A 115,343-nucleotide genomic window follows, 5' to 3' on the forward strand; every position below is an offset into this window, starting at 1 on the left:
TCACGACGAACGCTTTCTGGGCGTCCGTGAACTTCGATGCTTTCATGCCAAACCTCCTCGTCCAGCCAAGGAAAATTACGGCACAAAACTCTAATTCCAAATGGTCCAAGTCTCAGGTGGCAGAGCACGAGAGGATGACAGATGCGCAAGAGCAGATTTACCGAGCAACAGATCATTGCGATGATCAAGGAACACGAGAGTGGGATGTCGACCTCGGAGGTGTGCCGCAAGCACGGCATTTCGGATGCGACCTTCTACAAGTACAAAGCCAAGTTCGGCGGAATGAGCGTATCAGTTGCGCAGAAATTGAAGGCGTTGGAGATAGAGAATGGGCGTCTAAAGCGCTTGTTGGCCGTTGCGATGCTTGACAATCTGGTTCAAAAAAACTTGGCAACAAAACTACTGATGTGGAGCCGCTATGTGCCATCGGTTCAAGCGCTGCGGCGACCATGTGAGCGCCGCGCTGTAGTTTTAGCGATAAAGGACCATAAGGTAAGCGAGCGTCGGGCGTATAGTTTGCCCAGTTTGTATCGGACAATGTGATGCGACCGTACCAGAGGTGGTGGTGCGTACGCATAGCGTCATCGGGCAGACTTTAGATCAAGGACTTGGAACGGTTCAGGCGGCGCTTTGCTTGCCTTGAAGCCGCGTCTCCATGGTGTCTGCGCAGGATGGGGTGTCAAGGGACTTTCACCCCTTGACATCCCATCTTGCGCGCTGATGCTCTAATGCCGCCTTTGCGTAGGCATAGCCTGCGGCAAAGGCGTTACAAAACCGGCTTTGCTTGTTTCGACTGACGCCGCTATAGGAGCGGCGACGAGCACTTTTTGGAGCGGGCGATGGGAATCGAACCCACGACATTCAGCTTGGGAAGCTGACGTTCTACCTCTGAACTACGCCCGCAAATCATATACTTAGCACTTATTCAAGAGTAGCCAGCTACAGGCCCGCTACAGCACTCGTTTTCAGGTCGTTCTTTATGACTATTTTCCCCACGGTGGCAAGGGTTGTCTTTGATAGGTCCTTCATTGACCTCTTGCCTAAGGTGGACGATTCCTAAGTGGACGGTGCCTAAAGGGGGATAGGGGCCAATCTGGAATGATTGCCATATCAGGTCTGAAAGCCGCCAGACACGCCACCTTCACCCTTGCCAGATTGGATACCAAGCAGAAAGATTTCCATTTTGCGCTTTGTATCTCAAGACTCAAAAGGTCGCTTGGATATCAAGCCAATACCTTGCTGACGACACAACTTTTCGCCAAGCTGGGTCATTCTGCCACCGGTGGTCTATATCAAACTGCTTGCTTTACTATCCACACTCCCCAACCGATCCGACTTAAGGCCATTATAGTAACACCCGTGGATTCATAATATTATGGGGATCTAAAGCTGCTTTAATCGCGCGCATCATTGCCAGATGTGACGCAGGTTCCCGGCGTAAAAACTCTTCACGACGACTGACCCCAATACCATGTTCGGCGGAGATGGAGCCGTTTAAGGACATCACTACATCATGGATCGCTTCGTTTAAGGCCGGCACAAGACCTTGAAAGCTTTGCGCGGATACGCCTTGGGGCTGAATGACGTCGTAATGAATATTGCCGTCGCTACAATGGCCAAAAGCGACAATGCGACATCCAGGCACGATCTGCCGCGCGGCCTGATCGGCCTGCACTAAAAAGGCTGGTATTTTCGAGACCGGGACCGAGACATCATGCTTGGCCGCCGCCCCCTCAGGCTTTTGCGCCGCACTCATGTTTTCACGCAAAGCCCAAAACGATTTGGCCTGCATCTGGTTTTGCGCCACGACCCCTTCTTGCACCAAGCCTTCTTCCATGGCGGCCATTAGGGCCGTTTCCACGCGGACGGCCAAGTCTGGGTCTGGACCTTCAAACTCAACCAGTGCCAACCATTTAGGAACGTTGCCAAAGGGGACCGCCATATTGGCGCAATTCTTCTGGGCAAGTTCAACGCCTAATCGGTTCATAACTTCAAAGGCCGCAACAGCACCTGTTTGTGCTTCCAAACGATGCAAAAGCCTAACCGCCTGCTCGGGCGTGTCCAAAGCCAACAAAGCAACCGTTGTGAAAGGCGATTGTGCCACCAGTTTCAAGGTTGCAGCTGTAACGAACCCCAAAGTTCCCTCAGCCCCAATGAACAGATGCTTGAGATCATAGCCCGTATTATCCTTGCGCAAGACCGAAAGCCCGTCGTAGCGTGTGCCATTGGGCAGCACAGCTTCAAGGCCTAAAACTTGGGCGCGCATCATGCCGTGGCGGCGCACATGCACCCCGCCCGCATTGGTGGAAATCAAGCCGCCAATGGTCGCCGAACCCTCCGACGCTAAGCATATTGGAAACCGCTTGCCGATCTGGTGCGCGGCATCATGAACCTGGCTTAAAATGACACCGGCTTCAGCAATGATGGCATCGTCCACCGGATCAATCGCGCGGATGGCATTTATGCGCTTGGTGGAAATCAATACTTCACCCAACGGGATTTGCGCACCAACTAGGCCTGTATTACCCCCTTGCGTCGTCACCGCCAGACCGGCCTCATGGCAGATACCAAGTATAATTTCGACTTCGCCGGTTGTTGAAGGCATCAGCATCAAAGGCGTATTCCCGCTCCAGCGGTCACGCCATTCGACCAGATGCGGCGCGATGAGGTCAGGGTCGCGCGTCCAGCCATTGGGGCCAAGTGCGTCTTGCAGGCGCGTGAGTGTCGAAAAATGAGCGTCCATCTTGGCCTTATAGCTTCAAAACCCTAGCCCGCCCAGAGTCCAATCTACAGAGCCAAGATTTAAAGCCCGTGGTAAGATCGATACCAATCAACAAATTTCGCCACACCCTCACCAATCGGGGTAGAGGGCTTATAGCCAGTCGCGGCCACTAAGGCTGTGACGTCGGCGGACGTGTCAGGCACATCGCCGGGTTGTAGTGGTAAAAAGTCCAAAATCGCCTTTTTGCCGACGCAAGCTTCAATATGGGCAATATAATCGGAGAGCAGGACGGGATCGCTATTGCCGATATTATAGATCCGAAATGGTGCCGAGGAGCTAGACGGGTCTGGGGCGTTGCCATCCCAATTTGGATTGGGTTTGGCCGGTTGATCGCTGACCCGGATCACGCCCTCAACGATATCATCCACATAGGTAAAATCGCGGCTATGGTGGCCATTGTTGAACACTTGGATCGGCTCACCCGCAAAGATCGCTTTGGTGAACAGATAAGGCGACATGTCCGGGCGTCCCCAAGGCCCATAGACGGTAAAAAAGCGCAAGCCCGTGGTCGGTAAGGCGAATAAATGGCTATAGGAATGGGCCATCAACTCATTCGCGCGCTTGGTCGCCGCGTAAAATTGCAACGGATGGTCGGCGCCATCGGTCTCCACAAACGGCATATGGGTGTTGCCGCCATAGACGCTTGATGTGCTGGCATAGGTTAAATGCGCGATTTTATGATGTCGGCAGGCTTCGAGCACATTGGTGAAGCCGATGATGTTCGAGGCGACATAAGAGCGCGGGTTTTCAAGGGAATAGCGCACGCCCGCTTGGGCCGCCAAATGGATTACGCGGTCAAACTGATGCGCAGCGAAACACGCGTCTACAGCGCCTGCATCGGCCAGGTCCGCGCGTATGAACTCGAAATGGCCCCCAAGCTCGCGCGCTAAACTGACTAATTGGTGCAAGCGTGCTTCTTTGAGGGCTGGGTCATAATAATCATTTACGACGTCAAAGCCGACGACATGGTCCCCGCGTCGCAACAAAGCCGCTGCCGTATGAAAGCCGATAAATCCTGCTGCACCAGTGACAAGCACTTTCATCGTGTTGGGTTCCTTGGTGGCAGTGGGCCGAGTTAGACTTTGGCGCTGAGGTGCCTTGGCTATTTAACGCAATTCCCTACGTGCGCTAGAGGCGGGGGCAGTGGGTATGTGGCACTATTCCGTGCCAGTAAGCTTGAGACCGCCAATGACTTGGAAGACCTCAAAATCCTTATCATTGGTCAAAAGCGGTAAGTCTGCATCAAGACACGCTTGGGCAATGAGGGCATCGGCCAGTCTTGCGCTACGTCCAGAAGCTAGACACAGACCCCGCAATATTCCCGCACGTGACCAATAACCGTCCTTTAATTCCAAGACACTCAGAGCATCGGCCAATAGCCTAATTTCTGGACGCAAAACGCGTGCAGATAATAGTTCTGTTATTGAAATAGGTACGACGCGCAATGTCTGTTGCTCTATATGATAGCCCAACAAGTCAGTCTTTTTCGTCGTGTCCCCTTCAGCCCAAGGGATCAACACACTGCTATCGGCGACAATCAATCTTCATCGTCCTTGCCGCGTAAGGTCTGCCACGTATCAGAAAACGTGACCTTACCCTGTAACGCCAATAAAATATTGCGCCGCCGCACTGCCGCTAAGTGCTCAAGGCCCTGCCGCACCGCTTCGGTTATACTGCCTCCGCAGTGCTCTTGCGCTAAAGCAAGATCAGCCTCTAGAACTTCAACCGTGATTTTACGAACTGCCGACATGGGGAATCGATACCATAAAAAATCCCCAGCTTCAATCTCCAGCAAGTTGCTAAATATTGGCTTGCGCAAGAGCTTTTAGGATTTTGGCATTCGAATAACTCGAAGGAAGTGGGAACCGATCAAAGTCGACTTCAATTGGTCCCACCCCTAATCCGCATCCATTTTCAGGGCCGCAATGAAGGCTTCTTGGGGAATATCGACACTGCCAAACTGGCGCATCCGCTTTTTACCGGCCTTCTGCTTATCCAATAGTTTGCGTTTGCGGCTGGCGTCACCGCCATAGCATTTTGCGGTCACATCCTTGCGCATGGCCGAGATGGTTTCGCGCGCGACAACACGGCCGCCAATCGCCGCCTGAATGGGGATTTTGAACAAATGCTGCGGGATTAGGTCTTTAAGCTTCTCACACATGGATCGCCCGCGCATCTCTGCGCGCCCGGCATGCACCAGCATAGAAAGCGCATCGACTGGCTCTTCATTGACCAGGATCGACATTTTTACCAGATTACCGACCTTATAGCCTTCAATCGTATAGTCGAACGAAGCATAGCCCTTGGAGATGCTTTTAAGGCGGTCATAAAAATCAAAAACCACTTCATTGAGCGGCAATTCATAGACCAGCATGGCGCGGGTGCCGACATAGGTTAGTTCGCGTTGATTGCCGCGCCGATCTTGGCACAATTTCATAATGCCACCCAGATATTCGTCCGGCGTCAGGATGGTGGCTTTAATCCAAGGCTCTTCAATCGCTTCAATGGCCATCACGTCTGGCATGTCAGCGGGGTTATGCAGGCTGACGGTTTCGCCATTTTTCATTTTGATTTCATAGACAACCGAGGGTGCCGTCGCGATCAAATCGAGGTTAAACTCACGCCTTAAGCGCTCTTGAATAATCTCCAGATGCAAAAGGCCTAAAAAGCCGCAGCGAAAGCCAAAGCCAAGTGCCGCACTGGTTTCCATCTCATAGGAAAAACTCGCATCATTGAGGCGCAAACGGCCCATAGCAGCGCGCAAATCTTCAAAATCAGCAGCATCGACAGGAAAGAGGCCACAGAATACCACGGGTTGGGCTGGCTTAAAGCCCGGCAGCATGGTGGTGGTTTGTCGCCGCTCTTCGGTAATGGTGTCACCAACGGCAGCGTCGGCGACTTCTTTGATCGAAGCGGTCAAAAAGCCAATTTCGCCCGGGCCCAATTCGTCAACTTCGGTAATTTTGGGCTTAAAGACGCCGACACGGTCAAGGCCATAATTGGCACCAGTCGCCATCATGCGCACATTCATGCCCTTGCGCATCACCCCATCCATGATGCGCACCAACACCACGACGCCCAGATATTGATCGTAATAAGCGTCCATCAGCAAAGCTTTGAGCGGTGCATCACGGTTGCCAGTTTTTGGAGGGGGCAAGCGAGTAATGATGGCTTCGAGCACATCTTCGATGCCTATGCCTGTTTTTGCCGAAATCATGATAGACTGCGAGGCATCAATGCCAATCACTTCCTCGATCTGGGCCTTGACCCGATCTGGTTCTGCGGCGGGCAAATCAATCTTGTTGAGAACCGGAACGATTTCGAGATCTGCATCAATGGCTTGATAGACATTTGCAAGGGTTTGAGCCTCCACTCCTTGGCTGGCATCCACCACCAATAGCGCGCCTTCACATGCTGCTAAAGATCGCGAAACCTCATAGGCAAAGTCTACATGGCCTGGGGTGTCGATTAGATTGAGTACATAATCTTGCCCATCGCGGTGAAAATCGAGCCGCACCGTTTGTGCTTTAATGGTAATCCCCCGCTCACGCTCAATATCCATGCTGTCAAGCACTTGCTCTTTCATTTCACGTTGTGTGAGGCCCCCTGTCCGCTGGATCAGGCGATCAGACAAGGTGGATTTGCCATGGTCAATATGGGCGACGATGGAGAAGTTGCGGATGTTTTCACGCGGAATCATAGCGCCGACATAGCCTGACCAGCCCATGGGGGAAAGGGCCAGATGCGGTGGATGCTCTAGACCGCACCCTCTCCCTGCAGATGGAACACCAAAACCTGCTCTGGGTTGGTCAAAGGCAATCCCAGCCCCACCTCTTGCAAGGTTTTACCACTGAGGCGCGCGCCTGCGCCAGTCAAATCCAATGTGTCGAGGATAGAGCCACGAGACCAGCGGCGCATATGCTGCGGCCAGATCAAGGTCAGCCTATAGTTTTTGTCGGGGTCAAGGCCTGCGAAGAATATTCGCGGTGCCAGACGTTCATTAAATCCGGTCATCAAAGCCACTGAGAATAGCGCCTCATGCTGATCATGACTAATCACACCCATTGCCACAATCTCCACCGGTGTCTCAAGTCGAACCAAATGGCCGTGATGCAACAAGCCCCGGTAGCGCTTATAGAGCGCGATAGCAGCTTTTAGCTCTTCCAGTTCGCCTTGAGGCTCGGTCAACAGGTTCAGCTCAAGTCCCATATGGCCAAATAGAGCCGTGCCTGCGCGCATCGCCATTGATAATGTGCGGCCCGTAATGTGGCAATGCTTGGGCCCGACATGGGCACCCAGAACCTCGAGTGGCATAAAATAGCTGGCCCCGCGTTGAATGACCTGCCGATCGAGCGCATCATTGCTGTCTGAGGTCCAGACACGATCGGTATGGGCCAAAATCCCATAATCAACACGCCCACCCCCTGAAGCACAGCTTTCAATCTCCACATGGGGATGGGCCTTACGCAGGCGTTCCAACAGCGCATAGAGCGCCAAGACCTGCGCGTGCGAGCGCTGATAGCCGCGATGGTCGCCTGGATGGTTCAAATCCCGGTTCATATCCCATTTAATGTAGCTGATGGCATGGTGGCTCAGAAGCTGATGCAGACACTCATAGAGATAGTTGGAAACCTCAGGCCGGGAGATATCCAACACCAATTGATTGCGAAACGGGATTTGCTCGTGGCCTAGGCTCTGTAGCACCCAATCTGGATGACGCCTATAGAGATCCGAATTGGGATTGACCATTTCAGGTTCAAACCAAATCCCCATTTCCATCCCCAGCCCCTTAACATGGGATATTAAAGGTCCTAATCCCTTAGGATAGATTTCTGGTGAGACAAACCAATCCCCCAGCCCAGAAGTGTCATCGCGGCGCGAGCCAAACCAGCCATCATCCAAGACAAAACGCTCAACACCCAAATGCGCGGCGCGATCCGCCAGACCTTTAAGCTTATCAAAATCATGGTCAAAATAAACTGCTTCCCAGGTGTTGTAATGAACCGGGCGCGGCTTCTTCCAAACCTCTTTGCGCACAATAGTGTGTCGCACAAGGTGATGAAATCTTTGACTAATACCCGATAATCCCTTGTTGGAATAAGCCGCATAGATCGTGGGTGCCTCAAAGGACTGACCAGGCTCGAGGCGGATTTCACCAGGTCCCAATAGAGCGCCAAGGCCCGTAAAGACCCGACCATCATGGAGGCTATCGACGCGAAGGCGGTGATTGCCACTCCAACCCAAATGCAACCCATAAACCTCCCCTTGCATCTCTGTAGTTGAAGCACTGGCTAAGAACACAGCTGGAAAATGATCGTGCGACGTACGGCCACGGCGGTTTTCACGCAGATAAGTTCCGGCAAATCGCTTGATCCGTTCGGTTTGAAACTCCATTGCCCAGCGGCCACTAAAACCGATCAAATCAGTCATATGACTGGGGATGGGCAAGACGGCCGTGGCACATTCATTCACTTCAAGGGATTTTTCGCCGTAATTGGTGAGCTGGGATGCAAAGCTGAGCACACCAGAGCTTGGATCAAGCGCGATGTGATATACAAGCCCGACAAGGGTCGATGAATCCATGCATGTGACGGTGACCCTAAACCCCTCATGCTGATGCGAAACCACGTCAAATCGTGTATCCCAATCGCGGCCCTCGCGGTGAACAACCACCCCATTAGGACCAAGCAAGCCAAGGCTTGCCTCCATCGCCATGGAGCCAGCAATGAAAACATCACTAGCCCCTGGCCCGCCTTGCTGACCAGCCAATGCCTGTAGCGTGTGAGGGTCCATTTTATGATCAAGGCTTGGGCCCCAATATAGGATCGACGGAGGCGCACCTATGGCAGCACGGATCACCAAACTGGTCCCGAGGCAATCAAGTTTGATATAATCCATGCACTAAAACTCCCTTGAACGCTGTTTAGCATGACCCCTCACCAAAGCCATAGTGCGCGTTGAGGTGCCCTTGTATCCTCATGAAGGGCTGGTTAGGCTGTCTTTAAAAGCCACTTTGAGGGGGAGAAGCATTGCCCACCAAAATCCTTGTCATTGACGAAGGCACAACTTCAATCCGCGCCATGTTGATTGGCCAAGATGGGACATGCTTGGCCACAGCGCAGCGCCCGCTCACCCAATTCTATCCAGCTCCGGGCCTTGTAGAACATGATGCGCAAGAGATTTGGGAACTGACGCTGGTCTGCGCGCAGGAAATGGTCGCTAAGGCCGGCGGCGCGGATCAGATTGCAGGCATTGGGATCACCAATCAGCGCGAAACCATCGTTTTTTGGGATAGGCGTACGGGCGAGCCTTTAGCGCCCGCCATCGTGTGGCAAGACCGGCGGACCACTGACATTTGCCAAAGTCTCAAGGATCAGGGTGAAGAAGCGGTGGTGCAGGCCAAAACTGGGCTTTTGCTGGATCCCTATTTCTCCGGCTCCAAAATGGGATGGGCTTTGAGTGATTGGGAACAGCTGCGCGCGGCTGGGCCCCATCTCGCGGTGGGCACGATTGAAAGCTATTTGGTTTTTCGTTTAACGGGGGGGCAGCATATCAGCGATGCCACCAATGCGTCGCGCACCTCTTTGATGGCCATTGGCAGTGCGGGCTGGGACGATGGCTTATGCGATCTTTTTGCGGTGCCGCGCCATATCTTGCCGGAAATCGTTGATTGCGCGGGCCAGTTCGGCAAAACGCGACCTGAGCTTTTTGGCGTACCCATCGCGATTACAGGCCTTGCGGGCGATCAACAGGCTGCAACTATCGGGCAAGGCTGTCTTGCACCCGGGCAAACCAAGGCGACCTTTGGCACCGGGGCCTTTGTACTGACCCAAACCGGGCGTACCTTACCCCAGTCGAAGAACCGCTTGTTGTCCACCATTGCTTGGCAATTGAACGGGGTGCGCCATTATGCGTTGGAAGGTTCCATCTTTGTGGCAGGCAGCCTGATTAAATGGCTGCGTGACGATATTGGCCTGATTGGGACCGCTTTAGAAACTGAAAAGCTTGCGCGCAGTGTGCCTGATAATGGCGGGGTTTATGTGGTGCCAGCCTTAAGCGGTCTTGGCGCACCCCATTGGAAGCCTGATGCGCGCGGCGCTGTGCTTGGCTTAAGCTTTTCATCGCAGAAGGCCCATATCGTACGCGCCGCCTTAGAAGCCATGGCGCACCAGACTTATGACCTCAAAACCGCTTTTGCCGCTGACGGGGCCGATTGGGCGGAGCTGCGCATCGATGGTGGCATGGTCGCCAATGACTGGGTGGCCCAAGACCTCTCAGACATGTTAGACATTCGCGTAGAGCGACCCGACTTTATCGAAACCACCGCTTTGGGGGCAGCGATGCTGGCGGGTGTGGGCGCTGGGCTTTATGCCAGTTTAGAGGACGCCATGGTGATGCGCGGCCCAAAAAAACACTTTGAACCGGGTCTTGAGCCATCACACCGCAAAGCACGCTTGACGGGTTGGGCCGACGCGATTGGGCGTGTGTTGGCCTAAACCCACCCCGTACTGACAATTATGCATGACTTTTAGTCAATGACGCTTGACTTCTAGGGTCCGCTTATGACAAGTAGTCTTGTCATAAAGATAAGGATACATGACATGTCTGAGATTAAGCGTGCAAAGCGGTTTAACGAAAGCAGCTTGTTCTTTTTGGGGTTGATTGGGCTATTGGTCATATTTGGCGCTAGCATTGGATATCTCACAGGAAAATGGGTGAAGCAGGCTGGACAGGCAGGCGACAGCCCTTTCTTGTCGGATGTTTCCTTTAGTACCGGCTTGAGTATTGGTTTAGGGTTTGTGCTTTTGGGCACTTATATCATCTCTGCTACCCTATACGGCCTCGCCTTGATGCATAAGGGCGTGGCCGGTAGCCGCGTCTTGACTGGCGGCCTGGGCGGCAACCCCAGTTCACGCAAAGCCTATCCTTATCTTATCCTGTTCTATCTGGGCTATAGCGCCGCTTTCGGGGTGCTGACGGTTTTGGAGATCGGGGCGCACCACTCCCCCGCCAACGCGCCCCTCTTTGTGGGTGCAGCAAGCATTGGTGTGGCGGCTATGGTGTGGAGCGCGCTGCGGCTTTGGTCCATCTTAGATGAATTTTTCCGCGCGATCTGGGTCGAGGCATGCGCGCTTTCCTCCTTCATCCTGTTACTGATCGCTCTGATCGGCCTTGTTGCCAACAAGCTTGAGTTGATACCTGCGCTTTCAGGCTATAGTTGGCTCGTGCTTTATCAATGGGTCTATCTGATCACGAACGGTTGGGTGGCCTTTAAGCGCGACCCCAACATATTGTCACTGCGGGAGCACGCAGACACATGAGGAACCGCTTAAAAGTACTCCGCGCGGAGCGTGATTGGTCGCAAGCCGAACTTGCCAACGCGCTCGATGTCTCCCGCCAAACCATCAATGCCTTAGAAACGGGCAAATATGACCCTTCCCTGCCCTTGGCGTTCAAACTCGCACGCCTGTTCTCTTTGCCCATCGAAGCGATTTTCGACGATGAACCTTAATCCCATAAAACCGAAAGGAACCAACCCATGAGAAACACAGTGTTAAAGATGATCGCTGGCTGTGCGGTCTCAACCCTCCTGATCAGTAGCGCCTATGCGCAGCCCAATCCGGTACCTGCCAGCCAAACCTCACCAAAGACGCAAAAGGCGTACCCTGCCCTGTGGCTAATCAAAGATGCCGACACCCGGATTTATCTCTTTGGTACCTTGCATTTGATGCCCGCCAACTTGGACTGGAACCATGGCGCGGTGAAGGCCGCCTTTGAAGCTTCTGACGCCCTACAGTTAGAAATCGCCGATATGGAGGCCGAAGGTCCCGCTATTGTTCAGCTCATGCAAACCAAAGGACAATTGCCGCCAGAGCAGAAGATCAGCGATGGCTTGACCGAGACGCAGAAGGCCGCATTAACCGCCATTATCGCTCAATCAGGCATCCCGCCCCAAGCGGTGGAGCGTATGCAGCCATGGCTTGGCAGTCTTGTCCTATCGCTTGGCCTTTTTCAAAAATTGGGCCTTGATCCCAAAAATGGTGCCGACAAAACTTTGGATGGCTTAGCGCGGGCCGCCAATAAGCCTGTGGGCGGATTTGAAACGGGCGCTGAACAGATTGGCTTTTTTGCAAGCCTCAACGAAGAACAACAGCGCGCGATGTTGGTCTCCACCATTGAAGAATGGGATAGCTCCACCAAAATGCTTCAAGATATGGTCGCTGCTTGGTCAAGCGGTGATCTTGAGCGTCTAGCGTCCATGATGAACGAGAGACTGCGTTCCCAGCCTGCCATCGGCAAGCTACTTTTGACCGATCGCAATGAAAAGTGGGCCAATTGGATTGCCGGACGTATGGCTCAGCCTGGCACGGTCTTCGTGGCGGTTGGGGCCGGTCATTTAGGGGGTAGCGATAGCGTGCAAGCATTTTTGCAGAAAAAAGGCCTACGCCCAACACCGGTCAAAACGAAATAATTGAAGGGCGATGTATCCGATTACCGGGTTGGGACAGGGGTCTCGCCCCGGTAATCATAAAAGCCACGGTCGGTTTTGCGGCCAAGCCAGCCTGCTTCAACATATTTGACCAACAGTGGGCATGGCCGATATTTGGTATCGGCTAGGCCTTCATTGAGGATCTGCATGATCGATAAAATCGTATCAAGCCCGATAAAGTCTGCCAATTCCAATGGCCCCATTGGGTGATTAGCTCCAAGGCGCATCGCCTTATCAATGCCCTCAACCGTGCCCACGCCTTCATATAAAGTATAAACCGCCTCGTTGATCATAGGGATTAACACCCGGTTGACGATAAAGGCAGGAAAATCTTCTGCATTGGTGATGGTTTTACCCATAGCGGTCACGACTTGGGTCGCCGCTTCATAAGTTTCCTCATTGGTGGCAAGGCCGCGAATAACTTCAACCAGTTTCATCATCGGAACGGGGTTCATAAAATGAAGCCCAATAAAGCGCTCTGGCCGATCCGTGGAAGATCCCAATCGCGTTATCGACAAAGAAGAGGTATTGGAGGCTAAAATCGTGTCTGGTCGGATTATTTCGCACAAGGATTTAAAGATCGCCCGTTTGATATCTTCTTTTTCACTGGCCGCTTCAATCGCCAAATCAATATTGGCTAAATCTGTAAGGGCAGTCGTGGTGACGATTCTCGCCAAAGCAGGCTTGACCTGCTCGTCCTTGATCAATCCGCGGCTGGCTTGCCGGGTCAAATTGCGCTCAATTAAAGCACGTCCAGCGTATAATTGCTCCTCTGAGACATCTGAAAGAAAGACATCATATCCCGCTAAAGCTGCGACATGGGCAATACCATTACCCATCTGACCTGCACCGACTACACCAATTGTTTTAATATGTGCCATTTGCCACAAAGACCTACCCTGAATCATCTCACTGCTTTTGTTCGCAGATGCAGCAAGCTAAGCTTAGGGCGCGCTTACGGCAAGCGGCTAATGCTGCGACTTTATGACAGGCGGGCGGCACGCCGTTTGCTTCTGGAATGAAAACGACGCGTGTGGCGTCCCGTTTCGGATCGCCGAAAGGCCCCACAAACGCGAAATTCGATCTTGGAGTTCCCATGGCCACTTCCATCGACCTTTATGTTGGGCGACGTCTAAGACGTCGGCGCCGGCTGATGGGCATGACCCAACAACAATTGGCCGATTATGTGGGCATCCGCTTTCAGCAAATCCAAAAATATGAGTGTGGAGCCAATCGGATTACGGCCAGCCGCCTGTTTGAGCTTGCTGGGGCTTTATCGATCCCAGTTCAGTATTTTTACGATGGACTAATACATAAAAGTTCTGTCAACGAACAACCTGCCAATGATGATGAAATTGCACCAGATGTATTGCGCCGAAAAGAGACACTCGAACTGATCCGCGCTTATTCTCGTTTGGGTGAACGTCCAAGACGGCGCCTTCTTGACCTCGCAAATGCGTTAAAGGACTTCGCTACAGACGCGGCTTAACCTCCGCCGTTTCATGGCAATCTTGATGGATTTATAATCGTGTAATGCTTTTTCCTTTGTGTCATGTTTTACAACTCAAGTTAATGAACACGGGTTAAACATTAACTCAATTGCGCATCAACTATGGTTGCATATTTCTTTTATCCATAACCATACGCCGACCTTAAATCATGACAATCATCAACTCAAAAAGGATTATGAATTGAGGGGAACTATGTTTTGCTCAATCGCCCCAAAAATTGAATGACCCTTATGATCATTGGCAAAGATGCGCACCGTTTGACCATGCCGCAAAAAGGGGGTGGTCGGCGCACCATGAAGTATAGTCTCAACTACACGGACTTCTGCTAAACATGAATAGCCCAAGCCCCCATCAATTATGGGCCTGCCGGGGCCACCGCTTTGATCGCGATTTGATACAGTACCAGAGCCTATGATCGTGCCGGCGCACAAATTACGTGTTCGCGCGGCGTGGGCAATCAATGTGCCAAAATCAAAGGTCATATCCACCCCGGTTTCTGCGCGACCAAGCGGTTTTTCATCGAGATCCACGCATAAGGTCACATGTAAGCGCCCCCCATCCCAAAGCGTTCCAAGACTTTTAGGCGTCACCGCAACCGGAGAAAATGAGCTAGCGGGCTTGGCTTGAAAAAATCCAAATCCCTTTGCCAATTCATCGGGGATCAAATTGCGCAAGCTGACATCATTGACTAAAAGGACCAAAGCTATGTGCTCACAAGCTGCTTGCGGGCTGATACCTTGAGGTACATCGGTGGTTATGACCCCAACTTCGGCCTCCAAATCACAACCCCATGCTTCATCTGCCAGTCTAATGGGTGCGCGCGGGGGCACAAAATCATCCGATCCACCTTGGTACATTAAGGGGTCTGTCCAGAAGCTTTCTGGCATGGCCGCACCCCTAGCTTGGCGCACCAATTGCACATGATTAACATAGGCAGATCCGTCCGCCCATTGAAAGGCGCGCGGCAACGGGCAATGGGCTTGGCGTTCATGAAACCTTGAAGTTGGAACAGCCCCCCGTTCAAGGGCTTGACTAAGTGTCTCTAAAGCCGGCCTACATTGCGCCCAATTGTCAAGGGCAGCCTGCATTGTCGGAGCGATCAGACCAGCGTCTGTGTAGTGGGTAAGATCATGCGAAACCACGACCAACCGCCCATCACGGCCCTCGTTTAAAGATGCAAGTTTCATGGGCATTCCTTGAATAAATCTGGATGATTTGGCGTCTGAAGCACGAAATAAACACACCCTCAATCCTAATCCAGCGCCAAACTCATTGCAGCAGAAATGAACTGATGATCAAAATTTTCATATTGGAAGACTTTAGTACAGGCACTGCCTGATCCCAAGGCCTTTATCTCTTATTCATTGGCCCATGAACCATCAAAGCTCATAACCATACTTAAACCACAGTCCTGCTTTGAGGGCACCAATACGGGTCCAGGTCCTAGCTTAATGTTTCAAGCGCTTCGCTGGTTTCAATCCACAACGCTTCAGCTTCTGCTAATGCTTGGACATGGCATTCGCGTTTTTGGGCAAGATCGGCCAACAGCTCGGCACCCTCGGTATAAAAACTAGGGGAAGACAAACGCGCATCAATGACCTTTATGGCGTGCTGTTCTTGGGCGATGGTCTTTTCAGCGTCGGCTAATTTAAACCTCAAACTCGAAACAGAGGGCTGCCTTTTAGCATAGTGGTTTTGTGCGCCTTCATCACCGCCTTTGTTTGCCGATTTAATGGTCTTTCTCCCTTCTGGCCGGTCGGCATTGAGGACCAAGCTGCGATAATCGGACAAATCGCCATCATAAACCCGGGCGTGGCCGTGGTGGACCAGCCATAAACGTTCAGCGCAGGCTTCGGCTAGATAAACATCGTGGGTAATCAAAAGCACCGCTCCAGAATACGCATTGAGTGCATGAATCAAGGCTTCGCGGCTGTCGATGTCGAGGTGGCTTGTAGGTTCGTCTAAGATCAAAACATGCGGCTTTGTGTGTGCCATCAGGCCCAAGAGCAGGCGCACTTTTTCGCCGCCTGAGAGCTTATCGACATTGGTATCGATCTTTTCCTGCCCAAAGCCCATGCGGGCGGCAAGCGAACGATGGCGCGAGGGCGGCCATTCGGGTTCGAGATCGCGCACATGCTGGAGGACGGTTTCGCCGCTGCGCAATTCATCTAGCTGATCCTGACTGAAATAGCCGATTCTGACAGCCTTTGAGGCGTGGCGTTTGCCATCAAGGAGTTCAAGACGCGCACCAATCGACTTGACCAAGGTCGTTTTACCTTGACCATTGGGACCAATGATCACAATGCGATCATCATGATCCAGCCTGAAATTGACTTTATGAAGAACGGGCTTTCCTTCAATATAGCCAAGGTCTGCTTCTTCGAGTTGGACCAAGGGTGAAGCAAGCTCGGCAGGCTCATCAAAATGAAATGGCATGGCACGCTCAGCAATGGGAACCGCAATATCTTGCATCTTCTCCAGCATTTTGATGCGGCTTTGCGCTTGGCGGGCTTTAGAAGCTTTGGCGCGAAAGCGATCGACGAAGGCCTGTAAATGCGCCTTGGCTGCGTCTTGCTTGGCCTTTTGCCCTGCCATCAACGCTGCACGCTCTGCCTTACGCCGCATATAGGTGTCGTATCCACCGGTATGAACTTCAAGCTTAGCGTCTTCCAGTGCCATAATATGTGTAACCGATCGGTTGAGCATTTCCCGGTCATGGCTAACCACCAAAACCGTATTTGGATATTTGCGCAAAAAGCTTTCAAGCCAAGCCGCACCTTCTAAATCCAGATAATTGGTCGGCTCATCGAGGACCAAAAGATCAGGCATAGAAAAAAGTACGCCAGCCAACGCCGCGCGCATGCGCCAACCACCAGAAAATGAGCCCGCTGGGTTCATCAGCTCTTCTTGTTTAAATCCCAGCCCGACTAGGATTTCGCTGGCGCGCGCTTCGGCAGAATAAGCATCAATATCGGCTAAACGTGTGTGGATTTCCCCGATGCGCATGGGGTCGGTCGCGGTCTCGGCCTCGGCCATCAAGCTCGCCCGCTCATGGTCGGCAGCCAAAACAACGTCCAGCATCGGGTCTGGCGTGGCCGCGATTTCTTGCGCCACAAATCCCATACGGGCACCTCGCTTCAGGCGAATGCTGCCGTCGTTGTAGGAGACGGCTTCTTGGATCAACTTCAACAAAGTCGATTTGCCAGCGCCATTTTTGCCTACAAGGCCAACCTTCCAGCCATCGGAGATCACAGCACTGGCCCCATCAAATAATACGCGCCGCGCAAGGCGATAAGTAAGGTCGGTGATCTGCAACATAAGGAGGCGGTTTTTTGGTGAGGGGAATAAGCGCTACCTGATAGTCGCAATTGAAGCCGATGTCACGATGGTGGCGGCCACGCGCCTGCCAAACTGCCGCGAAATCTTGACTCTGTGTGCTTAATCCCGTTTAAGCGCGCCTTCCTGCCCGAGCAGCTTGATCTGCGGGGTCGGTTATGATGGGTGATGGATATCCGGCCATTGCAATCGCGGCACATCGTGTGACGCCCGGACCGTCAAAACGATAATGGACTGAACATGTCAAAGCGCATTGCTGCGAAGTATAAAATCGATCGTCGCCTCAGCGAAAATCTGTGGGGACGCCCCAAAAGCCCTGTCAATAAGCGTACTTATAAGCCTGGCCAACATGGTCCTTCCGCACGTCCTGCCAAGGTTTCAGCTTTTGGTGCCCAACTAAGGGCCAAACAAAAGCTTAAGGGCTATTATGGCAATATCACTGAAAAGCAGTTTGCGGGTCTCTATGAAGAAGCAGCACGGCGCAAAGGCAACACCGCAGAAAATCTGATCGGCTTGTTGGAATGCCGCTTGGACGCTGTTGTTTATCGCGCTAAATTTGTGCCAACCGTATTTGCCGCCCGCCAATTCGTCAACCACGGTCATGTGACCGTCAATGGTAAGAAGGTGAATATCCCTTCCTACCGTGTGCGTGTAGGTGATATTGTTCAAGTGCGCGATAAATCTCGAAACATGGCGCTTGTTCTTGAAGCACTCGATTCACCCGAACGTGACTTTGCCGATTACATCGAAATGGATGTTGGCGCGATGAAGGCCACTTTCTTGCGCGTTCCCGAACTAGCCGATGTGCCTTATCCAGTTAAAATGGAACCCAACATGGTTGTGGAATATTACGCTTCCTAAGCGATTAAATCTAAATGATAAAAAGCCCGCTCTGAACCTTCAGGGCGGGTTTTTTAGTGCCTTTTCACTAATGCTTCGGCCATTTGGCCGATCAAATCTAGGGGTAAGGCCTGATGATGCGGAAAGCTCAAATTGCCCTTGGGCCCGCGAAAAGGCTCTAAGAGTTTAATGAGCGCTTGCGGCTCTCGTACCGGCGGATAGATGCCGATATGGGCTTTAAAGGCGGCGAAATAGAAGAATACTCGGCTCAGTCGAAAAGCCGGCATGCGGTAGCTGACGCAGGCAATTGCATCTGGGATGCGCTTGATTACTTCTGATTGGATCGCAACCAATCTTTCGCGGATATCTGGCGATGCTGCGTCAAAAAATGGGGTATGAACGCTTTTAGGATCCATAAATCCACCTTTAGGCCTCGATAGCGACCCCAGCTTCACTGAACAATTGCTTGAGCTCGCCGGTTTCAAACATTTCACGAACAATGTCGCAACCGCCAACAAATTCACCCTTAACATAGAGCTGGGGGATGGTGGGCCAGTTGGAATAATCCTTAATGCCTTGGCGTATCGCATCGTCGGCCAGAACATTCACATCTTGAAAGCTCACGCCGACATGATCGAGGATCTTAACAACTGTGCCAGAAAATCCACACTGGGGCATGCGCGCATTGCCCTTCATGAACAATACGACGTCGTTGGTCTTTACCAAGTTATCAATAAACTGAAGGGCATCGCTCATGACATGTCTCCTGACAGGGATTGTGGCCTCTGATTATTTCGCCTTTGGCCCGGAAATTAGGGCCGCATGGTGTTCTTATCGGATATATAGGATGAGAATGGGGTAAGGGCTAGGCTCTATCCCATTTTGCCTTAGCCCTAAAGGCAAGGGAGCTGATGCGATCCTATGCAAAAGGGTCTGGGACGCGCTTTGGTGCCCCTTCTGGTCACAAAACCGCTTTTCGATGATGACCGGGCGTTTTGTCGCATCAAGTCCAGCTTTCCTTTGGAAAGCTGCCGCCCTAGGTCCCCCTCTTTTTTGCTTAAAAAGAGGGGGACCTAATTTCTTGATTTAAACGCGCAACTTGGTTCTAAAGAGCCAAACGCGCGTCAATGGCGCGAAGCGGACTTGACCCGTCAAATCGCCCACTAACAATTGAATGAGGCCTTTGGGGAAGGCATGGCCTGCACCAAAGCCGTCCCAGACGAAAGAAATCTCATTCATTTTTCAATTGGTGTCACGAACAGGCTCAGCACTATTCCTTGGCCGAGGTTTCAAGCGCCAGCGCGTGTAGCTCCCCGCCCATTTTTCCTTTAAGCGCGGCATAGACGGCTTGGTGCTGCTTCACACGACTAAGCCCAGCAAAAGCACTACTTTTGATGACAGCCTTATAATGATCGCCATCACCCGCCAAATCGATGATCTCGATTTCTGCGTCGGGAAAGGCTTCTAGAAGCATGGTTTGGATGTCTAATATTGCCATAGGCATGGAGGTTTCCAATCTTTGCGTTTGATCCGGCGTCAGATGCCGATTTTACCCGTCTGTATCAAGCCATAAAGGCGGGCATCCAAGCTTCATGGGCTTGTTTGAGGTCAACCACATCCGCGGCCAAAACCCCCTCAATCGCCAATTCGCACCCCCCTGCGGTGCCTAGGGGCGCGCAAGGGATATCTAAGCCTTGGAAGGCGTCGAAAATAGTATCGGCATGGCTGGGGCTTACGATCATGAGGTAGCGCGCTTGATCCTCACTCAGTAAAGCTGCTTCCATCGGGAGCGTGGTTTTTAAGCTTAAGGCTAAGCCTGTTCCCGAGGCTATTGCGATTTCTGCGGCAGCAACCAAAAGCCCGCCGTCTGAGAGGTCATGGCACGAGCGGATCATGCCGGCTTGAATCAAGTGGCGGATCGCATCACCGGTTTTGCGTTCCAGCGCCAAGTCCACGCGCGGTGGCGCACCATCTTCTCGCCCCCATAATTCGCGCAAGCCCAAGGTTGAGCCCAGATTGTCCGTAGTTTGGCCCACAAGAATGACCAAATCGCCAGCATGGACCGCCCCAAATCCAATGCGTTTGGTGTAATCCAGCAATAGACCCACCCCACCAATAGCCGGGGTTGGTGGAATCGCCGCCCCTGAAGTTTCGTTATACAGGCTGACATTGCCCGAAACGACAGGAAAATCGAGCTTGGCGCAGGCTTCAGCCATGCCATCGGTCGCGCGCACAAATTGACCCATGATTTCTGGGCGCTGTGGGTTACCAAAGTTGAGGTTATCCGTCAGCGCAATCGGGCTTGCCCCGGTGGCGGTCAGATTGCGCCAAGCTTCAGCCACAACTTGTTTGCCGCCCTGATATGGGTCAGCCTGCACATAGCGCGGCGTACAATCGCATGTGATGGCCAGTGCTTTACGGGTTCCGTGCACGCGCACAATCGCGGCATCAGAAGGCGTTGCACTTTCTTCCAAGCTATCGGCCATGACATGGCGATCATATTGTTCCCAGAGCCAACGCTTAGAAGAACCATCCGGGCATGACAACAAAGTGATCAAAGCGCTTCGCCAGTCGGTGATGGCAGGCAGATCCGCGCTGGTTACGGCCGGGCTGAGCGTGGGCTCTACCCAGGGGCGATCATAATTGGGTGCATCTTCGCTTAAAGGGGCAACAGGAATATCGCACACGCATGCGCCATTCCAGTTAAGAACCATGCGCCCGCTATTGGTGGTGTGGCCGATGACGGCAAAATCAATATCCCACTTCTTCATGATGGCTTCGGCCTCGGCCTCACGACCCGGCTTTAAGATCGCCAGCATCCGCTCTTGGCTTTCCGACAGCATCATTTCATAGGGTGTCATGCCCGCTTCGCGGACCGGAACCAAATTCATATCAAGCTCAATCCCCAGATATTCCTTGCCCGCCATTTCCACCGACGAAGATGTGAGGCCCGCTGCCCCCATGTCCTGAATGGCTTCAATAGAATCGGTGGCCATTAATTCGAGACAGGCTTCAATCAGCAGCTTTTCAACAAATGGGTCGCCAACTTGTACGGTCGGGCGCTTATCTTCGCTGGCTTCATCAAATTCTGCACTGGCCATGGTGGCACCATGGATACCGTCGCGACCCGTTTTTGAGCCAAAATAAACGATGGGGCTACCGGCTTTGGCGCCGCGCGCGTAAAAAATTTTATCGGCATCGGCTAAGCCCACGCACATCGCATTGACGAGAATGTTGCCATTATAGCCCGGATGAAAATTGGTTTCCCCACAAACTGTGGGTACCCCAACGCAATTGCCATAGCCGCCAATGCCCGACACCACACCCGAAACCAGCCGCTTGGTCAAAGGGTGATCCGCACTGCCAAATCGCAGCGCATTGGCTAATGCAATGGGGCGCGCGCCCATGGTAAAGACATCACGCATAATACCACCCACCCCAGTTGCCGCCCCTTGATACGGCTCGATAAAGCTTGGGTGATTATGGCTTTCCATTTTAAACACAGCGGCCTGACCATCATCAATATCAATAACACCCGCATTTTCACCAGGGCCCTGAATAACACGCGGCCCCTTAGTTGGAAATTTTGCCAAATGCCGACGTGAGCTCTTATAACTGCAATGCTCTGACCACATGACTGAAAAAATGCCCAATTCGGTGAGATTGGGTGGGCGGCCAAGGCGCGCCAGAATAACGTCATACTCATCTTTTGACAGGCCGTGCTCAGCAATAAGCGCTTCGGTCATAGGCGGATCTTTGGGGGTAATCGAGGTCATACGCTCCGTTTAGCGTGGGTTGGGGCAGGTTTGAAGGCAGTAGCTTCGATCCCCTGCAGTATTTCCTTTCCCGCATGGCAAGTCTTTGGCGTTGTAGCCCATTGAACACATGCGCAGCTGGATTTTCCAGCTGAACCTAGTTCTCAGCTCCTAAGGCGTTTTGGGGGCGATTTAGGGGGTGATTTAGGGCCAAGTATATGGTGCCCCGGACCGATAAATCTTTAGGTGCTCAAGTTCAGAGCGCTACAATTTAAAGTATTCGTGCCCGATCCGATTGGCCTGATCAGCAAAAAACCCTACATAATGCTGATAAGGGATACCCAAATGAAGTCAGTGCTAATCGCAACAATGATAAGTTTAAGCTTGGCGGGTTATGCTAACGCACAAATCGCCTCCTCACCTGATTCTGGGCGTGTTGCCTCTATGCAAAACACCCCAGCTTTTTCGATCCAACCACGTCACAGCCCCACCGCGCGATCAGCCAATGTTGAAATCGAATTGATCAGTGAACGCGCCGCGGTGAGACCTGGCGAGGTATTTCATGTGGCAATCCGACAGGTGATTGCTCCTGATTGGCATACTTACTGGCGTAATCCAGGCGATTCGGGTGAACCAACTCAGCTAAGATGGACCTTATCTAACGGAGTGAAGGCAGGCCCAATTCAATGGCCAAAGCCGAGTGCAATCCCGTTTGGGCCCTTGGTCAATTATGGTTTCTCCAATGAGGTCATTTTGCCGATCGAGATTTCGGTGCCATCCACCGCTAAGCCCGATACGTCGATCACGCTTGAGGCGGCAGCCACTTGGCTTGAATGTTCGGACGTGTGCATCCCTGGTGAAGGACAAATTTCCTTGACTTTGCCTGTGGCCAGCAAAAGCATCCAAGCAGCGGCCGCTCAGGAGATTGGGTCTGCACTCTTAAATCTACCTAAACCCTTTCCAGGGCAGGCGCATCTGACCCGATTAGATGCCACTAAGTTACAATTGGTTCTAAGCGGCATTAAGCAACCAGATATAGCCTATTTTTTTCCCTATGAATTCAAGCTTGGAGCCTTGATTGATTTTGCAAAGCCGCAAGAACTTGTTAGAGGCGATACTGGATTTGCCATCAATTTAGTCCAATCACCCTCGCTTCCCGATCCCTTAGTTGGCCCAATTAGGGGTGTATTAGTGTTGGGCAAAGGTTCTAATGAGCGAGCTTATGAGGTGCAAGGCCCAGTTCAATCAACACCACCCTTATCATCGTCTGCTCGCTCACTCACAATTTCTGATACCGGTAAAGCGCACTCATTTGGCCTGCTTCAAGCTGTTGTGATGGCTTTTGTAGGTGGGTTGATTTTAAACCTAATGCCATGTGTGTTTCCTATACTATCGATGAAAGCTTTGGGTCTTATCCAGGCTTCCCACGGGGATAAAACCCATGCGCGCATGCATGGTCTTTTTTACGGTTTTGGTGTGATGGTCAGCTTTTTAAGCTTGGCTTGCTTGTTGATTGGCCTGAAAACGGCAGGAATGGCTGCTGGATGGGGCTTTCAATTGCAATCACCCATAATTGTTACCGGTTTGGCAATCCTGATGGTGTTGATTGGCTTTAATCTTCTAGGTTTTTTTGAGATCGGCACGACTTTACAAAATGCTGGTACAGGTTTGGCTAGCACAGGTGGGAATCGTGGCTCTTTCTTTACTGGGATATTGGCTGTCGTAGTTGCCGCCCCCTGTACAGCGCCCTTTATGGGAGTTGCCTTAGGCTATGCTGCGACCCAGCCTGCAGGCCTTGCTCTTCTGGTTTTTGCCGCCTTGGGGTTAGGCTTTGCCCTACCTTTTATGGGCTTAACTTGGATGCCAGCCTTGTTGAACGCTTTACCAAGGCCAGGGCCTTGGATGGCACGACTTCGCGAAGCCTTAGCTTTCCCCATGTTCGCAACCGCGATTTGGTTGATTTGGGTACTAGGGGCTCAAGTTGGTCAGTTTGGGGTGGTTTCGGCCTTAATTGGGGTCTTGGCGTGCGGAATGACGATTTGGATTGTACGGTGGTGGAATGGCTTAATCGGTAAAGTCTGTGCAGGGGCAATCTTAGCGCTGGGATTAGGCTGGGCTGCCTATCATGTTAGCCAAGCACCCAGTCAGGCTGCGACGGCTTCCCGCAGCCAATTAAGTGGTGAACCTTGGACTCCGGCACGGGTTAAAGAGCTACAAGGCAGGGGCAAAACCATCTTTGTCAATTTCACGGCCGATTGGTGCGTGACGTGTAAAGTCAATGAAGCAACTGTTTTTTCAGATCCGGCTGTCCGCGCGGCTCTCAAAGGAGATACAATAGTCTATCTGGTCGCCGATTGGACTAAGCGTGACGATACGATCGCCCAAGCACTTGCCAGCCATGGTCGCGTGGGTGTACCCCTCTATCTCGTCTATAAGCTAGGTTCATCCGAACCCATCATCTTGCCACAGCTACTCGACTCAAAAACGTTCATCCAAGCTATTCAATAGGCCATACAATTTTAAATTGCAGGCCTTTGGTCTAAGTACCAACCTTGACATGACCTATTTAGCTTTCGCGTATTTAGTGCCATGTCCAAGTCAGTTGAAGCACATTAACAATTCATTGTGTGATGATTTATCTTGTTGGATGCCCCTCATGCAAGCCAAGCGCATCCTGTACCGCTTTATATGTTATTTTGCCATTTTGCACATTAAGGCCAAGTGCAAAACCTGGATCATCTGCCAAAGCTTGATCAACACCCTTATTGGCCAAAGCCAGCATGTAAGGCGCTGTCACCGCATTGAGTGCGTAGGTGGAGGTTAAGGGTGCGGCACCGGGCATATTGGCAACGCAATAATGCACGACCCCATCAACCACATAGGTTGGGTCATTATGGGTTGTCGGGCGGGAGGTTTCAAAACATCCGCCTTGGTCAATGGAAATATCGACCAATACTGAGCCGTCTTTCATCTGAGACAACATGTCACGCGTCACCAATTTTGGTGCCGAAGCGCCAGGAATCAACACCGCGCCAATAACCAAATCTGCTTCGAGACAAGCTTCTTTGACCGCGTCTGGCGTGGACATCAAAGTCGTTACCATGCCACCAAACTGGCGATCAATGGCGACTAAGGCGACTTTGGAGCGGTCAAATACCGTTACGTCCGCGCGCATGCCATGGGCAATCTCACACGCATTCAAACCAGCAACACCGCCACCGATAATCACAACTTTAGCAGGTGCCACACCTGGGACGCCACCCATCAACTTGCCTAAACCGCCTTGAGGCTTCAACAAGCAATGCGCGCCAACTTGGGTGGCCATGCGCCCGGCTACCTCAGACATTGGGGCCAAAAGCGGCAAGCCACCATCGCGACCAACCACCGTTTCATAGGCAATGGCGGTACAGCCCGACGCCATCAGCGCCTTGGCTTGCTCTGGATCGGGGGCCAGATGCAGGTAGGTGAACAAAATGTGGTGTGGCTTAAGGCGCGCGCATTCAATTGGTTGGGGCTCTTTGACTTTAACAATCATATTTGCTGCTTCGAAGATGGCGTCCGCGTCGGGAAGTATGGTGGCACCAACCTTCTCATAAGCTTCATTAGAAACGCCAATGCCCGCACCAGCTTGGGATTCAACGAATACTGTATGGCCAGCATCAATCAGTTGGGCAACAGTTCCTGGCGTAGCGCCAACGCGGTTTTCTTGTGGCTTTATCTCTTTTGGAACACCAATTTTCATTTCACCCTCCAATTGTAAAATTCATGCTTTGGCCTAGCAAATTCACGCGGCTGTGGTGCCAAATTTTCGATTATACCTATCACATACACCTCAGCGGTTCCACGCATTCTTGCGCGCATAATAGGTTCATGTTAGTGAATTTCGCGGGTATAATGGAGTTTTTTGATGGAAATCACTTCAATCGACGATAAGGATCGCGCTTTACTTCGTCTCTTGCAGCGAGATGGCCGCGCCAGTATCACAGCCTTGGCCGACAAAATTGCCCTTTCAGAAAGCGCGTGCCGCCGCCGTCTCGACCTTTTGGAAAAAGCAGGTGTAATTGAGGGCTACCACGCCCAGTTAAGCGCGCCAAAGCTGGGGTTCAATCTCACGGTGTTTGTCTCGATCTCACTAGGCACTCAAACAGAGCGGGATCTGGGGGCATTTGAAGCCGCCGCCCGCACTGCGCCAGAGGTTTTGGAATGCTGGTTGATGACAGGTGATGCCGATTATTTATTAAGAGTGGCGGCGCGCGACGTCGCTGATCTAGAGCGCATTCACCGCGAGGTTCTCACCCGCTTACCTTGTGTCGTGCGGGTCAATACCGCCATTGCCATGCGTGCTGTCTCGCCACAACGCGGCTTACCGATTCGGTGAGCGTGCGTTATAATCAAAGTCAGAACAACACTTAGCGGCGAAATAACATCCAATCGGTCTAGGATGGCTTTGGTGCAAGCCTTGCCTACCCCAATGGCCTTAGTTCATTGTTCGTAGGCGATTTTTACGGGTCATCATCGAAAAGCGGTTTTGGGCCACAATGGGCACCAAATCCGCGTCCCAGACATTTTTGCTAAAAAGGTTTAAGTAGCCAGATCCTATTTCTCAGGCGCACTCATGACGGTCAAGGATTTTGCAACCTGATAATTGGCGGCGCGCTCATCTGGGTGAAGCGGCACCATGCCACGCCCACGCAAATAGCCACGTAGGCCTGCAGCATGGTCGGACAAAAGCTCAATCGCAAATTCCTTAAGGCCAGGTACCACACCAACATTGGCTTTTTTCACATAGAAATAAAGCGATCGCGACGCGCCATATTTGCCCTCTATAATCGTCTCCGACGTCGGAACAACCCCATTTAGTGGGGCAGCTTGCAAACGATCCATATTCTCCTCAAACGACGAAAAGCCAAACACGCCAAATTGCTCCGGGGAGCGCGATAAGGCCTGAACAATTAAGCTGTCGTTTTCCCCAGAATCCTTCCAAGCCCCATCCTCACGCAGTGTAAGCGCTCGCTTTTGGAATGCCTTGTCGTCTTTTTCTTTCAGCGTCTTTAACGCAGGTATTTCAATAGCGCCTTTGGCCATAACGAGCTCAACAAAGGCATCGCGTGTCCCCGAGGTTGGCGGTGGGCCCATGACATCGATTTTGATATCGGGCAAATTGGGGTTGATCTGGCTCCAGCGTGTGTATGGATTGGGAATAAATGCGCCTCTTTCTGGACTATATATATCCTTGGCCAAGGCTTGATAAATTTCCAACTTGGTCAAAGTGACGGGGGTGGCTGCCTTTGAATTGGCGATTACAATGCCATCATAGCCGAGCTTAACTTCAACAATATCAGTGACGCCATTTTTGGCGCAGGTCTCAAATTCACTTTTCTTGATGCGCCGCGAGGCATTCGATATATCGGGGTAACTTGGTCCTAAGCCTCGGCAAAAAATGGCAAAACCACCGCCGGTTCCCGTTGATTCCACCCTTGGCGTTTTAAAGCGGCCACGCGCTGAAAATTGTTCTGCTGCAGCAGCTGAGAAGGGGAACAAAGTTGAGGAACCTACAACGGTCACCCGATCACGTTCATTAGATTGCTCGCAGCCTATAACGATCAAAAGAGTTAACGTTAGGAGGCCAAAGGCCAATAGCTTAGACTTCATTTTAGGTGATCCCAAGAAATTAACAGCTACACGGCCCAGACCCAAATCCAATTTTTCTTGGGTTAGTCGCTGCATATGACATGCACGCTTCACTATGATGACAGATTGACGACAAGCCTTGTCCCCGCGGTCCTCTACAACAATTTCTTAAGAGCATACACAAAATCAAGTGCATCCTTTGGCGTCAACTCATCGGGGTTAAGATCTGCCAAGGTCTGATGCAACACAGATGTCTGGGGCTCTGGCACATGGGGGGGCGCTTGTACAGCAAACAAAGGCAAATCATCGAGCGCGCCAAGCGTACCGCTACCTTGACCTTTTTCAAGTCGGGTCAGAACAGATTTAGCGCGCGCAACCGCACTGGCAGGCATGCCTGCCAGTTTAGCAACTTGAACTCCGTAAGAACGATCCGCTGCCCCTTCGACAAGTTCATGCAAAAAAATGAGATCACCCTTCCATTCCTTGGCCCGCAAACTCGCATTGCCACAGGCATCCAACCTCTGAGATAAGCTGGTTAATTCATGATAATGGGTGGCGAAAAGAGCCCTGCACCTATTGGTTTCATGCAAATACTCTGCCACCGCCCAAGCAATCGCTAAGCCATCATAAGTCGCAGTACCTCGGCCAATCTCGTCCAAAATGACAAAAGCTCGTGGACCAGCGCTATTAAGAATGGTGGCAGTCTCCACCATCTCAACCATGAAGGTTGAACGCCCTTTGGATAAATCATCAGAAGCCCCAACGCGTGAAAAAATGCGATCCACCAGACCTAAATGAAACGCCTCTGCTGGCACGTATGAGCCTGCCTGTGCTAAGATCGCAAACAAGGCATTTTGGCGCAAATAAGTCGATTTGCCTGCCATATTGGGTCCAGTGATCAGTTTTAGCCGTGGTGCAGCGGTGCCACTGGCATCAAGAGCGCATGCATTGGCGGTAAAAATCTGGCCCGCCTTGATCAAAGCGGCTTCTACCACTGGATGGCGTCCGCCAATAACATGAAAACCAAATCCATCATCCAAAACTGGGCGTGTGGCCTTGGCTTCAATCGCCCATAGAGCTAGGCCCGCTTCAACATCAAGGGTGGCTAAAGCTTCGCCCACCGCGCGTATGGGTTCAGCTAATTCAATAACCTCGGCCACAGCTGCATGCCAGAGTTCCAGTTCACGGGCCAGGGCCCGATCGGCGGCACGCGCAATTTGGCCATCTAATTCGATCAAGCGCGGGTTGGTGAACCGTACTGCACTCGCAGTGGTTTGGCGGTGTATAAAAATCTCGTTTAAGGGCGGGCTCATTAAGGCTTCGGCCTGTTTCGGTGTTGCCTCAATAAAAAACCCTAAAACCGCATTATTGCGAATTTTAAGGGCAACGCCTGCTTGGGCGGATACATCGGCTTGCAACTGCGCCACGACTTGGCGGGCATTGGTGGACAAAAGTCGAATGTCATCGAGTACCGAATCAAAGCCTGGCGAAATAAAACCACCATCACGGGCCAAAAGGCCTGGTTCTGGAACAATCATGGCTGCTAAGCGGGTGGCCAAGGTCGATAATCTTGGTTGTTGACTCAAATTGAGACTGTCGCGGGCTTGAGAAATCTCTACCGGGATATCAAGCGGAAGGCGGGCTCCAATGGCGTCACCCTCGGTTAAGGCAACAGCCAATGTACGCAAATCGCGTGGCCCACCGCGACCCAGTTCTAGCCGAGTCAATGCGCGGTTTACATCAGGGATTTGGGCCAAAGTTTCGCGAAGTTTGGATCTTTGCTCGCCATTATTCATAAAAAAATCAATACTATCATAACGCTGAAAGATGACTTCACAGTCCAAAAGTGGGCGGCTCAACCGCTCTAGCAACAATCGTCCCCCGGCTGGGGAGCGTGTGCGGTCAATCGCAGCCAATAAAGAGCCGTCTCGGCTGCCGCGCTGGCTGCGCTCTAATTCCAGGCTTTGTCGCGTGGCTGCATCAATCGCCATAAAGGCGGCAGTCTCAAGTCGCTTGGGCGGTTTTAAGCGGGGCGTAAGGCCTGCTTGAGTCAAGCGGATATAATCAAAGATCAGGCCAAGGGCTGAAAGCTCTATCTTTGTAAAAGTGCCAAAACCATCTAGAGTCTGCACCCCGAACCCAAGTTCAAGTGTTTTTGTGGCAAGGCGGATATCTGTCCGCCCGACAGGTCGGGGACTAACTGTACCAGATACTGCCGCTATGGCTTTTGCTGCCGGGCGATCCAAATCGGCATCGCTTACAACCAATTCGCCAATCGACAAAGCCGAAGCTTCATCAATCAAGCGCTGGAGGGGAGCTGACATCACTGCAAATTCGCCGGTTGAAACCTCCGCCCAAGCCAGGGCACCCTCAAGCCCGCCGATCGCAAAGATAATGGCCGCCAAGCGATTGGAACTGCGTGGGTCGAGTAAAGCTTCTTCAGTGAGGGTGCCCGGTGTTATGATGCGCACCACATCGCGGCGAACAACCGATTTTGAACCGCGCTTGCGCGCTTCGCTGACATCTTCTGTTTGATCGCAAATCGCAATCTTAAAGCCCTGCTTGACGAGTTTTGCGAGATAAGCTTCCGCCGAATGGGCTGGCACACCAGCCATGGCGATATCTTCGCCACGATACCGCCCGCGCTTTGTTAAAGCGATATCAAGCGCGCTTGCCGCTATTTTGGCATCTTCAAAGAATAATTCGTAAAAATCTCCCATGCGGAAAAACAATAGGGCATCTGGGTGCGCCGCTTTGGCTTCTAGATATTGCGCCATAACCGGGGTGGGGGAAGCTAGATTCATAGGAATGGTTTAACCGCGGATTCCCCAACTGGCAAAGCCACGCCCATGCAATTGGATCACGTACTACGTTGATCCCAGGCCCTGCCCGGTCTAGCAAAGAAAAATGACATTGAATTGGGACGACATGAACCGATGAGCAATGAGCGCAAGACCTTTACAGACCAAGAAGCACTTGATTTTCATAGTCTGCCGACGCCCGGAAAGATCTCGATTGTGGCTTCAAAGCCAATGTCTACCCAGCGCGACCTCTCTTTAGCATATTCACCTGGTGTCGCGGTGCCTGTTTTGGCCATCGCAAAAGACCCCGATAGCGCTTATGATTACACGTCAAAAGGCAATCTTGTTGCGGTGATCTCTAACGGTACCGCCATTTTAGGCTTAGGCAATTTGGGTGCCTTGGCTTCAAAGCCCGTGATGGAAGGCAAATCAGTACTCTTCAAACGCTTTGCGGATATTGATTCCATTGATATCGAACTTGATGCGATTGATGCCAATGAAATCATTCAAACGGTCAGAAATATCTCTTGCTCCTTTGGTGGGATCAATCTTGAAGACATTAAAAGCCCTGAATGCTTTATCATTGAGAGCCGCCTTAAAGAATTATGTGACATTCCGGTGTTTCATGATGATCAGCATGGCACAGCGATTATTGCCGCAGCTGGACTGATCAATGCCTGCATGATCACCGGACGCGACTTCAAAGACATGAAAGTGGTTGTTTCGGGCGCGGGTGCTGCTGGCCTGTCTTGTATTTCGTTGATCAAGACCTTGGGCATACCCCACCAGAATGTCATTGTGTGTGATCGCGATGGTGTGGTGTATCAGGGCCGCCAAGTCGGGATGGATCAGTTTAAATCAGCCCATGCGGTAGATACGCCGTTGCGCAGCTTGGCCGAGGCTATGGTAGGTGCGGATTGCTTTTTAGGCCTTTCGGCCAAAGGGGCTGTTAGCAAGGACATGGTGGCCAGCATGGCCGCTAATCCGATTATTTTTGCCATGGCCAACCCTGATCCAGAGATTCGCCCTGAAGAAATTCTCGAAGTGCGTAAAGATGCGATCATTGCCACTGGTCGCTCGGACTATGCCAATCAGGTCAACAATGTCTTGGGATTTCCTTATATCTTCCGTGGTGCGCTTGATGTGCGAGCGCGTACGATCAATGAAGAAATGAAGCTTGCCGCGGCCCAAGCACTAGCAAAATTAGCGCGCGAGGATGTGCCCGATGAAGTGATGGCCGCTTATCATGGCCGCCAACTCAAATTCGGGCCTGATTATATCATTCCAACCCCGTTTGATCCCCGCTTAATCGCTGCGATTCCCCCCGCTGTTGCTCAAGCGGCCATGAATACAGGTGTAGCGCGCATACCAATTGAAGATATGGGGGCGTACCGTGACCGTCTGGCCCAGCGCCTTGACCCCACAGCTTCGCTCTTACAGAGCCTACAGGAAGCTGTGCGCGCCAATCCAAAGACCATTGTGTTTGCTGAAGGCGAAGACCCAGCCGTCATTCGTGCCGCTTATCAGTTTGAGCAATTAGAAATGGGTAAGGCCATTTTGATTGGCCGCGAAGAACAAGTTCGCCGCAATATGTCCCTAGTTGGAGTACCAGAGGAGTTTGGATTAGCCATCTTTAACGCACGCATTTCTGACCGAAATGTCGATTATACCGATTATCTCTATAAACGCTTGCAGCGCCAAGGCTATTTGATGCGTGATTGCCAACGCCTGATTAATCAGGATCGAAATGTCTTTGCCGCCACCATGGTTGCCATGGGGGATGCTGACGGCATGGTCACAGGAACAACTAGAACACCCGATCAAGCTTTAAACGAAGTGATGTTGGCCATCGATCCAGCGTTCAAGAGCAAGCCCATTGGCCTTTCTGTTCTGATCGCTAAAGGGCGAACTATTTTTGTAGCCGATACCAGTGTCACTGAAATGCCAAATGCAGAAGGCTTGGCACGGATTGCCATCCAAGCTGCCGGGGCCGCCAAACGGCTTGGCTTTACGCCAAGGGTTGCTTTTGTTGCATACTCCACCTTTGGCAGGCCTATGGGCGAACGATCCGAAAAATGCCGGGAAGCCGTTGCTATCTTGGACCGCATGGAAGAGATTGACTTTGAATATGAAGGCGAAATGTCGGTAAGCGTAGCACTGAGCCAGGATTCCAATCGTCTATACCCGTTCTCGCGCCTTTCTGGTCCTGCCAATGTGTTGGTGATGCCCGCCATTCACTCAGCTAAAATCTCGACAGACTTGGTAGAAGTCTTGGGCGGCGCAACAGTCTTAGGGCCAACCATCGTGGGCTTACGCCATCCAGTTCAAATCTGTTCGCTCTCGGCCCCAGTCTCGGAGATTGTGACCCTAGCTACCCTGGCAGCCTATGACCTAAATCCGGCCAAGCGGTAAAGGGCGCAACCGGCAATCCGAGTGCACCTCACCATGACCTCGTATAAATTGGCCTTGGTGCCAGACTTTTTTCAAACTCCAACAGCATGTCGCGAAATTCTTCGACATCTGGCACTGAATGAAACCCTCCCCAAAACCGATAAGCCCAAAAAGAGCATATGTGGGAAATGACCCCCATAGAGTGGCCTAAATCCATGAAAAAGAAAGGTGCCTCCAATAAAAATCGCCGAAAGGCAGCGGTATTACCCCGATGGACCAAATCGGCGAATGCCTCATCATAAAGAGCTAAGACCCGGCTACAATTACGAGCGGCTTCCCGGATTCTCGTTCTAATAGACAAACGCAACGATTTAACCTCATCTTTGATGTTTTGATCTATTCGTCCATTTAATTGAAATGCATTGAGCTCTTGGGTGACTTTGATCAAGCTTTGCACCATTTCGGAAAATTGCCATTTGTAATAGATAAATCCTTTCCAACTAAAGATACCCTGAGTGAATTGCTCACCGTGCAACCCTAGGGTATCACGCAATGGATCAAGACGTGCATCAGCATTGGTCGACAAAAGCGCGTCGGCCAGCTTACTAACAAAGCCTCTCCCTTCTTTACCGCTGGTTTCAGAAAAAGCCATTTTGATCAGTGGGGCCATCTCGGCACTGGTGAAGGTTTGCATCTTGGCTGAATCCGCTGGAGAGATAGCAAAATAGCATTCAGCAGGTTGAAAATGATTGCGACGCAATTGTTCGCGCACCAAAAATGGGTCTAAGGATGGCAATTCATTGAGCACGGAGAGGATGTAAAAATCCTGCTCAAGCTCCAATTCGCGATCACCTACCAAGTCACAAATGGCCTGGCGATAGCCTCTTTGATTTACAAAAACCGATCGACCACCTAATTCCAAATTATCAAAATCAAGTGGAAAAATAATTTTTGTTGCGACACTGCTGCCGGTTGGTAATAAATAAAGCTCATCTCGACGCAATCGATGCTTGACCAAAATTGAACGGTTTAACAAATTGTCCGTGAACAAGGGGGCACGAATTCGCATCGGATCATCTGGGAACCGCTTGGCGATCAGATTTAAATTTAAAACGCGATTGGTCGAAGCCGAATTCGCTAAAGCTGCCAAATTCCGAACGCCAGCCATGGATACGCCTACTGAAACAATACAATGTGGGCAAAGCAAGACCCCTCCATTTAGTAAGCTTGTATGAAAACAGCTCTAAACATGACCATAAAATTGAATTGATATGTAATTTTCCTTCAAATGGGAATGATCGCACGTCCAAATGCCCGGCAGGTCCAACAGTGTATGACCATTGCTTTTAGGCGCACGGCGCTAAATGCCTTGGGTGGCAAAAGTAGCGGCCAATTCAATCACCCCACGCCCTTAGGCAAGGGTTAAAGCCAAGGGCGGCGGGCGCAGCTTTTCAGCTTCCGGCACGGTTGTGGCTTTGGTATTGGAACGCGATTTTGCCCGCATTTTGGGCGTGGCGGCCTGGATTTCAGCTGCAACCATGCTCGAACCCTCCTCAGCTGCAAGGGGATCAAACCAGTCCTGATCACCCTGTTTCTGACGCGATGGCCGAAACTTCTTAATAAAGGTGGCACCGTCACATGAGCGGGTCAAGCATCCGTGCCGTCAACTTAGAACGTGGGTTCTAACTTTGGGGGGGTGGGTAGTTAATGCGCTTCGCGTAGGGTGCAGTTCTGCAGGCCTGCACCGCCGCAGCGACCGAAGCATCCAAAGGGATCCATTTACCAAACGCATCATTTTGATGATATGGAGGCATGACAAATGATCGCCGTTCAACCCTTGACGCCATGGCTTCGTTGGTTTTGTTAGGGATTGACCGTTTGCAGGCTTTAAAAAGGGGGGGGTATTCTGAAGCGAATGAACGATCTCGATAGTCCTCGCCTTGTGGTTTAGGCTAGAGCATTCCGTGCGGAACGCACCCTACGGCGCGAAGCGCATTGATTTAAACTATCACCAATGAACGACCTATTTGAAGAGCCCGATCTACCCCTTGGTGCGACTTACCTTGACGCGTTCGCAAGTGTTGAGGAGGCTGCTGCGCTTCAAGGATTTGTGGATGATCAGCCGTGGTTATCGAGCTTGCGGCGGCGCGTTCAGCATTATGGCTGGCGTTATAACTATCAAAAGAGACAAGGCGGGTCAGAGGCATTCATCGGACCATTGCCGGACTTGCTCAACAGCCTTGGCCAGCAGGTAGGGGCGCATTTTTCCCTACCCGATGTCTTTAATCAGGCCATCGTCAATGAATATGAGCCTGGCCAAGGCATAAGCGCGCATATTGACTGCGTTCGCACCTTTGACCCAACCGTCGCGATCCTCAGCTTGGGTTCGCCTTGCACAATGGTGTTCTCAAACCCAAAAAGTGGGCAAACGCGCCTGTGTCGCTTACATCCGCGCAGTTTATTACTGTTGCAAGGTGAAGCGCGACATGGATGGGCGCATGGTATTCCACCCCGCAAGACCGACAAAGTCCAAGGCCTAACTCTGCCACGAAGTCGCCGCATCTCGATTACGTTTCGGTGCGTTCAGGCCTAGCCCGCCCCACCCCAACAGCAGCGAAGGGTTTCCCCTGCCCCAATAAAACTCTAGGTCTGGCCCATGGTTGGTTTGATTGATCGTGACAGCAGGGTTTGGGCGGTTTTGGGGCCGACCAATACGGGCAAGACCCATTTGGCGGTGGAGCGTATGCTGGGCCATTCCACTGGCATGATCGGGCTGCCGCTGCGTCTCTTGGCACGCGAGGTTTATGATCGCATTGTGCGGCAAAAAGGCGTTGGCCATGTTGCTTTGGTAACGGGGGAGGAGCGGATTGTACCCGCTTCCGCACGTTATTTTGTCGCCACGGTTGAAGCGATGCCACTTGATCGCCCATTCTCCTTTGTGGCGATAGATGAGATCCAGCTATGTGGCGACCCTGACCGGGGCCATATTTTCACCGACCGTTTGCTGCGCGCGCGCGGGCAAGCGGAAACCATGTTTATGGGCTCAGACACCATGCGCCCCATGATCCGCGCGATGATCCCAGGCATTGAGATTGAACGGCGCGAACGCCTCTCTACCTTGACCTATACCGGGCTCAAGAAGATCACCAAGCTGGCGCGGCGCAGTGCGATTGTGGCGTTCAGCCAGGAAGATGTCTATGCGATTGCCGAATTGATCCGCCGTCATAAGGGTGGTGCGGCCGTCGTCATGGGGGCGCTGAGCCCACGCACCCGCAATGCGCAAGTGGCCCTTTATCAATCGGGCGAAGTGGACTTTTTGGTTGCAACTGACGCCATTGGTATGGGCCTGAACATGGATGTGGACCATGTGGCCTTTGCCAGCCTGTCTAAATATGACGGGCGCCGCCATCGCCCCCTGCGGGCCGATGAGATTGCCCAGATTGCCGGGCGCGCCGGGCGCTTTCGCACCGATGGCACGTTTGGTGAGACTGCCGATTGCCCCGATCTTGATCAAGACGCGATTGAGCGGGTGGAGGGCCATCAGTTTGAAGCTCAAGACGCGCTGGAATGGCGCACAGCCGATCTCGACTATCGTTCCCTCGGCGCCCTGATCACCTCATTAGAAGCGCCCTCGCCCCATCCCGCCCTTAAGCGCACCCGTGGCGCGATTGATGAAGAGGCTTTCCGCCGCTTGGCAGGCTTGGATTGGGTGCAGACCCAAGTTAAATCTTCCGTTGGCGTGCGCCGCCTGTGGGACATTTGCCAATTGCCGGACTTTCGGAAAGCACCCCAAGAAGAACATGTGCATCTGATTGAGAGCTTGGCGCAGCATTTGTTGAAGCCTAAAGCGCGCATCCCGTCGGACTGGTTTGCAAGGCGGGTGCAAGAGCTTGACCGCTCCGACGGGGATATCGAACAGCTACAACAACGCTTGGCCGCCATTCGCACTTGGACCTATGTCGCCAACCGATCTGACTGGGTTGATGAAAATAGTCACTGGCAAGGCCAAACACGGGTGATAGAAGACAGACTATCTGATACACTTCACGAACGCTTGATGCAGCGGTTTATCGATAAGCGAACTTCGGCCTTGCTTAAGGGCCTCAAACGGGAAAATGCAATGGAAGTTCACGTACAAGAGACGGGGGAAGTCACAGTTGAAGGCCACCCCATTGGCCGCCTTGTTGGGTTAAGATTTCAAGCTGATCCCTTAGCCACGGGTCTCGAAGAACGCGCCGTTAAAAATGCTGCTTTCACAGCTTTGCGGCCTGAATTGACTAAAAGACTGGATGCCATTGCCGCCGGGGGTATCAATGATTTTGTGCTTTCCGATCTGGGTGTGATCATCTGGCGCGGGGCAGAGATTGCGAAGTTAATGGGCCACCAACCGCTCTTAAAACCGAAAGTGGTTATGATTGGCGGTGAGCTTGCCCAAGAAGATACGCTCAAACGCGCCCAAGAACGCTTAGACGCTTGGCTGACTGAAATTGTGACGCGTGATCTTTCGATGTTATTGGCTTTGGCGCAGGCCGCTGAAGGCGAAGCTCTAAAAGGCCTGGCTCGTGGCGTTGCATTCCGGGTTGCAGAAGCCGGTGGCGTCATGGAGCGCGCTGACTTGGATGGCGATCTTAAACAATTAACCCAAGAGGACCGCCAGGCCTTGCGCGCCGTGGGGTTGCGCTTTGGTCGCGCTAACATCTATCTGCCTGCTCTTTTAAAGCCGCGCCCCGCGAGATTGCATGCGCTTTTAGCCTTTTTCACAGCGGGCGGGGATACCGCTTCGGCAAAACCCTTCTTGCCACCCCTAGGCGTCACAAGCTTTACCATGCGCGAGCCGGTGGCAACCAAGCCCTTAGCCGCAACGGGCTTTCGCGCGTTTGGTACCCGCGCGGTGCGTCTTGATATTGTCGACCGCATCGCCGATGCATTATTTGAAGCGGCAGAAAGAGCCAAAGGCCCTTGTGTGTTTCCCGCCGTGATTGTGTCCTTGCTTGGGGCTTCACAGGAAGAAGCTGAAGCCGTGGTCGTGGCTTTGGGCTGGGAAAAGTTTGAAACCAGTCGCCCGGTTGTTGCGTCGGTCGAAGCGCCCATTAAAACGCCTGTTGAAGCATCAAGTAAGATCTTGGCTGAAGGCGAAACACCGGCCACGCAAGAAGCCGCCTCTGAAGCAGTCCCCAATGAGACGGCCATCGAAGTCGAAGTCAATGAAGGTGGGATTCCCGATGTGGAAACCCCAGTCGTGGCAAATGGTGAAACGCCTTCGCCAGATGCCGCCCCGTCAGCGTTGGAAACCGTCACACTGTGGCGGCGAAAACGCTCTAAGCTTGTACGACCAGATTTTAGAGCCAACCGAAAGCCCAACACGGCTGGATCTGCGCAATCCCGCGCATATTCAAGTCCGTCACCGCCGCCGAAAGTGGAAGGCATGACGGGTCAACCCGACCCCTCGCGCGCACCCCGCCCGCCGCGACGCGATGATCCGCACGGGCGTAACCTACCCCGCCCAGAAGGCAGGCGCGATGGTAAAAAGGGCTTTAGGTCAGATGCGGGTCGAAACTTTGCTGCGGCTCCCCCATCACAGGGTCGTAAGGGCGCGGTGGCAATTGATCCAACCAACCCGTTTGCTGTCCTTGCTAGCTTAAAGCTTGCAGCCGCGCCTGAAACCATCCGGCCGACTGTATCTCCCAAAAAAAAGAAAAATCGCCTCCCAACACACCCAAAGCCAAAGCCAGAAGCAGTTGTCATTGAGACTGATCCTGTTGCAATGGAACCAACACCTGAATGAGTGCGGAGGTCGAAACTGCGCGCTTAGACGTTTGGTTGTGGCGTGCGCGTTTCTTTAAGACTCGTAGCCTTGCGACAGAGTTTGTGACACGCAAAGGCGTTCGGGTGCAGCGCCTTGGATTTCAGGTGCGCAAGATTGATAAGCCCGGCTATCACATCACCCTCGGGGATCAATTGGCTTTTGCTTTTGGTGGACAGCTACACCATATCGAGGTGCGTGCAATGGGTGTGCGCCGCGGGCCAGCTTCAGAGGCTTTTATGCTCTATGATGCGGCAGAAACGCGCGACCCGGTTGACCTTTCAGGTCAGCGCGGTCACATCGGCCCAGACCTATTGTTGAGGAGCCCCCGCGAGGACCATGACCTATATCGTGACTGACGCCTGCGTAAAGTGCAAATATATGGATTGTATCGAAGTATGCCCGGTGGACTGCTTCTATGAAGGGGAAAATTTCCTCGTCATTCATCCTGACGAATGTATTGATTGCGGGGTGTGTGAGCCTGAATGCCCAGTCGATGCGATCAAGCCAGATACCGAAGATGAACCCAACGGCAAATGGCTGGCAATCAATTCGGAATTTGCGAAAATCTGGCCAAATATCACAGTCAAAGGCGACCCACCTGCAGATCGCGATGCCTTTGCCAAAGAAAAGGGCAAGTTTGAAAAATATTTTTCGCCAAAGCCTGGCGAAGGTAACTAAAGCCGATAAGCCTATCAATCAAGGTCGTGAGACCCTTGGAGAGAACGTGATGAATTGGTCAAAGACCTATGAAGGCACCGGACCCACCCGCGTCAATAAATGGATGGGTCAAACTGGGGTGTGTTCACGCCGTGAAGCCGAAGCTTTAATTGAAGCGGGCTTGGTGTCGATTGACGGACTTGAGGTCGCTGATGTAGGACGCAAAATCCAGCCTGGCCAAACCCTGACCATTGCTGAGGCTGGCAAAACCCAGCTTGATAACCGCTTTTCCATTGTGATCCATAAGCCCAAAGGCGTGGTCTCCGCCCACCCAGCGCCCGGACAAGTCCCAGCCATTCGCTTGTTGACACCTGAAAATCTGGTCGGTGCATGCGACATTTTTCCCGATGAAGAAACCAGTCTGGCTCCCGTCGGCCGCTTAGATATGGATTCTCGCGGACTATTAATCCTGTCCGAAGATGGGGTATTGGCCAAAGCCTTGATCGGCCCACAATCCGAGCTTGAAAAAGAATATTTGGTTGCCATTGAAGGAATAATCACCAACTGGGCGCTCGAAAAATTGCGGTTTGGCCTAATGCTTGACGGTCGTCAGCTAAAGCCCGCTCAAGTGGAGGTGATTGGTCGGTATCGATTGCGGTTTATTCTACAAGAAGGTCGTAACCGACAAATCAGGCGCATGTGTGAGGCGGTTGGACTTTATGTAGTCGATTTGGTGCGCATTCGCATCGGCTCTTTGATGCTGGGCGATCTACCCGAAGGCAAGTGGCGGTTATTGTCTGCGTCAGAGCGCCAAGCCTTGATTGGTGATGTGTAAAGTGGTGAGAAAACTCATGGGCAGTAAATTCATGGGGTGGTTACATTGCACGCGCTTCACTTTACAATTTTTTTATGCTATAAAAGTCAAGCTGTAGCAGTTCTGCACAGCATTCTCTGGTGGACTCCAACCTTACGAAGCAAAAAGACCTAACATCGAAACGGCCTTTTTTAAAAAGCACGTAGCGATGCAAGAATGCTTTTGTCTTTATGGGTTGGCATGGTGCGAGGGTTAGTTCGCGATGAGCGAAGTTAAGAAGACAGCATTATTTTCAACCGGCGACTACGTCGTCTATCCGGCCCATGGTGTTGGTCGGATCACCGGTATTGAATCTCAAACCGTAGCGGGCATTAGTTTGGAAGTGTTTGTTATTGCCTTTGATCAAGATAAAATGACCTTACGCGTACCGACATCTAAGGTTAAGGCTGGGGGTCTGCGTGCCTTATCTGGCCCAGGTATTATGGACGACGCGCTTAAAACCCTGACGGGGCGCGCACGGATCAAGCGGGCGATGTGGAGTCGGCGGGCACAAGAATATGAGGCCAAAATCAATTCTGGTGATCTCATTTCCATCGCCGAAGTGGTGCGTGACTTGCACCGTGCTACCAACCAACCTGAGCAATCCTACTCGGAGCGTCAATTGTATGAGTCAGCGCTCGACCGTATGGCACGTGAAGTCGCCGCCATCGAAAGCGTAAATCGCGACGAGGCGATCAAAAAGCTGACAGGGACTTTGGCCACCCGCGCGGCGTGAATATCATTGTCTGGTTGAGATAGCCAAGGGCTGTGTACTAGGCATGCATTTAGGCAGAGTGGCTCTACGCCATGCGACGAGACGCCTATTCCCCTCAAGTTCTGTGGGGACTTTAGCTTACCCGCCACTGGTCGAAAGGCTAAATCCAAGCGATGATAGATGCAGTAGAAAAGTCTATTCCTAAAGTCGGTGTTGTTTCGCTTGGCTGCCCAAAGGCCTTGGTGGATAGTGAGCGCATCATCACACGCTTGCGCGCTGAAGGCTATCAGATCGCGCCAGATTATTCTGGCGCGGATCTCGTGCTTGTTAATACCTGCGGCTTTTTAGATAGCGCACGCGAAGAAAGCTTGGACGCCATTGGTGAGGCGATTGCTGAGAATGGCAAAGTCATCGTCACCGGTTGTTTGGGCGCAGAGCCTGATGTGATCCGGGAGCGTCACCCCAAAGTCTTAGCGATCACGGGGCCACAGCAATATGAAAGCGTGATGAGTGCGGTTCATACCGCCTTGCCGCCCAGCCCTGATCCGTTTTTGGATTTGGTGCCCGAAGGCGGGGTCAAACTCACGCCGCGCCATTATGCCTATGTGAAGATATCTGAAGGGTGCAACAATCGGTGCTCTTTTTGCATCATTCCTAAATTGCGCGGGGATCTTGTTTCACGCCCAGCCGCCCATGTAATGGCAGAGGCGGAAAAATTGGTGGGTGCTGGGGTAAACGAGCTCTTGGTGATCAGCCAAGACACCTCCGCCTATGGGTTGGACATCAATTATGCGACCAGCCGCTGGAAAGAGAGCGACTATCGCGCGAAATTCTATGATTTATGCCAGGATTTGGGCAGCCTTGGCGTGTGGGTGCGCCTCCATTATGTCTATCCCTACCCCCATGTAGACGAAGTTCTGCCTTTGATGGCGCAGGGCAAAATTCTGCCCTATCTGGATATTCCTTTCCAACACGCCAGCCCATTAGTGCTCAAAGCCATGCGCCGCCCGGCCAATCAGGAAAAGCAAGCGGCCAGAATCGCAAAGTGGCGTCAGGAATGTCCAGATCTTGCTATCCGTTCAACCTTCATTGTCGGCTTTCCGGGCGAAACGGAGGAGGATTTTTCCCTACTCTTGGATTTCATGCGGGAAGGCCAAATCGACCGGGTCGCCTGTTTTAAATATGAAAATGTGGTACATGCCGCCTCCCGCGACCTTGAAGGCCATGTGCCCGAAGAGCTGAAAGAAGAGCGCTGGCATCGGTTTATGCAGGTCGCCCAAGAAGTATCCCAACAGCGCTTGGCGACCAAAGTCGGCAAGGAAGTCGATGTGATCATCGATGAAGTGGATGATGAAGGCCCAATCGGGCGCACGATCTGGGATGCGCCAGAAGTGGATGGTGCGGTTGAGTTACATGGATTCAAGCGTGCAAAACCCGGCGATATCGTGCGCGCCCGTATCATCGAATCTGGTGACTATGACTTAGTTGGCAGGGCGCTTTAAATGGCCAAGGCCTGCTATGTCTGATCCTGCTGAAACCAAAGACGGCCTGCTTCTGGATTGCTGGTATTTTGCCGCCACTTCGCACGAGTTGAAAGCGGGTAAACAGTTTCGCCGCATGATTTTGGGTGAGCCAGTGTTGCTTGGCCGCACAATGACGGGTGAAGTTTTGGCGATGCGAGATGTGTGCCCGCACCGCGCGGTGCCTTTATCGGCTGGTCGCCAAATTGAAACCAATGGAGTGGCCACCATTGAATGCCCCTATCACGGCTGGCGCTTTGGTGGTGATGGGATGTGTAAGTTGATGCCATCTTTGGTCGAGGGCCAGCCCTATGACGCGAGCAAAGTGAAGGTCCGCCACTATCCCCATCATGAAGCCAATGGGCTTGTGTTCATTTATGTAGCCCAGGACCCACGTTTTTCAGGCACACCAGACCTGCCCCCGCCCGAATTTGGTATCAAGGCCGACCGACCTAAATTCGTGGTCAGCCGCGTTTTTTCTGCCCATATGGACAATGCGGTGGTCGGACTTATGGACCCGGCGCATGTGCCTTTCGTGCATAATCAATGGTGGTGGCGCCCGCCCTCGGTTGGCTTGAAAGTCAAGGAAAAACAGTTTGAACCAAGCCCGTATGGCTGGGCCATTGCCCGCCATGCACCCTCGTCCAACTCCTTGGCCTATAGGATTTTGTTTGGCGAAGGTGTGACCACTCAGATTGTGTTTATGCTGCCTGGATATCGCTGGGAAGTGGTGGAAAATGCGACCATTCAATTCTTCACCTTGACATGCCTTACCCCGATTGATGGTCAATCGACCTTGATCACCCAAATCAGCTATTGGACGGGCTCCATGCTCTTGGATTTGATCCGCCCCATCCTGATCCCTGCAGCGCGTGAATTCCTGGATCAGGATGGCAGGATGGTTGATTTGCAAAACCAAGGCCTGCCCTTTACCAAGGCCATGCTTTGGATTGATGATATCGATGTGCAGGCCAAATGGTATATGAAGCTCAAGCGCGAATGGGACCAAAGCCGTGCAGTCGGTCGGGCGTTTGAAAACCCAATCGAGCCTTGCACGCTAAAATGGCGAAGTTGATGACACCTCAATTCAAGGATTGGGCTTGCTTCTGGGCCCTCAGTCCGCCATCGTGGTTGAAAAGCTAGGCAGGGGTTCAGGGGAGAGCACGCTGGATGCGAATAGCGATATTGAAGGAAACGCGTGACAAAGAAACCCGTGTGGCGGCCTCGCCAGAAACGGTGAAAAAGCTTGTCGCCGCGGGCCATGCGTTGGTGATTGAAGCGGGTGCGGGCGATCACGCCGCCACGCCAGATTCTTTATTCGTCAGTGCAGGTGCCGAAATTACCAAGGACGCAAAGGCGGCCCTAAAAGGCGCTGAATTGGTCTTAAAGGTTCGCAGACCTAGCGCAGAGGAGCTTAAACTGGTGCCAAAGGGTGCAGGTGTTGTCGCATTCTGGAACCCACATGGCGACAAAGCGCTGATTGAAGAAGCGGCCAAGGCCGGCATCATTGCGCTTTCGATGGAATTTACGCCACGTATCACCCGCGCCCAAGCGATGGATGCTCTGTCTTCGCAAGCTAATTTGGCAGGCTATCGGGCGGTCATTGAAGGGGCTGCCCTTTATGGGCGTGGTTTTCCGATGATGATGACGGCGGCGGGAACGGTTGCTGCAGCCAAATGCTTTGTGATGGGGGCAGGGGTTGCGGGCTTACAAGCCATTGCGACCGCACGCCGCCTTGGCGCGATTGTGACCGCGACCGATGTGCGCCCCGCTTCTAAGGAGCAAGTCGCTTCGTTAGGTGCTAAGTTTATCGCGGTTGAGGATGATGAGTTTAAAGCCGCTGAAACCGCTGCGGGCTATGCCAAGCCCATGAGTGCTGAGTATCAGGCCAAGCAAGCCATTTTGGTGGGTGAGCATATCGCCAAACAGGATGTTGTGATCACTACCGCTTTGATCCCAGGCCGTCCGGCTCCCGTCTTGGTGACGCCGCAAATGGTGGCCAAGATGAAGCCTGGCAGTGTGGTGATTGATTTGGCGGTTGAGCAGGGCGGAAATTGCCCGCTTTCAAAGGCTGACGAAATCGTGGTGACCGATAATGGGGTGACTATTGCAGGCTTTGCCAATCTACCGGGTCGGTTGGCCGCTGATTCCAGTGCGCTTTATGCCAAGAATTTGTTGAACCTGTTGCCGCTCTTGACCGATGAGGCCAGCAAAGGCTTTGCGCCCCATTTTGACGATGACATCATTAAAGGCATGCTGCTCACCCGCGATGGCGCGGTGGTGCATCCATCCCTGATAAGCAGCTGAGGATTGAGTATGGAAGCCGTTGACCCAACCGTTTTCCGCCTAGCCATTTTCGTGCTGGCGATCTTTGTGGGCTATTATGTGGTGTGGAGCGTGACCCCTGCGCTGCATACGCCGCTGATGGCGGTCACCAATGCCATTTCCTCGGTCGTCGTGGTTGGTGCTTTAGTCGCAGCAGCTGCGACAATACCGGGTGGAGGTGCGGATCCTGCGACGTGGGTATCGCGTGGCATGGGTGCTGTGGCGGTTGCTTTGGCTGCCGTTAATATTTTTGGCGGCTTTTTGGTGACCCAGCGCATGCTGGCCATGTACAAAAAGAAGGATCGCCCATCTCCTCAAAATGAGGCGCACTAATATGTCTCCATCCATAGCAGCACTCCTCTATCTCATTTCTGGCGTCTTATTCATTTTGGCTCTTCGTGGTCTCTCAAGCCCTGAAACCAGTCGTCAAGGCAATCATTACGGCATGATTGGGATGGCGATTTCGGTCATCACCACGCTCTTGGCGGTTAAGCTAGATGTGACCACATTGGGCCTGATACTGGCCGCCACTGCAATCGGCGGCGGCTTTGGCGCGGTTTTGGCCCGCCGCATTGCCATGACCAGCATGCCACAATTGGTTGCAGCCTTCCACTCGTTGGTGGGTTTAGCGGCGGTTTTGATTGCGGGTGCCGCTATGTACAGCCCCGACGCCTTTCATATCAGTGCGCCAAGTGGCGGGATTAAGACCGCGTCCTTGATCGAAATGGGCCTTGGCATTGCGATTGGTTCTATCACCTTCACAGGCTCGCTGATCGCTTTTGCTAAGCTCAATGGCAATATGAGTGGTGCGCCGATTATCCTGCCCGCCCGCCATTTTTTGAACATTGCTATCCTGGTCGGCATTGTGGCGCTGATCGGGGTGTTGATTTCGACCCAAGGCACCGCATTTTGGGCGTTTTGGGCCTTGGTTGTGCTTTCCTTTGTGCTGGGCATAACGTTGATCATTCCCATCGGCGGCGCGGATATGCCCGTTGTTGTCTCCATGCTTAATTCTTATTCGGGATGGGCAGCGGCAGCCTTGGGCTTCACGCTTGAGAATAATGCACTAATCATTACGGGCGCTTTGGTGGGTTCTTCGGGTGCGATTTTATCTTACATCATGTGTAAGGGCATGAACCGCAGTTTTTTTTCAGTCATTTTGGGTGGCTTTGGCGCAGCAGATGGGGCCACCTCTGGCGGTGGCAAGATTGAGACCAGGCCGGTTAAAATAGGCAGTGCTGAGGATGCCGCGTTCATCATGAAAAATGCAGAGCGGGTGATCATCGTACCAGGCTATGGCATGGCGGTTGCCCAAGCCCAGCATGCGCTTAAAGAAATGGCCGATAAGCTCAAGGCCGAAGGTGTGGACGTCAAATACGCGATCCACCCAGTCGCAGGGCGAATGCCCGGCCATATGAACGTGCTTTTGGCTGAAGCCCAAGTGCCTTATGATGAGGTTTTTGAGCTGGAAGACATTAATTCAGAATTTGGCCAGGCCGACGTCGTCTATGTGATTGGGGCCAATGACGTCACCAATCCATCGGCCAAGACCGACCCGCAAAGCCCGATCTTTGGCATGCCGATTTTGGATGTGGAGCGGGCTAAGACCGTACTCTTTATCAAACGGGGTATGGGTTCTGGTTATGCTGGCGTTGAGAACGAGCTTTTCTTCCGCGATAATACGATGATGCTGTTCGCGGACGCAAAGAAGATGACCGAGGCGATCGTTAAGTCACTTTGACATGACATGCGACCACATCTGATGGCAGCTTATGCCTCCCGGGATTGTCGGGGACGTTTCGACATCAGGGTACGGGTCATCACACTCATGACCAAGAGCCCATCTTGATCCTGCACTTCATGGTTGGCGGTGAGTACGCCGTCATGGTCACTGCGGTCTTCTGTCGCTAAAAAAGTCAGATGGACGCTTAAAACTTCACCAGCATACACGGCTTTATAATAACGCAAGGCGTCTTGACCAAGACGTTGAAGCACAGGCCACTCGCGCGTTTCTTCCCACAGCATGCGCCGCCATAGAGCATAGACATGGCTTTCGGCAGCGCGTGGCCCTGCCCCTTCACGTCCTTTTTCTCTAGAGATTAAGGGCAGATTGGGGGCAAAACGTTGATGAAAAAGGTCGATATCTTCAGCACTTACAAAGGCTGCCCCGAAATCATAGCTGCGGCCAACGATGATGTCCTCAAACCACCAGCCAGGTTGTCTTGGCAAAATGCTCACGCCGGATCCTTTATACTAGCAGCCCTAATCTGACTAAGGCTAAAGTAACATCGTGGTTAGTTTGCTAACTCTTTGCAGCCTTTATTTACCAATTAGCAAAGAGAGTCTGTCCTTTGCTTAGACAATATCACGCCATTTAGCGCCATTTCGCGTTTAAAGTCTCGGAAGCTTTAAACCATTGTGGAATGTAAACCCAGTTTATGTCCACGTGTAACATGAAAACGTCTACCCATCGAAAGGCAAGCTAATGCTTAGGTTTCCGATGGCATATTATTCAAGGCTTCTTCCAACTTGTTAAAAGATGGTGCGAGGGGACTAGGCACGCTGCCACGGCCAATTTCAACCGACACCTGAGCGGCGTTGCCGTGTAAATGGGCAACCAAAACATCCATGATGATTTTGTAAAACTGATGTTCCTCGTCCAATACTTGGGTGAGCCTAACCGCCATCGGTCCCACAATACCATACGCCAAGAACACACCCAAAAACGTACCCACAAGCGCCTTACCGATCATCGCTCCAAGTACGGCGGGAGGTTCTGTGATCGCACCCATGGTTTTAACAATACCCAACACCGCAGCAACAATCCCAAGAGCTGGCATGCCATCTGCCATAGTTTGCAAAGCGTGCGAAGCACCGTGGGCTTCATGATGATGCTTCTCAAGTTGCTTTTCCATCGCAGCTTCTACTTGATGGGGATCTTCGAGGTTCATAGTCATCATGCGCAAAGTATCGCAGATGAAGTCTGTGGCATGGTGATCTTTCAGGATTTTAGGATAGCGCTTGAAAATGGCGCTGTCGTTTGGGTTTTCAATGTGCGCTTCTAACGCAACAACACCTTTTGCTTTCATGGTTTTGGTCAATGCAAACAACAAGACCAAAAGGTCTTGATAATCTTGCGCTTTCCATTTCGGACCACCTGCGATCTTGCCTATGCCTGCCCCTGTGGCCTTGATCGTATCGATCGAGTTACCGATAACGAAGGCACCGATTGCAGCACCCATGATCATCATGAATTCGAGCGGAGCCGCAGCGATCAACACGTCAAAGTGGCCACCTGCGAGCGCAAAGCCACCAAAAACCATGCCAAAAACGATCAATAGACCGACGACGAGCAACATAAGGTGATATCCATTAAGGCGTTAATAAGGGACGGTCAGAATACACAACCAGCAGTTTATGCATTGGTCTTCTATATCAAAAAGCCTTAACAGGGGGTGCAAAAAAGGTTGCCAAAGCCTTTATATGACGGCTCAAATGCCATCTATTAGCCATGTTGACCTTCTTATCTCTTCCTGATCAAAATCGAAAAGTATACATGGTTGCCTGGTTTCCAAGTGGCTAAAATCGCTTTAGGTACAAAGCTTGATGACCATTAATTTTGCGACATCACCTGCTCCAAACAAAACTTTTCGCTTGCTTTTTGCTTGTTTGACAATTGTAGGCATCGGCAATTCCATGTTGTTCGCGGTCTTGCCCCCAATTGCCCGCGAGGCTGGCATGCCGGATTGGTCTGTTTCGACGATTTTCACGCTTTCTGCGGTTTTGTGGGTTTTAACCAGTCCGGTCTGGGGTAAGATCAGCGACACCAAAGGGCGCAAACCCCTTATCGTGATGGGGTTAAGTTCTTATGCTCTTTCGACTGTTTCGTTTACCTTAATTGCGACCATCGGTTTGGTGGATCATTTTCACTGGTTCGCATTATTTGTTGGATTGGCCGCAGCACGCTCCATTTTTGGTGCTTTTGGATCTGCCACAAACCCTGCCGCTCAAGCTTATGTCGCCGATACCACGGCCCCTGAAATCCGAACCCGTGAAATTGCTGCCGTCACTTCTGCATTTGCCTTTGGATCAGCAGCAGGACCGGCACTTGCCGCCGGCATGGTTGCCAGTCTAGGTCTTTTAGCCCCTTTGTTTGCAACAAGTACCTTGGCAGTGCTTGGTGCGATCAGTGCGCGTGTATATCTGCCAAAGGTTGCGATCCCGCCCACAGCGCGACAATCGGCAGCTCCGTCATCGGTATGGCGTTTGGCTTTTAATGCCTCCGTACAACCTTGGCTCCTTTTTGGGGTCGTTTTGTCGGCGGTAACGGCTGTCATGTTTCAACAAATATCTTTTTATTTTATGGATCGATTGGCGGTGTCTCCGCGTGAGGGAGCAACTCTGACCGCTGTATCCTTGGCTCTAGGGGCATTGTCCCAGATCGTCGCGCAACTGGTCTTGATCCCCCGCCTCAACCTTTCGCCACGTTGGTTGGTTGTCTGGGGTAGTTTCATAACTGGGCTCGGCGCTGTATTGACGGCTTTAGGGGGCAGTTTTGGCGTGTTATGTGTTGCCCAAGCCCTAGTCGGGCTCGGTTTTGGTCTGGCGCGGCCTGGTTTTACAGGTGGGGCCTCATTATCGGTCTCTCAAAAGGATCAAGGTAGTGTTGCAGGCCTCGTAGTTGCCGCAAATGGCGCAGGCTTTGTTACCGCACCCCTGTTTGGGGCAGGCCTTTATGCATGGGTAAGCCATCAGGCCCCGTTTTACTTCAGCGCACTGATTCTCTTTATCCTCGCCGGATATGGCATGCTCAGTAATACGCTTAAGGGGCCCCCAATGGCTGAAAGTCCGCCCGATCAGCCTGGCGTTTGAGATGATCTAGTTAATTCCGGACAAGGAAAGCTCCGCGCGGGATGCCGCTGCTGCAACCGATGCCGTTGACGCAGGATTTTTAGGCAATGTCACGCTCGGGAAGAGCGCGATTAGGGCACCAACATCCTGGTTGAGCTGAGCAAGCTTACCCTCGTTATTTTTGCCTTGGACCTTTGAAAGCTGTTGGCTTGCGTCCAAAGCGGCCAATGCTGCGCCGTAAGCATGCTGATATTCGGTGGGATCATTGCCATTTGGGTGCACGACACCGCTATAGAGGCCCGCAGCGATGTTCAACATGCCTTTGACCACTTCAGCCTGATTGGCACCAGCTTTGGATTGGGCCTCACGGGTCGTCTTAAAGGCTTGCGCAAACGCCCGTTCAACCTCGCCTTTTGGCTTTTTCCCATCAATGGCAGAAATCACCGCCTTATAGCTGGGCTGGAGATCTTTTGCTTGTCCCGAAATCTCTGCCGCATGGGTGTCATAGACTTCTAACAGACCCTGCTCGATCAGGATGGAGGCCTCGTCGACTTGGTCCGCCTGAAAGGATTTCTCAGCCACCAATAAAAAGCCGCTTAGATGGGTCAACCTTAGGCCAAGCCAGGACGCTGGATCGACACCTGAATAGGCGTTGGAGGCACCAGCCTCACCGCTTTCGCCACCCGCACTTGGATTGGGTGCGGTAGCGACAATCTTCGCGCCCTCGCCTTCGCCTTCACCCGCGGTACTGGAGGCAGAAGATGTCGAACCATCCGCCGGTTTTGTAGCCGCTTCGCCATCAGGTTGACAGCCAGTCACCCCGGCAAGGGCTATTGCACTGACGCCTAAAGCCATCCACAAGCGGGGTTTGAACACGATCATGTTGAGCTTCCTTGAGAATAAAAATTACGCCGTTAGAGTGACGGAAGCCAGATGAAAATGCAAGTCGTTTGCAGGTAGGATGCTGATGTTAATTACAATCAAACAAATCCTAGCGGGTGAAAACCTAACACGGGTGGCCAAAGAAGTGGCGGGTCTGGTGTTTACTAGCGGTAAATCTACGGCAGGGGCTGCAGCAAAAGCGGTTAAAGACAATCAGCAAGCAAGTGGTCCTGAAGCCCAATCTCTTCTCGATTTTGTGCGTCGCGCCCTTGATGCCCATACTTTGTTTCAAGCTGCCGCACAGATTATGCACTATGGCCCCATGTTGATTTCACGCTACCAAACCGGCATGTCCTACGGCCTCCATGTTGATAATGCTTTTATGTCCGGGGTTCGCGCTGACCTTTCCTTCACTTTGTTTTTGAGTGATGCCAATAGCTATGACGGTGGGGCTTTGGCATTGGAACAGCCAGCAGGGCGCCAATCGATTAAATTGGATGCAGGGGATTTAGTGCTTTACCCATCAACCAGTCTGCATGAAGTGGAGCCAGTTACCCGCGGGGAACGTGTAGCCGTGGTTGGCTGGGTTCAAAGCCGGGTTTTACACGCGGAAGCCCGCGAAGCTTTGTTTGACATCGCCCAAGTCCGCGCCAGTCTCAGCACCAACCTGAGCGTTGACCCCATTGTGCGTCTCACCTTGCAAAAGGCAGAAGCCAATCTTATTCGCTTGCTAAGCTAGTTATAAACTCATGAATGCGACCGAGCTCTTTTATAGTTTCCCTCGCAAAATTGAAATGGGGCTAGCACGCGTTGCCGCCGCTTTGGAGGCTTTGGGTCGCCCACAGGATTTTGTCCCGCCCATCATTCATGTTGCGGGCACCAATGGCAAAGGCTCTGTCGTAGCTTTCATGCGGTCTATTGCGGAAGCGGGCAGTCTCAAAGTACATGCCTATACCTCGCCCCATTTGGTGACGATTCACGAACGCTGGCGCGTCGCGGGCGCGCTGATAAGCGAAACTGACCTCCTTTCCTTCGCGCAGCGCATTCAGGCTTTATCTAACCAAATCCCCTTGACTGTGTTTGAGGCGGAGACAGTGGCCGCTTTGCTGGCCTTTAGTGAAACCGCCGCTGATATCACGCTTTTAGAGGTGGGCTTGGGCGGGCGTTTGGACGCAACCAATATTGTCACCAAGCCGAAGGTCACGGTGATTACTCCCGTCGATTTTGATCATAAGGACATGCTGGGCGATACCTTAGCCAAGATTGCGGGGGAAAAGGCCGGGATTTTAAAGCCGCATGTGCCTTGTGTCGTCGCTAGGCAAAGTGATGAAGCCTTGGCTGCGATCGAAGGGCGCGCCAAGGCGCTTGATTGCCCCCTTTTGGTCTTTGGACGCGACTGGGATTGCTTTGCCCAAAATAATCGCTTGATCGTGCAAACCAATGATCGACTGTTTGATATGCCTCTGCCCAGTTTAGCAGGCTCACACCAGATCGAAAACGCTGGCGCGGCTGTTGTGGCGATGTCCTTATTTGGGCTCGATGAGCCTGCGTTGAGCCAAGGGGTGCAAAGTGCCGTTTGGCCCGCCCGACTGCAACCCTTAAAAGAAGGCCCCTATGGCGCCCTTGCGCAAGCCAGTGGCGCAGAGCTTTGGTTGGATGGCGGTCACAATCCCCATGGCGCAATGGCCGTTGCGCGTTTTATCTCTTCTTTGCAAGCCAAAGATAAAAGGCCCCTTATCTTAATCACGGGCCAATTATCGACCAAGGATCCGGCAGGATTTTTTGCCGCGTTTAAGGACTTGGCTCCTTTGGTCATTACAGTTCCAATCCGCACATCCGATGCAGGCTTGGACCCAGAGGATTTGGCGCAACTAGCCCGCGATAGTGGCTTTGATGCGCGCGCGGCGACCGATCCCATGGCGGGCTTGAAAGCAGCCCTCGCATCCACGCCTGGTCCAAGTCGAATATTGATCTGCGGCTCGCTCTATCTGGCTGGTGATATCTTATCGGCCGGCCCGCCCCTCACTTAAGCCGCCAAACGGCCACCCCGGCTGCGGGCATGTCTGGCCCGCCAATCACATAATCAAAGCTACTGGCACCCTCAAGGATGTGGCCAAGGTCGAGTGTGCACATCTCATAATTGATCGCCAGCATGAGGTTACCGCGTTGGCGTAACCGAAGCCCAGAAGGAAGCGCAACGACTGGAATGGACTGGGTATCACAACAGCAGCTCAGCACAGTCTCAAGCAATAGGTCATCCGGCCAGCAGGCCAGATAATGGATCAGACCATATTGATACCAAATCCCGTGGCCTGCTACGGTTTGGGCAAGGGGTACTAAAGCGGTCTCACAATGCTCCAGCCAGCGGGTCACTTGATAAGGCCCGGCCTTTTCAACATGGCCAGGTCGAAAACTCTCTACTTGACTGACTACCAATGGGATCAAGTCTTGCGCGTTTCCTGGTGCTAAATTGAGCGGAATTTGAAAGTCGTCAGTCTTAGAACCCGTCCGTGGACCTAACACACAAGAAGCGCCGCTTGCTTTAATCCGTATACTGAGTTCCTGCGACCAAAAGAGGCTCAAGGGGCACAATATAAGCATATAACTATCAAGTTTTGCGCTTGGATGGATCACATTTACTGTGAGACCAAGTCTGCGTGCGGCAGTGTACAACGCCAGCACAAGCTCTAAGGGTCGATAGTCTCGGCCTTGGGGCTGAATTTGTGTGGCCCAAATAGCTTCATAATCAAACAACAGGGCCACGTTTGCTCGCTCTGTCGCAGCCTCTCCAATGTGTGCCAATTCGCCATATACTTGGCGCGCTTAGCGTGCGGCGGGGCCTTCTTGATGATCCGGGCGCAACAGGCCCGCATGCATATGTTCTTGGGCAAAGGGGGCTTGGCGCCAGCGAAAGTAAAAACCGGATTCTGCCCCATGGGCAAAGACTTCCCAGGTCCAAGCGTGCACCATGCCAGAAAGCGGGGCTGGATTCCACGACGCCCAATTTACCGGGCTTGGCTGTTGCTCAATCACTTGCCAACGCCCACGCCCAACACCGCGCTACAAATCATGGTGGAAAGCGGTGAAGTCAGGATGGCCTTGCCGCATATACCGCTCTTTGATTTCGGTGGGCCACCAAGCTTGTTCCAAAAATCCTAAAGGATAAGAATCCCAAGCTGCCAAGTCCAAGTCATCGCCCACTTTGAATTGATCAAAGCTGGTAAACATCCCCATATAATTGTGCAGGATGTCGCGGCCCGGGCTATGGGCGGCAAGGATTTGCGTCTAGATACGATTAAAGGCGACGACTTCGTCGCTGGCAAAACGCGCCCAATCGAGGCGATGGCTGGGATTGGCTTCGGTTACGGTCTCGATTGGTGGATCGATCTCGCTAAAGTCGCGATATTCCATGCTCCAAAACACATTGCCCCAAGCCTCATTAAGGGCAGAAATCGTGCCATATTTATGGGCGAGCCAGATGCCAAACCCCTGCCGCGCGGCGGCAGAATAGGAATGTATAGTATCTTGACAGCCATATTCATTATCGGTCTGCCAAGCTTTAATGGCGGGGTGCGTGCCGTATCGGCGCGCCAATGCCTTAATGATGCGCGCGCACTCCAAGCGGTAGCTGGTGCTGGAAAAACAATAATGGCGGCTTGAGCCAAAGTTTCTTGGACGGCCATGGGCATCGAGTGCTAAGATATCGGGCTTGGCATCGATCAGCCATTTGGGTGGGGTTGCAGTTGGCGTGCCCAGCACAATCCTAAGCCCCGCTTGATGTAGGTTATCAATGCCGCGGTCGAGCCATACCCAATCCAATTGGCCGGGGCTTGGTTCAATCCGGCTCCAAGCAAATTCGCCGATGCGCACTTGGGATATGCCATACGGCCATATAGGCGGCATCGTGCGCCCATAGATCGGGGGACCAGTGCTCGGGATAATAGCAAACACCTCATCGCATAACTGTGACCCATCTTGGCAGCGCGTCTAAATAAACTAAACCGATATGACCATGAATCCATCACAGCCATTCCAGCTTGCGCTTACACGCTTTAAAGATGCTTTTGGTGGCACGCCAAGGCTTTTTCGAGCACCAGGGCGGATCAATATCATTGGGGAGCATGTAGATTATGCGGGCGGCAAGGTCATGCCCGCTGCCATTGATTACGCTTGCTATGTCGCAGCAGCCCCTAATCAGGAAAATGCCTTACATGTAACCACAGATCTGGGTACGGCACGCATCGATCTGAACCAGTTTGAGCGCCAAGGAGACTGGCGCGACTATGTGGCTGGAATGGCCTTTGCCTTGCGCGACGCTGGCCATGTGGTGACAGGGCACAATCTGGCGATTGCTTCTGATGTGCCGATGGGGGCGGGGGTGTCGTCTTCTGCCGCTTTAGAGGTCGCAGTGGGTTTAGCCCTAACAGGTGGGCAAGTCGTGGGGCCTCTATTGGCGCTGATCGCGCAGGCCGCTGAAAACCACTATGTCGGCATGGCGTGCGGGATTATGGATCAATATGCCAGTGCTTGCGCGGTGGCAGGCCACGCCTTGATGCTTGATTGTACCAGCCTTGAGGCCAAACAGGTGTCTTTGCCTCAGACCGTTTGCTTTTTGGTGATTGATTCAGGCGTAAAGCATCGCCACACCACAGGGGGCTACGCGTCGCGACGGGCCGATTGTGAAACCGCAGCACAGCTGTTGGGCGTTAGCCTTTTAAGTGAAGTCCATGATGAGGCGGCCTTGACAGGCCTCAGCGGTAATCCGCGCAAGCGCGCCCGCCACGTGGTTTCTGAGATTGCGCGCACCACTGCGGCGCAACAGGCTCTCGAAGCGCAGGATTTGGTTGGACTTGGCCGCTTACTCAACCAAAGTCACAAAAGCCTTGCTTTGGATATGGAAGTTTCCACACCTGAAGTGGATCGCTTGACCGCCCTCGCCCAAGCCACCCACGGGATTTATGGTGCGCGGATGATGGGGGGTGGCTTTGGCGGCTCCATCATTGCCTTGGCCGATCCCGCTTTGGCGCAAATGGCAATGGAGACGATTGTGACGACTTATGCGGGCTTTTTGGGGCGCAGGCCCGATGCCATTGTCGTTCGTGCGGCAGCAGGTGCGGGAGAGGTGAAGTGACCCTAATTTTACCCCATCGGCGGCAAAACTTACTTACCGGGGCTTGGGTCTTGGTTTCTCCCCACCGCATGGGCCGTCCATGGCAAGGTGAAGCCAGTGCCCTGGTCAAGGCAGACGGCCTCTCCCACGATCCAGCTTGCTATTTGTGCGCGGGCAACACCCGCGTCGGGGGCGTTAAAAATCCAAACTATAAGGGCGTGTGGGTTTTCGATAATGATTTCCCCGCTTTATTGTCTGAACAAGAGGCTTTTGCCCCATCAGATGATCCTTTGCTGGTTGAAGCGCCAGAAACCGGCCTTTGTCGGGTGATTTGTTATACGCCCGATCATGCCAAAACCATGGCAAGCATGAGCCAGGACGAGATCGCCGATGTTGTCCAAGTTTGGACGCAGCAATGGCAAGATTTATCAACGCGGCCTGATATTGGTGCGGTCACGATTTTTGAGAATCGCGGCGCGATAATGGGGGCCAGTAACCCCCATCCCCACGGTCAAATTTGGGCCACGTCCAGCGTCCCCCATGAATTGGCCACAGAAGTTGAACGTCAGTCGGCCTATTTTGCGGCGCACGGCCGAGCGCTCTTAACCGATTATCTTGAGCGTGAACTCGAAGTGGGTGCGCGCATCATTTATGCCAATGAACATTTTGTAGCTTTAGTCCCCTTCTGGGCGGCGTGGCCATTTGAGACCTTGGTCCTGCCTAGGCGCGCTGTTACAGGCCTTGATGAACTTACGGGCCGAGAGCAGCAGGGCCTTGCGGACGTACTGCACCATCTGACCGCCACCTATGACCGGGTGTTTGACGCCCCCTTCCCCTATACGATGGGGCTGCACCAGCGCCCAACGCAGAGCGCCGCACCGGGCTTTGTGTTTCATTTGCATTTTTACCCACCGCTTTTACGCTCAGCCAGTGTGCGCAAGTTCATGGTGGGGTTTGAGATGCTGGCCATGGCCCAGCGCGACCTCACGCCAGAAGCCGCAGCACAACGCCTCCGCGCTGTGTTGGTTTAAAGCCGCCTACGCCGTTAACGCGACTTCCTCTTCAAGGGGTTGGCTTAGGCGTGTTAGCATTTCCTTGGGCACAATTTGCCAAACATGGGCGATCTCTTGGTCAAAATCATCCAAAATGCGCAGTGCCCGCGGTGAGCCTGTGGCGGTAGCATGATCCTCCACCAAAGCCCTAAACTGAACCAGCCAATAGGGTGTGCCAATGCGCTGCCAGATCACGCTATCGGGATTGATCAGCTGGGGTAGGCGGTCTTCGGGGTCCCACACAAAGGCCATCCCGCCTGTCATGCCTGCGGCAAAATTATCCCCGACAGGGCCAAGCGAAACAACAGTCCCGCCGGTCATATATTCACAGCCATTAGCTTCCATCCCTTCCACAACCGATAGGGCGCCAGAATTGCGTACTGCAAAGCGTTCACCCGCTTGGCCGGAAGCCAAGAGTTTCCCAGACGTCGCGCCATAGAGGCAGGTATTGCCAATGATTGCATTATCTTCTGGCTTTAGACCCGATCCCGCTGGTGGGCGGATGATGATGGTTGCTCCAGATAGCCCTTTGCCAACATAATCATTGGCGTCGCCTTCCACATCCAAGGTCAGGCCCTGTACACCAAACGCACCCAAGGATTGCCCGCATGAGCCTTCCAAGCGCACGGTCAGGCGGCCTTCGGGCAAGCTTGCCATGCCAAACTTCCGCACAATCGCACTTGAAGACCGTGTACCAATCGCACGCTGCACATTGCGAACCCCATATGCCAATTGCATCTTCTCGCCCCGCTCAAAGAAGGGGGCGGCGTCGCGCAGGATTTGAGCGTCCAAACTATCGGGCACTTCAACGCGTGGCTTATCGGCGCCAAAGCGGGTGGGTTTAGCGCCTTCTACCCGAACCAAAAGCGGGTTGAGGTCAAGGTCATCAAGATTAGCGGCCCCACGGCTGACTTGGCGTAAAAGGTCGGTGCGACCAACCACATCATTGAGGGTCTTAAAGCCCAGACCCGCTAGAATCTCGCGCACATCTTCTGCAATGAAGCTCATCAGATTAACGACTTTCTCAGGCGTGCCGGTAAAACGCTCACGCAGTGCAGGGTCTTGAACGCACACCCCAACAGGGCAGGTGTTGGAATGGCATTGACGCACCATAATGCACCCCATCGCCACTAATGAGGCAGTCCCTATGCCAAATTCTTCGGCCCCAAGCATAGCGGCCATGACGATGTCACGCCCAGTTCTAAGCCCGCCATCGGTGCGCAACACCACGTGATCGCGCAGATTGTTCAAGGTCAAAACCTGATGTGCTTCGGCCAAGCCAAGTTCCCACGGAATGCCCGCATATTTGATGGAGGTTTGGGGGGAAGCCCCCGTGCCGCCGACATTGCCTGCGATTAAGATAATGTCCGCCTTGGCCTTAGCCACCCCAGCCGCCACAGCACCAATGCCTGATTGGGCGACAAGCTTCACGCAGACTTTGGCTTCAGGATTGATTTGCTTGAGATCATAAATCAGCTGGGCCAGATCCTCGATCGAATAAATATCGTGATGGGGCGGCGGGCTGATTAGGGTCACACCCGGTGTTGCATGGCGCAGGCGCGCGATCATGTCGGTGACTTTAAATCCTGGAAGCTGGCCCCCTTCGCCGGGCTTAGCGCCTTGCGCAACCTTGATTTCAATCTCACGGCACTGGTTTAGATATTCAGCCGTAACGCCAAAGCGCCCGGACGCGACTTGCTTGACAGCACTATTTGGATTGTCGCCATTGGGCAGGGGCTTATAGCGGTCACGGTCTTCGCCACCTTCCCCCGATACCGACTTGGCCCCGATACGGTTCATCGCGACATTTAGGGTGCCGTGCGCCTCAGGGCTCAAAGCCCCCAGCGACATGCCCGGTGTATTAAATCGCTTGCGAATTTCATTCAGGCTTTCAACTTGATCCAAGGAAACTGGATTGGCGCTCGATTGAAAATCAAGAAGGTCACGGAGTTGGATTGGCGCACGCCCGCCTAAGAGCCCCACATATTTTTGATAATCCTTATAAGAACCCGTGCTGCAAGCTGTTTGTAGCTGATGGATTTGGGCGGCTTCTAGTGCATGGGGCTCACCCGAGGCGCGGGCCTTATAAAGCCCACCAATGGGCAAACTAACGACTGCCTCTTCCCAAGCCTTAGCGTGCACGGCGCGCGCCTTAAGCGCAATACCTTGTAGGCCGATGCCAGAAATCCGTGAACTCATGCCGGGAAAGAAGTCTGCCACCAATGCACGCGACAGTCCCAAGGCCTCAAAATTATAGCCGCCCCGGTAAGAAGATATCACCGAGATTCCCATTTTGGAGAGGATCTTAAGAAGTCCCGCTTCAACGGCCAATTTATAATTCAAAACCGCTTGATTGAGCGATAAAGCCCCCAAAAGTCCGCGCGCATGACGATCAGCAATCGTGTCTTGCGCCAAATAAGCGTTGACGCAGGTGGCACCAACCCCAATCAGCACTGCAAAATAATGGGTGTCCACGCATTCGGCGGCACGAACCGTGATGGAGCAATAAGAGCGCAAGCCCTTGGTTACCAAATGAGCATGAACGCCCCCCGTGGCTAGGATCATGGGGGCGGGGATACGCTGTGAATTTTGATGCTCATCGGTGAGAATCAATTGGCTTTGACCCGCCCGAACGGCATCTTCGGCTTGGGCTTTGATGCGCTCCAATGCTTCGCGCAAGGCGGCACCAGCGAGATCAGGATCTTCTGGCATCTCATAGCTACAATCAATGAATGCCACACCACTGCCCAGCATCGCTACCATTCGATCATACATGCCGGTGGTCAACATTGGACTTTCTAGGACAAATACATCTTGTTGGGTCGCATCTTGGGCCAAAATATTGCCAAGGTTTTTGAACCGGGTTTTCAGGCTCATCACCCGCTCTTCACGCAATGGATCAATCGGGGGATTGGTGACTTGGCTGAAATTTTGCTTAAAAAAGTGCGATAAAGGTCGATAGCGTGAGGACAGCACGGCGAGGGGCGAATCATCGCCCATAGAGCCCAGCGCTTCTTTCGCTTCTTCCGCCATGGGCGCTAAGACGACTTCTAATTCTTCCAAGGTGAGGCCCGCGCCCACTTGGCGGCGCAGCAATTCTTGGCGAGAATACAATTTAGGTTCAGGGCCCGGACCAATGCGCGCTTCCAAATTCACGACATTGGAATTCCATTTTACATAAGGGTGTGCTGAGGCCAATTTATCGATGATGGCTTCATGGGTATAAAGCTTTCCCTTTTCCATATCGACAGCCAGCATTTCGCCGCGCCCGACCCGCCCTTTTTTGGTGATAACGCGCCCATCAAGTGGGCACATTCCGGTTTCAGAACCCACCGCCAAAATCCCATCTTGGGTGATGGAATAGCGCATGGGGCGAAGCCCGTTGCGGTCCATCCCTGCCACGGCCCAACGCCCGTCATAAATCGCCAAAGCCGCGGGCCCGTCCCAAGGCTCCATCACCGCATTGCAATAGGCATAAAGGGCCATATGGCTCGGCTTCATGATGTTTTCTTGCTTGGCCCAGGCTTCAGGTACCAAGAGCGCTTTCGCCATCGGTGCGGAACGGCCGGCACGGACCAGCACTTCGCACACATTATCGAGGGCGGCAGAGTCTGACCCCCCCGCCTGCACAATGGGCTTCACATCTTCTTGATAATCGCCAAAAGCCTCTGAAGCCATTGGGATCTCATGGCTTTTCATCCAATTGATATTGCCCTTGATGGTGTTGATCTCACCATTATGGGCCAGCATACGAAAGGGTTGAGCTAAGTGCCATTGTGGGAAGGTGTTGGTTGAATAGCGCTGATGATAAATTGCGACCGCGGAGACGAATTTCTCATTTTGCAAGTCGGGGAAAAACGTATCTATGCTGGCGGCCAAAAACATGCCTTTATAGATCAGCGACTTAGAAGAGAATGAGCAGACGTAAAACCCTGTCATGCTGGCCGCGAGTGCGCGCTTCTCAATGCGGCGACGGCAAATGAACAATGTCCGTTCCAGCTCTTCAGCACTTCTCCCACGGGGATCATAGAACAAAATCTGTTCAATCTCCGGGCGGGTGGCATTGGCTTTTTCCCCGATGACAGAGATATCAACCGGCACCTGACGCCAGCCATAGATATAAAAGCCAAAGTTTAGAATTTCGCGCTCAACAATGGTCCGCGCCGTCTCTTGCGCGCCAAAATCTGTTCGTGGCAAAAAGATCATGCCCACACAGATCGGATCGTCAGTTGGGGTGTGACCAGTACGGGCAACTTGTTCACGGAAGAAATCTTGCGGCACATCCACGCGCACCCCCGCGCCATCGCCGGTTTTACCATCCGCATCGACGGCACCACGGTGCCATACATTTTTCAGGGCTTTAAGCGCCATAGACACAATATCGCGGCGGGGCCTACCGTCCAAAGCGCACACCAAACCAACCCCGCATGAATCCTTCTCATCGGCAGGATTATAGGCATGCCCCTTGGTCAAAATCTCGCGATTGAAGAGATAATGGTCGATTTCGTCGGAACCGCTGGGCGTATGGATGATGGTCATGATCAATCTACCTTTGAGGCTTGAGGCCTAGAATGATGCAGGTTTTAATGTAACGTCTCGTTGGGCAGCATATTGGGCGGCTTCCCCTAGCTGGCGTGCCTGTTTGCGCATTGCTTGGTGCATATGTTCTGCGGCCTCGCGACCGTCTTTTATGGCCCACACAACCAAGGATGCGCCGCGTACGATATCCCCGGCTGCAAAGACGTTTTGAACAGACGTTTCCCCCGTGATGGCGTCTGCGCGTATGGTGCCCCAGCGGCTGACCTTTAAGGCTGGCTCATCAAACAAGGTCTGCACAGGTTCTGGATCATAGCCCAAGGCCTTAATTACAAGATCAGCTGGAACGTCAAACTCACCACCCACCAATTCTTCAGAGGCTTGGCGCCCTGTGCTATCGGCCTCACCCAAGCGCATGCGGGTGGCTAAGACCCCTGTCACGCCTTTGGAAGTTGCATGCACGGCTTTAGGAGCCGCCAGCCACTCAAACACCACGCCCTCATCTTGGGCATTGGAAACCTCACGCGCACTTCCGGGCATATTGGCGCGGTCACGCCGGTAAAGACAGGTGACTTTTGCGGCACCCTGACGGATGGCGGTGCGCACACAATCCATCGCCGTATCGCCACCACCAATGACAACAACGCGCTTGCCTTGAGCGTTCAAAGCGCCACTTTCAAATGCCGGAATGTAATCGCCAAGACCGGTCTTGTTGGAGGCGGTCAAATAGTCGAGGGCTTCAACAACGCCTTCCCCGTCAGAGCCAGGGCAAGGCAAAGGCCGCGCCTTATAAACGCCAATAGCTATCAACACGCAGTCATGTGCGGCGCGTAAATCAGCTAAAGTGCCATTGCGGCCCACTTCATAATTTTGAACAAAGGTAACCCCAGAAGCTTTCAAATGCTCAATCCGGCGGCTAACCACGACTTTTTCCAGCTTGAAACTTGGGATGCCATAGATCAAAAGCCCGCCAGCGCGGTCATACCGGTCATAGATCGTGACCTGATAGCCCTTGTTCCGAAGCGCTTCGGCTGCGGCTAACCCAGCAGGACCCGCCCCTACTATGCCAACATGTTCAGCTAGCTCACGCGGGGGGGTGATGGGCGTGATCCAGCCCTGATCCCAAGCAGTCTCGGTGATGTAACGCTCCACCGCGCCAATGGTCACAGCGCCATGGCCTGATTGCTCGATCACGCAAGCCCCTTCACACAAGCGGTCTTGCGGGCAGATGCGGCCACAGATTTCGGGCATAGAATTGGTCGCCGATGACAGGGCATAGGCTTCCTCCAAGCGGCCCTCGGCTGTCATTTTCAGCCAATCAGGAATGTTGTTTTGCAGGGGGCAGCCGGTTTGACAAAATGGCACACCGCATTGGGAGCAGCGCGAAGCCTGCTCATTGGCTTTTTGGGTAATGAATTCGGCATAGATTTCATGGAAATCGCCGGTCCGCTTGGCGACTTCGCGCTTATTGGGCATTTGCGCGTCAATGCTGACGAATTTTAATAGCCGCTCAGCCATTCTTACACTCGATCCCTCATCACCCATCGGCTGGGCTTAGCCCGCGCGACTTACCCCATTTGTCGTAACTCACGTTCCTAACGTTAAAACTGATGAAAGCCAAGCAAAATTCACAATTTAGGTAAATTATTTGACCTAAAACTACTTATATCTGCCCCTTCCTTAGCGAAATTGACCCCCATTTTCGTATATAAAACCAAAGATTAGGTAATTTATATTACCTTAATATGCATGTAGCTGCTGCTGGTTTTGTATGCCAACCCATGCCAGAACGCTGACCAAGCTGACACAAGATCGGGTTTTATGAGCGACTATTTCATTGCAATCCTGTTGGGCATTATCGAAGGTCTCACCGAGTTTCTTCCCATTTCGTCCACCGGGCATTTAATTCTGGCTGAACAATTAATCGGGGCGGCCTTTCCTTCAACTTTTGAGACGATGATCCAACTGGGCGCGGTTTTGGCCGTGGTCGTGCTCTATTTTGACAAGTTGTGGAGCGTCATCATTTCCCTGCCCCAGAATCCGGCTTCTAGGCGCTTTACGCTGGCAGTGGTTTTGGCTTTCTTCCCGTCGATGGGTTTGGGTGCGCTTCTACATGACTTCATTAAAAGTGTGTTGTTTAGCCCATTGGTGGTTTCTATTACGCTTGTGGTTGGTGGATTTCTTATCTTACTTACCGAAAAGCTGCGCCCAAAACCCCATGTACTAGTGGTCGACGATATTTCCATTTCGCTTGGTTTGAAAATCGGCCTTTGTCAGTGCTTGGCGCTCGTCCCTGGTATGTCCCGTTCAGGTGCCACCATTATTGGCGCGATGTTGATGGGGGTGGAACGCAAAGCCGCCGCAGAATTTAGCTTCTTCCTTTCAATCCCAACTATGCTGGGCGTCTTTGCCTTTGAAGGCTGGCACAACCGGCAGCAGCTGTTAGCGCAAGGCGGGCAGGACCTCTTGTTGATTGCCATTGGCTTTGTGGTCGCGTTGATCACAGCGATTTTTGTCATTAAGCTATTCATTGGCATTGTCGGTCGGGTAGGCTTTGCACCCTTCGCGTATTACCGCATTGCCCTAGGCTTGGTTATGCTTGGGATCTTTTGGCCAGGCTAGTTCGCAGCAGCTGAAAAATGCTGGGCAATGGTATCTACCAACCGTTTGGCTATTTGCTCTTTTGGGGCCTGCGACCATGTTTGATGGCCGTTGGGCGTTAGCAGCGTCACTGCATTTGTATCCCCGCCCATAGCGTCGCCTGACACATCATTGGCGACCATCCAGTCACATTTCTTATTGTTACGCTTCAAAGCGGCATAGGTAAGCACGTCATGGGTTTCAGCCGCAAAGCCGATGACTAGGCTTGGCCGATTGGTTCCAGATTGTGCAATCGTTGCCACGATATCAGGGTTTTCCACCAAAGCGATATTCGGTGAACCCTGGCTGCTTTTTTGCTTTAGTTTGACGTCGACCATAGTTTTGGGGCGCCAATCGGCAACGGCGGCCACCGCAACAAAAATGTCGGCTGGTAAGGCGCTTTGGCACGCGGCTAACATATCGCGTGCGCTTTCCACCCGCACCATCGTTACGCCTGGCACATCATGGAGCGCAGTAGGTCCAGATACCAAAGTAACGCGCGCTCCGGCCCGCGCTAAAGCCGCTGCAATCGCATAGCCTTGTTTGCCTGAAGACCGGTTTGAAATGAAGCGTACAGGATCAAGCGCCTCTAAAGTTGGCCCAGCGGTTACAATCGCGCTGCGACCCGCTAGAGACCCGTACACTGCTTTCCCGTTCAAAAAACCTTCTACCACACAGGCAATATCTTCAGGTTCTGCCATCCGGCCGGGGCCATATTCGCCACAAGCCATCTCGCCTTCTTCAGGGCCTACAAAATGGATGCCATCGCCGCGCAGGGTTTCCATGGTGCGCCTAACAGCTGGGTGGTACCACATTGCCACATTCATGGCCGGTGCCATCATCACAGGCTTATTGGTTGCCAATAAAGTTGTAGAAGCTAAATCATTAGCCAGCCCATGGGCGGCTTTTGCCATCAAATCGGCGGTAGCTGGTGCCACTAACACCAAATCGGCACTACGCGACAATTCAATATGGCCCATTTTGGCTTCTTGGGTGAGGTCGAACAACTCTTCATGCACTTCGTTATGGCTGACGCTGGCCAAACTCAGCGGGGTTACAAAAGCACTGCCAGCCTTGGTCAAAATGATACGACAGCCGATGCCGCGTTTTTCAAGTGCCCGTACCAACAGCGGGGCTTTATAGGCGGAAATGCCCCCACCAACGATTAACAGGACGCGCTTTTGGCTCATGTCTGCCCTTTAGCCGATAATGCCATGGACCAAAAGCTATATTCGCAAAGGTACGGCGGTGGTGAATTTAATCGTCTCCATCGCAAAACTAGAACTTACATCATTGAGCTTGGCCGAACGGATCAACTTTTTATAGACACGGTCATAATCACCGATGGATGCCACTAAAAGCTTTAACAAATAATCAGTCTCCCCGCTCATGCGGTAAAACTCCACCACTTCAGGAATCGCTCTGACCGCCTTGGCAAAATCTTCCAGCCAAGCGTCGGAATGATCAGAGGTCTTTATCGCGACAAACACAGTCACGCCAATGCCCAGAGCTTCCGGATTGATCAAGGCGACCCGTTTGGTAATGATCCCGACCTCTTCCATGCGCTTGATCCGCCGCCAAGCCGTATTGGCCGACATGGCTGTGCGCTTGGACAATTCTTCGAGCGAAATCGCGGCATCTTGTTGAAGGATTGACAAAAGCTTAACATCAGCTTCGTCTAATTTTTGATTGTTTGGCTCCATAATCGAAATTTAATAAGCAATTTTACGGTAAACACAATAAAAAAGTGAAAAATTCTCGCTGATTCTAAGATAATATCACCTCATGCTATTTAGGGGAAGGTCAGATGTTTAAAAAACTATTTGTCGATCATCCAAGCACTGTAGGTGAAACATATAGTGAACATTTTTGTGTTGCCTTCGGTTTTGGCTTCAAGCTTTTGGGTGCAGCTTTGGCTTGCATGATTCATGGCTTAATTCCTGGCCTTTTTAAATCGACGGGCAGTGCGACCATTAGCTGCCTTCATGAGGAAATGGTGACCCATCGTGATCGACGTCACCATCATGCACCTAAAGCTAGTACTGCAAATGGTAAAATCGCCTAACACATCAAAGCCATAAACCAATTGCTCATGTTAGATCCGACTTTAGGATAAGCATTGCTTGCAAATAGGGTTGAGATTTGGGGGCATATGTTTAAATCAGTCGCGAAATACGGGCCTGGAGTCGGTGTGGGGATTGCTCTTGCAGCACTTGCCTATTTTCCAACTCAAGGAACGCGTGTCCCAACCTTGTTGGTTGCACTTTTACTTGGTATGGCGGCAGCCTTTATCTTAAACCAACCAGCTTTTAAATCTGGAAACGATGTCTTGGCCAAGCCGTTGTTGCGCATTGGCGTCGCTTTGATGGGTTTTCGGATCACCATTTCTGACCTGCAGATCTTAGGATGGCAACCTGCTTTGATAGCCATGGCTGCAACTTTTGGTACCTTAGGGCTTGGGTATCTGGCGGGGCGAGCCTTATTTTTGCCGCGGGCTACGGCATTTTTAACTGCCGCATCTGTAGCCATTTGTGGGGCGTCTGCTGCATTGGCGATTGCCACGGTTTTGGCGCGCCGACCCAATTCGCAGGTAGAGCGTGATGTTGTTGCTACAGTTGCAACCATCACTATTTTGGGGACTATAGCGATGGTTCTCTATCCAGCAATGTGCCATTATTTAAACTTACCCCTCATTCCTTCGGCCGTTTTTTTGGGCGCTACGATCCATGAAGTCGCCCAAGTCGTGGCAGCTTCTGATCTTTATGGTCAAGCGGCTACACCAGCAGCAACCACCGTCAAAATGATCCGAGTTGCCATGCTGCCAATTGTTATATTTGGGCTGATGATGATCTTATCCCTACGTGATCGTACGGGGTTAGATGATGAGACCCATGAAGCGACGGTTCCAGTTTTTTTATTGGGATTTGTGGCCGCGATTGTCGTGACCAACACAGGATGGCTAACCCATAGAGGCATCTTAGCCTTAACACAGATTTCAAATCTATGTCTGGTTGTCTCCATGGTAGCACTTGGTGCCAATACCTCAATTAAGGGGGTGATGGCTTTGGGGCCGCAAGCAGTGGGCGCATTATTGGTTCAAACCATGATAATTGCCGCGATCTCGGCGGCCGGCATTGGTATGATGATCATCATGAATTAAACGTCAGTTTGACCCTTGCCTAATTGAAATCGAATGGTCATTTTAGTGTTGGGTGGGTAGATCGACATGGAGATGGTGCAATGAAACCAATCATGATGTATTTAGCCGCGCTTGCTGTCTTGACCACAGCAAGTTGTTCAACAACCGAGTTTAATAACGGCCAAACACCTTACCAATCAGCCGAACAAGGTAAGTTTGGCTATTCAGATCAACGCATTGAGACCAATCGCTTTCGGATCATGTTTGAAGGCAATAGCCGCACTTCACGTGAGCGGGTGGAAGACGCGCTCTTATTGCGTGCCGCTGAAGTAACACTGGAAAATGGATTTGATTGGTTTCAAATTGTTGAACGCGCAACCGATCCAAAGATCACAACTGGTTATAGTCGTTCACCAAGCTGGGCTTTTGGTGGGGCTTGGGGCTATGGGCCAGGATTTGCAACTTGGCGCAGCTACCATCCACGTTATGGCTGGATAAGCTATTATGACCCGTTTTGGGCAAGCGGGCTATTTGACCCATTCGATCGTGAAGTAATCACACGTTTTCAAGCCAGTGCAGAGATTGTTTTAGGGAAAGGGGTTAAGCCAAATGATCGACCAGACACATTTGATGCGCGCGACGTGAAAAAGAATTTGGGTGGTCGTCTTATCCCTGCTCCACCCCAAACACCAACCCAATCTTCACCCCAATCGCCATCCATTCCACCCCAGGCGACTCCTTGACAGGTAAATCCATCACCTGCCCATTATATCGCGCCATTGATAACATTAGATTGCTCTTATCAATGGCGCTTACAAATACTGCCAACCCACTAGAGACGCGGAATTTCATGTGTCTATTGAGGTTTAGGGGGGTGATAAATTAGTTTGATATGATCCCCCTTAAACTTCCTAGTAAGCTTTAGATTTTGCGGCTTGGGCATACAGATTGGATACTTGCGTCCAATTGATGATCGGCCACCAAGCATCCACATAGTCAGCACGTCTATTTTGATATTTGAGATAATAAGCATGTTCCCACACATCGTTGCCTAAAATGGGGGTACCGCGAAACTCACCCACATTCATCAAAGGATTGTCTTGATTGGGGGTAGAGCCCACAGCCAGCTTACCGTCGGCTTTGACAATCAGCCATGCCCAACCCGAACCAAACTGGCCTAATGATGCCGCGCGAAACTTGGCTTTTAATGCATCAAGGGAGCCAAAATCTCGAACAATCGCCGCGGTGAGGGCTGGGGAGGGACTACCGCCTGCTCCAAGTGGGGCCATGATCTTCCAGTAAAAGCTATGGTTCCAATGCCCTCCTGCATTGTTGCGAATAGCAGGTGGAGCTGTCGCGGCTGAGGCCAAAAGAGCCTCGAGGCTTTTGCCCGCAAAGGCTGGGTTGGCAGCAATTGCAGCATTCAGCCCCGCAACTTGGGTTCCATGATGGCGCTCATAATGGATACGCATGGTTGCTTCATCTATGCTGGGCTCAAGCGCATTAAAGGCATAAGGAAGGGGGGCTTGGGTAAAGGTGGCAGCTTGTGAGGCTGGTGTTGTTACCGGCGTAGAGCCCACAGGCTGCGCCAAGACAGGTGCTGCGCAAAGCGATAGAAGAATGGCGCAAAGGGCGTGTTTCATGATCATTCCTTACTTATGTATGATAGAGATATTGTATCTGGCCCAGCGATCCTCAAGATCGATTGGCCGAACAAAGCGCATCTTGTTAAAGACGACTATGTGCACGACTTTTGGCGCAATCCAACCCTAAAATTGAGATCCACATGAATGAACGCGTCGAAGCTTTGGAAGTTCAAATCACCCATTTAAGCCGGGTGGTGGAGGATTTATCGGACATTTGTGCGCAACAAGCCGATGAGATCGGTCGTCTAAAGCGCAGGCTGGATCATTGGGTGGCGCGCGAAGCACAGCGCCAAAGCGAAGCCGCGGACCCTGCGATGATCGATCAAAAGCCGCCCCATTACTAAGGATCTGCGCTAAGCGCCAAGCCATTCAACTGAGCGGCCATGGGGATGGATGCTCGCCAGTTTTCGCCTTTGATTAGAGGGCCACTCCATCAGATCAATGATTTGGTTGGTAACAAACTGCTGATGGCCAAGCTCAGGGTTTGGTTCATACCGTAACCAAGCAAGGGGGCTTTCTTTGGTGGCTGCAGCCCCATGGCGCTGCATGGTCTGTTCAATCGCTTGACGGACAACGAGGGGTGGATATTGAAAAAACACCGAATGATAAACCACCGTCAGGGCATCTTTCGCGCGCTTCCTAAGCTTGTCGGCCAACCAATCGGCGGCATCGGCCTGATCGGGAACAAAGGCGTGGGCTTGGGCGATGTTAAGAGCTGATTCCAAGCGCGCCAAGCGGTCAAATTGCTCTGGCCAAACATAGGCCATCAAGCGTAGGCGATGGTCGCGATCACTTGCGTCTAGAGGATTTTGGTCACAGGCGGCGCGGTGACGAATCGGCGACTGCTCTGGAACAAATGGCCTGGCACCAGTCCATCGCGCAGTTATATGCACCTTCGCGTAGGCGGGCTCTGGTCGCCACGACCACGCGTCTGTAAGATACTCAAAATGATCCATGAAGATGTTCAGGCCCGCGGACGCCCCAAGCTCTAACACGTCAATCGGGCCGTCAAATCCTTGAGCAGCCGCACACAGGCCGGGCCACAGCCCCACAGAGCGGCTCACTTCATTGGTTTGGGGTGGCGATTGAATAATGACCTTCACCCAATCCGCCTCGGCGCGCAGGGTCGCTTCTGCCAGTGCCCAAGCCACTTCTATCGACCAGTCATAACCCGGTCTTGGCCAAGCCTTAGCCAAATCGCTGTCTGAGTTTTTTAAGGCGCAATAATGAAGCGCACCCGTCAGCCGCAAGGCAAGCGCATCGCTGATGGGATGGCTGGGCCAGCCTTTGGTTAAGTCAGCAACGATGCCGCCCCGCGCATAATCATCCGCCATTGCGCGGCATAAAGCGGCTGTAAACGGAGCTTGAAGGTCCTTACACCACATGGCTTGCTGGAGCAAAGCCGCATGAACGCTCGAAACTACCATCCAAACAATCCTAATTCTCAGACTAGAGCGCTAAGGCTGTATGGTATCTTTTAATAGATCGATCCGATAGCCATTTTGGAGTGCGGCATCATTGAGGGCGGTGCGCTGGGCCGGTGTGATTTTCGGTGTTCGGGCCAGAAGCCAAAGATAATCGCCATTGGGCCCTCCAACCAGTGCGGTTTGATAGGCGCTATCAAGATATAGCACCCAATAATTGCCTTGGCCTTTTGGTAGTGGGATTGGGGTGAAGTTAACGGCAAGCTTTGCATTGTTGGAACCAGCGATCACCGACGCAATTCCCTTCACAGCGCGCGGTTTACCCGAACTTGTGCCGTGCGCGCACGTGTTTGTTACGCCAACCCGGCCATCAGCGCGCACTTCATAATGTGCTGTCACACCCTCACATTTTTTTTGAAAACTATTCGGATAGCGGGCAATCTCGTACCAAGTACCCCCATAGCGCTGAAGATCGACACTTGGCACGGTTACAGGGGGTGGGCTATTTTTTGGGCGTCCTTGGGTGCCAACGATACAACCAGAAATTGTAATACATGCGATCATGACAATCATGGTCGTAAAGGCTGACACTTTATCAGCCTTGGCTAGGAGAAGCGGTTTTATGAGCCAATCGTGCAGCAATGGCTTCCGAGTTTTTTCCATCAAATGATACCTTCTACAGTTGTCGTTATTCGCCTGCATCAAAACATTGTGCGTTGACTCTTATCCCATGAGAATTAGAGCGTGGAATATAAACGCCTTAACCCCACTATGCTACAAAACAAGTGCTCGGCAACGCCTATTTTGAAACTTTAAGATGTCATCTGATCGCGGCCTTGGATTAATTGAAGTGGTCTTGGGCACAATATGATGAGCAAACCCTATTGCTAAAAATGGAGCAGTAACAAACTTCAACCACAGGGGGCAAGACCGAAATGTGAACCACGCCAGAGGCAAGAACCCTTACGCCAACGTCACATTGAACTCTCCTCAATGCTGGCAGATCAAGCGATTTCAGCGCAATCGTGCCCCTAATTTTGCAGCAGCCGCGATTATTTTATCGCTAATCGCTTCAATTTCTGTATCGGTGAGCGTTTTGTCGTGCGGCTGTATTCTGACTTGCAGTCCTAAAGAAACCTCGTCCTCCCCGAAACCATAGCCATGATAACGATCAAAGAGGGTTACATCCTTGATTACGGCCTTATCGACATGAGCTACCGCTCTAATCAGATCTCCAGCTGGCAAATCGGCCTTCACGACAAAGGCAAAGTCGCGCGATAGGGGCATAAGGGAGGAGGCGTCTAATAGTGGCTTGGTTTTAACCGCCTTGGCTTTGGTAAGTGGGATTGCGTCCAAGAAAACTTCAAACCCAAGCATAGGAGCATCGACACCGAGTGCTTTCAATACGCTGGGGTGGATTTCGCCAAATTCAGCTACGATGACTTTAGGGCCCAGCTTGAATGTACCTGAGCGACCAGGATGCCACCAGGAACGCCCACTTTGGACGGTCTGTAGCCCGCCTACAGAAACACCCATCGCCTCTAACATCGCAAGCACGTCCGCTTTGACACTAAATACATCTGGGGCGCTTGGCTCGCGCCAATGACGGACTAGGCCGCGTGTAATGCCCGCGATCACCTGCTCCTGATCGTCTGGGCCATCCCCCTTATAGATCGGGCCAGCTTCAAAAAGCGCGAAATTCCCAAAACCGCGATCGATGTTGCGCTGTCCCGCCAATAATAAATGGATCAAAGCACTTGGGCGCATACAATCTAAATCTGAAGCAATTGGATTGGCTAAAACCAGCCCACCGCCACCTTGCGCACCCCCAAATAAGGCGCAGCTAGCTTGGCTCGCAAAACTCCAGCTGACGGTCTCCATCCAACCGCGTACCGCAAGACTGCGCCGCCCCAAGCGGACGCGATTTTGGCTAGGGGCAATGTGGGGTACCCTGGGGCTACAACGATCGGGTAGTTTCGTAGTGGGGAGGCGATCAAAGCCTGCGATGCGGGCAATATCTTCAACCAGATCTGCACTGCCAATCACATCGCGTCGCCAGGAAGGGACCTTAATTACGCGTGACTTGGGTCCTGTGCTGGTTATGCCAAAGCCAAGCTGATCCAAGATAGTGTCAATTTCACTCTCGCTCAAATCCATGCCAGTCAGTCGTGCGACTTCCGTGGTCTTAAATACGACATCGGCCGGTGGAGGCGGCACTTGACCGACCAGAAGGCAATCAGACGCTTGTCCGCCACACAGATCCAAGATCATCCGCGTGGCAAGTTCAAGCCCGGTTTGAACAAAGCCTGTATCGACGCCGCGCTCAAAGCGATATTTTGCATCCGACTGAATGCCCGTTTGCCGGGCGGTTTGGGCGATCATCAAGGGCGCGAATAAAGCGCTCTCAAGGAAGACCTCGGTGGTAGCTTCTGAACAACCCGTCGATTGCCCGCCCATAATGCCGCCCAATCCCAAAGGACCATTGTCATCGGCGATCACACACATGGATGGGTTCAATGCATAGGTCTTGGAGTCGAGTGCAACAAAACTCTCCCCCATCTGCGCCATACGGGCGGTGATAGTGCCCTTTAGCAAAGCGGCGTCATAGATATGCAAGGGTCGCGCGCGGTCAAAGCAAATGAAATTGGTAATATCAACCAATGCATTGATTGGGCGCAGGCCAATAGCGATCAAGCGATCGGCCAGCCATTTGGGGCTTGGCCCGTTCTTAACGCCCTTGATCAAGCGTCCCGCGAAGGCGGGGCAGGCTTCTGGCGCTTCAATCTTGATCGAAACGGGGCAGGCAAGACTGCCAGGAACCGCCACAATGGCGCGCTCCTTCAATATACCAAGACCGGCGGCGGCAAGTTCGCGCGCAATTCCAGCAACACCCAGCCAATCTGGGCGATTGGGCGTCACCTCAAAATCAATCACCGCATCATCAAGGCCCAGCGCCGCCGCCGCGGGCAGACCAATATCTAAGCCCGCTTCAAGCTCTAGGATGCCATCGCTTTCCTCGGCCGTTTCAAGTTCAGCGGCTGAGCAGAGCATACCGTTTGAGACGACGCCGCGCACGGCGCGTGGCTCCAAGGTAATCCCACTGCCTGGAATAAAGGTTCCCAAAGGCGCATAAATCGTAAACAGGCCTGCGCGCGCATTGGGTGCGCCGCACACGATTTCCTTCATGCCATCCTTGGTTTCGACTTGGCAAACTTGCAGCCGATCCGCATTGGGGTGCTGGGCGGTCGAGACAATTTTGGCCACCGAAAAGGCTTTGAGCTTTTCAGCTGGATCTTCCCAATGCTCCACCTCAAGGCCAGCCATCGTCATGGCTTCTAAAACTGCCGGCAAAGATGCGTCAGTGGCCAAATGCTCTTTAAGCCAAGACAAAGTGAATTTCATTGTTTCTATCCATAAAATAGCGGCACGTATCGGCGGACAAAGGTAGATGACCTAAGCGACGTTTGATGCATCGACCTCAGTGCGCCTCAGCCCAATTGAAGGCGCTGCGCGCTTCAACCACCAAGGGCACAGAAAGAGCAACAGCGGGAAGTGCTGCCTTCTCCATCACCTTAACAACCAAAGCACATGTCGCATCCGCTTGGCTTGAAGGCGCTTCAAATACAAGCTCGTCATGCACTTGCAGCAGCATGCGCGCATCCAAACCCGCCTCTGCTAAAGCATCTGGTAATCGGATCATCGCCCGTTTGATGATGTCAGCTGCCGCCCCTTGTAAAGGCGCATTGATGGCTTGGCGTTCGGCAAAGGCTTGTTCGGCTTGGCTTTTGGCGTGGATACCCGGCACCCAACAGCGACGGCCAAAGATTGTCTCAACATAGGTTTTTTCCCGCGCCATGGCTTTCATGGTATCCATATAGGCCTGAATACCGGGAAATCTTTGCTTGTAGGTGGCGATATAGTCGCGCGCCTCGCCTTGTGGGATCGATAATTGGCGCGCCAGCCCAAAGGCGGAAATGCCATAAATGATACCAAAGTTAATCGCCTTTGCTTTGCGCCGCACCATTGGGTCCATGCCTTCAAGGGGGACGCCAAACATCTCTGAAGCCGTCATGGCATGAATATCAAGGCCATCGACAAATGCTTTCTTTAATTGGGGAATATCGCCGACATGGGCCAAAAGACGCAGCTCAATTTGGCTATAATCTGCAGAAATCAAAACATGGCCGGGCTCGGCCACAAAGGCGCGGCGGATGCGTCGCCCTTCTTCGGTTCGGATCGGGATATTTTGTAGGTTTGGATCGGTGGAAGATAAGCGACCTGTTGCAGCACCGACCATATTGTAAGACGTATGCACCCGCCCAGATGTGGGATCAATCGCTGCTTTCAGATTATCCGTATACGTGCTTTTAAGTTTGGCCAGCATGCGCCAGTCCACCAATGTGCGCGGTAATTCATGGCCTTGGGCAGCTAGATCTTCAAGGGCCTCTGCACCCGTTGCCCATTGACCCGTGGCGGTCTTTTTGCCTCCGGGCAAGGACATTTTATCAAATAGGATCTCACCCAATTGCTTGGGGCTTCCAAGATTAAACACTTCGCCAGCTTGGGTATGGGCAATTGCTTCAAGGGCGACCATGCGCTGCGCAAAATCCAGCGAAAGGCGCGACAGCTCACCAACATCGACCTTTACCCCCGCGCGCTCCATCGCTGCAACCACGGGAACCAAGGGTCGCTCCAAAGTTTCATAAACCGTGGTTGAACGCTCCTGCACCAAACGCGGCTTAAGAATATGCCATAGTCTAAGTGTTACATCGGCATCCTCGGAAGCATAGCAAGTGGCGCGCTCAACAGGTACCTGATCAAAGCTGATTTGGGCTTTACCAATGCCGCATACATCTTTGAACGCGATGGGCTTATGGCCCAAAAGGCGCTCAGAAAGATCGTCCATACCATGGTTGTTGCGCCCGGCATCGAGCGCGAAACTCATTAGCATGGTGTCGTCGATGGGCGCGATAATGACCCCGTGCTGTGCCAGAACTGAGACATCATATTTAATGTTTTGGCCGATCTTTAACACCGCATCATCTTCCATCAACGGCTTCAAAGTATCGATGACTTCGATGAGGCTCAGTTGGCCGGGAATGAGCGCGATAGATGCATCTGCGCCACTGAAAAGATCCCCCGTGACGCCCATTTCACCAGCGCCCCGATGGCCGATAGGTACATAACAGGCAAGGCCAGGTTCCACCGCCAAGGACAGGCCCACCAAAGTACCGCTTGAGCTATTTAGGGAAGAGGTTTCCGTATCAAAAGCCAGATAGCCCTGATTTTTGGCGCGGGCGATCCAATCTTGCAGCCGCTCTAGGCTGGTGATTGTTTCATAGCTGGTCGTATCCATTGGTTTAAAGACCGATTGGGGTATGCCCGCAAAGCCAGTTGAACTGGTACCCCTTTCTGGCTCATGAGTCGCATGCTGGATGGCGTCGACCCCGGCATTGGAGCTTACATGCTGGGCTTGATCAGCCACAAAGCCATCGCGGCGCAAGCCTGCTTCCACCCGCCCTGTCAGGGTTCTAAGTTCCATCTTGCGAAGGAAATCCAACAGCACCAAGGGTTCGGGCTCGCGGACGCCAAAATGCTCAAGATGCTCCAAAACGGGCACATCCTGCATCAAAGTAACCAGTCTTTTGGATACCTCAATTTGCTCGCGAAAAGCGATCAAGGTCTCGCGCCGCTTGGGCTGCTTAATCTCATGGGCATGGTCGAGGAGGTTTTCGAGTGTGCCGTAAACGGACAAAAGCTCAGCCGCTGTTTTCACACCAATGCCGGGTGCACCCGGCACATTATCGGTGCTATCTCCCGCCAAAGCCTGGACATCAATCACCTGATTTGGGGCAACGCCAAATTTTTCCAACACCGCTTCTGGGCCCATGGGCCGATCCTTCATCGGATCATAGAGGCTGATTTGATCCGTGATCAGTTGCATCAAATCCTTGTCAGAGGAAATGATCCGCACCCTTGCGCCGCTTTCAGCCGCTTGGCGGGCATAGGTTGCGATCAAATCATCGGCTTCATAGCCCGCCAGCTCAATACACGGCAGTCCAAAGGCGCGGGTGGCCTCACGTATCATAGGAAATTGAGGAACCAAATCTTCAGGTGCTGGGGGGCGGTTGGCTTTATAGGCCTGATAAATCTCATTGCGAAAAGTTGGTCCGGGCGCATCGAATATCACGGCTAAATGGGTAGGCTGCTCACTATCACGCTCATCGGCCAATAGTTTGAAAATCATGTTGCAAAAGCCAGATACGGCACCAATCGGCGCACCATCACTCTTGCGAGTTAGAGGCGGCAGGCCATGAAAAGCACGAAAAATATAGCCGGAGCCATCAATCAAGGTTAGGCGGGAATCGGGGCCAATTGGGTAGGTCATCATCCGATCTTAAGCTAGGCGATCATGACTTCCAATCCCGGTGTGAGCCTTAAACCAGCAAGGATTCTGCCAAGCGCGCCTTAAAAGCCTGATCGATGCCTAATCTGGCCAGATAGCCATCGACACCACCTTCCCTTTTGTCCATGTGTGACCAAGCTTGGCTTAAAAAATCTTCATGCACACCAATCATAGGAGCAAGAGTTGCTGGTTCGATTACTTTGTTAAATTGCAGACTCAACTGACGGGCATAGCGGGCGATCATGTCCATGTCGCGCGCAACCTGATTGGTCAACAAATAGTCGGCAAGGATGGTATCATAATCTACACCTAAGGCATGCAATATCAAACCGCACAAAATCCCAGTTCGATCTTTGCCCGCTGCACAATGGATAACAAGGGGGCTTTCATGACGAGCCAGACGATCAAATGTTTCCTTAAACAATTGAATATGTTGCGGCTCCCATGGAATACGCCGATAGGCACGGAGCATATGGTCATGCGTGGCTTGCAAGGTCAGATCGGTGTCGCGAATAAATTCCAAATGCGGGGGCAAAGCTAGGGTATCATCCTCACCCAGCGATGAAGTCACGACCTCTACGTCAAGGCCATGAAACTGGCTTGGCTGTTGTTCCCGTTCATGGCGGCGGCGCAGATCGACGATGGTTTTGACTCCTAATTCCGCGAGCTGCGCGCGACCTTCATTGGTCATTTGAGCATAATTAGCAGATCGAAAAAGCTTGTGCTTGGCTACGGTGCGCCCCGATTGGGTGGGGTAAGCTCCAAAGTCGCGAAAATTACGTACGCCTTCGACCAAGATAAATGGGGGTGGCATTAGATGAGTCATGGCTTGCTCATGTATCAGTCTGGTCTGCGCTTCAAGGCGTTTTACAGCCTTGGACGGCTAACCCTGATGCTTGATCGCCTCTGGCCTAAATTCCCTTTGAACAAATTGAACGCTTTTAGTACCATTTAACTAGCACCTGATGCGTTGAGTGGCAGATCGGTTTAAGAACTGACCTCTCGCGTGGCGGTCATTGTCACGGTGCGATCATGTACGACAATCTATGAATAGATAGGAATTTAGCAAGGTCGAAATCAGTAGCCGCTTCGAACCAATAGAACCACTCTTTCTTGAATAATCAACAACGTTTTCAAATCAAGGCATTTTTATACACAGACTCGGTCAGAAGCTTTACAGAACTGAGCCAGTCAAAAGATGAAATTCCCAAGCTAAAGCCGCTGCAACAATATCGTCCAATCGCTCAAATTTAGGCTGCCAAGGTAAGATTGATCGCAGGTAAGATGAATTGGCTATCAGGATGGGTGCGTCGCCGGCGCGCCGTGGGGCCATGATGGTCGCGATAGGGTGGTTGAGTTGCTTTTCAAGCGATGCCAGTACCTCTAGGACAGACGCACCTTTGCCATACCCACAATTGGCAGTGACATTGTCACCACCAGCCAATAGATAATTGACCAGTAGCACATGAGCGTCGGCCAAATCACTTACATGAATGTAATCGCGCACACATGTGCCATCGCGTGTATCATAGTCGGTCCCAAAGACCTGGATGTGAGGACGCTGCCCTGTAGCCACTTGGCAAGCGACTTTGATGAGATGGGTGGCATTAGGGGTACTTTGACCTGTTCGGCCTAAAGGGTCTGCACCGGCGACATTGAAATAGCGCAAAATCCCGACTGGTATGCCATGCGCGGCGGAAATGTCGCCTAGCATAATCTCCGTCATTAGCTTTGATTGGCCGTACGGACTTAAAGGGGCTTTGAGCGCATCCTCGGTTAGGGGCTTAGAATTACCGGGTGCATAGACTGCGGCGGTGGAAGAGAAAATAAATGCTTTAACCCCTGCCTTGACCGCTTCACGGACCAATCCCAGGCTTTTGACCGTGTTATTCTCATAATAAAGTCCGGGATTGACCACCGATTCAGGTACAATGATAGATCCCGCAAAATGCATCACAGCATCAATCGATTGGGTCTCAAATACAGCACTGACCGCCATTTTATCGCCTATGTCGGCGATAATCAGGTGCGCCTGAGGTGGGACATTGACCTCCTTACCTGTTGATAAATTATCAATAATAACAACATCATAACCTACATCAATGCAGGCCCAAGCTGCGTGGCTACCGATATAGCCTGCCCCGCCAGTGATAAGGATTTTGGCCATGCCGACACACCCATAAGATCAGAAATCAAAACAATTATACCGCCACTTAAGCCTTAGATCTTTGTGTTCAAAGCATGCCAAGAGCAGCACGTATATCTTCCATGGCCTCTTGGAGAGCTCCGCGGGCTTCTTCTACTGCCGCTTGTAATTGGCCCTCACGCGCCTTTGCCGCTTTAAGGTCTTCTTTTAATGCTTGATCACGCATCGTTTGACTTTCGGTGTCTAAAGAACCTTGGCCAAGTTTAAGTCCGGCACGATGGCCTTCTTCATAGCCCTTCATACGCGCGATGTCGCCTATCCTGGCCAAAGAGTTACCAAATACACTTTCCAGCCGTGTCAGCGCCCTTTCAAATCGTGCCAATGTATCGTCTAAACTAGGTCTGTGTCCCATGCTCATACACGCACATTATCTCAGTCCTGCCAAAAACCAAATCTCTGTCCTGCCAAAAACCGAAATCTTGGAAAGATCAAAGGTGGTATTGGGTGGACGATTCGATGTAGGTTGGCTATAGCCTCCGTTCACACCCATGGATTTACCTACAAATCCCCTGCCTGCACACGAGGCTAAACAGGTTTAAAATTTGTTACATCACCACGGAGAAAAGTATGAGCGTGCGCGTCGCGATCAATGGGTTTGGCCGAATCGGTCGCCTTGTCTTACGGTCTATCATTGAACAGGGCAGAACCGATATTGAAGTGGTGGCGATTAATGATTTGGGCCCGGCACCAACCAACGCGCATTTGCTCAAATATGATTCTCTCCATGGTCGGTTTCCAGCAAGTGTGACCGTTGTTGGCGACACCATTGTTGTCAATGGTAAGCCCATTCAAGTTACAGCCATCAGAGATCCTGCTAGCTTGCCTTGGGCGGCGCACAACATTGATATCGCGATGGAATGTACAGGTATGTTTACGGCGCGTGACAAAGCAATAGCGCATGTAACAGCTGGCGCTAAGCGCGTTTTGATTTCTGCTCCAGGTGATCATGCCGATAAGACCATAGTATACGGGGTCAATCATCATGCTTTGACCCAAGAAGACGTGATTGTCTCCAACGCCTCATGCACCACCAATTGCTTGGCCCCTGTCGTCAAAGTCCTTCACGATGGTGTGGGGATCGACAAGGGATTTATGACCACCATCCATTCCTATACCGGTGACCAGCCAACTTTAGACACTATGCATAAGGACTTGTACCGCGCGCGCGCGGCAGGGCTTTCAATGATTCCAACCTCAACTGGGGCCGCCAAGGCAGTGGGCCTGGTTTTGCCAGAGCTTGCAGGCCGTTTGGACGGCGTCGCGATCCGAGTGCCCACACCTAACGTCTCGTGCGTAGATCTGAAGTTCCTCGCCAAGCGTGTGACCACTGTCGAGGAGATTAATGCCGCGATCCAAGCTGCTGCTGACGGGCCGCTTAAGGGTATTTTGGGCTACACTGCTGATCCCAATGTCTCGGTCGATTTTAATCATGACAGCCATTCCTCCACCTTTGCTTTGGATCAAACCAAGGTAATGGACGGCAATTTCGTTAGGATCTTGTCTTGGTATGATAATGAGTGGGGCTTCTCCACCCGCATGGCCGACACCGCTATTGCAATGGCCAAGTTGATCTAAGGGTTCGGTTTTGGGTGCAAAAATAGGATAATCTTTAGGTTCATTATGACTTTTTCTTCTCTAGAGACCGCTAACCTCGCCGGAAAGCGGGTATTTGTTCGGGTTGACTTTAACGTACCGATGCAAGACGGCATTATCACAGACGATACCCGCCTGCGTGCCAGTGTGCCCACCATCAAACTCTTGCTCGATAAGGGTGCTAAGGTGATTTTAGCGGCGCACTTTGACCGGCCAAAGGGTAAGGTGGTGGCCTCGATGTCGCTGGCCTCAGTGGCACCAGCGCTTGCGACACTTTTAGGGGTGCCTGTCGCATTCGTGGCTGAAAGTGTTGGGCCGATAGCCGAAGCAGCCGTTGCCGCTTTAAGCCAAGGCGATGTGTTACTGCTTGAGAACACGCGTTTTCATCCAGGTGAAGAAACCAATCACCCTGAGCTTGCGAAAGGCTTTGCCCGCTTGGCCGATATCTATGTGAATGATGCGTTTTCGGCGGCCCATCGCGCCCATGCTTCCACAGAAGGTTTGGCGCATCTGCTGCCAGCCTATCCCGGCTTATCGATGTCGCATGAATTAGGTTATCTTGATAAAGCCTTGGGTCAACCCACCCATCCTGTAATGGCGATCGTCGGCGGGGCTAAAGTTTCAAGCAAGATTGATGTGTTGCACAACCTTGTCTCTCGCGTCGATGTTTTGGCGGTTGGAGGTGGTATGGCCAATACGTTTTTGGCAGCGCGTGGTACCCATGTTGGCAAGTCCTTGTGTGAACACGATCTTGTGGACACCGTGCGTACCATTGAAGCGGCAGCTATCGCCAACTCATGCAAGATCCTTTTGCCAATTGATGTGGTGGTTGCAACAGCCTTTATCGCCCATGCCCCCCACCGCACGTGTGAACGCGATCAAATAGGCGACAATGAAATGATTTTGGACGCTGGTCCCAAATCCGTAGCGGCACTGGCCGCAGCGATGGAGCAAGCAAAGACCTTGGTCTGGAATGGCCCACTTGGCGCGTTTGAGTTAGAGCCGTTCAATCAGGGCACTATAGAGGCAGCGCGAACGGCCGCGGCACTGGCGCACTCTGGCCGCTTGATCGCAGTCGCAGGTGGCGGCGACACCGTATCTGCTCTTAATCAAGCCCAAGTCACCGACGACTTTACCTTTGTTTCAACGGCTGGTGGGGCCTTTCTTGAATGGATGGAAGGCAAAAAGCTACCTGGCGTCGAAGCACTCAAACACAGCTAAATTACTCAACTAGTGAGGCACCGATGAATCTCGATCAACTGGTCGCAACAGCAAAAGCTATGGTTGCCCCCGGCAAAGGAATTCTTGCCGCCGATGAAAGTACTGCGACCATTCGCTCCCGTTTTGACGCTATCGGGGTTGAATCTACGCCCGATACACGCCGTGATTACCGTGAACTTTTGTTTCGTTCCGAAGAAGCCATGCGCAATCATATATCAGGTGTGATTTTGTATGATGAGACCATTCGCCAGTTTGCGCGCGATGGCACCCGCTTGGTTGATGTCATCAAGTCGCATAGCGCTTTGGCCGGCATTAAAGTCGATTTGGGCCCGCGTGAAATGCCATTTTTTCCAGGAGAGCGTGTCACCGAGGGATTAGATGGGTTGCGCGATCGATTGCGCGATTATTACGTACATGGCGCGCGCTTTGCCAAATGGCGCGCCGTGATCGATATTGATGCGCGCCGACCCAGTGCCGGTTCCGTTAAAGCCAATGCCCACGCTTTGGCGCGTTATGCAGCACTGTGCCAAGAAGAAAACATTGTTCCTATTGTGGAACCTGAAGTTCTCATGGACCTCGATCACGACATTAAGCGCTGTTATGAAGTCACAGAATATGTGTTGAAAATGACCTTTTCGGCACTTTATGAAATGCGTGTGCAGTTGGAAGGCATCGTCCTAAAGCCTAATATGGTTATCGCCGGACGTAAGGCAAAGGTGCGATCAAGCGTGGAAGAAGTGGCAGAAAAAACCATACAGTGCCTCAAAAATACCGTACCTTCTACCGTGACTGGAATAGCCTTTTTATCGGGCGGTCAGTCTGATATTGATGCGACAGCGCATTTAAATGCCATGAATGCCCTTCATGCGCTGCCATGGAATTTGACTTTCTCCTTCGGCCGCGCACTACAAGCTGCCCCGCAAACAACTTGGGCGGGTAAGGATGAAAATATCCCAGCAGCCCAAGCTGCCTTTTATAAGCGCGCGCGTATGAACGGCTTGGCTTCACTGGGTCAGTGGTCGCCCGAACTAGAAGCATAACATGGGGTACCATGTTGATCTTTTCTTGACCCTTAAACGGTTCATCGATTGGATTAGTCATCTTTCAACAAGCGGTCTAGATAGTCTCGCTCCGTTTGATCACGCGAGGGGTCACTTTGGCGACGTCTTAACTCATGGCGCAGATCGCGCGCACGCCGTCTTTCCATGCCGTCAGGGATTTTGGTCCCAGCACCATCATCAGCACCTGGCATTGGGCGACCTAAGGGGTCTTTAGAATTATCTCTACCTGCTTGGCTGCCTGCTGGACCTTTGGATTGCGCGGCTTGACGGAGGGATTGAAGAGCGCGCATTTGTGCACTATTGGCTTCCGTTAATCGGCCATGACGCAGCGCCTGCGCCGCCTCGCGCATCGCTTTGGATGCCAAACGTTTCTGCTCTAAACCATAGCTATCCGAGGGATTGGTTACACTATCCTTTGCATTCAGCTCAGTTAAATTTGCTAATTCGTCTTGCTGTAGAGCAAGTTCTTCGGCGGCCTTGGCGCGGGCGTCAGAATTGGGCATCTCTCTCAACTGATCGGTTTGGTCATTTAATTGGGTTTGCGCCCGCATAGCGCGGTCAATCGGCCCGCCGCCGCCATCCCCGCTCGAGCCCGATGGCCCTGCCTCTAAATTTTCTAGCACTTGGCCTAATTGATCCAATTGGCGCAAAGCATCCTGCCTGGACCCATTGGCGCTTAAATCTTCAAACGCATTGAGTGCATCGTCTAAATCTTGGCTGGTGATGGGTGGATTGGTCTCGCCGGCTTCTTGGCCTTCACCGGACGCTTGTTCTTGCGCCAATTCCTGTATACGCTCGCCGACGGCTTCGCGCAACTCTTGGGTGAGGGCACGGATTTCATCACTGGGCGCGCCTTGCCCTATAGCTTGTTTGAGCGCGTCTTTGACCTCTGCGATCTTTTGTTGCGCCGGGGATTGGGTGCCCGCTTCAACCTCATTGGCTAAGCTCCACAACAGTGGTGCTACGCTATGGGCATCTTCTACATGGCGCGCAATAGACAAGCGCTCTAGCCCATAATGCAATGCAACTTGCCCGGTGTCGGGAAACCCTATGCTCTGTGTGACTTGTGATAAAGCGGTCAGCGTTGCCACCGCCTGTGCGATGCCGGGTGGCGCGCCAGCCAAGGGTTCAGAGAGGTCGAGCTTGATTGGCCCTAGCGCTTGCTGATCCGACATGCTCGCCCCTGAAATCAAAGGTTCAAACAGGATCGCCCAGCGCGGCAATGCCTGTGCGTAGGGGCGGGCTTCGCGCAGGACCATTAAACGCACTTCTTGGAACGCAGCCGCCAAGTTGGAGCGCCATCGCCGCTGGGGCATAATCAGGCGGGTCGGCTTTGAGGCCGCTTCCTGCCCCAGTCCATCGCGAACCACGATGCGGGCCTCAACCTCCATACCCGTCAAAGCATGGTCAAACACATCTAAAAATAGGCGCTTAGCCTCGCCATCGCCCAAAGAGGCGTCCCCAGGAATAGGCGTGTCATAGGTTGAATGCCCTGCGAGCCCGTCGGGGATTTTTACCGGTCTAATCCGCACAAAAGCGCCCTTTAGGCCGTAATCGTCACTGGCAGAAAAAGCGATGGATAGCCGCCCTTTGGGGTCGATCTTTATAGGCTCTGCGGCCTTTAAAACAGGGGGTAGGTCGCGGATGAGGTCAATGACCCAAGCCGCCCGCGTCCCAAACCGACTGACCGATAGAGTGCCCGATTGGGTCAGCGCAATGGTGCCGCGCCAAATCCTGTCATTGGTGACTTTAAGTTTTTGAGATCGCCAAGGGGCATGAAGATGGGGGGCCCCGCGCGCACCTTGGACTTGGGCGGTGATGATTGAGCCCGAGGGGAGAGCAACCCTTTTTTGATTGGGATCGAGCCGGATGAGCGGAAGGCCCGTATAGGCTGGTGGCTCCGCCCACACCTCAATCATCAAATCACTATCCCCCATCACGGGCGATACATCAAAATGAAGAGCTCGGATTGAAGCTGTTGGGTTTAAAACACATAGACCAAAGGCAAATAGCAAAAGGGCAGCCTTACCCGCATCGCGCCAATAAAGCTGTGGGTTAACCGGCTTGGATAATTGACCGGTGACTTCAGCGAGGCGGCGCTGATGTAGCGCCCACAATTGCTGATCGCCTAAAACCCTTTGGTCCTGCGCGCTACTTAGTGGGGCAAGTTCAAGAAGGCCTGCACTAACTTCCAAGGCGCGGTAAGCTTCTTCTTGGGTCATGACCTGGAAACCACGTATGCCACGCCAAAGGGCATAAAAACTCAAAACCCAAATCAAGCCCGCAAACAAACTTATGAGGGCAGGGGGCCATGCCTGACTTAAACTGCCAGATAAAGCGCCACATGCGAGCACAAACAACGGCGGCCAAATCGCCCTTAGGCCCTTCACCAAAGCATCATCGCGGATCGTTCGCGCCACAGCGCGCTGAGTTGACCGAGAGGGGGAGGCGGGTGCTAACACTAGGCTACCTTAACACAGCCTCAATTGGTTTGTTAATTGGCCTTGGGTGGCGGGGTGGCGTTTGGGCGCGCCATGACACGCTCGAGTTGGGCTAAAAGACTATCGGCTTCGGGGGATGAGCCTTTGGCGACCCGCGCCCATTGGAGGGCAAGCTCTAGATTTTGCGCCGTCCCTTCGCCCTTGGCATTGACCAGCGCCCAATAAAACGCGCCGTCTGCGTCGCCCGCTTCGGCTGCGGTTTTGAACCAGCGGGCGGCACTGGCGAGGTCCCGCGCCACACCGCGGCCCTGATAAAGCATTAGCCCATAATCTGCAGAGGCATCAGCGCGCCCAGCCGTGGCAGCTTGTTTAAGAAAGCCTATGGCTTTGAGGGGGTCATCAATGGGGTCAGGGTCGCCATCGGCGTAAAGAATGGCTGCGGCATAAGCGGCATCTGCATCGCCAAATCCAGCAGCCCGGCTATACAAGCTTGCGGCGCGGCCACGGTCTTTAATGCCAGCTGCTCCAGATAAGAAAAGATCGGCCAAAGGTGCATAGGCATCCTTGCGCCCAATCGCGACTGCGCGCTGCAATACTAAAAGGGCTTCGCCCGGCGTCGCGCCACCTTGGTTCGCAAGGCCCAAGCGGGCTAAGCCCATCATCGCATCACCATCACCACCGCCAACCGCCCGCCGATACCAGCGCACAGCAAGGGCGGGTGCTGGGGTGCCCATAATTCCTTGCTCATAGATAGAAGCTGCCAGAGTTGCCGCTTTTGGATTACCCCGTGATGCGAGGTTTTCGGCTTGACTAAGGGCGTCACTATAGTCACCACGACCGAAAGCGGCATTGGCCGCCGCTAAAGCTTCCTGATCGGCTAAGGCCTCGCTCGCAGCGGGGCTCATCTGCCCAGTGACTTGCGCCAAGCACGCCCCCGAACCCATCAACCAGGCCAACCAAAGGCTCGCACCAAAACAACCTAAGCGCATGTCTGAAACATCTCTTTAAACGAGGCGCTGGCGGCAGCTGCACCCCCCGGCCACGCCCAGATACCCGCACTGACCGCTAAGAAATCAGCGCCAGCACGCACCAGTTGCGCGCCATTATCAGGATTGATGCCACCAATGGCCACACAGGGAATTACCATAAACTCTTGCCACCATGTCAATATGTCCAAATTGGCACGTGTTGGTGCCGACTTTGTGGCGGTATCAAAAAAAGCACCGAAAGCGACATAATCGGCCCCGGCTTCTGCAGCCTCCATCGCCAAATGGCGACTGTCATGACAGGTGACTCCCAAGATCGCTTCTTTCCCGATTGTTGTGCGGGCTTGCACAACCGAACCATCCGTTTGGCCAATATGGACGCCATCGGCCCCAGTTTCGCGGGCTAGGTCGGGGCGGTCATTGATGAGGCAAGCCACACCCATCGCTTGGGCTAGGGGAAAAATCGCTTGGGCAGCGGCTAGGATTTCAGCATCGCTGACGTCTTTAAGCCGCAATTGCAGGCACGCCACATCACCTGCCTCGATAACGGCTTCCAGTTCTTTTGTGAAAGCGTGAAGGTCGCCAATACTGGGCGGCGTGATCAAATAGAGGCGAGCAGGGTCACGATTTAACACGTCAAAAATTCCTACAAAGCTTCAGGCACGGAACAGAAGATGGACAAGTGCCAGCATTGTGAGCTGCACACGCGTTTGGAAACGGGCACAACATCTCTTTACACTTTATGGCGACCTCTATGACCCAAGCAACCACTCCAGCCAAGCCAGTCCCAGCGCATCAACGCGGTTTTTTAGGATGGGTTGAGCGGATTGGAAACCTTTTGCCCGATCCCGTGATGATCTTCGTCTGGCTGATCGGCTTCTTGATGGTGCTGTCGGTGATTGGTTCAGTGCTTGGTTGGTCGGCATCTTTACCTTTTGCAGGCGAAAAGGCACCAAGTGGCGGCGAGCTTAAGGATGGCATCTTATCATTTGAAGCCACCAGCCTCTTTACCGAAGAAAATATCAAGCGACTAATTGTCGATATGCCCCGCACCCTAACCGGCTTTGCGCCTTTAGGCATGGTTTTGGTGGTGATGCTGGGCGCGGCGGTTGGTGAGCGAACGGGCCTTTTTAGCGCATTAATCCGCTCTAGTTTACGCGATTTACCGCGCCCCTATCTGACCCCTGTTGTGTGCGTGATTGGGATGATGAGCCATCATGCCTCTGATGCAGGCTACGTCGTCTTTATCCCTTTAAGCGGTCTGGTTTATGCTGCGGCTGGCCGTCATCCCTTGGCTGGAATCGCGGCTGCCTTTGCCGCTGTCTCGGGTGGCTTTGCCGGCAATATCACGCCTGGCCAACTCGACGTTTTATTGTTTGGCTTTACCCAAGAAGCCGCGCGCATCATTGACCCAACTTGGACGATGAACCCATTGGGCAATTGGTGGTTTATTCTGGCGATTGTCGTGTTGTTCACCCCCATTATCTGGTTCATCACCGATCGCATTCTCGAGCCTCGCCTTGGGCCCTGGGCGGGCCAGCCCGATCAGGATCTCCAAGCCGAATTAGCCAAGTCAGCGGTAACGGCGGATGAAAAGCGCGGCCTTCTTTATGCGGGCCTGTCTGCCCTCTGCGTCATCATCGGGTTTGCTGCTCTGGCGCTATGGCCGGGCTTTACGCCCTTGATCGACGAGGCCCAAAAAGGCACCGCACAATTGCAACCATTTTACCAAGCTTTGATTGGGGGCTTTAGTTTGTTATTCTTGGCGAGCGGATTGGCCTATGGCCTGACCGTTAAATCCATCCGATCCTCTGGCGATGTGGTCAATATGATGGGTCAAGGTGTGGGGTCTCTTGCCCCCTATATCGTGTTTGCCTTCTTTGCAGCTCACTTTATCGCCATGTTTAATTGGTCCAATCTAGGGCCGATTGCGGCGATCAACGGTGCTGAAGTTCTCAAGGCTTGGAGCCTCCCCGCACCATTTTTATTGGTGTGCGTGCAAGCCTTTTCTTCGCTTTTAGACTTGTTCATTGGTTCAGCCTCGGCGAAATGGAGCGCGATGGCACCCGTTGTTGTGCCGATGTTTATGCTGCTTGGAATTTCCCCCGAAATGACGACAGCTGCTTATCGCATGGGCGATAGCTATACCAATATCGCAACCCCATTGATGAGCTATTTTCCGCTCGTCCTTGCCTTTTGTCGGCGGTGGGACAAGGATGTAGGTGTGGGCACTTTACTATCGTTGATGTTGCCTTTCGCCTTAGCCTTTATGGTGTCTGGCATGGCGTTGACGGCGGCTTGGGTATTTTTTGACTGGCCGTTAGGACCAGGTGCAAGTGTCCATTATAGCCTACCAGGTGCGCAATAAAGCTTCACGCTGGAACGGATAAAAGTCTGAACCCAAGTGCATCAAGTCGGTGAGTTCATCAAGGGCAACTTGGCCTTCCAGCATCAAGTTGGGATCGGCAAGATCATCAGGGCCCAACGTGTCACGATAATGGCGCTCGATCCAAGTTGACAGGTCTTGATAGAGCGCATCGTCCAACACCGCCCTGGCACCTAAGGCGTCGCGTTGCGCGTCATCCATCACCACCCGTAAACGCAGGCATGCAGGCCCACCCCCGTTACGCATGGATTGGCGCACATCCACAAACATCACCCGCCCAATCGGCCCATTGCTGGCGACTAATTTTTGCAAATAGCGATGAGTGGGCCGATTTTCACGGCATTCTTCTGGTGCGATCAACACCAAACGATCTTCACCGGGCAGTTCGAGTAATTGTGTATTGAACAAATAGGATTTGATCGCGTCGCTTAGGGGGACTTCCGCCTCTGGCACTTCCACGATCACCGCTTCCATCAGCCCATCACACGCCCGCTTGATCGCTTCATGGGTACCCAAACGGTCTTCAAACGCATGCTCATGACAAAAGAGCACGTTTAAGCTCGCCACCGCCACAACGTCATTGTGGAAAGCACCAGCTTCAATCGCTTTGACGCTTTGTTGCACGTGCAAGGTGCGGCCCGCCTCTAAGCCATGACGCCGCGCGATGGCTTGCCCGGTCTGGATCGTTTGGCGGGCTGGAAAGGCGGTGTGTTGACGGCCAAACCCGTTTCGTCCCCACACAAAAATCTCAACACCGGGCTCGCCATGTGCGCGACATAGCCGCATATGGTTGGCGGCCCCCTCGTCGGCGAACAGCGACTGGTAGGGTAAAGCATGGTGGACGGCAAAGTGGTCAGAGTTAGCAAAGATGGCCCAAAGGCTCGCTTCGGTTTGGCTTGCCTCTAAGGCGCGATGCGCCATGGTCATGAGATTTGCGGGGGTAAAATGTAGCCGTCCATCGGCACAATCGGTACTTGGCGATACGGTTGCCGCATTGGCGGCCCACATTTGCGCTGACGAGCCGGCCGCGCGTACCAAGGCTGGATCTGCCTTCCACGCGGCGGCTAAAACGTCCTTATCAGAGCCTGAAAAGCCGACCGCGCGCAGGCTGGGTAGATGGGGGCGTTGATGGGGTGGGAACAGGCCCTGCACCAAGCCTAAATCCGCCAGCATTTTAGCTTTGGCCAAGCCTTGTAGCGCGCCTTCTTTGGGCCTTGAGATCGCGCTCGCATGGGCGGTTGAAGCCAGATTGCCGATGCTAAGCCCGCCATAATTATGGGTTAAGCCAACTAGACCATCAAAATTTGCCTCAAAAGCCACGATCTACCCCTTATGAGCTATCGCCTTGGGCTATAGATATAGGCTTAGGAGTCAAGACTTAGGGTGTAGCTGCGTGACTTGCCAGCGAAGTTTGGGCCGTCACTATGTCTGCAACGGCCCAAGCTTAGGTCTTAGAGTGCCCGACGGCGGCGGATTTCGCTGGCGGCATAGATAAAGCCAGCAGAGGCTACCAGACCCACCCAGAACATCGGTTGAGTTAGGCTTTGGGTGAGGTGAGCCAGTATTTCGTTAACTGGGATCTCTGGAACATCCTTTGCGTTCTTAATGCTAACAATGCCAAGATTGTCATAGAGTGGCTCCCCGATCAGGCGGCCGACGGGGTCCCATAAAGCGTCGAGAATTTTATCGTCGTCATTACCCCGGTAGGCAATCGCCATATAGACGAGGGGGACCACGACGAGGGGTGCAAAGGCGGCAATGAAGGGCATTTTAGGGGCCCAAGCGCTGACCATGCTAAACCAGCCATAAACAGGCATCGCCCAGCCAATATAGAAGGGAAGACCAACGGTGACGACGATCCAAACCTTTACCGCATTGGCCAAGACGGGCACAAGGGTCACACCGGTGATGCCAACTTGATTGAGGGTCAAGACTGCAATGGTGGTGATCGCCAAGTGCAGGACGATGCCAACCATCAAGGCAAAGAAGAGCCCAATCCCAACAATCGAGACCAATTTAGCCCCAACGGTTTCTAGATCACTGACCGGCATGGATTTCCAGAACAGGATGGTGCGGTCCTTGCGTTCATCATGCAAAGCGCCTGCCTGCAGGAACAAGATGGCAATAAGGGCTATGCCTAAAGGCAGGCTTGATGCAATGGCTGTACCGATTGGCAATACCGCTGTGATGCCTTCCTTGGTTTTCTTATTGATAGCTTCATCCAAGGTCCGCGCTTCGCCATTAGGTCCAACGACGGTCACGCGCCCTTTTGCGTCACGGTTGACTGTTGCATTGCCACCGCCGACTTCGATTTCCGCAGACATGGAGGTGCCGCGCGCCTCGCGTGCGCTTGAAAAATCCCCCGGATCAAAGCCAAAGCGGGCGTGGCCAGTTAGGCTGGCCACCAAAGTCACCACCAATAGGATGGCTGCGATCACGACGGGTGTGATGATCAAAGCACCGCGATTATCGGCCAAGTCGCGCCGAATAAGGGTCAAAAACTTGTTCATGAGAACACTCCCGCAGGTAGGGTAAAGCTAAGAACAGCTGTTTGAATTTTAAGGCCAAGTACCGGATCAAACGACCATTCCACGCCTCCAAGTCCCAATAAAGCAAGACCAATGAGGCCAAGCACGACGCCAGAGGTGCGCACTATTTTAATGATCCCACCCCTTGAGACAGGCTTTTCTGGGCGCACAAGTGTGGCGGGTTTGGCTGCCAGCGCTTTGGTCGGGAAGGGTCGTCCCTCCTCTTTGGCGCGACCTTGGGCGAGAGTGAATAATAATCCAGTAATCATCTAAGCCCCCTATTGCGCAAGCGCGACGAAAAGGTCGGTCAAGCCCACACGTTTGGGCTCCCCGAAGGTTTTAAGCGTGTCGGCACTGACCCCATCAAACACAAACGTGGTGCGGCCAAGGAGCGATCGGCCGTATAAGGGCTTTAAAGCCTCGGCTTCGCTTTTTTGGGTATCAAGCACATCGACGGCCAAGAAGCGTTCGGCCACATCCTCCATGGAGGCGTCTAATGTGACCGCCCCGTCGCGAATAAAAATTGCGTGGCTCAAAATGGGCTCGACCTCATCGACCTGATGGGTGGTAATGATCACGGTGCGGGTTTCATCAAAAAAATCTGACAAAATCGCGTCGTAAAAGCCACGCCGATTGACGATATCAAGGCCAAGCGTTGGCTCATCCAAGACTAGAATGCGGGCATCAATCGCCAAAGCAATCGCCAAATGAACCTGCACAATCATGCCTTTGGAGAGGGCTTTGATTTTAGAGTCGAGCTTAACCGTGGTGGTCTTTATGCGGGCGATCGCTTTGCTTTGATCAAATTTTGGATGCAGGCCCGCCACCCAATCAAGCAGGTCAGCGACTTTTGCCCAGCGCGGCAAAGTTGCGACATCAGCGATAAAGCAAACCTGCTCCATCAAGGCGGCGCGTTCCATCAAAGGGTTCATCCCCATCACCTGCAACTCCCCCTCATAATTGGATAGGCCCAAGAGGCAGTTTAAAAGCGTGCTTTTGCCCGCGCCATTGGCCCCGATGACGCCAACAATCCGCCCAGCTGGGATTTCAAGATTGGTGGGTTTGAGCGCTTGTTTTTTGCCGTAATTTTTTGCCAAGCCTTTGGCCGAAATCAAACTATCTGTCATTACCCATTTCCCTCAATGTCTTGCAGTAAATCGCGCGCGCTCAGATTAAGGCGCTTGATGCGGGCCAAGACGATTGGCCACTCTTCTTTTAGAAATACGGTTCGCTCGCTGGCGGTTAAGCCCTGACGGACACCTTCAATCACAAACATGCCAAGCCCGCGGCGGCGCTCAACCAAGCCCTCATCAGCGAGTTCCTGGTAAGCCTTGGATACCGTTAAAGGATTGACCTGAAGGTCGAGCGCCACCTGCCGTACCGAGGGCAATGGCTCACCTTCCTTTATCCCCCCATCGAGGATAGCAGACAGGACCCGGTCCTTGATCTGCCTCCAGATTGGTTGATCGTCGCGCCAAGTTTGCGTCATAGACAACTCCCAACCGCGCTAAACATGCCGTACTAGCGCTATGGTGTATTGGTATAGTAACACACCATGCTTGTCAAGCGACAAATGTGTTCGAGATGCATTTAGCGAACACAAAAGCCATAGCGCTCTTCACTAAATGCCAAGAAAGGTTGGTACTGATATAGGATGAAGGGGGTTTGACCGTTTGCTCCTTCAGCAAAGTTACGTGCTAGCCTCTAAGCTATTGACATGGAGAACTTAGAAGGCCTGCGGGCATGTTTAACCCATGAGGTCTGCAATGCGCTTAGGTGACGATTCTGGTACAAATCTATCTATGATGATCAAGCCCTATGTGGCGTCAAATCACCCAAGCATGATCTGTACACGATTGATAATGTGAGGACTTGGGTCAATAGGCATGCACCAGAAGCGGCAGGAAAACATGCATTGGTTACCCCGCCCGAGGAACCATTTCAGAGAAACCTAAGCGCCCATTCACCTACCATCACCCTCCCAGATTTTTGGCATCTAGAAAGGCATGTTTGCGTCTAGATCTACTGTTGACAATCAATCAGCATTGAAGGTGAACGTGTTCCATTTACATTTGCCATCCACTGTCTCTAGGTTCTCCATCCTTCAGGCATGATTGTTAAGAACACGTAACGTGCCACTTCATGATTCCACTTAATGCAAGACCTGGGGCCGGTCACAATCTGGTTCAAACACCATATGCGCCACGCCTAGCAACTTTGCGGTGTCGATGAGAATTTCTAGCTCACTCACCCAGCCATCGGGCCTATCGGCGATTGGTAGACAGGCCTTAATCGTGATATCGCTCCAGCCCTGACGGCCTAAGGTTTCAACTACAAGACGGCCAGCGTCTAGGCCGTCATGGGTGACATAATCGTTCATCAAGCCAAGTTCGGTGAGCCGATCACAATCACAAATACACAGCATGGCATAGCGGGCACCCTTGCTAAATCGATGACTAAACCCATCGCATAAGGCAGTTCCAACCAAAACGAATTGTCCCGTAAAAACACACATGGGCGTATAACCGCAATAAAGATGCCAGCTTGGCAGCAAAATCGTGCCGTACATAGGCCCGTTTCCCTCCTTGGAATTGCCTGATTCACCTGTGATTAACCCTAATCAGGCAGGACAGAACGAGCTTAGAGCGCGAAGGGATTTTGAGTGGCACGGCGTGGGGGAAGTAAGGCAAGTCGGTCGAATGGTGGCTCCCGTCGTGGTGGCTATCCCGATGATGCGCCACAACCCAGAAGGCGCGCCCGCGCCCGTGTGCCGCACCCAGCACCCCGTCGTGGTCGCGGCTTTGTTGGAACTCTATTCTATTGGGCCGCTGTCCTAGTATTATGGATAGGGATCGGCAGCGTCGGCATTTTCATCTGGGTGGCGTCCGACTTACCCGATCCAGAGGGATTGTGGAAAAAGACCGACCGACCTTCCATCACCTATATCGATATTCGGGGCCAGGTGGTGGACAGAAGGGGTGCCCCTGATTCGCCGCCCATCGATCTTAAAAGCCTCCCCCCCTATGTACCCAAAGCGGTTTTGGCGATTGAAGACCGTAAATTTTACCGCCACTGGGGCTTTGATTTTGAAGGCTTGGCAAGGGCCTTTTATGTCAATGCGCGTGCAGGTCGGGTTGTTCAAGGAGGTTCCACCCTCACCCAACAATTGGCAAAAAATTTATTTTTATCATCCGAGCAATCCATAAAACGAAAAGCCCAAGAGCTTTTGTTATCGGTGTGGCTTGAGAGCCGTTTTACAAAGGATGAAATCCTCTCGCTCTATTTAGCACGTGTGTATTTTGGTTCAGGTGCTTATGGTTTAGATGAAGCCGCACGCAGGTATTTTGACAAAACACCGCAAAAACTCACCATTTCTGAGGCGGCTTTACTCGCGGGTCTTCTCAAAGCCCCATCCAGATTTAACCCAGTATCAAGCGCGCAGCGCGCCGAAGATCGCGCCACCGTGGTGTTGGATGTAATGGAGGCGCAAAAAGTAATCAGCCGCGAGCAACGCTTACAAGCGGTGAAAGAGCCTTTACGCTTTGTGCCAATATCGCGCGGTGGGGGGGCCGCGTATTTCCTCGATTGGATTGCCGGCGATGTTGGTGCCATCGTGGGTGAACCTGAAGAAGATATCATCGTTGAAACCACTTTGGACATGCGGGCCCAGACCAATGCGGAAAGTGCAATTGCGCAAGAGCTTAACCAAAACGCGAAACCCCTTAAAATGAGCCAAGGGGCATTGGTGGCCTTTGCAGGCGATGGCGGCGTGCGCGCCATGGTGGGCGGGCGCAATTATCAAGAGAGCGAGTTTAACCGCGTTACAGACGCCAAGCGCCAACCGGGCTCTGCCTTTAAGCCGTTCGTCTATCTAGCAGCGATGGAACGCGGTGAGACCCCTTATTCGGTGCGCGTGGATGCACCTATCAAAGTGGGCCAATGGGCACCCCAAAATTATGATGGCACCTTCCGTGGTGCCATGCCGCTGATCGGTGCTTTTGCGCGCTCGATCAACACAATTGCCGTCGGCTTGGGCGAAGAAGTAGGCCGCGATAACGTTATTCGTGCCGCGCGTCGTTTGGGCATTCGTTCGCGCCTCGATCCCCAATCCACGCTCGCTTTAGGGACCGAGGTCTTAACCCCGCTAGAATTGACAGCAGCCTATGTCCCCTTCGCCAACGGTGGCATGGCGATCACACCCTACGGCTTTAAGCGTATCCGCACACGCTCTGGCCGCATTTTGTGGGAACGCCCTTCGCCTGCGCCACGCCGGGTGATCGAAGATGGGCCCTTACGCAATATGAACTTGATGCTGGCCCAGGTCGTCTCTGCAGGGACTGCACGTGCCGCCCAATTGCCCGATCGACCCGTTGGGGGAAAAACGGGCACCACCAGCGATTACCGCGACGCTTGGTTTATCGGTTTCACCGGCGGTTATGTCGCCGGGGTTTGGGTTGGCAATGACAATTTTGGCATTCAAACCAATAAGGTGACGGGTGGCTCTGCCCCAGCACGCATCTGGAAAGCCTTCATGGTACCCACGATGAAGGGGGTTGCCGCGCGTGGCTTTGCCTTGCCACTGACACCACCACCAGATCCAAATGCCATAGCTGAGCCCACCGACGACAATGTGGAGACCTTGCCGGTTGACCCGGTCGATAATGTTGCTGAAGTCGCAGCGCCAACCGGCAATGACGGCGCACCGCCCACGCCTAGCCCGAACCCGGGTGCTCCTAAATCTGGTCCAGAGACCCGCACTTTGGATGAAATTGTCAAGGATGTGCAAGCTAAATCCAATGAGGCCAGTGGTCCACCCCGCTAAGCTACCAAGCAATGCAGTTAAACTTATCGTTATGATTCCTTAGCGTTGTGACGTTTTCAGCATTTTGGCGTTTTTAGCGTTAGGCGTTGGCAGACAATCACTTATGTGCAAATTAATCTATACTGAGTGATTGATATTGGAGGTTGATTGATGATTGTGAAAACTTTATTCGCATCTATAGCGCTTTATTCTTTCCTGATCACATCTGCCTATGCGCAATCTTTACCCAAAATGGGGACCATGTTGCAGGCTTCCAAATTGGATAAGCCAAGTGCAACCCTTCAGTTTGTGACTAAAAGTGTGAATGAGGATCAGGCAGTTTTTGAGAATGTTGTAATCAGAAACAAGTATAGCAAAAAAATAAGTGCCAGTTTTGGCACATTGGTCTTAGAACGTATGCCCCAAACTGGGTCAAAAACTGACCAAGCGCTGTTTAGCCTAACGCTTAAAAATGGTGTGTTGCGCAATCAGGACGGCACAAATACCACAATCAAACACATTGAAGTGAAGGGCCTCACCCAAAAGTCAAACTTCAAGACCTTGGTCAGCTGGATGTTTGATGGAAACGTCGCAGACGCATCTAACAATCTCTCACATCTCGATTTTCAAGGTGATATACGTATTTCTAAAGTCGTGACGCAGCCAACGGGGCCAAAGAGTGCGGCGTTTGGCGTCAACATTGGCGAAGTCAACCTACTTGGCGTCCATCTTAGTCAAGGTGACCTAAAGGCCAGTTCATTGGCGGTGATCAATGTTGAAATCGAGGATGCTGACCTTTTAGTCCGAATTGGCAAGATTTACGTGACTGAATTGAAAAACAAAAATTGGCTCATCCATAAAAAACCCCATCATATCCAGATGGGAGACCCTGAATACAATGATTTAAACATGGGTTCGTTGGTGATCGGTGAGCTCAACGTTGATGTTAAACCCCAAACAACGAAGGATCAAGATAGAAAACTGTTCGCCTCGGTTGATCGTATTGAGGCGGCTAATTGGACGGATAAGAACATTGGACAATTTGGTATTTCGGGTTTGAAAGCCAAAATAGGCAGCTTTGATAAGCCCATTGATGTGAGCCTTGAATCTTTCAGCATGCGGGATATCAACCTTCCCTATTTTTCGTCATTTGGTGAAGCAATCGCCAACGAACTGCCAAACATGGCACCCAAGTCTAACGGTCTCTCTACGCACTTGGATCAGGCCGAGTTACACTTGCTATCGTCTACACCAAAAGCAGTTGCGCCTTCTGCTTCGACCGCAGCACCAAGCCAAAGGTTAAAAGACCTTTTGCCCGGCGGTCCTTTGGACGTGGGAATCAGTGGCATGAGCCTGTCAAATCTAGCCGTTGACGTCACAGGGTTTAAATTCACAATCGATAAGATCAATAGTAAGCAAGGTCGTAATAGCGCAGGGATCATTACATCATCTCAACTTGACCCGATGACGATGAAACTCACTTTTCCCGAGGCAATGTTCTTAAATGAACCCAATGGTCCTACAGCCCTTTTCATGCCCTTGATTGCCGACGGAATTGAATTGGTCTTAAACTACAATGCCACATATGAACCAACCACAGATGTGATGAGTGTTTCACAAGCCGGCTATGAGTTTAAAGGATGGGCTAGGATCAATCTGGCCCTAGCTTTGGATGGTTTGTCACACTATTTTCAAGAGCAAACCGTCCAAACGGCTGCTCAAACTATGCTTGCTGCCTTAAGAAGCAGCCAAGCACCACAAAGTGACACAAAACCCAATAATACTGATGTATTACCGATGCTCAAAAGTGCGTTGGCTCCTTTTCAAAGCATACGCTTACTGAACGGCAGGCTGGAGCTTATCGATCAAGGCGGGATAGACAAAGTAGCCGGATTGTTTGCTGCAATGATACCAACTGCAGAGGGTACAACAAGCAGGACAATTGAGAAAAATACACGGGTGATCAAGCAGGTGCGTCAATCTTGGGCCATCCCTCTGCACGAAAGAGCAGATCAGAAGGATAGGCCTGAGGTGGAGCGGATTTTCATGCATGCTCTGGCACGCTGGCTTGAAGTGGGAGGAGTTATGACCGCTGTCTTGCAGCCCCCAGAACCTGTTACCCTACCTAGTCTGGTCGAACCCTACGACTTGACCAAAAGGCTGGGCATGACCTTTACCAATCAGCTTCCGGCCAAAAACTGACGTTCATGCTTGGCGTCAAAATAGGTGCGGATGAATTGTTTTTGCCGGGGATAGATTTCGCTCTTGAACCGGCGGCCATTAAACACGCCGTAATGGCCCACACCTTCTTGGACATAGTCATAATGCATATCCGCTGGTATGCCGGTGCAGATGTCATGTGCGGCTTGGGTCTGGCCGATGCCTGATATATCGTCGTTTTCGCCTTCAATCGTCATTAAAGCGACCGTATTGATCAGTTCCGGCTTCACCAAGCGGCCTTTGACCCTCAAAATGCCGCGCGGGAGATGATATTCCTGAAACACCTTTTTGATCGTGTCGAGGTAAAACTCTTCTGATAAATCGAGCACAGAAAGATATTCATCATAGAATTCGCGGTGTTTTTCAGTTTCATCACCATCACCCGCAACCAAATGATTAAAGAAATCTCGGTGTGCATCAACATGGCGGGTGAGGTTCATGGACATAAAGGACGTGAGCTGAACAAAACCCGGATAGACCCGACGGAAAGCACCTGGAAAAATCGGTGGTACGGTCTGAATCATTTTGGATTCAAACCAAGTGAAGGGTTTGTCTTCTGCCAGTTTATTGGTGACTGTGGGCGAACAGCGCGCATCAATGGGTGAACCCATAAAGGCCATAGTGGCAGGCAGAGCGGGGTCATTATCTTCTGCCATCAAGGCTATTGCCGCCAATACGGGTGGGCCGGGCTGACACACCGCCACCACATGCGCCTTCGGCCCAATTACCCCCAGCATAGTGCGAATATGTTCGATATAATCATCCAAATCAAAGCGCCCATCGGCGATCGGGACATCGCGCGCATCGTGCCAATCCGTGATATAGACGTCATGGTCTTGCATGAAGGCCTGTACGGTCCCCCGTAACAAGGTTGCAAAATGGCCCGATAAGGGTGCCGCGATCAATACACGAGGTTCTACCCAATTGGCACCACGCGCTTGATGCATAGCCCCATCATCGCGTTTAAACCGCACTAAAGAACACCATGGCGATGACCAAACCACTTGTTGGGTCACGGGGACATTGATGCCGTTAACGATCGTCGCATCAATACGCCATTGCGGCTTTTCATAGCGTCGCGTCATGGCTTCAAAGAGGTCAGACGCCGCCGATAAATTGCGGCCAAACGGGGTTGCAGCAATGGGATTGAGCGGATTTGCTAGCCAATTTCGCTGTAGATTGACGACCACCCGCCATGGCATCAGGGCCGCGCGCTGTATCTCAACCATGGAATAAAGCATCTGTGCCCCCTCGAAGGCGTGCCCAAAGCACGCGGACAGTATAATCCTTGCACGCCAACTATGAAGATTTGGCAACCAAACGTCGCAGTAATCCCCTCCTCATCGGTTTATAGACCCTGTTTTGAGATTGCCGCGATACAGATACCCATATCTTTGGGGTCAGGGTCGCTGGAAAAAAAAGTGGCCAATTTGCCTTTGCTGTCCATCAAGTAAAAGATCGAGGTGTGATCAATCACATAATCTTCCGGCTTTGCCCCTTCAGGCACTGATTTCCTGTAACCCACCTTAAACGCCTTAGCAGCGGCGGCAATTTGTTCGTTTGTACCCGTCAGGCCTTGCAAGGAAGCCGGGAAACCAGCTGAGGCAACATAAGCTTTAAGCACAGCAGGTGTATCACGCTCTGGGTCAAGACTGATAAGAATGGGTTGAATCGCTTCGGATTTAGAGCCTGGCACTGCTTTGGCCACATCCAAGGCTTGGGTCATGGTTTGAAGGGAAAGCGGGCAAATGTCAGGGCAAGAAGTAAAGCCAAAATAGATTAAAGCAGGCTTGCCTTGAAAGGACTTTTCGGTAACCGCCACATTGTCTTGATTGACCAAGCTAAGCGGGCCGCCAATCTCCCCAAAAGCACGCGCGTTACACCCTTTTGGTAAGCTTGCTTCAGCTGCTTTCTGCGCCAGATTGCGTTGCACAAAGGCCCCGCCCAACACCACAAGGCCAATGACCAACGCTACAAATGCAATCAGGCGGGGCAAAGGGCTGGATTTCGAGGCGGGTGGTTGCTCAGACGAAGTAGACATGAAGCGCGATCCACCATGGAATGGCCGCCATGACAAGCATAAATGGGCAGCTTTACCTGCGGCGCTTTGTCTTAGACACATTGCGTAATCAGTAAGGCGCATTAAAGGCGGTGACGCTTTCATCACGGAGTGGCGCCATGGTTCAGATCGGTTTTGTGCTTTTCCCAAACGTCACCCAATTGGACTTTACCGGCCCATTACAGGTCCTGCACCGCTTGCCAGACTCCCAAGTTCATATCATCAGCCATACGTTAGAGCCGGTGCCCAGTGATTGCGGGCTATCCTTGGTGCCGACCATGACGTTTGAGGACTGCCCACCACTCGATCTCATCTGTGTGCCCGGCGGCTTTGGGGTGGAGCAAGCGATGGTAGACCCTGTCTTGATTGGGTTCTTAAAGCAGCAGGCAAAAACCGCCCGCTATATCACCAGTGTTTGCACGGGTGCATTTGTGTTGGGAGCAGCGGGTCTGTTGAAGGGCATAAAGGCGACGACCCATTGGGCTTATCACGCGCTATTGGCCGATGTAGGGGCGATCCCAACTCAAGGGCGCGTGGTTCGTGACGGGCCTATTTTTACAGGCGGCGGGGTAACCGCTGGGATTGATTTTGCCTTGACCATCGTGGCTGAAATCGCCAGCCAAGCCACTGCCCAAAGCATCCAATTGGCCATTGAATATGATCCTGCACCACCCTTTGTCGGTGGTTCGCCCCAAACTGCACTAGAGCCTATCTTAGGGCGGATCTCAAGCTTTTATGCCAAGCGCAATTTGGATTTTGGTCCAGCGGTGATAAAGGCGTTCGAGCGTTTTGGTGCTTAAAGGCGCAAAGCCCTTACCGCAGCATGGCGTGCAAAACTTAAAGTAACCGCTTTGCGCCGCGCCGGGGCCAAGTCAAAGCGGGGCGCACGGCGCACAATCTCCGCTCCAAATGCATCCCCCACAATCAGGCCGGGGGCTTGATCGGGTGTGGCGGGGATTAGATCGATGGGAAAATCAGGTGCGACCGCAAAATAAAAGAGATCACAATAAGGCGCATATTCGGGCCATTTGGCATCGGTGCGAAAATCCTCCACCCCCGATTTGACCTCCACAATCACCAATTCACCCTTGGGGCTTAGGCCGCAAATATCGGCCCGACGGTTATTGGCCAGCTTAAATTCCCAGATGGGCGCATAGCCCGCATGGATCAAACAGCGCGTGGCACCTTGGCGCACCGCCACCGTCACATCTGGCCGCGCCAGCGTGCTTTGGGCGACGGGGGTTTCAAGAACAGCCTCTTGAATAAGCGATAATTCGGGCATGGATGGCTCAAGCATCAGCCATCATGTTCCATCTATGTTCTTTTGTCGAGAGGGGGTTTTACAAAAAGCCCTAACGCAACAGAGATTGCTTTTACCACCGCCTGTAAATTCCTGCGGACTACAAGTCGGCCTAGATGGGCCTAGGCAACTAAAGCACTTTCTAGATTTGCCAAGTTTGGTTACTTACCCATACATTCCTTGAATATATGTAAGAGATTTATCAGAGTTTGTTCAATCTATTCATAATCATACCACTCACAAATGCTGAAATTCCTATCGTTGCAAAGAAGCCAAAAGAGCCAAAACCAAATGTGAGGCCGCCGGCAAAGTTCACAGCTACTCCAATCAAGATAACAATAATATAGACAATCCACCATTTAAGTGTGGTCATGATGTTATCAGAGCACCACTAGCTCCCGCTGCAAGGTTAACCCCAACTCCCCATACAATACGGGCAAGCGTAGAGGTCAATGTAGCATCAACACTAACTCCCAGAGCTCCCATTCCAGCACCCAAAGCCCCAGCAACAAACGCTACGGTCCATTCTTGTGGCGTAATTGTCCCGTCTGAATATGCCATCAACAGAGCACCGCCAACAGCTTGCAACGCACCTTGGACTGCACCACTTAATCCTGGCGGTTGGAGCCGAAAAATCACTTCTTCAAAACATCCGTCTTCCAGGTTCAGTTGCATGCCCATTATACGGGCTTGATTTTCGATTGCGGAATTGAATTGAGCCTGCTGGGTCCAGAACTGCTGCCACATAAATATTGTTAAATCATCTCTTCTATGGGCAGTGACAATGACAGTCTCGCCGCCGCTGACAAACTCCAACTCCTCAATTGTTAATTCACGCATATAGCAATCTCCCCGTGAAATTGAATGATAGTTCAGAGGAATTTCAGCGACTTTTTATCTTAGGTGGAATGGTTTAGAATAATCTCTAAAATCTGTCAAGAATGCTTATTGGGCAAAAGATTTGCTCGAAGTGATTAGGCTTTTAGAACGTCAGAAGTTACTTCTTTCCCGTTTTGGTTCCAGGCCAAGGCTGCACATCCAGTTTTGTCCAATGCTGGGCTTTTGTGGTGGGTTTCCCATCAGGGCCTAAGCCTTGAAAATAGGACTTTTGCCATTTGTCTTTGCGGGCTTGTGACCCAGGAACATCGAGAGCCTTATTAAAAGCGTTACGGCTTGCCTGCCACGCCTCATAGGAAGGCTTAAGATCAGCTTCGGTCTCATAGGGGGCATATTCTGGAGTGATTTGTTCAATGGCGGATAAATTGACCGGGAAGATATGGGCGAAGGGCTCACCTTTGTAAAAGCGCACAGGGTGATAGGCCCTCGTCATCACCCAATTCATGGTAAAAGAATAATGAGACCAGTCGGTCTCGATAATGCCAGATAGGGCATAAATTCCATCTTTTGGATGGTTCATTGGCCCAGTTGTCATCAATTGTGTACCTGGCTCCGTGCGAAAGATTTGGTTGACGTGGAAAGTCAAGACACCATTACCGAAATGGCTAGTCGGATGGGGCCACCCTTCCTCTAAAATATCAACCACTATGGCATCAGCGCTTTTACCCCCGTCCCATGTAGCTTCAAATGTGCAGGGGCACAGCATTTCCCAGCCATATTGATTGGCGATATTGAGAGGCAAACACCGATAAGCAAAGCGATCAGACGTTTGGTCCATCCAAGGCCGCTGGGCCGGGCCGGGGCGCAATTGAGTGGGCGGAAAGCCCAAAGTGTAAGAAATCAGTTTCATGGTTTAAATTCAATCTCGGTTCACATCCATTTCCAGATGAGCTGGCCTAATCGGGGTTTAATGACAACTTCCTAGGGGTTACAACTGTGAAAGCATATGCAGCTCATAGCCAAAAAGCATGGACCTGCCTAGACATGCTCACTATCTGAAGCTGGAATATGAAAGCCTCTCTAACCTGTCGGAGGCTATTGGAGTCGCTGATGACTAACCCTGCCACGATTGTGACCGTTGGATCTGACGCTGGCGCTGTTCAAATCGGGAACCATCTACCAATCAGTTTTTTTTGTGGGCCGTGCGCGATGGAAAGTCGCGAACACGCGCTTGAAACCGCTCATTGGCTCAAAGAAACTTACACAAGGCTTGGCGTTGGCTTGGTTTATAAATCCAGCTTCGATAAGGCCAATCGCTCCAGCCTCACAGGTGCCCGTGGCTTTGGCTTGGATAAGGCTATGGCCGTGTTTGAGGAAATTCAATCCAAGCTTGGTTTGCCTGTGATCACCGATGTACACACCGAAGAGCAATGCAGACTTGTTGGCCAAGTGGTTGATGTGTTGCAGATACCGGCCTTTTTATGCCGTCAGACGGATTTGTTGATCGCAGCCGCCCAGACTGGTAAAGCCATCAATATCAAAAAAGGTCAGTTTTTAGCCCCTTGGGACATGAAACACGTGATCGCCAAGGTAACGGGTTCGGGTAATCCAAATGTTCTTGTTACCGAACGCGGTGCCAGTTTTGGTTATAATACGTTAGTCACTGATTTTCGTGGTCTGCCCATTATGGCGGCCTTTGGCGCGCCTGTGGTGTTTGACGCCACCCATTCGGTCCAACAACCAGGGGGTCGGGGCGATTCTTCCGGTGGAGATCGTACCATGGTCAAATACCTGGCGCGCGCGGCTGCGGCAGTTGGCGTTGCAGCGATCTTTATGGAAAGCCATCCTGATCCCGATAAAGCCCCCTCAGACGGACCCAATATGGTCCCCTTTGCAGAGTTGGAAGCAGTTTTAGCCAGCATCATCGCCCATGATAAAATTACCAAAGGCTATTAAGCGGTTCACCGCAGACCAAGACCTTATCGCTTCACTTAAACATCTGAAGCCGCCGAAAAGTTGAGCTGAGTCTGGTTACCTCTAAGGAGCCTCTCCCAACTCAAACCAAAGTTACTTTTGTGGCGCTTTATCCCTTCCAGGAATGGGCAAGGCACTGTGAAGCCCACAACCATTATCAATCCATAAATCACCCATCCAAGGCCTACATAGCAAATCGGGCAGTGGTGCAAGCTTAAAAAATTCATCATATCGGTGAAGCCAAAACCGCCTTGCCCGATCGGGCGACACCAAGCGCCAAAGAATGCATCTGGCCCAGATAGGCTTGGACAAAGCCAAGTCAGGACTGCACCCAAACCCATCAAGAAAAAGCCAAGCAGGCGATCTTGCTTGCCTTTATCAGAAAAAAAACCAACGGGATTGATTTGCGTTTTTGGCCGAACCATGTGCGCCTTTCCCTTTCTTTTAGTGCTCCAGTGCACCTATACGCTTTTAATTTGAAATTGATAAGGGCTATCGACAATTGAGGCTAGTTTATGCGACATATAACCACACTTTTTTTGTGGGAATTTGTTAAATAGGATTTGTATCGATACGCAGGATAATAAGCTGCGGAGAGGGAGGCGGGAACAACACCATGAATCAGGTTTCAATTCACCCCAAAGCGCCTGTGCGCATTGATATCATCTTTGTTGGTGTCCTCTCATTTCTGGTTGCGCTTTGGGCTTTATTTGCGACTTCACGCGCGGATGATTTCGGGATGGTCGTCCATGGGTGGATTTTACTGTTGGCTGGCGTGATTGGTGCTTTTACTTTGGTGTTTAACAGTGCAGGTAATGGCCTTTCCTACGATGCGAAAACCTATAGCGACGCGATCATCCGTTACGGCGTAATCGCCTCTACAATTTGGGGCATTGTCGGCATGTTGGTTGGCGTGGTCATTGCCTTACAACTGGCGTTTCCTGAGTTGCTTTATTTCAAAGATTTTGGATTTTTGAATTTTGGCCGTTTGAGACCCGTGCATACTTCCGCCGTGATTTTTGCATTCGGCGGCAATGTCCTGATTGCAACGAGCTTTTATGTGGTCCAGCGCACGTGTCGTGCAAGGCTTTTTGGCGGGATTTTGCCCTGGTTTGTGTTTTGGGGTTATCAACTCTTCATCGTTTTGGCGGCGATCGGTTATGTGTTAGGCGTTACGTCAGGACAAGAATATGCAGAGCCAACTTGGCATGTTGATCTGTGGCTGACCATCGTCTGGGTCGCTTATCTCTTGGTGTTTCTTGGGACCTTGTGGAAGCGCAAAGAGCCCCATATTTACGTGGCCAATTGGTTTTATCTCGCCTGTATCGTTACCATTGCTATGTTGCATTTGGTTAATAATGCGGCAGTACCAACATCGCTTTTCGCCTCTTCTGCGTACCCCTTGTTTGGTGGGGTTCAAAATGCGCTGACCCAATGGTGGTATGGCCATAATGCGGTGGGCTTTTTCCTGACTGCCGGTTTCTTGGCGATCATGTATTATTTCATACCCAAGCAAGTGAACCGTCCGGTCTATTCCTATCAATTATCGATCGTGCACTTTTGGGCTTTGATCTTCATCTATATTTGGGCAGGCCCCCATCACCTCCATTACACGGCTTTGCCGCAATGGGCACAAACTTTGGGCATGGTGTTCTCAATCATGCTTTGGATGCCAAGCTGGGGTGGTATGATCAATGGTTTGATGACGCTTTCTGGTGCGTGGGACAAATTGCGCACGGATCCGGTTTTGCGTATGTTTGTTGCCTCATTGGCATTTTATGGCATGAGCACGTTTGAAGGCCCTGTGATGTCGGTGCGGGCCGTCAACTCACTTTCCCATTACACCGATTGGACCATCGGGCATGTCCATTCAGGCGCTTTGGGTTGGGTGGGTCTGGTTTCATTTGGAGCACTTTATGCTCTAACGCCATGGCTGTGGAAACGTAAACGCTTATATTCGCTCAAGCTGGTGGAGATGCACTTCTGGCTCTCAACCATCGGGATTTTATTTTACATTTCTTCTATGTGGGTTTCAGGCATCCAGCAAGGTTTGATGTGGCGTGATTATAATGAATATGGCTTTTTGACTTATTCCTTTGTGGAAACTGTGAAAGCGATGCATTTGCCCTATGTGGTGCGCGCCATTGGGGGTCTCCTCTATTTGATCGGCACTTGCATAATGGCATTCAATCTTTGGATGACGATCAAAGGTGCGGTGGCAAAAAAAGAGCCTCTCATTCTATCGCCATCCAATCCTAACCTTGTTCCGGCTGAGTAGGGGCGCAGATCATGATTTTCAAACGTCATCAGTTGATTGAACGCAATTCTCTCTTCATGCTGTTGGGCATTTTGGTGGTAGTCTCTATCGGGGGTATCGTGCAAATCGCGCCTTTGTTCCGGGTTGAGCAAACCATTGAGAAAGTCGATGGCGTGCGGCCCTATACACCTTTGGAATTGGCCGGGCGCGGCATCTATATCCGCGAAGGCTGCTATACGTGTCACAGCCAGATGATCCGCCCCTTGCGCGATGAGATTGAGCGATATGGTCATTATAGTTTAGCGGCCGAAAGCATGTATGATCATCCGTTTCAATGGGGCTCCAAGCGCACCGGCCCAGATCTTGCCCGGGTTGGGGGTAAATATTCTGACGCTTGGCATGTTCAACATTTGATCAATCCCCGCTCAGTTGTTCCAGAATCTATTATGCCGCCCTACGCCTTCTTAGAAGGTCGCCCGATCGGGATTAAGGATAAGATCGATAAACATATCATTGCCAATGTGCGCGTTGGCGTCCCATATACCCAAGCCGAGATCGACAATGCCAAAGTCGATCTTATCGCCCAAGCCGACCCCACTGCTGACAGCGAAGGCTTACAACAGCGCTATGGTGGGAAGGTCAATGTCCGCGACTTTGACGGCGACCCTACTCAAGTCACCGAAATGGATGCTTTGGTTGCCTATCTTCAAGTGCTTGGAACCATGGTTGATTTCAATACTTATGAGCCTGAAAAAGCTCAAAACTTAAGGTGAGGGATCAAAATGACCTATGAGCAATTGTCAGCTTTTGCCCAAACATCTGGTATGATTTACTTCATCGCGATTTTTTTGGCGGTCTGCCTCTATGTGTTCTGGCCCACCAATCGGCCAAAATTTGACAAAGCCGCTCGCATGCCGCTTGAAAATGAGGACATTGGTCATGACTAAGCCAACCAGCAATGACGCACAAGCCAAGGACACGGTCAGTGAAGTCGAGACGACCGGTCACAATTGGGACGGTATTACAGAGCTGAACAATCCGCTGCCACGGTGGTGGGTCTTAACCTTTTACGGGACGATCATTTGGGCGATTGGCTATTGTATTTTAATGCCTGCTTGGCCAACGATAACAGGCCATACCAAGGGACTTTTAGGTGCATCTGATCGCCATGATGTTGGGGTTGCGGTGCGCGCACTAGAGGCCTCTCGCGCACCCATGTTGACTAAACTCCACGCTACCCCGTTACAAAATGTTGCGGCCGATAAAGAGCTTTCCCAATTTGCCCAAGAGGCTGGCCGGGTCATTTTCGCGCAGAATTGTTCAACCTGTCATGGTGCTGGGGGGCAAGGGGCGAAAGGCTATCCCAGCTTGGTCGATGATGTATGGCTTTGGGATGGGTCACTTCAAGGCATCCGCACGACCTTGGAATACGGTATTCGTACCGACCATCCCAACACGCGCTTTAATCAAATGCCTGCTTATGGGCGCGACAAATTGTTGGAGCCAGCACAAATAAGGGATGTCACCAATTATGTCCTAAGCTTGGCTTCTATGCCCTCAGATCAAGCGGCTGCGGCGCGTGGTGCAGCTATCTACACCACCAATTGTGTGGCTTGCCATGGACCAGATGGCAAGGGTGATATGACGCTTGGTGCCCCTAATCTGACCGACAAGGAATGGCTATATGGCGGCACGCCTGTAGAGATAGAGCAGCAAATTTATCTGGGCCGTGGCGGGGTAATGCCGACTATGTCACAACGCCTTGATCCCGCGAGTTTGGATGCCGTGACGATCTATGTGCATTCCTTAGGAGGCGGCACCTAATCGCTCAATCCTGAGCTTGAAAGAAGATCATGCAAGCCCCATCCACAATCGGATTAACGACAAGAGATGAAACCACCGCAGGTGAAGCGGGCCATGGCATCATGCGCTCAGATGCTGTGGCAGTTAATGGCGCCAGTCAGCGTGAACTTTACGAAAAGCGCCAACAAATCTATCCAAAAGCAGTTCACGGCTTTTGGCGCAACACCAAATGGGCACTGCTCGCGATTTTTTTGGGTATTTATTATGTAGTGCCTTTCTTGCGCTGGGAGAGGCCTGGCCATGCACCCGATCAGTTCTTATTGTTCGATTTTGCGGGGCGCCGCTTCTATTTGGGGCCGATCGAGATCTGGCCGCAAGAGCTATATTATGTCACTGGGCTTTTAATCCTTGGCGCGATTGGCCTGTTTCTGGCTTCAGCGCTTTTTGGGCGGGTTTGGTGCGGTTTTGCCTGCCCACAAACGGTTTGGACCGATCTATTTATCGCTGTCGAGTACTTTTTTGAAGGGGACCGCAACCAGCGTATTCGTCTCGACAAACAAGCTTGGGATTTCAACAAGGCGTGGCGCAAGATTGGCAAGCATTTGATTTGGCTCGTAATTTCGCTGGCCACTGGTGGCTGGTTTGTTGCCTTTTTCCATGACGCACCGACTTTATTCACCAATTTTTTCCAGCTTAAAGCGCCCCTAACAGCTTATGTATTCGCCAGTCTTTTAACGGCCACCACCTATATTTTTGCTGGCACCTTACGTGAACAAATCTGCACCTATATGTGCCCATGGCCGCGCATTCAGGCAGCAATGCTGGATCAAGATGCCCTATCTGTGACCTATCGCTATGACCGTGGCGATCCACGCGGCCCCCATAAAAAGGGGGACACTTGGGAAGGCCGTGGCGATTGCATTGATTGCCGCCAATGTGTTGCTGCTTGCCCGGCTGGTATTGATATTCGCGACGGTCTTCAAATTGAGTGCATCAATTGCGCCTTATGTATTGATGCCTGCGATGAGATTATGGTTAAGGTTGAGCGACCAAAGGGCTTAATTGCTTTTGACACCATCCAAAACATCGAACGCCGCCAAGCTGGGGAAAAGCCACGTTTTGTCATTATACGTGGGCGTACTTTGTTTTACGGGGCATTATTTGTCGCTATTTCAGGGCTTATGTTGTCAGGCCTATTCTTACGCTCAAATCTCGACGTGAGTGTTCAGCGCGACCGGGCCCCCTTGTTTGTACCCTTATCAACTGGCCATGTCCGCAATGCCTATACCCTTAAAATTCTCAATAAGGCCAATGAAACTCGTGAACTAGAAATCAGTTTTGAGGGAGTCAAGTATGGATTATTGGAAGCCAATGAAATCCCGGTCAAAGATAACAAAATTGTGGTGCAGGCCGGGCCAGACCGCGTCACTCAGGTTCGCCTCTTCCTCAGTGCTGACCCTGAAAAACAAGATGATCGGTCAAGCCATATGGAGTTTAACGTGAGAGCCATCCTTGATGGGGAAACCGCCCATGCTAAAACCGTTTTTATCAGCGCCGACCAATCTAAGAACCGCGATGATCGCGATGAAGACTAAGACGCACCCATTGCCACAGCCTTTTTTACTTACCGGCTGGCACGTTCTGGCCATGTTTGGTGGCTTTTTTGCCGTCATGCTGGCGGTCAATATCTTGTTTGTGGTTTTAGCCCTCAAGACTTTTTCGGGTGAGACCGATCATGCCTATATCAATGGCCTGAAGTTTAACGAGACCCTGGCCGCCAAAGCACGTCAGGCAGAATTGGGCTGGAAAATGACTTTGGGTCTAGAGCGCCCCACAGGCGGTGGGGCTGTGCTGGAAGCCCGTCTAACAGATAAGTCTGGGGCGCCCCTTATTGGCGCGGCGATGGCGGGTAGCATCGGGCGGCCCACCGACGCCAAGGAAGATAGAGCACTCAAATTTATTGAGACTGCACCCGGCGTGTATCGGGCCGTGATTGATCAATTGGCACCGGGGCGGTGGCGCTTTGCTGCTTCTGCACAAATCGCTGGCGCGCCAAAGTTTGAAACGGAGACCACCCTATCTCTGCGCTGAACCACACTTTAGACCCCACTTTGGGATGTCCCTCCGGCTTGGAGCCGCCGTCGCCCGTAAGCTCGGCAGCAGACCCGCGCGCCTTTGTGCAGGAGGGACCGGGGGGAAAACTAACCATCGACCTTTTGGTGCGTGGCGCGCGATGTGCAGGTTGTCTGCGCAAAATTGAAAATGGCGTCACTGATTTGCCGGGCGTTTCTGCTGCTAGGCTTAATCTTTCCACGGGGCGTCTTTGTGTGAGCTGGACGCAAGACAGGATCGATCCACGCACGATTGTTCAGCGCGTCATCGACCTTGGTTATAGCGCCCAACCCTTTGATCAAGGTGAAGGTCATAGCCAGATGGATCATGAGGGCCGCCAGCTTTTAATATGTATGGCCGTCGCTGCTTTTGCCGTGATGAACATCATGATGTTTTCGGTGCCAATATGGTCTGCCCATGCCAATGGCGAGATGGAGTTAGGCACACGCACCATGTTCCATTGGATTTCAGCGGGGATTGCGCTGCCAGCGGCGGCCTATGCTGGCCTGCCCTTCTTCAAGAGTGCGTGGGCAGCGCTTTCCAAAGGGCGCGCCAATATGGATGTGCCGATTTCCTTAGGCGTGCTCTTGGCATCGTGCCTATCGGTTTATGAGACGGCGCGCGGTGGCGAGCATGCCTATTTTGATGCCGTTGCGATGCTCTTATTCTTTTTACTGATCGGACGTTATCTCGATCACGCGTTGCGCCAAAAAGCCCGCCAAGCCGCCCGCGATCTTTTGGCACTTCAAGCTGTGACCGCAGCGCGCCTCAATCAAGATGGCAGCACCACCAGTGTGGCAGTGGGTGAGGTTTGCCCTGGTGACCGCCTGATTATCCTGCCCGGTGACCGAATCCCGGTTGATGGCGTGATCCACGATGGCCTCTCAGAAGGGGATTTATCTTTGCTGACTGGGGAAACCGCCCCGGTTGTTTTGGGGGTCGGTCACTTTATTCGTGCAGGGGCGCTAAATCTGTCGGGCCGCCTCATTTTGGAAGCGACAGCCCGCAGTGATGATAGCTTTTTGGCCGAAATCGCCCGCCTAGTGGACATGGGGGAGCAGTCGAAGAGCATTTATGTCCGTTGGGCCGATCAGGCAGCGCGGTATTATGTGCCCGTGGTGCATAGTGCCGCCTTTTTAACCTGTGTGGTTTGGCTCTTGTTGGGGGCAGAGCCACGGGTGGCCATCCTTAATGCCTGTGCCGTCTTGATCATTACCTGCCCTTGCGCGTTGGGCTTGGCAGTTCCTGCGGTTCAGGTTGTGGCCTCTGGAAGGCTCTTTAAACAAGGCATTCTTTTAAAGTCTGGCGACGCGCTTGAACGTTTGGCGCAAGTCGATTGCGTGGTGTTTGATAAAACCGGGGTTTTGACAACTGGCCAGCCCCATTTACTGAATTATGACCAATTACCTGCCGGCGCATTGGAACAAGCCGCCTTATTGGCGCGCGGTTCACGCCACCCCTTGGCCCGCTCCATCGCGCGCGCCGCGGGGCCGGGGGGCGTGGCCTCTGATATCGTCGAAGTACCTGGTTGCGGGGTAGAGGCGACACTAGAAGGTCAAGCCGCCCGACTGGGTCGCGCCGACTGGATTGGGTTAGAGGCAGCAACATCACAGGAGACCGAGCTTTATTTCAAGTTTGGGGACAAACCCGCCATTCGCTTCGCCTTTGATGACACGCTACGCGCCGATTGCAAGGCCACCGTTGATCAGCTCAAGGCGATGGGTATACGGCAAATAGTATTGTCCGGCGACCGCGCTGGCGCGGTGCGAAGTGCCGCCCAAGCTGCGGGCCTTGAGGAATATTATTCTGAGCTATCGCCCTTTGAAAAGGCCAGCCATTTGGACCGTCTAAAAGCAGAAGGTATGAAAGTGCTGATGGTTGGCGACGGCCTCAATGATACCCCTGCCTTGGCTAAAGCTTTTGTTTCGATGGCACCTGGTAGTGCAGCCGATGCCAGCCAGTCTGCTGCTGATCTGGTGTTTCAGGGCGATCGCTTGGGCTGCGTCCAGGAAGCTCTTGTCATGGCCCAACGCAGTAAAGCGCGGGTTATGGAGAATTTCTGGTTTGCAGCATTCTATAATTTAATCGCCGCCCCGATTGCGATGCTGGGCCTGATCACACCCTTTATCGCCGCCATTGCGATGTCTTCATCCTCCATCTTCGTAACATTGAATGCGCTGCGACTTGCCTCTATGCCAAGAAAAAGGAATTGATATGGAAGGTATGTTTTTTCTCATACCCATCGCTTTATTCATGGGTTTCATTGGGCTTTTGGCCTTTCTGTGGAACCTCAAGCACAAGCAATATGACGATCCAAAAGGTGCGGCGATGCGCATCTTAAACGATGATGACTTCCCTTTGCCATGACCTTGCTTTTTGGAGGCACCCATGGACCAGTATGAGATTCAGATCGGGGAAAATCGGAGCCTCACGGTCGCCCGAGTAATGCCAGACGCCCATTGGCATTGGCTGGCGAAAGGTTGGGTTGATTTTAAGGCTACGTGGAGGTTCGGCCTATTGATCGGGATCGTCCCCGTGCTGAGCGCTTGGGTTATGGTGTTTGGCCTATGGTATTTAGACATGTTGGGCTTTATTCCTGCAGTTTGTGGCGGGTTTGCATTGGTGGGTCCGATCCTTGCGCTTGGATGTTATCAATTGTCGCGCAGCCATGAAGCCAGAGAGGCCATCGAACTGAACACACTGCTTAAGCCAAGGATTATTTCACCCGGGCAAGTCTCCATCATAGGCTTCGTCCTCATGTTGATCTTGGTCATCTGGGCACGACTTGCCAGCTTACTCTACGCCCTTGCCAGCAGTGCCCGTCAACCCGCACCGGCTATCGATTTCATCAACTTCGCTTTACAAACCCCCGAAGGTCTGACGATGGTGGTGGTCGGCACATTGATAGGTGCTGCTTTGGCGGCAATGGCTTATGTGGTGTCAGTGATTGCTATTCCTTTGACCTTTGATCGACAAGTGGACGCCCTCACGGCCATGTTGGTATCGGTCGTGGCGGTTTTACGCAACAAGGGGGCTATGATCTCGTTTGCATTTAACATTGCCATGCTGGTTGGGCTTTGTTTAATCACGGGCTTTATCGGCCTCATCATTGTGTTTCCTTGGCTTGGTTATGCAACGTGGCATTGCTACCGCACATTGATAACCCACATAGATACCTCAGAAAGCCATTGAGCTATAAGTCGCGTTACTTCTCCGCCTGCATCACATCAAGATCTTCAAGGATCAAGGAAGCGCGGCCTTCCTTGGTACACATACGGACCAAAGTCGCCAATTTGCAAAATCCATACCGATTGATCGCCAGCGCGACACCTATTGTTAGGAATAAATTGATGGCCTGTAGGTGGATGTAATGCAAACCGTATGGCTGCCACTCAAAGCTCAGCAAGCCACAAAAGCCGATCCCGAACAAGTCCGCCGCAATAGCCGCCCGCGCGTCGACATACCTAAACAATAAGCCAACCACAAAAGCCGCTAAGATTGGCATAAAGGCTAAGCCATTGAGGTGTTGTAAAAGATTAATAATGCTTTCTGCATGTGCATAGCATGGCACCATGCCATTCGCCAAGATGTTCAAAGGAACATCAACACCAAAGGCCGTGCGCATAAACTACGCCCCCGTATAAAGGGCAGATGGCATCGAAAGGAACACCAAAGCAAACATGAAGATCGCTGAAATTAATATGCGGATGCGCCCATCGCGATAGCGCATTTCTAATAATTCAGTTGTTGTGGTGCTTTGATTTTTATCATAAATTGGCAAGAACAAAAAAGTTAGGATGATAAGGCCTGCAACTGCCACCAATTCCCACCAAGCCAGAAGGATCATCTGATTGCCATTCATGCCTACTAATTGTTCTGTACACAGATTGTTAAATTGCCAAAGCCAGCAGTCCTCCGATGGCGGTAACACTTGTTACTAAACCAGTAAACCCGCCTCTCCCCTGCCCGCTCAATAGCATCCAACAGGCCCATGCGTTCTTTGCGCAATTGCTCGGTAAAATCGACCTAGAGAATGGAATTTTTGATCTCTATCCCAATCAAAGCGATCATTCCAATTGTTGCAGTGAAGCTTAAGGAATTGCCGGTTATGCCCAGACGGCCACTACGCCAAATAGGCCCTAGGAATAATGCCCGCCACTACCAAAGCCGTTTTAAGCTTGCCAAACTCAAGCACAAGCCCGACCATATCGCTCAAAGTCTTTGGGCCAGTATGCACGGCCTATGCGCTCTCATCATCGCACGCCCACATTTCCCGTGGGGGGCAATGGTGCGGTGATTGACTTTCATCTTCAGATTTTGGTGGAAGCCTATCAAGCTTAGATTTTTGCGAACCAAAGTCAAAACATAGCGCAACAAACCATGTCACAAAGGCGGCATTGACTTAGCTTATGCTCTGATGGCTTCAATGCATTAGGCCATTCATCCATTACCGCCCCCACCCGATTTCAAATCAACCCGGCAAAAGTGGGATACATTACAGCTCTGATTTTAGTGAACATTTAGCCATGAAGGAAGTGCCGACCCTAGGCACCATTGAGCCAGACAAACGCCGCCCAGCAGCGCGCCCCTTTTCGTTGCCTAGCGACCCATTTCAAGATTGTCATTCACCCTTGGTGTGAGAAAACGATTTCTAAGCTGAAGGCCAACCAAAACGGTTTACAAACGCTTGTCCACCCTAACAATACCTTACATTCTATGGCCTAGCCTAATCATCTTTTGCGATTGTTCGGCGCAGATGGCGTAAAATCATCCAGACGGCAAAGACAACGATGGGTGCTGCTACGCCGGTAGCGGCCTTGGCATTGAAATGAACAAAGGTTTCAGCCACCCCTTCCATAACAAAATAGATTAGTCCTAAGGCGTAATAAGATATGGCCGCAACTGAAAGACCTTCGACGGTTTGTTGCAGGCGAAATTGCTCCTGCGATCGGCGATCCATCGAAGCCAAAAGACCAACATTGATCGCTTCGGAGGCTACCTCAACGCGCGTATTCAGCATTTGGGTGGTGCGTGCGATCCGTTCAATCACGTCACGCTGTCGCTGGGCCACAGCCACACAGGTTCGCATCGCCGGTGCAAGCCTACGTTCCATAAAGTCTGCAATGGTTGGTCGCCCGTCAATAGATTGCTCACGCAATTGACCAATTCGTTCAAGCACCAAGCCTTCATAGGCGCGCGCAGCAGCAAATCGGTAGGTGGTTGCCCCAACCATGGCTTCAGCCTCACCAGCAAGAGCAGCCAAACGCGACAAGAGGTTGCGATCCGCCTCAACGCCACCTTCATCGGCAACTTGTATAGCAGAAGCAGCGGCTTCAGCCTCAAAGCGGGCCAGCGTAACAGATGTTAAATTGGCCAGAGGAAACGCCAAGAGCGCCAACAAACGATAGGTTTCAATCTCAAATAATTGCTGTAGCACCCGGCCAGCGGTAATCGGATTG

General features: G+C 52.2%; 101 protein-coding genes, 1 tRNA gene and 3 pseudogenes (1 of these 105 running past the window's edge). 48 read left to right on the forward strand and 57 right to left on the reverse strand.

Annotation, left to right across the window (positions count from 1 at the left end; translation table 11 throughout):
- Nucleotides 1-141 precede the first annotated feature (141 nt).
- Nucleotides 142-391: pseudogene (locus tag PsB1_RS03140) on the forward strand (transposase); the annotation flags it as partial.
- Between the two features lie 437 nt (nucleotides 392-828).
- Here PsB1_RS03140 and PsB1_RS03145 read toward each other — a convergent pair.
- From PsB1_RS03145 to PsB1_RS03175, 7 genes are all read right to left on the reverse strand, one after another.
- Nucleotides 829-903: transfer RNA gene (locus PsB1_RS03145), tRNA-Gly, on the reverse strand.
- A gap of 442 nt (nucleotides 904-1,345) precedes the next feature.
- Nucleotides 1,346-2,743, reverse strand: coding sequence for an FAD-binding oxidoreductase (locus tag PsB1_RS03150; RefSeq protein WP_284359009.1), 1,398 nt, complete (start codon nucleotides 2,741-2,743; stop codon nucleotides 1,346-1,348).
- Nucleotides 2,744-2,802: 59 nt separating this feature from the next.
- Entirely contained in the window at nucleotides 2,803-3,825 is a 1,023-nt protein-coding gene (locus PsB1_RS03155; protein WP_284359010.1) for an NAD-dependent epimerase, read from the reverse strand.
- 114 nt (nucleotides 3,826-3,939) lie between these two features.
- Entirely contained in the window at nucleotides 3,940-4,323 is a 384-nt protein-coding gene (locus tag PsB1_RS03160) for a PIN domain-containing protein (RefSeq protein WP_284359011.1), read from the reverse strand.
- Nucleotides 4,320-4,532, reverse strand: coding sequence for a hypothetical protein (locus PsB1_RS03165; protein ID WP_284359012.1), 213 nt, complete (start codon nucleotides 4,530-4,532; stop codon nucleotides 4,320-4,322). Before PsB1_RS03165 ends, PsB1_RS03160 begins: the two co-directional genes overlap by 4 nt.
- 147 nt (nucleotides 4,533-4,679) lie before the next feature.
- Entirely contained in the window at nucleotides 4,680-6,482 is a 1,803-nt protein-coding gene (lepA, locus tag PsB1_RS03170) for a translation elongation factor 4 (protein ID WP_284359246.1), read from the reverse strand.
- Between the two features lie 56 nt (nucleotides 6,483-6,538).
- On the reverse strand, nucleotides 6,539-8,680 hold the full coding sequence (locus PsB1_RS03175) for an alpha-galactosidase (protein ID WP_284359013.1): 2,142 nt from the start codon (nucleotides 8,678-8,680) through the stop codon (nucleotides 6,539-6,541).
- Nucleotides 8,681-8,811: 131 nt separating this feature from the next.
- Between PsB1_RS03175 and PsB1_RS03180 the strand changes: the two genes are divergently transcribed.
- The 4 genes from PsB1_RS03180 (at nucleotide 8,812) to PsB1_RS03195 (ending at nucleotide 12,254) form a co-directional block, all read left to right on the forward strand.
- Nucleotides 8,812-10,278: a glycerol kinase gene (locus PsB1_RS03180; RefSeq protein ID WP_284359014.1), complete on the forward strand. Its 1,467-nt coding sequence runs from the start codon at nucleotides 8,812-8,814 to the stop codon at nucleotides 10,276-10,278.
- 105 nt (nucleotides 10,279-10,383) lie between these two features.
- The gene (locus PsB1_RS03185; RefSeq protein ID WP_284359015.1) at nucleotides 10,384-11,103 is read left to right on the forward strand and encodes a hypothetical protein; all 720 of its coding nucleotides are present in this window, start codon (nucleotides 10,384-10,386) and stop codon (nucleotides 11,101-11,103) included.
- The gene (locus PsB1_RS03190) at nucleotides 11,100-11,294 is read left to right on the forward strand and encodes a helix-turn-helix transcriptional regulator (protein ID WP_284359016.1); all 195 of its coding nucleotides are present in this window, start codon (nucleotides 11,100-11,102) and stop codon (nucleotides 11,292-11,294) included. The genes PsB1_RS03185 and PsB1_RS03190 overlap by 4 nt, the downstream gene beginning before the upstream one ends.
- Before the next feature lie 27 nt (nucleotides 11,295-11,321).
- Nucleotides 11,322-12,254 (forward strand): TraB/GumN family protein, encoded by a 933-nt coding sequence (locus PsB1_RS03195; protein ID WP_284359017.1) that lies wholly within the window; start codon nucleotides 11,322-11,324, stop codon nucleotides 12,252-12,254.
- A gap of 20 nt (nucleotides 12,255-12,274) precedes the next feature.
- Here PsB1_RS03195 and PsB1_RS03200 read toward each other — a convergent pair whose 3' ends face one another.
- The gene (locus PsB1_RS03200; protein WP_284359018.1) at nucleotides 12,275-13,153 is read right to left on the reverse strand and encodes a 3-hydroxybutyryl-CoA dehydrogenase; all 879 of its coding nucleotides are present in this window, start codon (nucleotides 13,151-13,153) and stop codon (nucleotides 12,275-12,277) included.
- A 215-nt stretch (nucleotides 13,154-13,368) separates the two neighbouring features.
- Between PsB1_RS03200 and PsB1_RS03205 the strand changes: the two genes are divergently transcribed.
- Nucleotides 13,369-13,761 carry a helix-turn-helix domain-containing protein gene (locus tag PsB1_RS03205; RefSeq protein ID WP_284359019.1) on the forward strand — a complete coding sequence of 131 codons (393 nt, stop codon included), beginning with the start codon at nucleotides 13,369-13,371 and terminating at the stop codon, nucleotides 13,759-13,761.
- Between the two features lie 195 nt (nucleotides 13,762-13,956).
- Here PsB1_RS03205 and PsB1_RS03210 read toward each other — a convergent pair whose 3' ends face one another.
- Both PsB1_RS03210 and PsB1_RS03215 read right to left on the reverse strand, forming a co-directional pair.
- Nucleotides 13,957-14,970 carry a fumarylacetoacetate hydrolase family protein gene (locus tag PsB1_RS03210; protein WP_284359020.1) on the reverse strand — a complete coding sequence of 338 codons (1,014 nt, stop codon included), beginning with the start codon at nucleotides 14,968-14,970 and terminating at the stop codon, nucleotides 13,957-13,959.
- Between the two features lie 256 nt (nucleotides 14,971-15,226).
- On the reverse strand, nucleotides 15,227-17,101 hold the full coding sequence (locus PsB1_RS03215) for an ABC-F family ATP-binding cassette domain-containing protein (protein ID WP_284359021.1): 1,875 nt from the start codon (nucleotides 17,099-17,101) through the stop codon (nucleotides 15,227-15,229).
- 258 nt (nucleotides 17,102-17,359) lie between these two features.
- On the opposite strand from PsB1_RS03215, the gene rpsD reads away from it, so the two are divergent.
- On the forward strand, nucleotides 17,360-17,980 hold the full coding sequence (gene rpsD, locus PsB1_RS03220) for a 30S ribosomal protein S4 (protein ID WP_284359022.1): 621 nt from the start codon (nucleotides 17,360-17,362) through the stop codon (nucleotides 17,978-17,980).
- 53 nt (nucleotides 17,981-18,033) lie between these two features.
- Here the strand turns inward: rpsD and PsB1_RS03225 are convergent, their stop codons facing one another.
- From PsB1_RS03225 to purL, 5 genes are all read right to left on the reverse strand, one after another.
- Nucleotides 18,034-18,375: an iron chaperone gene (locus PsB1_RS03225; RefSeq protein ID WP_284359023.1), complete on the reverse strand. Its 342-nt coding sequence runs from the start codon at nucleotides 18,373-18,375 to the stop codon at nucleotides 18,034-18,036.
- A gap of 10 nt (nucleotides 18,376-18,385) precedes the next feature.
- Nucleotides 18,386-18,715 (reverse strand): Grx4 family monothiol glutaredoxin, encoded by a 330-nt coding sequence (gene grxD / locus PsB1_RS03230; protein ID WP_284359025.1) that lies wholly within the window; start codon nucleotides 18,713-18,715, stop codon nucleotides 18,386-18,388.
- Nucleotides 18,716-19,045: 330 nt separating this feature from the next.
- Nucleotides 19,046-19,198, reverse strand: coding sequence for a hypothetical protein (locus PsB1_RS03235; RefSeq protein WP_284359027.1), 153 nt, complete (start codon nucleotides 19,196-19,198; stop codon nucleotides 19,046-19,048).
- 31 nt (nucleotides 19,199-19,229) lie between these two features.
- The gene (locus PsB1_RS03240) at nucleotides 19,230-19,463 is read right to left on the reverse strand and encodes a BolA/IbaG family iron-sulfur metabolism protein (protein WP_284359028.1); all 234 of its coding nucleotides are present in this window, start codon (nucleotides 19,461-19,463) and stop codon (nucleotides 19,230-19,232) included.
- Between the two features lie 58 nt (nucleotides 19,464-19,521).
- Nucleotides 19,522-21,735: a phosphoribosylformylglycinamidine synthase subunit PurL gene (gene purL / locus PsB1_RS03245; RefSeq protein ID WP_284359029.1), complete on the reverse strand. Its 2,214-nt coding sequence runs from the start codon at nucleotides 21,733-21,735 to the stop codon at nucleotides 19,522-19,524.
- 324 nt (nucleotides 21,736-22,059) lie between these two features.
- Between purL and PsB1_RS03250 the strand changes: the two genes are divergently transcribed.
- Nucleotides 22,060-24,222, forward strand: coding sequence for a protein-disulfide reductase DsbD family protein (locus PsB1_RS03250; RefSeq protein WP_284359030.1), 2,163 nt, complete (start codon nucleotides 22,060-22,062; stop codon nucleotides 24,220-24,222).
- Nucleotides 24,223-24,349: 127 nt separating this feature from the next.
- On the opposite strand, the gene ald is transcribed toward PsB1_RS03250, so the two are convergent.
- Nucleotides 24,350-25,456, reverse strand: coding sequence for an alanine dehydrogenase (gene ald / locus PsB1_RS03255; RefSeq protein ID WP_284359031.1), 1,107 nt, complete (start codon nucleotides 25,454-25,456; stop codon nucleotides 24,350-24,352).
- A gap of 165 nt (nucleotides 25,457-25,621) precedes the next feature.
- Here ald and PsB1_RS03260 point away from each other — a divergent pair, with 165 nt between their 5' ends.
- Nucleotides 25,622-26,092, forward strand: a complete 471-nt coding sequence (locus PsB1_RS03260; RefSeq protein ID WP_284359032.1) for an Lrp/AsnC family transcriptional regulator — start codon at nucleotides 25,622-25,624, stop codon at nucleotides 26,090-26,092.
- Between the two features lie 218 nt (nucleotides 26,093-26,310).
- Here PsB1_RS03260 and PsB1_RS03265 read toward each other — a convergent pair whose 3' ends face one another.
- Together PsB1_RS03265 and mutS are read right to left on the reverse strand one after the other, a co-directional pair.
- The gene (locus PsB1_RS03265; protein WP_284359033.1) at nucleotides 26,311-27,366 is read right to left on the reverse strand and encodes a substrate-binding domain-containing protein; all 1,056 of its coding nucleotides are present in this window, start codon (nucleotides 27,364-27,366) and stop codon (nucleotides 26,311-26,313) included.
- 134 nt (nucleotides 27,367-27,500) lie between these two features.
- Nucleotides 27,501-30,149 (reverse strand): DNA mismatch repair protein MutS, encoded by a 2,649-nt coding sequence (gene mutS / locus PsB1_RS03270; RefSeq protein WP_284359034.1) that lies wholly within the window; start codon nucleotides 30,147-30,149, stop codon nucleotides 27,501-27,503.
- A 132-nt stretch (nucleotides 30,150-30,281) separates the two neighbouring features.
- Between mutS and PsB1_RS03275 the strand changes: the two genes are divergently transcribed.
- Nucleotides 30,282-32,558 (forward strand): NADP-dependent malic enzyme, encoded by a 2,277-nt coding sequence (locus tag PsB1_RS03275; RefSeq protein WP_284359035.1) that lies wholly within the window; start codon nucleotides 30,282-30,284, stop codon nucleotides 32,556-32,558.
- Between the two features lie 28 nt (nucleotides 32,559-32,586).
- Here PsB1_RS03275 and PsB1_RS03280 read toward each other — a convergent pair whose 3' ends face one another.
- Complete coding sequence (locus PsB1_RS03280; RefSeq protein ID WP_284359037.1) at nucleotides 32,587-33,705, reverse strand: hypothetical protein; 1,119 nt, start codon at nucleotides 33,703-33,705, stop codon at nucleotides 32,587-32,589.
- A gap of 243 nt (nucleotides 33,706-33,948) precedes the next feature.
- Nucleotides 33,949-34,188 carry a hypothetical protein gene (locus PsB1_RS03285; RefSeq protein ID WP_284359038.1) on the reverse strand — a complete coding sequence of 80 codons (240 nt, stop codon included), beginning with the start codon at nucleotides 34,186-34,188 and terminating at the stop codon, nucleotides 33,949-33,951.
- Between the two features lie 363 nt (nucleotides 34,189-34,551).
- On the opposite strand from PsB1_RS03285, the gene PsB1_RS03290 reads away from it, so the two are divergent.
- The 11 genes from PsB1_RS03290 (at nucleotide 34,552) to PsB1_RS03340 (ending at nucleotide 46,154) form a co-directional block, all read left to right on the forward strand.
- Nucleotides 34,552-35,130, forward strand: coding sequence for an alpha-ketoglutarate-dependent dioxygenase AlkB (locus PsB1_RS03290; RefSeq protein ID WP_284359039.1), 579 nt, complete (start codon nucleotides 34,552-34,554; stop codon nucleotides 35,128-35,130).
- A gap of 63 nt (nucleotides 35,131-35,193) precedes the next feature.
- Nucleotides 35,194-38,322 carry a helicase-related protein gene (locus PsB1_RS03295; RefSeq protein ID WP_284359040.1) on the forward strand — a complete coding sequence of 1,043 codons (3,129 nt, stop codon included), beginning with the start codon at nucleotides 35,194-35,196 and terminating at the stop codon, nucleotides 38,320-38,322.
- Nucleotides 38,319-38,699, forward strand: a complete 381-nt coding sequence (locus PsB1_RS03300) for a S4 domain-containing protein (RefSeq protein WP_320412714.1) — start codon at nucleotides 38,319-38,321, stop codon at nucleotides 38,697-38,699. The genes PsB1_RS03295 and PsB1_RS03300 overlap by 4 nt, the downstream gene beginning before the upstream one ends.
- Complete coding sequence (gene fdxA, locus PsB1_RS03305) at nucleotides 38,680-39,021, forward strand: ferredoxin FdxA (protein WP_284359041.1); 342 nt, start codon at nucleotides 38,680-38,682, stop codon at nucleotides 39,019-39,021. Before PsB1_RS03300 ends, fdxA begins: the two co-directional genes overlap by 20 nt.
- Before the next feature lie 49 nt (nucleotides 39,022-39,070).
- Entirely contained in the window at nucleotides 39,071-39,835 is a 765-nt protein-coding gene (locus PsB1_RS03310; protein WP_284359042.1) for a pseudouridine synthase, read from the forward strand.
- Between the two features lie 241 nt (nucleotides 39,836-40,076).
- On the forward strand, nucleotides 40,077-40,589 hold the full coding sequence (locus tag PsB1_RS03315; protein ID WP_284359044.1) for a CarD family transcriptional regulator: 513 nt from the start codon (nucleotides 40,077-40,079) through the stop codon (nucleotides 40,587-40,589).
- A gap of 152 nt (nucleotides 40,590-40,741) precedes the next feature.
- Entirely contained in the window at nucleotides 40,742-42,070 is a 1,329-nt protein-coding gene (gene rimO / locus PsB1_RS03320; RefSeq protein WP_284359045.1) for a 30S ribosomal protein S12 methylthiotransferase RimO, read from the forward strand.
- A 16-nt stretch (nucleotides 42,071-42,086) separates the two neighbouring features.
- Nucleotides 42,087-43,163, forward strand: coding sequence for a Rieske 2Fe-2S domain-containing protein (locus PsB1_RS03325; RefSeq protein ID WP_284359046.1), 1,077 nt, complete (start codon nucleotides 42,087-42,089; stop codon nucleotides 43,161-43,163).
- 95 nt (nucleotides 43,164-43,258) lie between these two features.
- The gene (locus PsB1_RS03330) at nucleotides 43,259-44,395 is read left to right on the forward strand and encodes a Re/Si-specific NAD(P)(+) transhydrogenase subunit alpha (RefSeq protein WP_284359047.1); all 1,137 of its coding nucleotides are present in this window, start codon (nucleotides 43,259-43,261) and stop codon (nucleotides 44,393-44,395) included.
- A gap of 9 nt (nucleotides 44,396-44,404) precedes the next feature.
- A complete protein-coding gene (locus PsB1_RS03335) occupies nucleotides 44,405-44,746 on the forward strand; it encodes an NAD(P) transhydrogenase subunit alpha part 2 (protein WP_284359048.1) in 342 nt (113 codons plus the stop codon).
- Nucleotide 44,747: 1 nt separating this feature from the next.
- Nucleotides 44,748-46,154: an NAD(P)(+) transhydrogenase (Re/Si-specific) subunit beta gene (locus PsB1_RS03340; RefSeq protein ID WP_284359049.1), complete on the forward strand. Its 1,407-nt coding sequence runs from the start codon at nucleotides 44,748-44,750 to the stop codon at nucleotides 46,152-46,154.
- A gap of 29 nt (nucleotides 46,155-46,183) precedes the next feature.
- Here PsB1_RS03340 and PsB1_RS03345 read toward each other — a convergent pair whose 3' ends face one another.
- Nucleotides 46,184-46,651, reverse strand: a complete 468-nt coding sequence (locus PsB1_RS03345; RefSeq protein ID WP_284359052.1) for a MaoC family dehydratase — start codon at nucleotides 46,649-46,651, stop codon at nucleotides 46,184-46,186.
- A 251-nt stretch (nucleotides 46,652-46,902) separates the two neighbouring features.
- Nucleotides 46,903-47,772, reverse strand: a complete 870-nt coding sequence (gene motA / locus PsB1_RS03350; RefSeq protein ID WP_284359053.1) for a flagellar motor stator protein MotA — start codon at nucleotides 47,770-47,772, stop codon at nucleotides 46,903-46,905.
- A gap of 247 nt (nucleotides 47,773-48,019) precedes the next feature.
- On the opposite strand from motA, the gene PsB1_RS03355 reads away from it, so the two are divergent.
- The gene (locus PsB1_RS03355) at nucleotides 48,020-49,285 is read left to right on the forward strand and encodes an MFS transporter (protein ID WP_284359054.1); all 1,266 of its coding nucleotides are present in this window, start codon (nucleotides 48,020-48,022) and stop codon (nucleotides 49,283-49,285) included.
- Nucleotides 49,286-49,291: 6 nt separating this feature from the next.
- Here PsB1_RS03355 and PsB1_RS03360 read toward each other — a convergent pair whose 3' ends face one another.
- Nucleotides 49,292-50,146, reverse strand: a complete 855-nt coding sequence (locus PsB1_RS03360) for a hypothetical protein (RefSeq protein ID WP_284359055.1) — start codon at nucleotides 50,144-50,146, stop codon at nucleotides 49,292-49,294.
- Between the two features lie 85 nt (nucleotides 50,147-50,231).
- On the opposite strand from PsB1_RS03360, the gene PsB1_RS03365 reads away from it, so the two are divergent.
- Together PsB1_RS03365 and PsB1_RS03370 are read left to right on the forward strand one after the other, a co-directional pair.
- Entirely contained in the window at nucleotides 50,232-50,885 is a 654-nt protein-coding gene (locus PsB1_RS03365; RefSeq protein ID WP_284359056.1) for a Fe2+-dependent dioxygenase, read from the forward strand.
- A 10-nt stretch (nucleotides 50,886-50,895) separates the two neighbouring features.
- The gene (locus PsB1_RS03370) at nucleotides 50,896-52,176 is read left to right on the forward strand and encodes a bifunctional folylpolyglutamate synthase/dihydrofolate synthase (protein ID WP_284359057.1); all 1,281 of its coding nucleotides are present in this window, start codon (nucleotides 50,896-50,898) and stop codon (nucleotides 52,174-52,176) included.
- On the opposite strand, the gene PsB1_RS03375 is transcribed toward PsB1_RS03370, so the two are convergent.
- The gene (locus PsB1_RS03375; RefSeq protein ID WP_284359059.1) at nucleotides 52,169-52,948 is read right to left on the reverse strand and encodes a beta-galactosidase trimerization domain-containing protein; all 780 of its coding nucleotides are present in this window, start codon (nucleotides 52,946-52,948) and stop codon (nucleotides 52,169-52,171) included. The genes PsB1_RS03370 and PsB1_RS03375 overlap by 8 nt on opposite strands.
- Before the next feature lie 21 nt (nucleotides 52,949-52,969).
- A pseudogene (locus PsB1_RS03380) lies at nucleotides 52,970-54,049 on the reverse strand (beta-galactosidase).
- Nucleotides 54,050-54,158: 109 nt separating this feature from the next.
- On the opposite strand from PsB1_RS03380, the gene galK reads away from it, so the two are divergent.
- Nucleotides 54,159-55,277 (forward strand): galactokinase, encoded by a 1,119-nt coding sequence (galK, locus tag PsB1_RS03385; RefSeq protein WP_284359060.1) that lies wholly within the window; start codon nucleotides 54,159-54,161, stop codon nucleotides 55,275-55,277.
- Complete coding sequence (locus PsB1_RS03390) at nucleotides 55,274-56,287, forward strand: UDP-glucose--hexose-1-phosphate uridylyltransferase (protein WP_284359062.1); 1,014 nt, start codon at nucleotides 55,274-55,276, stop codon at nucleotides 56,285-56,287. Before galK ends, PsB1_RS03390 begins: the two co-directional genes overlap by 4 nt.
- Before the next feature lie 6 nt (nucleotides 56,288-56,293).
- On the opposite strand, the gene gltB is transcribed toward PsB1_RS03390, so the two are convergent.
- Both gltB and PsB1_RS03400 read right to left on the reverse strand, forming a co-directional pair.
- Entirely contained in the window at nucleotides 56,294-60,847 is a 4,554-nt protein-coding gene (gene gltB, locus PsB1_RS03395) for a glutamate synthase large subunit (RefSeq protein WP_284359063.1), read from the reverse strand.
- Nucleotides 60,848-60,874: 27 nt separating this feature from the next.
- Nucleotides 60,875-62,362, reverse strand: a complete 1,488-nt coding sequence (locus PsB1_RS03400) for an NAD(P)-dependent oxidoreductase (RefSeq protein WP_284359065.1) — start codon at nucleotides 62,360-62,362, stop codon at nucleotides 60,875-60,877.
- A gap of 303 nt (nucleotides 62,363-62,665) precedes the next feature.
- Here PsB1_RS03400 and PsB1_RS03405 point away from each other — a divergent pair, with 303 nt between their 5' ends.
- On the forward strand, nucleotides 62,666-63,466 hold the full coding sequence (locus PsB1_RS03405) for an undecaprenyl-diphosphate phosphatase (RefSeq protein WP_284359067.1): 801 nt from the start codon (nucleotides 62,666-62,668) through the stop codon (nucleotides 63,464-63,466).
- Here PsB1_RS03405 and coaBC read toward each other — a convergent pair.
- Entirely contained in the window at nucleotides 63,463-64,674 is a 1,212-nt protein-coding gene (gene coaBC, locus PsB1_RS03410; RefSeq protein ID WP_284359069.1) for a bifunctional phosphopantothenoylcysteine decarboxylase/phosphopantothenate--cysteine ligase CoaBC, read from the reverse strand. The genes PsB1_RS03405 and coaBC overlap by 4 nt on opposite strands.
- 36 nt (nucleotides 64,675-64,710) lie before the next feature.
- A complete protein-coding gene (locus PsB1_RS03415) occupies nucleotides 64,711-65,187 on the reverse strand; it encodes an Lrp/AsnC family transcriptional regulator (RefSeq protein ID WP_284359072.1) in 477 nt (158 codons plus the stop codon).
- 104 nt (nucleotides 65,188-65,291) lie between these two features.
- On the opposite strand from PsB1_RS03415, the gene PsB1_RS03420 reads away from it, so the two are divergent.
- The 3 genes from PsB1_RS03420 (at nucleotide 65,292) to PsB1_RS03430 (ending at nucleotide 67,366) form a co-directional block, all read left to right on the forward strand.
- Nucleotides 65,292-65,549, forward strand: a complete 258-nt coding sequence (locus PsB1_RS03420; protein ID WP_284359073.1) for a DUF6356 family protein — start codon at nucleotides 65,292-65,294, stop codon at nucleotides 65,547-65,549.
- 87 nt (nucleotides 65,550-65,636) lie between these two features.
- Entirely contained in the window at nucleotides 65,637-66,644 is a 1,008-nt protein-coding gene (locus PsB1_RS03425; RefSeq protein ID WP_284359075.1) for a YeiH family protein, read from the forward strand.
- Between the two features lie 80 nt (nucleotides 66,645-66,724).
- Nucleotides 66,725-67,366 (forward strand): CC0125/CC1285 family lipoprotein, encoded by a 642-nt coding sequence (locus PsB1_RS03430; protein ID WP_284359076.1) that lies wholly within the window; start codon nucleotides 66,725-66,727, stop codon nucleotides 67,364-67,366.
- A 168-nt stretch (nucleotides 67,367-67,534) separates the two neighbouring features.
- On the opposite strand, the gene PsB1_RS03435 is transcribed toward PsB1_RS03430, so the two are convergent.
- The gene (locus PsB1_RS03435; RefSeq protein ID WP_284359077.1) at nucleotides 67,535-68,266 is read right to left on the reverse strand and encodes a superoxide dismutase; all 732 of its coding nucleotides are present in this window, start codon (nucleotides 68,264-68,266) and stop codon (nucleotides 67,535-67,537) included.
- Nucleotides 68,267-68,409: 143 nt separating this feature from the next.
- Here PsB1_RS03435 and PsB1_RS03440 point away from each other — a divergent pair, with 143 nt between their 5' ends.
- Nucleotides 68,410-68,613 carry a SlyX family protein gene (locus PsB1_RS03440; protein WP_284359078.1) on the forward strand — a complete coding sequence of 68 codons (204 nt, stop codon included), beginning with the start codon at nucleotides 68,410-68,412 and terminating at the stop codon, nucleotides 68,611-68,613.
- Between the two features lie 9 nt (nucleotides 68,614-68,622).
- Here PsB1_RS03440 and PsB1_RS03445 read toward each other — a convergent pair whose 3' ends face one another.
- The 7 genes from PsB1_RS03445 to PsB1_RS03475 form a co-directional block, all read right to left on the reverse strand.
- On the reverse strand, nucleotides 68,623-69,696 hold the full coding sequence (locus PsB1_RS03445; RefSeq protein WP_284359080.1) for a DUF2332 domain-containing protein: 1,074 nt from the start codon (nucleotides 69,694-69,696) through the stop codon (nucleotides 68,623-68,625).
- A gap of 30 nt (nucleotides 69,697-69,726) precedes the next feature.
- Nucleotides 69,727-70,356 carry a lipocalin family protein gene (locus PsB1_RS03450; protein WP_284359081.1) on the reverse strand — a complete coding sequence of 210 codons (630 nt, stop codon included), beginning with the start codon at nucleotides 70,354-70,356 and terminating at the stop codon, nucleotides 69,727-69,729.
- Between the two features lie 351 nt (nucleotides 70,357-70,707).
- A complete protein-coding gene (pheT, locus tag PsB1_RS03455) occupies nucleotides 70,708-73,095 on the reverse strand; it encodes a phenylalanine--tRNA ligase subunit beta (RefSeq protein WP_284359083.1) in 2,388 nt (795 codons plus the stop codon).
- Nucleotides 73,096-73,171: 76 nt separating this feature from the next.
- Nucleotides 73,172-76,084: a DNA polymerase I gene (gene polA, locus PsB1_RS03460; RefSeq protein WP_284359084.1), complete on the reverse strand. Its 2,913-nt coding sequence runs from the start codon at nucleotides 76,082-76,084 to the stop codon at nucleotides 73,172-73,174.
- A gap of 46 nt (nucleotides 76,085-76,130) precedes the next feature.
- Nucleotides 76,131-76,925, reverse strand: a complete 795-nt coding sequence (locus tag PsB1_RS03465; protein ID WP_284359086.1) for a tyrosine-protein phosphatase — start codon at nucleotides 76,923-76,925, stop codon at nucleotides 76,131-76,133.
- 348 nt (nucleotides 76,926-77,273) lie between these two features.
- The gene (gene galE / locus PsB1_RS03470) at nucleotides 77,274-78,266 is read right to left on the reverse strand and encodes a UDP-glucose 4-epimerase GalE (RefSeq protein WP_284359087.1); all 993 of its coding nucleotides are present in this window, start codon (nucleotides 78,264-78,266) and stop codon (nucleotides 77,274-77,276) included.
- 67 nt (nucleotides 78,267-78,333) lie between these two features.
- Nucleotides 78,334-78,663 (reverse strand): hypothetical protein, encoded by a 330-nt coding sequence (locus PsB1_RS03475; RefSeq protein ID WP_284359088.1) that lies wholly within the window; start codon nucleotides 78,661-78,663, stop codon nucleotides 78,334-78,336.
- A gap of 209 nt (nucleotides 78,664-78,872) precedes the next feature.
- Here PsB1_RS03475 and gap point away from each other — a divergent pair, with 209 nt between their 5' ends.
- From gap to PsB1_RS03490, 3 genes are read left to right on the forward strand one after another with little or no spacing between them, the layout of a single operon-like run.
- Nucleotides 78,873-79,880, forward strand: a complete 1,008-nt coding sequence (gene gap / locus PsB1_RS03480; RefSeq protein ID WP_284359090.1) for a type I glyceraldehyde-3-phosphate dehydrogenase — start codon at nucleotides 78,873-78,875, stop codon at nucleotides 79,878-79,880.
- A 45-nt stretch (nucleotides 79,881-79,925) separates the two neighbouring features.
- Nucleotides 79,926-81,119: a phosphoglycerate kinase gene (locus PsB1_RS03485; protein ID WP_284359091.1), complete on the forward strand. Its 1,194-nt coding sequence runs from the start codon at nucleotides 79,926-79,928 to the stop codon at nucleotides 81,117-81,119.
- Nucleotides 81,120-81,142: 23 nt separating this feature from the next.
- A complete protein-coding gene (locus PsB1_RS03490) occupies nucleotides 81,143-82,159 on the forward strand; it encodes a class I fructose-bisphosphate aldolase (RefSeq protein WP_284359092.1) in 1,017 nt (338 codons plus the stop codon).
- Nucleotides 82,160-82,212: 53 nt separating this feature from the next.
- Here PsB1_RS03490 and PsB1_RS03495 read toward each other — a convergent pair whose 3' ends face one another.
- Genes PsB1_RS03495 through thiE form a run of 3 tightly spaced genes read right to left on the reverse strand, consistent with a single transcriptional unit; the run spans nucleotide 82,213 to nucleotide 86,242 of the window.
- The gene (locus PsB1_RS03495; protein WP_284359093.1) at nucleotides 82,213-84,642 is read right to left on the reverse strand and encodes a DUF4175 family protein; all 2,430 of its coding nucleotides are present in this window, start codon (nucleotides 84,640-84,642) and stop codon (nucleotides 82,213-82,215) included.
- 32 nt (nucleotides 84,643-84,674) lie between these two features.
- On the reverse strand, nucleotides 84,675-85,610 hold the full coding sequence (locus PsB1_RS03500; RefSeq protein WP_284359095.1) for a tetratricopeptide repeat protein: 936 nt from the start codon (nucleotides 85,608-85,610) through the stop codon (nucleotides 84,675-84,677).
- Nucleotides 85,601-86,242, reverse strand: coding sequence for a thiamine phosphate synthase (gene thiE, locus PsB1_RS03505; RefSeq protein ID WP_284359096.1), 642 nt, complete (start codon nucleotides 86,240-86,242; stop codon nucleotides 85,601-85,603). Before thiE ends, PsB1_RS03500 begins: the two co-directional genes overlap by 10 nt.
- A 119-nt stretch (nucleotides 86,243-86,361) precedes the next feature.
- Here thiE and PsB1_RS03510 point away from each other — a divergent pair, with 119 nt between their 5' ends.
- On the forward strand, nucleotides 86,362-87,975 hold the full coding sequence (locus PsB1_RS03510; RefSeq protein WP_284359097.1) for an AbgT family transporter: 1,614 nt from the start codon (nucleotides 86,362-86,364) through the stop codon (nucleotides 87,973-87,975).
- Here PsB1_RS03510 and astB read toward each other — a convergent pair.
- The 6 genes from astB to PsB1_RS03540 all read right to left on the reverse strand — a co-directional run bounded on the left by astB (nucleotide 87,958) and on the right by PsB1_RS03540 (nucleotide 93,090).
- Nucleotides 87,958-89,316 carry an N-succinylarginine dihydrolase gene (gene astB, locus PsB1_RS03515; RefSeq protein ID WP_284359247.1) on the reverse strand — a complete coding sequence of 453 codons (1,359 nt, stop codon included), beginning with the start codon at nucleotides 89,314-89,316 and terminating at the stop codon, nucleotides 87,958-87,960. The genes PsB1_RS03510 and astB overlap by 18 nt on opposite strands.
- Nucleotides 89,317-89,444: 128 nt before the next feature.
- Complete coding sequence (locus PsB1_RS03520; RefSeq protein WP_284359098.1) at nucleotides 89,445-90,503, reverse strand: hypothetical protein; 1,059 nt, start codon at nucleotides 90,501-90,503, stop codon at nucleotides 89,445-89,447.
- Nucleotides 90,500-90,790, reverse strand: coding sequence for a hypothetical protein (locus PsB1_RS03525; RefSeq protein ID WP_284359099.1), 291 nt, complete (start codon nucleotides 90,788-90,790; stop codon nucleotides 90,500-90,502). Before PsB1_RS03525 ends, PsB1_RS03520 begins: the two co-directional genes overlap by 4 nt.
- Nucleotides 90,791-90,799: 9 nt before the next feature.
- Nucleotides 90,800-91,648 carry an ABC transporter ATP-binding protein gene (locus PsB1_RS03530; RefSeq protein ID WP_284359100.1) on the reverse strand — a complete coding sequence of 283 codons (849 nt, stop codon included), beginning with the start codon at nucleotides 91,646-91,648 and terminating at the stop codon, nucleotides 90,800-90,802.
- A complete protein-coding gene (locus PsB1_RS03535) occupies nucleotides 91,648-92,010 on the reverse strand; it encodes a GntR family transcriptional regulator (protein ID WP_284359101.1) in 363 nt (120 codons plus the stop codon). Before PsB1_RS03535 ends, PsB1_RS03530 begins: the two co-directional genes overlap by 1 nt.
- A 663-nt stretch (nucleotides 92,011-92,673) precedes the next feature.
- Nucleotides 92,674-93,090: a hypothetical protein gene (locus tag PsB1_RS03540; protein ID WP_284359102.1), complete on the reverse strand. Its 417-nt coding sequence runs from the start codon at nucleotides 93,088-93,090 to the stop codon at nucleotides 92,674-92,676.
- A gap of 93 nt (nucleotides 93,091-93,183) precedes the next feature.
- Between PsB1_RS03540 and PsB1_RS03545 the strand changes: the two genes are divergently transcribed.
- Together PsB1_RS03545 and PsB1_RS03550 are read left to right on the forward strand one after the other, a co-directional pair.
- Complete coding sequence (locus PsB1_RS03545; RefSeq protein WP_284359103.1) at nucleotides 93,184-95,343, forward strand: transglycosylase domain-containing protein; 2,160 nt, start codon at nucleotides 93,184-93,186, stop codon at nucleotides 95,341-95,343.
- 540 nt (nucleotides 95,344-95,883) lie between these two features.
- Nucleotides 95,884-97,524 (forward strand): aq_1923 C-terminal domain, encoded by a 1,641-nt coding sequence (locus tag PsB1_RS03550; RefSeq protein WP_284359104.1) that lies wholly within the window; start codon nucleotides 95,884-95,886, stop codon nucleotides 97,522-97,524.
- Here the strand turns inward: PsB1_RS03550 and PsB1_RS03555 are convergent.
- Nucleotides 97,503-98,783, reverse strand: a complete 1,281-nt coding sequence (locus PsB1_RS03555; RefSeq protein ID WP_284359105.1) for a polyhydroxyalkanoate depolymerase — start codon at nucleotides 98,781-98,783, stop codon at nucleotides 97,503-97,505. The two genes, PsB1_RS03550 and PsB1_RS03555, sit on opposite strands and share 22 nt — an antisense overlap.
- A gap of 107 nt (nucleotides 98,784-98,890) precedes the next feature.
- The gene (locus PsB1_RS03560; protein ID WP_284359106.1) at nucleotides 98,891-99,583 is read right to left on the reverse strand and encodes an SCO family protein; all 693 of its coding nucleotides are present in this window, start codon (nucleotides 99,581-99,583) and stop codon (nucleotides 98,891-98,893) included.
- Nucleotides 99,584-99,720: 137 nt separating this feature from the next.
- Here PsB1_RS03560 and PsB1_RS03565 point away from each other — a divergent pair, with 137 nt between their 5' ends.
- Complete coding sequence (locus tag PsB1_RS03565; protein ID WP_284359107.1) at nucleotides 99,721-100,401, forward strand: DJ-1/PfpI family protein; 681 nt, start codon at nucleotides 99,721-99,723, stop codon at nucleotides 100,399-100,401.
- On the opposite strand, the gene PsB1_RS03570 is transcribed toward PsB1_RS03565, so the two are convergent.
- From PsB1_RS03570 to PsB1_RS03585, 4 genes are all read right to left on the reverse strand, one after another.
- Nucleotides 100,398-100,898, reverse strand: a complete 501-nt coding sequence (locus PsB1_RS03570; protein ID WP_284359108.1) for an MmcB family DNA repair protein — start codon at nucleotides 100,896-100,898, stop codon at nucleotides 100,398-100,400. The genes PsB1_RS03565 and PsB1_RS03570 overlap by 4 nt on opposite strands.
- A gap of 205 nt (nucleotides 100,899-101,103) precedes the next feature.
- Nucleotides 101,104-101,274, reverse strand: a complete 171-nt coding sequence (locus PsB1_RS03575; RefSeq protein ID WP_284359109.1) for a hypothetical protein — start codon at nucleotides 101,272-101,274, stop codon at nucleotides 101,104-101,106.
- Entirely contained in the window at nucleotides 101,271-101,741 is a 471-nt protein-coding gene (locus PsB1_RS03580; RefSeq protein WP_284359110.1) for a hypothetical protein, read from the reverse strand. The genes PsB1_RS03575 and PsB1_RS03580 overlap by 4 nt, the downstream gene beginning before the upstream one ends.
- Nucleotides 101,742-101,898: 157 nt before the next feature.
- The gene (locus PsB1_RS03585; RefSeq protein ID WP_284359112.1) at nucleotides 101,899-102,648 is read right to left on the reverse strand and encodes a DUF6065 family protein; all 750 of its coding nucleotides are present in this window, start codon (nucleotides 102,646-102,648) and stop codon (nucleotides 101,899-101,901) included.
- Between the two features lie 200 nt (nucleotides 102,649-102,848).
- On the opposite strand from PsB1_RS03585, the gene kdsA reads away from it, so the two are divergent.
- Nucleotides 102,849-103,694: a 3-deoxy-8-phosphooctulonate synthase gene (gene kdsA / locus PsB1_RS03590; protein ID WP_284359113.1), complete on the forward strand. Its 846-nt coding sequence runs from the start codon at nucleotides 102,849-102,851 to the stop codon at nucleotides 103,692-103,694.
- Between the two features lie 35 nt (nucleotides 103,695-103,729).
- Here kdsA and PsB1_RS03595 read toward each other — a convergent pair whose 3' ends face one another.
- Entirely contained in the window at nucleotides 103,730-104,137 is a 408-nt protein-coding gene (locus PsB1_RS03595) for a hypothetical protein (RefSeq protein WP_284359114.1), read from the reverse strand.
- 191 nt (nucleotides 104,138-104,328) lie between these two features.
- Here PsB1_RS03595 and ccoN point away from each other — a divergent pair, with 191 nt between their 5' ends.
- The 9 genes from ccoN to PsB1_RS03640 are packed head-to-tail and all read left to right on the forward strand — an operon-like array spanning nucleotide 104,329 to nucleotide 113,076.
- A complete protein-coding gene (ccoN, locus tag PsB1_RS03600) occupies nucleotides 104,329-105,990 on the forward strand; it encodes a cytochrome-c oxidase, cbb3-type subunit I (protein ID WP_284359115.1) in 1,662 nt (553 codons plus the stop codon).
- 8 nt (nucleotides 105,991-105,998) lie between these two features.
- On the forward strand, nucleotides 105,999-106,742 hold the full coding sequence (gene ccoO, locus PsB1_RS03605; RefSeq protein WP_284359248.1) for a cytochrome-c oxidase, cbb3-type subunit II: 744 nt from the start codon (nucleotides 105,999-106,001) through the stop codon (nucleotides 106,740-106,742).
- Between the two features lie 9 nt (nucleotides 106,743-106,751).
- Entirely contained in the window at nucleotides 106,752-106,916 is a 165-nt protein-coding gene (locus tag PsB1_RS03610) for a cbb3-type cytochrome c oxidase subunit 3 (RefSeq protein ID WP_284359116.1), read from the forward strand.
- The gene (ccoP, locus tag PsB1_RS03615; RefSeq protein WP_284359117.1) at nucleotides 106,909-107,793 is read left to right on the forward strand and encodes a cytochrome-c oxidase, cbb3-type subunit III; all 885 of its coding nucleotides are present in this window, start codon (nucleotides 106,909-106,911) and stop codon (nucleotides 107,791-107,793) included. Before PsB1_RS03610 ends, ccoP begins: the two co-directional genes overlap by 8 nt.
- Before the next feature lie 29 nt (nucleotides 107,794-107,822).
- A complete protein-coding gene (gene ccoG / locus PsB1_RS03620; RefSeq protein WP_284359119.1) occupies nucleotides 107,823-109,367 on the forward strand; it encodes a cytochrome c oxidase accessory protein CcoG in 1,545 nt (514 codons plus the stop codon).
- Nucleotides 109,303-109,863: a FixH family protein gene (locus PsB1_RS03625; RefSeq protein WP_284359120.1), complete on the forward strand. Its 561-nt coding sequence runs from the start codon at nucleotides 109,303-109,305 to the stop codon at nucleotides 109,861-109,863. Before ccoG ends, PsB1_RS03625 begins: the two co-directional genes overlap by 65 nt.
- Before the next feature lie 38 nt (nucleotides 109,864-109,901).
- Nucleotides 109,902-112,097, forward strand: a complete 2,196-nt coding sequence (locus PsB1_RS03630; protein ID WP_284359121.1) for a heavy metal translocating P-type ATPase — start codon at nucleotides 109,902-109,904, stop codon at nucleotides 112,095-112,097.
- A gap of 1 nt (nucleotide 112,098) precedes the next feature.
- Nucleotides 112,099-112,251, forward strand: a complete 153-nt coding sequence (gene ccoS / locus PsB1_RS03635; RefSeq protein WP_284359123.1) for a cbb3-type cytochrome oxidase assembly protein CcoS — start codon at nucleotides 112,099-112,101, stop codon at nucleotides 112,249-112,251.
- 21 nt (nucleotides 112,252-112,272) lie between these two features.
- Nucleotides 112,273-113,076 carry a DUF2189 domain-containing protein gene (locus tag PsB1_RS03640; RefSeq protein ID WP_284359125.1) on the forward strand — a complete coding sequence of 268 codons (804 nt, stop codon included), beginning with the start codon at nucleotides 112,273-112,275 and terminating at the stop codon, nucleotides 113,074-113,076.
- Nucleotides 113,077-113,089: 13 nt separating this feature from the next.
- Here PsB1_RS03640 and PsB1_RS03645 read toward each other — a convergent pair whose 3' ends face one another.
- From PsB1_RS03645 to PsB1_RS03660, 4 genes and pseudogenes are all read right to left on the reverse strand, one after another.
- A complete protein-coding gene (locus PsB1_RS03645; RefSeq protein WP_284359126.1) occupies nucleotides 113,090-113,509 on the reverse strand; it encodes a hypothetical protein in 420 nt (139 codons plus the stop codon).
- 3 nt (nucleotides 113,510-113,512) lie between these two features.
- The gene (locus tag PsB1_RS03650; protein ID WP_284359127.1) at nucleotides 113,513-113,815 is read right to left on the reverse strand and encodes a sodium:solute symporter family transporter; all 303 of its coding nucleotides are present in this window, start codon (nucleotides 113,813-113,815) and stop codon (nucleotides 113,513-113,515) included.
- Nucleotides 113,778-114,082: pseudogene (locus PsB1_RS11910) on the reverse strand (efflux RND transporter permease subunit); the annotation flags it as partial. The pseudogene PsB1_RS11910 and the gene PsB1_RS03650, both read right to left, overlap by 38 nt.
- A gap of 528 nt (nucleotides 114,083-114,610) precedes the next feature.
- On the reverse strand, nucleotides 114,611-115,343 hold the 3' portion of the coding sequence (locus tag PsB1_RS03660) for a DUF3422 family protein (protein WP_284359129.1). It continues 548 nt past the right edge of the window; 733 of the gene's 1,281 nt are visible here — the last part of the coding sequence; its start codon lies off the right edge, out of view — the gene reads right to left on this strand; it ends in the stop codon at nucleotides 114,611-114,613.

This window comes from Candidatus Phycosocius spiralis (assembly GCF_030158815.1).
Taxonomy (GTDB): domain Bacteria; phylum Pseudomonadota; class Alphaproteobacteria; order Caulobacterales; family Aquidulcibacteraceae; genus Aquidulcibacter; species Aquidulcibacter spiralis.

Excerpts from the sequence above, each read along its gene's own strand:
- PsB1_RS03415 (WP_284359072.1), bottom strand. The coding sequence starts at position 65,187 with ATGGAGCCAAACAATCAAAAATTAGACGAAGCTGATGTTAAGCTTTTG.
- PsB1_RS03525 (WP_284359099.1), bottom strand. The coding sequence starts at position 90,790 with ATGATTACTGGATTATTATTCACTCTCGCCCAAGGTCGCGCCAAAGAG.
- PsB1_RS03355 (WP_284359054.1), top strand. The coding sequence starts at position 48,020 with ATGACCATTAATTTTGCGACATCACCTGCTCCAAACAAAACTTTTCGC.
- pheT (WP_284359083.1), bottom strand. The coding sequence starts at position 73,095 with ATGAAATTCACTTTGTCTTGGCTTAAAGAGCATTTGGCCACTGACGCA.
- PsB1_RS03625 (WP_284359120.1), top strand. The coding sequence starts at position 109,303 with ATGCTAAAACCGTTTTTATCAGCGCCGACCAATCTAAGAACCGCGATG.
- PsB1_RS03535 (WP_284359101.1), bottom strand. The coding sequence starts at position 92,010 with ATGACGCAAACTTGGCGCGACGATCAACCAATCTGGAGGCAGATCAAG.
- PsB1_RS03290 (WP_284359039.1), top strand. The coding sequence starts at position 34,552 with ATGAACGACCTATTTGAAGAGCCCGATCTACCCCTTGGTGCGACTTAC.
- PsB1_RS03190 (WP_284359016.1), top strand. The coding sequence starts at position 11,100 with ATGAGGAACCGCTTAAAAGTACTCCGCGCGGAGCGTGATTGGTCGCAA.
- PsB1_RS03445 (WP_284359080.1), bottom strand. The coding sequence starts at position 69,696 with ATGGTAGTTTCGAGCGTTCATGCGGCTTTGCTCCAGCAAGCCATGTGG.
- mutS (WP_284359034.1), bottom strand. The coding sequence starts at position 30,149 with ATGAATCTAGCTTCCCCCACCCCGGTTATGGCGCAATATCTAGAAGCC.
- kdsA (WP_284359113.1), top strand. The coding sequence starts at position 102,849 with ATGACTAACCCTGCCACGATTGTGACCGTTGGATCTGACGCTGGCGCT.
- PsB1_RS03435 (WP_284359077.1), bottom strand. The coding sequence starts at position 68,266 with ATGAAACACGCCCTTTGCGCCATTCTTCTATCGCTTTGCGCAGCACCT.
- ccoG (WP_284359119.1), top strand. The coding sequence starts at position 107,823 with ATGCAAGCCCCATCCACAATCGGATTAACGACAAGAGATGAAACCACC.
- ccoS (WP_284359123.1), top strand. The coding sequence starts at position 112,099 with ATGGAAGGTATGTTTTTTCTCATACCCATCGCTTTATTCATGGGTTTC.
- PsB1_RS03315 (WP_284359044.1), top strand. The coding sequence starts at position 40,077 with ATGAGCGAAGTTAAGAAGACAGCATTATTTTCAACCGGCGACTACGTC.
- PsB1_RS03400 (WP_284359065.1), bottom strand. The coding sequence starts at position 62,362 with ATGGCTGAGCGGCTATTAAAATTCGTCAGCATTGACGCGCAAATGCCC.
- PsB1_RS03295 (WP_284359040.1), top strand. The coding sequence starts at position 35,194 with ATGGTTGGTTTGATTGATCGTGACAGCAGGGTTTGGGCGGTTTTGGGG.
- PsB1_RS03610 (WP_284359116.1), top strand. The coding sequence starts at position 106,752 with ATGACCTATGAGCAATTGTCAGCTTTTGCCCAAACATCTGGTATGATT.
- gap (WP_284359090.1), top strand. The coding sequence starts at position 78,873 with ATGAGCGTGCGCGTCGCGATCAATGGGTTTGGCCGAATCGGTCGCCTT.
- PsB1_RS03200 (WP_284359018.1), bottom strand. The coding sequence starts at position 13,153 with ATGGCACATATTAAAACAATTGGTGTAGTCGGTGCAGGTCAGATGGGT.
- fdxA (WP_284359041.1), top strand. The coding sequence starts at position 38,680 with ATGACCTATATCGTGACTGACGCCTGCGTAAAGTGCAAATATATGGAT.
- PsB1_RS03595 (WP_284359114.1), bottom strand. The coding sequence starts at position 104,137 with ATGGTTCGGCCAAAAACGCAAATCAATCCCGTTGGTTTTTTTTCTGAT.
- PsB1_RS03225 (WP_284359023.1), bottom strand. The coding sequence starts at position 18,375 with ATGGATCCTAAAAGCGTTCATACCCCATTTTTTGACGCAGCATCGCCA.
- PsB1_RS03440 (WP_284359078.1), top strand. The coding sequence starts at position 68,410 with ATGAATGAACGCGTCGAAGCTTTGGAAGTTCAAATCACCCATTTAAGC.
- PsB1_RS03575 (WP_284359109.1), bottom strand. The coding sequence starts at position 101,274 with ATGACCACACTTAAATGGTGGATTGTCTATATTATTGTTATCTTGATT.
- PsB1_RS03365 (WP_284359056.1), top strand. The coding sequence starts at position 50,232 with ATGTTAATTACAATCAAACAAATCCTAGCGGGTGAAAACCTAACACGG.
- PsB1_RS03360 (WP_284359055.1), bottom strand. The coding sequence starts at position 50,146 with ATGATCGTGTTCAAACCCCGCTTGTGGATGGCTTTAGGCGTCAGTGCA.
- PsB1_RS03265 (WP_284359033.1), bottom strand. The coding sequence starts at position 27,366 with ATGAAGTCTAAGCTATTGGCCTTTGGCCTCCTAACGTTAACTCTTTTG.
- PsB1_RS03475 (WP_284359088.1), bottom strand. The coding sequence starts at position 78,663 with ATGAGCATGGGACACAGACCTAGTTTAGACGATACATTGGCACGATTT.
- gltB (WP_284359063.1), bottom strand. The coding sequence starts at position 60,847 with ATGACCATCATCCATACGCCCAGCGGTTCCGACGAAATCGACCATTAT.
- PsB1_RS03540 (WP_284359102.1), bottom strand. The coding sequence starts at position 93,090 with ATGTACGGCACGATTTTGCTGCCAAGCTGGCATCTTTATTGCGGTTAT.
- PsB1_RS03425 (WP_284359075.1), top strand. The coding sequence starts at position 65,637 with ATGTTTAAATCAGTCGCGAAATACGGGCCTGGAGTCGGTGTGGGGATT.
- PsB1_RS03325 (WP_284359046.1), top strand. The coding sequence starts at position 42,087 with ATGTCTGATCCTGCTGAAACCAAAGACGGCCTGCTTCTGGATTGCTGG.
- ccoP (WP_284359117.1), top strand. The coding sequence starts at position 106,909 with ATGACTAAGCCAACCAGCAATGACGCACAAGCCAAGGACACGGTCAGT.
- PsB1_RS03155 (WP_284359010.1), bottom strand. The coding sequence starts at position 3,825 with ATGAAAGTGCTTGTCACTGGTGCAGCAGGATTTATCGGCTTTCATACG.
- PsB1_RS03250 (WP_284359030.1), top strand. The coding sequence starts at position 22,060 with ATGAAGTCAGTGCTAATCGCAACAATGATAAGTTTAAGCTTGGCGGGT.
- PsB1_RS03565 (WP_284359107.1), top strand. The coding sequence starts at position 99,721 with ATGGTTCAGATCGGTTTTGTGCTTTTCCCAAACGTCACCCAATTGGAC.
- PsB1_RS03585 (WP_284359112.1), bottom strand. The coding sequence starts at position 102,648 with ATGAAACTGATTTCTTACACTTTGGGCTTTCCGCCCACTCAATTGCGC.
- purL (WP_284359029.1), bottom strand. The coding sequence starts at position 21,735 with ATGACCTCGATTACCCCCAAAGATCCGCCTATGACCGAAGCGCTTATT.
- PsB1_RS03500 (WP_284359095.1), bottom strand. The coding sequence starts at position 85,610 with ATGCGCTTAGGTTGTTTTGGTGCGAGCCTTTGGTTGGCCTGGTTGATG.
- rpsD (WP_284359022.1), top strand. The coding sequence starts at position 17,360 with ATGTCAAAGCGCATTGCTGCGAAGTATAAAATCGATCGTCGCCTCAGC.
- grxD (WP_284359025.1), bottom strand. The coding sequence starts at position 18,715 with ATGAGCGATGCCCTTCAGTTTATTGATAACTTGGTAAAGACCAACGAC.
- PsB1_RS03430 (WP_284359076.1), top strand. The coding sequence starts at position 66,725 with ATGAAACCAATCATGATGTATTTAGCCGCGCTTGCTGTCTTGACCACA.
- PsB1_RS03260 (WP_284359032.1), top strand. The coding sequence starts at position 25,622 with ATGGAAATCACTTCAATCGACGATAAGGATCGCGCTTTACTTCGTCTC.
- PsB1_RS03300 (WP_320412714.1), top strand. The coding sequence starts at position 38,319 with ATGAGTGCGGAGGTCGAAACTGCGCGCTTAGACGTTTGGTTGTGGCGT.
- PsB1_RS03240 (WP_284359028.1), bottom strand. The coding sequence starts at position 19,463 with ATGCCTATGGCAATATTAGACATCCAAACCATGCTTCTAGAAGCCTTT.
- PsB1_RS03645 (WP_284359126.1), bottom strand. The coding sequence starts at position 113,509 with ATGCGCACGGCCTTTGGTGTTGATGTTCCTTTGAACATCTTGGCGAAT.
- PsB1_RS03275 (WP_284359035.1), top strand. The coding sequence starts at position 30,282 with ATGAGCAATGAGCGCAAGACCTTTACAGACCAAGAAGCACTTGATTTT.
- PsB1_RS03580 (WP_284359110.1), bottom strand. The coding sequence starts at position 101,741 with ATGCGTGAATTAACAATTGAGGAGTTGGAGTTTGTCAGCGGCGGCGAG.
- PsB1_RS03530 (WP_284359100.1), bottom strand. The coding sequence starts at position 91,648 with ATGACAGATAGTTTGATTTCGGCCAAAGGCTTGGCAAAAAATTACGGC.
- PsB1_RS03490 (WP_284359092.1), top strand. The coding sequence starts at position 81,143 with ATGAATCTCGATCAACTGGTCGCAACAGCAAAAGCTATGGTTGCCCCC.
- PsB1_RS03150 (WP_284359009.1), bottom strand. The coding sequence starts at position 2,743 with ATGGACGCTCATTTTTCGACACTCACGCGCCTGCAAGACGCACTTGGC.
- PsB1_RS03405 (WP_284359067.1), top strand. The coding sequence starts at position 62,666 with ATGAGCGACTATTTCATTGCAATCCTGTTGGGCATTATCGAAGGTCTC.
- PsB1_RS03420 (WP_284359073.1), top strand. The coding sequence starts at position 65,292 with ATGTTTAAAAAACTATTTGTCGATCATCCAAGCACTGTAGGTGAAACA.
- PsB1_RS03235 (WP_284359027.1), bottom strand. The coding sequence starts at position 19,198 with ATGAATGAGATTTCTTTCGTCTGGGACGGCTTTGGTGCAGGCCATGCC.
- PsB1_RS03185 (WP_284359015.1), top strand. The coding sequence starts at position 10,384 with ATGTCTGAGATTAAGCGTGCAAAGCGGTTTAACGAAAGCAGCTTGTTC.
- ald (WP_284359031.1), bottom strand. The coding sequence starts at position 25,456 with ATGAAAATTGGTGTTCCAAAAGAGATAAAGCCACAAGAAAACCGCGTT.
- PsB1_RS03280 (WP_284359037.1), bottom strand. The coding sequence starts at position 33,705 with ATGGCTGGCGTTCGGAATTTGGCAGCTTTAGCGAATTCGGCTTCGACC.
- galE (WP_284359087.1), bottom strand. The coding sequence starts at position 78,266 with ATGGCCAAAATCCTTATCACTGGCGGGGCAGGCTATATCGGTAGCCAC.
- PsB1_RS03175 (WP_284359013.1), bottom strand. The coding sequence starts at position 8,680 with ATGGATTATATCAAACTTGATTGCCTCGGGACCAGTTTGGTGATCCGT.
- PsB1_RS03465 (WP_284359086.1), bottom strand. The coding sequence starts at position 76,925 with ATGACTCATCTAATGCCACCCCCATTTATCTTGGTCGAAGGCGTACGT.
- galK (WP_284359060.1), top strand. The coding sequence starts at position 54,159 with ATGAATCCATCACAGCCATTCCAGCTTGCGCTTACACGCTTTAAAGAT.
- rimO (WP_284359045.1), top strand. The coding sequence starts at position 40,742 with ATGATAGATGCAGTAGAAAAGTCTATTCCTAAAGTCGGTGTTGTTTCG.
- PsB1_RS03560 (WP_284359106.1), bottom strand. The coding sequence starts at position 99,583 with ATGTCTACTTCGTCTGAGCAACCACCCGCCTCGAAATCCAGCCCTTTG.
- PsB1_RS03210 (WP_284359020.1), bottom strand. The coding sequence starts at position 14,970 with ATGAAACTTGCATCTTTAAACGAGGGCCGTGATGGGCGGTTGGTCGTG.
- PsB1_RS03485 (WP_284359091.1), top strand. The coding sequence starts at position 79,926 with ATGACTTTTTCTTCTCTAGAGACCGCTAACCTCGCCGGAAAGCGGGTA.
- polA (WP_284359084.1), bottom strand. The coding sequence starts at position 76,084 with ATGATGACCTACCCAATTGGCCCCGATTCCCGCCTAACCTTGATTGAT.
- ccoN (WP_284359115.1), top strand. The coding sequence starts at position 104,329 with ATGAATCAGGTTTCAATTCACCCCAAAGCGCCTGTGCGCATTGATATC.
- PsB1_RS03450 (WP_284359081.1), bottom strand. The coding sequence starts at position 70,356 with ATGGAAAAAACTCGGAAGCCATTGCTGCACGATTGGCTCATAAAACCG.
- motA (WP_284359053.1), bottom strand. The coding sequence starts at position 47,772 with ATGTTGCTCGTCGTCGGTCTATTGATCGTTTTTGGCATGGTTTTTGGT.
- PsB1_RS03205 (WP_284359019.1), top strand. The coding sequence starts at position 13,369 with ATGGCCACTTCCATCGACCTTTATGTTGGGCGACGTCTAAGACGTCGG.
- PsB1_RS03310 (WP_284359042.1), top strand. The coding sequence starts at position 39,071 with ATGAATTGGTCAAAGACCTATGAAGGCACCGGACCCACCCGCGTCAAT.
- PsB1_RS03370 (WP_284359057.1), top strand. The coding sequence starts at position 50,896 with ATGAATGCGACCGAGCTCTTTTATAGTTTCCCTCGCAAAATTGAAATG.
- PsB1_RS03330 (WP_284359047.1), top strand. The coding sequence starts at position 43,259 with ATGCGAATAGCGATATTGAAGGAAACGCGTGACAAAGAAACCCGTGTG.
- coaBC (WP_284359069.1), bottom strand. The coding sequence starts at position 64,674 with ATGAGCCAAAAGCGCGTCCTGTTAATCGTTGGTGGGGGCATTTCCGCC.
- PsB1_RS03555 (WP_284359105.1), bottom strand. The coding sequence starts at position 98,783 with ATGCTTTATTCCATGGTTGAGATACAGCGCGCGGCCCTGATGCCATGG.
- PsB1_RS03215 (WP_284359021.1), bottom strand. The coding sequence starts at position 17,101 with ATGTTGCAGATCACCGACCTTACTTATCGCCTTGCGCGGCGCGTATTA.
- PsB1_RS03510 (WP_284359097.1), top strand. The coding sequence starts at position 86,362 with ATGACCCAAGCAACCACTCCAGCCAAGCCAGTCCCAGCGCATCAACGC.
- PsB1_RS03520 (WP_284359098.1), bottom strand. The coding sequence starts at position 90,503 with ATGAACAAGTTTTTGACCCTTATTCGGCGCGACTTGGCCGATAATCGC.
- PsB1_RS03640 (WP_284359125.1), top strand. The coding sequence starts at position 112,273 with ATGGACCAGTATGAGATTCAGATCGGGGAAAATCGGAGCCTCACGGTC.
- PsB1_RS03340 (WP_284359049.1), top strand. The coding sequence starts at position 44,748 with ATGTCTCCATCCATAGCAGCACTCCTCTATCTCATTTCTGGCGTCTTA.
- PsB1_RS03335 (WP_284359048.1), top strand. The coding sequence starts at position 44,405 with ATGGAAGCCGTTGACCCAACCGTTTTCCGCCTAGCCATTTTCGTGCTG.
- PsB1_RS03195 (WP_284359017.1), top strand. The coding sequence starts at position 11,322 with ATGAGAAACACAGTGTTAAAGATGATCGCTGGCTGTGCGGTCTCAACC.
- PsB1_RS03570 (WP_284359108.1), bottom strand. The coding sequence starts at position 100,898 with ATGCTTGAGCCATCCATGCCCGAATTATCGCTTATTCAAGAGGCTGTT.
- PsB1_RS03165 (WP_284359012.1), bottom strand. The coding sequence starts at position 4,532 with ATGTCGGCAGTTCGTAAAATCACGGTTGAAGTTCTAGAGGCTGATCTT.
- lepA (WP_284359246.1), bottom strand. The coding sequence starts at position 6,482 with ATGATTCCGCGTGAAAACATCCGCAACTTCTCCATCGTCGCCCATATT.